General features: G+C 53.4%; 76 protein-coding genes, 4 tRNA genes and 2 pseudogenes (1 of these 82 cut by a window edge). 31 read left to right on the forward strand and 51 right to left on the reverse strand.

What is annotated here, in order from left to right:
* Positions 1-5, forward strand: the 3' end of a protein-coding gene (locus D2E25_RS08675) for a GlxA family transcriptional regulator (protein ID WP_125981879.1). It extends 1012 nt beyond the left edge of the window; only the last 5 of its 1017 coding nucleotides appear in the window; its start codon lies off the left edge, out of view; the stop codon is at positions 3-5.
* Between the two features lie 237 nt (positions 6-242).
* Positions 243-1127: a GRP family sugar transporter gene (locus D2E25_RS08680; RefSeq protein WP_125981881.1), complete on the forward strand. Its 885-nt coding sequence runs from the start codon at positions 243-245 to the stop codon at positions 1125-1127.
* A 59-nt stretch (positions 1128-1186) separates the two neighbouring features.
* Here D2E25_RS08680 and D2E25_RS08685 read toward each other — a convergent pair.
* Together D2E25_RS08685 and D2E25_RS08690 are read right to left on the reverse strand one after the other, a co-directional pair.
* Positions 1187-1260, reverse strand: a tRNA-Ile gene (locus tag D2E25_RS08685).
* A 143-nt stretch (positions 1261-1403) separates the two neighbouring features.
* Complete coding sequence (locus tag D2E25_RS08690) at positions 1404-3377, reverse strand: right-handed parallel beta-helix repeat-containing protein (RefSeq protein WP_125981884.1); 1974 nt, start codon at positions 3375-3377, stop codon at positions 1404-1406.
* A gap of 129 nt (positions 3378-3506) precedes the next feature.
* On the opposite strand from D2E25_RS08690, the gene D2E25_RS08695 reads away from it, so the two are divergent.
* Positions 3507-4379: a D-hexose-6-phosphate mutarotase gene (locus D2E25_RS08695; protein WP_125981886.1), complete on the forward strand. Its 873-nt coding sequence runs from the start codon at positions 3507-3509 to the stop codon at positions 4377-4379.
* A 218-nt stretch (positions 4380-4597) separates the two neighbouring features.
* On the opposite strand, the gene D2E25_RS08700 is transcribed toward D2E25_RS08695, so the two are convergent.
* The 5 genes from D2E25_RS08700 to D2E25_RS08720 all read right to left on the reverse strand — a co-directional run bounded on the left by D2E25_RS08700 (position 4598) and on the right by D2E25_RS08720 (position 12745).
* Positions 4598-7978, reverse strand: a complete 3381-nt coding sequence (locus tag D2E25_RS08700) for a DEAD/DEAH box helicase (RefSeq protein ID WP_125981888.1) — start codon at positions 7976-7978, stop codon at positions 4598-4600.
* Between the two features lie 93 nt (positions 7979-8071).
* Positions 8072-9259 (reverse strand): toxic anion resistance protein, encoded by a 1188-nt coding sequence (locus D2E25_RS08705; protein ID WP_241217114.1) that lies wholly within the window; start codon positions 9257-9259, stop codon positions 8072-8074.
* 2 nt (positions 9260-9261) lie between these two features.
* Positions 9262-10350, reverse strand: a complete 1089-nt coding sequence (locus tag D2E25_RS08710) for a substrate-binding domain-containing protein (protein WP_125981891.1) — start codon at positions 10348-10350, stop codon at positions 9262-9264.
* On the reverse strand, positions 10347-11069 hold the full coding sequence (locus tag D2E25_RS08715) for a 5-bromo-4-chloroindolyl phosphate hydrolysis family protein (protein WP_125981893.1): 723 nt from the start codon (positions 11067-11069) through the stop codon (positions 10347-10349). The genes D2E25_RS08710 and D2E25_RS08715 overlap by 4 nt, the downstream gene beginning before the upstream one ends.
* Positions 11069-12745, reverse strand: a complete 1677-nt coding sequence (locus D2E25_RS08720; protein ID WP_125981895.1) for a substrate-binding domain-containing protein — start codon at positions 12743-12745, stop codon at positions 11069-11071. Before D2E25_RS08720 ends, D2E25_RS08715 begins: the two co-directional genes overlap by 1 nt.
* 277 nt (positions 12746-13022) lie before the next feature.
* Here D2E25_RS08720 and D2E25_RS08725 point away from each other — a divergent pair, with 277 nt between their 5' ends.
* Entirely contained in the window at positions 13023-13949 is a 927-nt protein-coding gene (locus D2E25_RS08725; RefSeq protein ID WP_125981898.1) for a DMT family transporter, read from the forward strand.
* A gap of 27 nt (positions 13950-13976) precedes the next feature.
* Here the strand turns inward: D2E25_RS08725 and D2E25_RS08730 are convergent, their stop codons facing one another.
* From D2E25_RS08730 to D2E25_RS08750, 4 genes are all read right to left on the reverse strand, one after another.
* Positions 13977-14729: an ABC transporter ATP-binding protein gene (locus D2E25_RS08730; protein ID WP_125981901.1), complete on the reverse strand. Its 753-nt coding sequence runs from the start codon at positions 14727-14729 to the stop codon at positions 13977-13979.
* A 31-nt stretch (positions 14730-14760) separates the two neighbouring features.
* Positions 14761-16524 (reverse strand): ABC transporter permease, encoded by a 1764-nt coding sequence (locus D2E25_RS08735; protein WP_241217116.1) that lies wholly within the window; start codon positions 16522-16524, stop codon positions 14761-14763.
* A gap of 246 nt (positions 16525-16770) precedes the next feature.
* Positions 16771-17607 (reverse strand): sulfite exporter TauE/SafE family protein, encoded by an 837-nt coding sequence (locus D2E25_RS08745; protein WP_125981904.1) that lies wholly within the window; start codon positions 17605-17607, stop codon positions 16771-16773.
* A gap of 1024 nt (positions 17608-18631) precedes the next feature.
* Positions 18632-19759 carry a DUF2974 domain-containing protein gene (locus D2E25_RS08750; protein WP_125981906.1) on the reverse strand — a complete coding sequence of 376 codons (1128 nt, stop codon included), beginning with the start codon at positions 19757-19759 and terminating at the stop codon, positions 18632-18634.
* Between the two features lie 235 nt (positions 19760-19994).
* On the opposite strand from D2E25_RS08750, the gene D2E25_RS08755 reads away from it, so the two are divergent.
* Positions 19995-20945 (forward strand): ROK family glucokinase, encoded by a 951-nt coding sequence (locus D2E25_RS08755; RefSeq protein WP_125981909.1) that lies wholly within the window; start codon positions 19995-19997, stop codon positions 20943-20945.
* Positions 20946-21096: 151 nt separating this feature from the next.
* Here the strand turns inward: D2E25_RS08755 and D2E25_RS08760 are convergent, their stop codons facing one another.
* From D2E25_RS08760 to D2E25_RS08770, 3 genes are all read right to left on the reverse strand, one after another.
* Positions 21097-22575, reverse strand: a complete 1479-nt coding sequence (locus D2E25_RS08760; RefSeq protein WP_125981911.1) for a tyrosine-protein kinase domain-containing protein — start codon at positions 22573-22575, stop codon at positions 21097-21099.
* 83 nt (positions 22576-22658) lie between these two features.
* Positions 22659-24587 (reverse strand): DUF4012 domain-containing protein, encoded by a 1929-nt coding sequence (locus D2E25_RS08765; RefSeq protein ID WP_125981913.1) that lies wholly within the window; start codon positions 24585-24587, stop codon positions 22659-22661.
* A gap of 65 nt (positions 24588-24652) precedes the next feature.
* A complete protein-coding gene (locus D2E25_RS08770) occupies positions 24653-26218 on the reverse strand; it encodes a sugar transferase (RefSeq protein WP_125982011.1) in 1566 nt (521 codons plus the stop codon).
* Positions 26219-26506: 288 nt separating this feature from the next.
* On the opposite strand from D2E25_RS08770, the gene D2E25_RS08775 reads away from it, so the two are divergent.
* The 6 genes from D2E25_RS08775 to D2E25_RS08800 all read left to right on the forward strand — a co-directional run bounded on the left by D2E25_RS08775 (position 26507) and on the right by D2E25_RS08800 (position 34648).
* Positions 26507-26932, forward strand: a complete 426-nt coding sequence (locus D2E25_RS08775) for a hypothetical protein (protein WP_125981915.1) — start codon at positions 26507-26509, stop codon at positions 26930-26932.
* Entirely contained in the window at positions 26922-27125 is a 204-nt protein-coding gene (locus tag D2E25_RS08780) for a helix-turn-helix transcriptional regulator (RefSeq protein WP_125981917.1), read from the forward strand. The genes D2E25_RS08775 and D2E25_RS08780 overlap by 11 nt, the downstream gene beginning before the upstream one ends.
* Positions 27126-27528: 403 nt before the next feature.
* On the forward strand, positions 27529-28035 hold the full coding sequence (locus tag D2E25_RS08785) for a hypothetical protein (RefSeq protein WP_125981919.1): 507 nt from the start codon (positions 27529-27531) through the stop codon (positions 28033-28035).
* A gap of 156 nt (positions 28036-28191) precedes the next feature.
* Entirely contained in the window at positions 28192-28752 is a 561-nt protein-coding gene (locus tag D2E25_RS08790; RefSeq protein WP_125981921.1) for an arsenate reductase/protein-tyrosine-phosphatase family protein, read from the forward strand.
* 427 nt (positions 28753-29179) lie between these two features.
* The gene (locus D2E25_RS08795; RefSeq protein WP_125981924.1) at positions 29180-29611 is read left to right on the forward strand and encodes a hypothetical protein; all 432 of its coding nucleotides are present in this window, start codon (positions 29180-29182) and stop codon (positions 29609-29611) included.
* 468 nt (positions 29612-30079) lie between these two features.
* Entirely contained in the window at positions 30080-34648 is a 4569-nt protein-coding gene (locus D2E25_RS08800; RefSeq protein ID WP_125981926.1) for an Ig-like domain-containing protein, read from the forward strand.
* A gap of 104 nt (positions 34649-34752) precedes the next feature.
* On the opposite strand, the gene D2E25_RS08805 is transcribed toward D2E25_RS08800, so the two are convergent.
* From D2E25_RS08805 to D2E25_RS08820, 4 genes are read right to left on the reverse strand one after another with little or no spacing between them, the layout of a single operon-like run.
* Positions 34753-35892 carry a polysaccharide pyruvyl transferase family protein gene (locus tag D2E25_RS08805; protein ID WP_125981928.1) on the reverse strand — a complete coding sequence of 380 codons (1140 nt, stop codon included), beginning with the start codon at positions 35890-35892 and terminating at the stop codon, positions 34753-34755.
* 12 nt (positions 35893-35904) lie between these two features.
* Positions 35905-36930, reverse strand: a complete 1026-nt coding sequence (locus tag D2E25_RS08810; protein WP_125981930.1) for a nitroreductase family protein — start codon at positions 36928-36930, stop codon at positions 35905-35907.
* A 45-nt stretch (positions 36931-36975) separates the two neighbouring features.
* Positions 36976-38004, reverse strand: coding sequence for a glycosyltransferase (locus D2E25_RS08815; RefSeq protein WP_125981933.1), 1029 nt, complete (start codon positions 38002-38004; stop codon positions 36976-36978).
* 10 nt (positions 38005-38014) lie between these two features.
* Positions 38015-39043, reverse strand: a complete 1029-nt coding sequence (locus D2E25_RS08820; RefSeq protein WP_125981935.1) for a glycosyltransferase — start codon at positions 39041-39043, stop codon at positions 38015-38017.
* A 408-nt stretch (positions 39044-39451) separates the two neighbouring features.
* On the opposite strand from D2E25_RS08820, the gene D2E25_RS10920 reads away from it, so the two are divergent.
* On the forward strand, positions 39452-40459 hold the full coding sequence (locus D2E25_RS10920) for an acyltransferase family protein (RefSeq protein ID WP_420897346.1): 1008 nt from the start codon (positions 39452-39454) through the stop codon (positions 40457-40459).
* 99 nt (positions 40460-40558) lie between these two features.
* On the opposite strand, the gene D2E25_RS08830 is transcribed toward D2E25_RS10920, so the two are convergent.
* From D2E25_RS08830 to D2E25_RS08845, 4 genes are all read right to left on the reverse strand, one after another.
* The gene (locus D2E25_RS08830; protein WP_338142120.1) at positions 40559-42013 is read right to left on the reverse strand and encodes a flippase; all 1455 of its coding nucleotides are present in this window, start codon (positions 42011-42013) and stop codon (positions 40559-40561) included.
* A gap of 12 nt (positions 42014-42025) precedes the next feature.
* Positions 42026-43342, reverse strand: a complete 1317-nt coding sequence (locus D2E25_RS08835; protein WP_125981937.1) for an O-antigen polymerase — start codon at positions 43340-43342, stop codon at positions 42026-42028.
* A gap of 11 nt (positions 43343-43353) precedes the next feature.
* The gene (locus D2E25_RS08840; protein WP_241217118.1) at positions 43354-44388 is read right to left on the reverse strand and encodes a glycosyltransferase family 2 protein; all 1035 of its coding nucleotides are present in this window, start codon (positions 44386-44388) and stop codon (positions 43354-43356) included.
* 63 nt (positions 44389-44451) lie between these two features.
* Positions 44452-45309, reverse strand: a complete 858-nt coding sequence (locus tag D2E25_RS08845) for a DUF4422 domain-containing protein (RefSeq protein WP_125981939.1) — start codon at positions 45307-45309, stop codon at positions 44452-44454.
* A gap of 302 nt (positions 45310-45611) precedes the next feature.
* Between D2E25_RS08845 and D2E25_RS08850 the strand changes: the two genes are divergently transcribed.
* From D2E25_RS08850 to D2E25_RS10505, 4 genes are read left to right on the forward strand one after another with little or no spacing between them, the layout of a single operon-like run.
* Positions 45612-46790, forward strand: coding sequence for an AAA family ATPase (locus D2E25_RS08850; RefSeq protein ID WP_164514786.1), 1179 nt, complete (start codon positions 45612-45614; stop codon positions 46788-46790).
* Entirely contained in the window at positions 46780-47325 is a 546-nt protein-coding gene (locus tag D2E25_RS08855; RefSeq protein WP_125981944.1) for a hypothetical protein, read from the forward strand. Before D2E25_RS08850 ends, D2E25_RS08855 begins: the two co-directional genes overlap by 11 nt.
* Before the next feature lie 39 nt (positions 47326-47364).
* Positions 47365-47577, forward strand: coding sequence for a hypothetical protein (locus D2E25_RS08860; protein WP_125981946.1), 213 nt, complete (start codon positions 47365-47367; stop codon positions 47575-47577).
* Positions 47574-47741: a hypothetical protein gene (locus D2E25_RS10505; RefSeq protein WP_164514787.1), complete on the forward strand. Its 168-nt coding sequence runs from the start codon at positions 47574-47576 to the stop codon at positions 47739-47741. The genes D2E25_RS08860 and D2E25_RS10505 overlap by 4 nt, the downstream gene beginning before the upstream one ends.
* 173 nt (positions 47742-47914) lie before the next feature.
* Here the strand turns inward: D2E25_RS10505 and D2E25_RS10600 are convergent, their stop codons facing one another.
* The 3 genes from D2E25_RS10600 to D2E25_RS08875 all read right to left on the reverse strand — a co-directional run bounded on the left by D2E25_RS10600 (position 47915) and on the right by D2E25_RS08875 (position 50633).
* Positions 47915-48124: a hypothetical protein gene (locus D2E25_RS10600; RefSeq protein ID WP_206430763.1), complete on the reverse strand. Its 210-nt coding sequence runs from the start codon at positions 48122-48124 to the stop codon at positions 47915-47917.
* Positions 48125-48718: 594 nt separating this feature from the next.
* A complete protein-coding gene (locus tag D2E25_RS08870) occupies positions 48719-50032 on the reverse strand; it encodes a type II toxin-antitoxin system HipA family toxin (RefSeq protein ID WP_125981948.1) in 1314 nt (437 codons plus the stop codon).
* Positions 50010-50633, reverse strand: coding sequence for a helix-turn-helix transcriptional regulator (locus D2E25_RS08875; protein ID WP_241217122.1), 624 nt, complete (start codon positions 50631-50633; stop codon positions 50010-50012). Before D2E25_RS08875 ends, D2E25_RS08870 begins: the two co-directional genes overlap by 23 nt.
* Positions 50634-50913: 280 nt before the next feature.
* Between D2E25_RS08875 and D2E25_RS10815 the strand changes: the two genes are divergently transcribed.
* The gene (locus D2E25_RS10815) at positions 50914-51048 is read left to right on the forward strand and encodes a hypothetical protein (protein ID WP_277599954.1); all 135 of its coding nucleotides are present in this window, start codon (positions 50914-50916) and stop codon (positions 51046-51048) included.
* Between the two features lie 111 nt (positions 51049-51159).
* On the opposite strand, the gene D2E25_RS10605 is transcribed toward D2E25_RS10815, so the two are convergent.
* Together D2E25_RS10605 and D2E25_RS10610 are read right to left on the reverse strand one after the other, a co-directional pair.
* On the reverse strand, positions 51160-51975 hold the full coding sequence (locus tag D2E25_RS10605) for an MFS transporter (RefSeq protein WP_206430764.1): 816 nt from the start codon (positions 51973-51975) through the stop codon (positions 51160-51162).
* Between the two features lie 15 nt (positions 51976-51990).
* Entirely contained in the window at positions 51991-52602 is a 612-nt protein-coding gene (locus D2E25_RS10610; RefSeq protein ID WP_241217119.1) for an MFS transporter, read from the reverse strand.
* 412 nt (positions 52603-53014) lie between these two features.
* On the opposite strand from D2E25_RS10610, the gene ettA reads away from it, so the two are divergent.
* Together ettA and D2E25_RS08890 are read left to right on the forward strand one after the other, a co-directional pair.
* Positions 53015-54691, forward strand: coding sequence for an energy-dependent translational throttle protein EttA (ettA, locus tag D2E25_RS08885; RefSeq protein WP_125981952.1), 1677 nt, complete (start codon positions 53015-53017; stop codon positions 54689-54691).
* A 435-nt stretch (positions 54692-55126) separates the two neighbouring features.
* Complete coding sequence (locus D2E25_RS08890) at positions 55127-56038, forward strand: acyl-CoA thioesterase (RefSeq protein ID WP_125981954.1); 912 nt, start codon at positions 55127-55129, stop codon at positions 56036-56038.
* A gap of 415 nt (positions 56039-56453) precedes the next feature.
* Here the strand turns inward: D2E25_RS08890 and D2E25_RS08895 are convergent, their stop codons facing one another.
* The 12 genes from D2E25_RS08895 to D2E25_RS08950 form a co-directional block, all read right to left on the reverse strand.
* Entirely contained in the window at positions 56454-57005 is a 552-nt protein-coding gene (locus D2E25_RS08895) for a DUF3180 domain-containing protein (protein WP_125981956.1), read from the reverse strand.
* On the reverse strand, positions 57002-58561 hold the full coding sequence (folK, locus tag D2E25_RS08900; RefSeq protein WP_125982019.1) for a 2-amino-4-hydroxy-6-hydroxymethyldihydropteridine diphosphokinase: 1560 nt from the start codon (positions 58559-58561) through the stop codon (positions 57002-57004). Before folK ends, D2E25_RS08895 begins: the two co-directional genes overlap by 4 nt.
* 85 nt (positions 58562-58646) lie before the next feature.
* Positions 58647-59522: a dihydropteroate synthase gene (folP, locus tag D2E25_RS08905; protein ID WP_125981958.1), complete on the reverse strand. Its 876-nt coding sequence runs from the start codon at positions 59520-59522 to the stop codon at positions 58647-58649.
* A 54-nt stretch (positions 59523-59576) separates the two neighbouring features.
* A complete protein-coding gene (gene folE, locus D2E25_RS08910; RefSeq protein ID WP_125981961.1) occupies positions 59577-60143 on the reverse strand; it encodes a GTP cyclohydrolase I FolE in 567 nt (188 codons plus the stop codon).
* Between the two features lie 145 nt (positions 60144-60288).
* The gene (gene ftsH / locus D2E25_RS08915; RefSeq protein ID WP_125981963.1) at positions 60289-62367 is read right to left on the reverse strand and encodes an ATP-dependent zinc metalloprotease FtsH; all 2079 of its coding nucleotides are present in this window, start codon (positions 62365-62367) and stop codon (positions 60289-60291) included.
* A gap of 6 nt (positions 62368-62373) precedes the next feature.
* A complete protein-coding gene (hpt, locus tag D2E25_RS08920) occupies positions 62374-62931 on the reverse strand; it encodes a hypoxanthine phosphoribosyltransferase (protein WP_125982021.1) in 558 nt (185 codons plus the stop codon).
* Entirely contained in the window at positions 62894-64027 is a 1134-nt protein-coding gene (gene tilS / locus D2E25_RS08925) for a tRNA lysidine(34) synthetase TilS (protein ID WP_125981965.1), read from the reverse strand. Before tilS ends, hpt begins: the two co-directional genes overlap by 38 nt.
* Positions 64028-64099: 72 nt before the next feature.
* Positions 64100-65560 (reverse strand): D-alanyl-D-alanine carboxypeptidase/D-alanyl-D-alanine-endopeptidase, encoded by a 1461-nt coding sequence (locus tag D2E25_RS08930; RefSeq protein ID WP_420897345.1) that lies wholly within the window; start codon positions 65558-65560, stop codon positions 64100-64102.
* A 117-nt stretch (positions 65561-65677) separates the two neighbouring features.
* Complete coding sequence (locus D2E25_RS08935) at positions 65678-67351, reverse strand: ABC transporter permease (protein ID WP_125981967.1); 1674 nt, start codon at positions 67349-67351, stop codon at positions 65678-65680.
* A complete protein-coding gene (locus tag D2E25_RS08940; protein ID WP_125981969.1) occupies positions 67351-68310 on the reverse strand; it encodes an ABC transporter ATP-binding protein in 960 nt (319 codons plus the stop codon). The genes D2E25_RS08935 and D2E25_RS08940 overlap by 1 nt, the downstream gene beginning before the upstream one ends.
* 88 nt (positions 68311-68398) lie before the next feature.
* On the reverse strand, positions 68399-69625 hold the full coding sequence (locus D2E25_RS08945; protein WP_125981972.1) for a glycosyltransferase family 2 protein: 1227 nt from the start codon (positions 69623-69625) through the stop codon (positions 68399-68401).
* Position 69626: 1 nt separating this feature from the next.
* On the reverse strand, positions 69627-71276 hold the full coding sequence (locus D2E25_RS08950; protein WP_125981974.1) for an AI-2E family transporter: 1650 nt from the start codon (positions 71274-71276) through the stop codon (positions 69627-69629).
* Positions 71277-71357: 81 nt separating this feature from the next.
* On the opposite strand from D2E25_RS08950, the gene D2E25_RS08955 reads away from it, so the two are divergent.
* Positions 71358-72284, forward strand: a complete 927-nt coding sequence (locus D2E25_RS08955) for a glycosyltransferase family 2 protein (RefSeq protein ID WP_125981977.1) — start codon at positions 71358-71360, stop codon at positions 72282-72284.
* Between the two features lie 173 nt (positions 72285-72457).
* On the opposite strand, the gene fucO is transcribed toward D2E25_RS08955, so the two are convergent.
* The 5 genes from fucO to D2E25_RS08980 all read right to left on the reverse strand — a co-directional run bounded on the left by fucO (position 72458) and on the right by D2E25_RS08980 (position 76419).
* Positions 72458-73609 (reverse strand): lactaldehyde reductase, encoded by a 1152-nt coding sequence (fucO, locus tag D2E25_RS08960; RefSeq protein WP_125981979.1) that lies wholly within the window; start codon positions 73607-73609, stop codon positions 72458-72460.
* Positions 73610-74366: 757 nt separating this feature from the next.
* A complete protein-coding gene (locus D2E25_RS08965) occupies positions 74367-75191 on the reverse strand; it encodes a sulfite exporter TauE/SafE family protein (RefSeq protein WP_277599955.1) in 825 nt (274 codons plus the stop codon).
* A gap of 154 nt (positions 75192-75345) precedes the next feature.
* Positions 75346-75421: transfer RNA gene (locus tag D2E25_RS08970), tRNA-Phe, on the reverse strand.
* A 42-nt stretch (positions 75422-75463) separates the two neighbouring features.
* Positions 75464-75537 (reverse strand) — tRNA-Asp (locus D2E25_RS08975).
* Positions 75538-75660: 123 nt separating this feature from the next.
* Positions 75661-76419 (reverse strand): DUF4190 domain-containing protein, encoded by a 759-nt coding sequence (locus tag D2E25_RS08980; protein ID WP_125981983.1) that lies wholly within the window; start codon positions 76417-76419, stop codon positions 75661-75663.
* Positions 76420-76604: 185 nt separating this feature from the next.
* Between D2E25_RS08980 and trmB the strand changes: the two genes are divergently transcribed.
* The gene (gene trmB, locus D2E25_RS08985; RefSeq protein ID WP_420897347.1) at positions 76605-77435 is read left to right on the forward strand and encodes a tRNA (guanosine(46)-N7)-methyltransferase TrmB; all 831 of its coding nucleotides are present in this window, start codon (positions 76605-76607) and stop codon (positions 77433-77435) included.
* 152 nt (positions 77436-77587) lie between these two features.
* Positions 77588-77659: transfer RNA gene (locus D2E25_RS08990), tRNA-Glu, on the forward strand.
* Between the two features lie 162 nt (positions 77660-77821).
* On the opposite strand, the pseudogene D2E25_RS10925 reads toward D2E25_RS08990, so the two are convergent.
* A pseudogene (locus tag D2E25_RS10925) lies at positions 77822-78079 on the reverse strand (helix-turn-helix domain-containing protein); the annotation flags it as partial.
* Between the two features lie 470 nt (positions 78080-78549).
* On the opposite strand from D2E25_RS10925, the gene D2E25_RS10510 reads away from it, so the two are divergent.
* The 8 genes from D2E25_RS10510 to D2E25_RS09025 all read left to right on the forward strand — a co-directional run bounded on the left by D2E25_RS10510 (position 78550) and on the right by D2E25_RS09025 (position 82496).
* Positions 78550-78723 carry a hypothetical protein gene (locus D2E25_RS10510; protein WP_164514791.1) on the forward strand — a complete coding sequence of 58 codons (174 nt, stop codon included), beginning with the start codon at positions 78550-78552 and terminating at the stop codon, positions 78721-78723.
* Positions 78724-78764: 41 nt separating this feature from the next.
* Positions 78765-78920, forward strand: coding sequence for a hypothetical protein (locus tag D2E25_RS10515; RefSeq protein ID WP_164514792.1), 156 nt, complete (start codon positions 78765-78767; stop codon positions 78918-78920).
* Positions 78917-80110, forward strand: a complete 1194-nt coding sequence (locus tag D2E25_RS09005; RefSeq protein ID WP_125981988.1) for a helix-turn-helix domain-containing protein — start codon at positions 78917-78919, stop codon at positions 80108-80110. Before D2E25_RS10515 ends, D2E25_RS09005 begins: the two co-directional genes overlap by 4 nt.
* Complete coding sequence (locus D2E25_RS09010) at positions 80107-80634, forward strand: WhiB family transcriptional regulator (protein ID WP_125981990.1); 528 nt, start codon at positions 80107-80109, stop codon at positions 80632-80634. Before D2E25_RS09005 ends, D2E25_RS09010 begins: the two co-directional genes overlap by 4 nt.
* 43 nt (positions 80635-80677) lie before the next feature.
* The gene (locus D2E25_RS09015; RefSeq protein ID WP_164514793.1) at positions 80678-81274 is read left to right on the forward strand and encodes a ParA family protein; all 597 of its coding nucleotides are present in this window, start codon (positions 80678-80680) and stop codon (positions 81272-81274) included.
* A 4-nt stretch (positions 81275-81278) separates the two neighbouring features.
* Positions 81279-81518, forward strand: a complete 240-nt coding sequence (locus D2E25_RS10765) for a hypothetical protein (RefSeq protein ID WP_033892026.1) — start codon at positions 81279-81281, stop codon at positions 81516-81518.
* A gap of 106 nt (positions 81519-81624) precedes the next feature.
* Complete coding sequence (locus D2E25_RS09020; protein ID WP_125981993.1) at positions 81625-82032, forward strand: transcriptional regulator; 408 nt, start codon at positions 81625-81627, stop codon at positions 82030-82032.
* Positions 82033-82049: 17 nt separating this feature from the next.
* A complete protein-coding gene (locus D2E25_RS09025) occupies positions 82050-82496 on the forward strand; it encodes a hypothetical protein (protein WP_239511824.1) in 447 nt (148 codons plus the stop codon).
* Here the strand turns inward: D2E25_RS09025 and D2E25_RS09030 are convergent.
* The 3 genes from D2E25_RS09030 to D2E25_RS09040 form a co-directional block, all read right to left on the reverse strand.
* The gene (locus D2E25_RS09030; RefSeq protein ID WP_100495932.1) at positions 82467-83639 is read right to left on the reverse strand and encodes a hypothetical protein; all 1173 of its coding nucleotides are present in this window, start codon (positions 83637-83639) and stop codon (positions 82467-82469) included. The two genes, D2E25_RS09025 and D2E25_RS09030, sit on opposite strands and share 30 nt — an antisense overlap.
* A 263-nt stretch (positions 83640-83902) precedes the next feature.
* Positions 83903-84667, reverse strand: a complete 765-nt coding sequence (locus D2E25_RS09035; protein ID WP_125981995.1) for a hypothetical protein — start codon at positions 84665-84667, stop codon at positions 83903-83905.
* Positions 84660-86147, reverse strand: coding sequence for an AAA family ATPase (locus tag D2E25_RS09040; protein WP_125981996.1), 1488 nt, complete (start codon positions 86145-86147; stop codon positions 84660-84662). The genes D2E25_RS09035 and D2E25_RS09040 overlap by 8 nt, the downstream gene beginning before the upstream one ends.
* Positions 86148-86495: 348 nt before the next feature.
* On the opposite strand from D2E25_RS09040, the gene D2E25_RS09045 reads away from it, so the two are divergent.
* Positions 86496-90791, forward strand: coding sequence for an LPXTG cell wall anchor domain-containing protein (locus tag D2E25_RS09045; RefSeq protein WP_125981997.1), 4296 nt, complete (start codon positions 86496-86498; stop codon positions 90789-90791).
* Positions 90792-91014: 223 nt separating this feature from the next.
* Here D2E25_RS09045 and D2E25_RS09050 read toward each other — a convergent pair whose 3' ends face one another.
* The 3 genes and pseudogenes from D2E25_RS09050 to D2E25_RS09060 all read right to left on the reverse strand — a co-directional run.
* Positions 91015-92223, reverse strand: a complete 1209-nt coding sequence (locus tag D2E25_RS09050; RefSeq protein WP_163194607.1) for an MFS transporter — start codon at positions 92221-92223, stop codon at positions 91015-91017.
* Between the two features lie 18 nt (positions 92224-92241).
* Positions 92242-93354 carry a HesA/MoeB/ThiF family protein gene (locus tag D2E25_RS09055; protein ID WP_125981999.1) on the reverse strand — a complete coding sequence of 371 codons (1113 nt, stop codon included), beginning with the start codon at positions 93352-93354 and terminating at the stop codon, positions 92242-92244.
* A 277-nt stretch (positions 93355-93631) separates the two neighbouring features.
* Positions 93632-93912: pseudogene (locus tag D2E25_RS09060) on the reverse strand (glycoside-pentoside-hexuronide (GPH):cation symporter); the annotation flags it as partial.

Below are 93912 nucleotides of genomic sequence, written 5' to 3' on the forward strand. Positions count from 1 at the left end.
AGTAGGCTCCGGTCGCCCGCGGATCGTCTGTCAATCACTTGCCGATATCGTTGCGAGCGCGCACAAAGTCGTTCACGCTCGCATTGGCGTATTGTTCCCGATAGTTGGCATGAACCTACCGGTTGATGTGCGCTGATTTTCAGTTGAACGCGCATAGACTCGATGCTGAAAACAAGGTTGTTTGATGCCGTCAGCATGGTACATCGACGTATTGCATGCGGCAGCAGAAAGGACATTGGGATATGTGGCCTATTCTTTTGGCCCTTGTGCCTGCGTTTGGTTGGGGCTTCCAGGGCATTGTGATGCAGAAAGTTGGCGGCACTACTGCGAATAAGCAGATGGGTATGGTGTTGACCACTCTGGTATTCGGTATTGTGGTGCTGATTTTTCATCCGATTAGCTGGTCGTGGACGCTGATTATTGCTGCTGCGATTAACGGTATTCCGTGGAGTATCGCGCAGATTTTGCAGATTAAGTCATTCGATTATTTGGGTGTGGCGCGCGCAATGCCGCTTGCTACCGGCATGCAGCTGGTGATTACTTCGCTGCTGGGCGCACTGTTTTTCCATGAGTGGGTGCATGGCTGGCAGTTTGCGCTGGGCCTGCCGGCGTTGGCGATTATTATCATCGGCGTGGCGTGCACTGCCTTCCAAGAGAAAAGCGAGGATGCTGGCCCAACGAATTTGAAGCTCGGCATTATTATTACGTTTATTTCTGCACTGCTGTACACGAGCTATGCGGCGGCTGGCAAGTTCTTCTCGGTTTCGAGCTGGGATATGCTGTTCCCGCAGGCAGTGTTTATGTTCCTTGGCACTACGGTGATCGCGTTCTGCATGAGCGGCAAACAGTCGATGGATCCGGAGATTGGCGTGTTTGGCAAGAAGAGCTGGCTCAATATGAGCACCGGCGTGCTGTTTGCTACAGCCAACCTGACTGTGATGTTGTCGAATGAGATTAATGGTCTGGCGGTTGGCTGGACGCTCTCGCAGATGAACGTGATTGTGGCCACGCTTGGCGGCTTGTTCATTCTTAAGGAGAAGAAGACCAAGAAGGAAATGGTCTTCGTCATTATCGGCATGGTGCTCATCGCGATCGGCGGTGTGCTGATCGGTATTACGAAGAACTGACACTGTTCACGCGATATAGCAAACCCCTTGGAATTCAATGATTCCAAGGGGTTTATTCGTGGGGCCACTCGGGCTTGAACCGAGGACCGGCGGATTATGAGTCCGATGCTCTAACCGACTGAGCTATAGCCCCACGTTGGCCGCCTGCGGCAAGCCAACTTCACTAGTGTAGCAAACAGCTGGCACAGGCGTAGTGAGCCGAGTGTGCCCAATGCGCAGCACATGCCCTTAGCACATTGCGCACATTACACACACTCGGCTCACACACCACTTCCCTTAGACGTGCCAAACCAACTGTTCAGCAGCCGAATACTGCGTCAAAGGCCCGCGGGCAGATGCTTCACCACGCGGTGCGCCCGCAATATCAGTGTTCACCACGAGCGGCGAACCATCTGGACGTTCGAAGTACTCTTCGACAATGCGCGGCTGGCCAAGATCAGCGGTCGTCACCACAGCGCCAGTCGCCGCGCGCGCAGTGTCAGGCAAACTCAGCGTTATCCACACGCTGTCGTCGCTTTCGCGCAGCGATAATGATCCGTCTTCTACCGTTACCGCATCCGGCTCGTTGCTCACGCCCTTCGCGCCACCCGCGTACGTGTTCGCAGTCACGTACACCGGCTGTTTGAGATCGCGGTACATATCCTCATCGCCCAAACCAGTTTCCTCAACAATGCGCTCATAGTCTTCCAGCGAGCGCGGATGTGCGTCAAGCAGCACTGTGCCAGCACAGGCTACGCCGACTGCACCGCCGCCATCCGCCGCACTCACAGCGACAGCCGAATTGCCGGCCGCTAAGAACACGTTGTTGTAGTAACGATCGTCGCCACCGTATACGAAGGCTTCGCCGGCTACATCAGTGACGTGCGGGAAATGGTAGGGCGTGGAACGGTCAAGAATGGGCATGTGGCGAATACGCCCAGCAAACACGTTGTTGATAAACGCGGCGCCTTGTGCGCAATCGTCAAAACTGAATGCGGAAGCGAACACGTTGTTGGCGAACGTGATCGGGCCGTGCGTGACTTCAGTCATCACATCGCGCGTATTGCGGTAAAACACGTTGTTTTCCACGATCGTGCCCTGCGCCTGCCAGTCGAGCCACATGCCCAGCACTGAATCATGCACGCGGTTGGCGCACACTACGGTGTCTACTGCAGCATGCATTTTAATCGCGGCGACTTCCCAGCCGAAGAATTCGCGCTTGGTGCCGATGCGGAAAATATGATTGTGTTCAACCAAGCTGAACGCGCAGCCCATGTGGCCGACTACGCCGTTTTGCCCGCAATCGTAGATTGTATTGTTGCGCACTACATGCCCGCCGACTACGCCTTTTTCCCAACCGGCGTGCAGCGCCTTGTATACGGCTTCTTTCTGGTATTGGTAGCCGGATTTGCGGTGGGTGCGTGTCGATTCGTTGTCGCCGGTGGAGATTTCTTTGCCAAGGGAAATCGCGGAGCATTTGGCGTCGTGGATAATGTTGTCTTCGATGATCCAGCCGCGCGACCAGTGCGGCCCGAGCAGACCGACTTGGTCGGCGGTGGGCGGCGTGTATGGGCAGGCTGCCTGTGCCATTTCGAAGCCGGTTACCGTAATGTAATTGACGAATGTGCGGCTTGGGTAGAAGCAGGTTTCGCGCACATTGATCTCAGTGAGCTCCGTGTTTGGATCTGCCTCGTGGAAGTTGGCCCAAATGGTCGTGTGTTCCGCATCCGTTTCGCAATACCAGACGTTAACGGTAGCGTCTGGGTCGATGAGCGGCACGATGGTGTCGGTGGCTGCATCGCGCCCTGTTTCCCAGCGTTCTGGGTCGCGTACTTTGCTCAGTGAGGATACTTCGTAGAATGATTTGCCGTTGAGATATACGTCACCAAGATGGCGTACTTCGACGCGCGGATCAGGGTAAACAGTCCAGTCGCCGAACACGGTTTCGACGTATGGGTTATAGCCGTGGAAGAACGCATTGTCGATAACTACTTTCCATACGCCCTCGCCTTCGGGCACCCATGATGTGATGCGTTCTGCACCGGTGATGAGTGGCCTGTGCTCGCCGGGCGCGGCGCGGTAGACAATGCGATTCGTGGCACTTTCGCCACCGTAGCGTGGGTTAACGGATTCTCGATATACGCCTTCGTGCACGATGACTTCATCGCCTGCGCGCGCGATGGCTGCTGCTTGACTGATGGTACGGAATGGGTCGATTTCGGTACCGGTACCGAGACTGGTTGCTGCTGCGGATACGTGGTATTGCGTCATTGCGGTTCCTTTCTACTTCACTGGTTGCGTCGTCGCATCATGAAGAACTCCGCCTCTAAATTACCAGAAGGTAGTCAAGAACTCGCGCGCCGCGTCCGAGCTCTGACAGTGCCGTTTTATACTGAACGCATGGATACTACTTTTATTATTCGCAGCATTCGCAACGACGCAGGCTCCGCATCCATGAGTGATTTCGGCGCTCACCTGATTACTTGGGCTCCAACTGGCCAACCGAACGTAGTATGGCAGCCTAAAGCCATTTATTTGAATCCCGCGCGCGCAATTCGCGGCGGTGTACCGATTATCTTCCCTTGGTTTTCTAAGGGGTATGAGAACGGCCACACTGCAGCAAAAACGCCGAAGCATGGGCCGGCGCGCACAACGCCATGGCATCGCGATGATTCAGTGCCTTCTGACAGTGGCGTGCGCTATACGTTGAACTCTTCGGATCTTGCTGCCGAAACGCTCGCGCAGTTGAATTCTGGTGATCAGCCGAATTTCCACGCGGTGTTTGAAGTAACGGTCGGCGGACAGCTCGATATGGCGCTTACGGTTGTCAACGACGGCGAAGAAACGCTCACGTATGAGAACGCATTGCACACGTACTTCCATGTTGGCAATGTTGAGCAGGTACGTTTGCAAGGGTTGGCGGGCGCTCATTATCTTGATAACGCGCAACCTGGGTTGCCTGAATGTGTACAGGCGGATGAGCCGGTGACGTTTGCTGGCGAGACGGTGGATCGTATTTACTATGCCACCAATGCGCTGCGTCTTGAGGACCCGCAGTTGCACCGCACGATTGTGATTACGCCGTCTGGCAATGCGCAAACCGTGGTATGGAACCCGGGCGCTGTAGCAGGCGATGCACTTGGTGATGTGGAAGCTGGCGAATGGCGTGATTTTGTGTGCGTGGAGGCTGCTTCCTGCCGCGACCGTTCGGTGGTATTGCAGCCGGGCGAATCGCATACGCTACGCCAGACGATTGCGGTTGAGCAGTTGTAGGTACTTGCTGTGAGAGGGTGACGCTCCCCCAGTCAGCTGACTGTTTCATGTGCTCGCTGTTGCTCGCTACGCGTGTTAGACGGGTGACGCTCCCCCACCCGGCAGAAGCCGGGAGCCCCCTCCGCCGAGGGGGCCAAGGCTCCGCACCCGAAATAAGGTCGAGGCTCCGCGACCCACATCAAGGCTGAGATTTATGCCCTTGATGTGGGTCGGTGGGGTTATTGCAGGAGGGCGAGGAGGTCGTCCTTGGTGAGGGCGGCTACGCCAGTGCCGGAAGAAGCGGCATCGTCCACGAAACGCGAGGCGAGGTCCTTCTTCGTACGCTGCAAGTTCAGAATGCGCTCTTCGATCGTGTCTTTAGCGACGATCTGGTAGACGTTCACATCCTGCTGCTGGCCGATGCGGTGCGCACGATCATTAGCCTGCTCCTGCGCGGCAGCATTCCACCACGGGTCAGCGTGAACGACCACGCACGCACCCGTCAGGTTCAGACCCGTGTTACCAGCCTTAAGCGAGATGAGGAACACTGGCGTATCGTCCTTGTTGAACGAGTCAACGAGTTCGAGACGCTTCTTCTTTGGTGTTGAACCAGTGATCTCGTCATAGCGAATACCGTTTTCGTTCAGTCGCTGTGCGATCAAATCCAGATAACTCGTGAACTGCGAGAAGATGAGCATCTTGCGCCCGGCATCGCGGCAGGATTCCACTAGCTCATCGATCGCGTCAAGCTTGGCAGAGCCGCCGGCAGCAGCACTGACCTTCGCATCTTCGTAAACGAGGCGCGGGTCGCAGCAGATCTGGCGCAAACGCGTGAGCTGTGCGAGCACCTGAATGCGTTCGGCAGCAAAATCGGAGTCTTTCTGCTTGTTGATCGTGGCGCGCAGCTTCTGCTCAAGCGCAGAGTACAAGCGGCGCTGTTCGCCAGACAACTGCACAGTGAGCACGTTTTCAATCTTCTCCGGCAGATCTTTGAGCACGTCAGCTTTGAGTCGGCGTAGAATAAACGGCCCAACAAAAGCTTGCAGTTTGGCCTGCGCTTCCGTATCTCCGGAGAGAATTGGCGTTTCGAATCGTTCGCGGAAATGCGTGTACGAGCCGAGAATGCCGGGCATCAGGAAGTCGAAGATGCTCCACAGTTCGCTCAAACGGTTCTCGATCGGCGTGCCGGTAAGCGCGAAACGATGCTTGGCCGAGATCGAACGAACTGCCTTAGCGGATTTTGTCGCACGGTTTTTAATGTATTGGGCTTCGTCAAGCACCATGCAATAGCAGTCAAGCCCCTTGTAATCTTCGATATCACGACGCAGCAAATCATATGACGTGATCAACACATCCATGCTGGCAGCATCCGCGAGCATGGCAGCACGCGAAGCCTTATTGCCGGCTACAGCAGCAACCTTGAGCTCCGGAGCGAATCGCGCGCATTCAGCAGCCCAGTTGTACACCAACGAGGCTGGGCACACGATCAAATTCGGGCCAATCTTGCGCGCTTCAGCCTTACGCGCGAGTAGCAACGAAAGTAACTGTACGGTTTTACCCAAACCCATTTCGTCAGCGAGAATACCGCCGAAGCCCTTGTCGCAAATCGCGTTCAGCCAACGGAAGCCATCAGCCTGATAGGGGCGCAAAATGTGCGCGAGCGATTGTGGTACCGTGTACGCTTTCGGATCGACTACGCGCAGATCGTCGAGATACTCAAGGAAACCGCGGTCTTTATCAGCATCGTCGATTTCATGGTCGAGATAGTATGCGGCGAATGGCGCAACCTCTACTGCTCCTTGTTCGAAAGCGGCAGGCTTGATACCAAGGTCGCCGGCAACGCGGTCCAATCGTTCGACGTCAACGTTACGCAAATCAACGAATGCACCGTTGCTCAAACGGTGGAAACGCTTACGTTTGCGGTAACTGGCGAGCAGCGCAGGCACGTCTTTAGGGTCGATTTCGTCAGCAAGCGGCGAAATCTCCACGAGTCCCGTGCGCATGGTGGCACCGAGGCGAATTACCGTGCGCGGCATAACGTTGACACCGTCAAAAGCAGGAGTCGAGAAGATATCACCCAGTCCGCGCAATACCGGCAAACCCTCGGTAAGCAAGCGGTAGATAGCTTCTGCGTCTGATTCAGCGATGCGCGCTACGCCGTTCTGCGGGCGCGGGAAGTAGTGCAGGATTGCTTCGAGCGCGAGTCGTTCAGCGTCACGATCGCGTAAGGAGGCGCCGCGTTTGGCATCTGCACCATCGAACACATGGAAACGCCGAGTGCCATAGCGTGCTTGCACATCGCACGTAATGCCCTCGCGATCGCGGTCGAAGTAGAATTCGAGGCGGCACGGCAGGCGGCGCATGGCAGCCAGTTCTTCAGGCAGGGTCGCGGCCAGGCCTTCATCGAAGGTGTCGCGCGCATCGTTTGCCGTGCTGTTTGCGGTTGCAGAATCCTCATCAGCAGCGTCCGCATCTGCGGTAGCTGGATGCCATGTTCCCAGTGATGGCAAGATCGTGCGCGCGAACATCGCCACATCATCTGAGTCAAGGAACATACCATCAGCAGCAGTGTCGTCAACGGGCGCGTCATCGCCGCCGCACAGCATCGTAATGAGTTCACGATGGCGCAGGAAGCGATCATCACAACGGTAAATCACCGCTTCTTCAGCGGGTGCCGGTTCAAACGGAGCAGCTGCCGCATCACCTTGTGCGAGCGCATCATTATTGATATCGCTTTCTGCCATGGAATCATGCGCGTGAGCGTCTGCAGCGGGCATAGGGCGGACAATTACGAACGACGAGCGATGCCCTTGAATAAATCGTTCAACGCGCAGCGCGTGGTGAATCATATAGCCGCCGTCTGCCGGCTCGATCACAATGCCAAGGTCAGGGTCGCCGTCGATGACGCGCGTGGGCATCGCCGGTTGGAATAATGCGGCTGGCGGCGCGTATACCACCGTATCGTCAGCGTCTACATAGTATTCAAGCAGGTCACTGATCTCATCATCTGACAGTGCAATATCCGTCGCGACAGGGCGGCGCTGATGATAGTACGCAGAATTGCGGCCGACAACGCTTTCACGAATGCCAATAGCGCGGTCGAGCACGTCAAGCACGCCCTGCGAGCGCGTATCGAACGTGTCGCGTGTGTGCACAAACGCGAGTCGTTGACCGTAGGCTACATACTGGCGGTCGCGTACCGCTTGCACGAACGCTCGAATGTCTTTCACCGCATACCCAACCGATTTGGATGGTACCGCGATGCGCAGGCGTACGCTCCAACCGTCTTGTTCGGCAGTAATGGAGGGCCGCAGGGAGACACTCCCGATGGGCATGCGACGGTCGGTTTGCACGCCCATGGAGACGCCGCCAGCGTCGGCGAGTGAGCCGACTTCTTTGAGCAAGTCGAGCTGACGTTCTTTAACTTGACGCTGTTGTTCGCGTTCCTCATGCTGCATGAACGCTTTCAGCGCACGATCTGTACCGCGCTGGGGCATGAGTCGCCCATAGGTTGTGCCGAAGTCACCTTCGTAGTATTCGTAATCCCCGTCGCTACCGCCAAACCGGGAGGAGCGTGAGCCGCTGCGGGCTCCGTACACCGATACATGCCAGTCATTCATAACGTCGATCACGATAAGGGCAGACGCCGACAGTGTGCGCTCACTACTCTCCCAGTGTTACCGTTCAGCAGTTGTACTGTTCAGTGCCTCTACTCAGTGCATTTGCTGAGCGTTGGCGATCAGCGCGTTCTTCAAATCGGTTTCGATTTGGCGCATCTTCACCTCGGCAGCTTCGCGGTTAGCCTTGCCTTCCTTCTGGATTTGCACGGTTTCGCGCAGTGTGGAGATGAGTTCGTTGTTGACTTTCTCGATGGTGTCGATGTCAATAACGCCGCGCTGGTTCGCCTTCTCCGCGTCGACGGCTCCTTGGTGCAGGATGCGCGCGTTCTGCTGCAGCATGCGGTTGGTTACGTCGTCAGCTTGACGCTGCAAGTCGAGTGCCTTGCGCTGGTTTTCAAGTCCGAGCGCGATGACCATCTGCGACTTCCACACTGGAATAGTGGTGGAAATGGTCGTATCGATTTTGTCAACAATGGTTTGGTCAGCGTTCTGAATGATTTTGATTTGTGGCGCGGTTTGCAGTGCGACAACGCTCACACGGTCTAGATCGTCGAGACGCTTAGCGAAACGATCAAGCTTGGATTTGAAGTCAGTGAGCACTTGCGCTTGCATCGGGTCACTGGAGGCAGCCGCTTCAGCTTCCAACTTAGGCAGTTGATTGGCGCGGAAGTCGTGCAGTGCGCTTTTACCGGCGAGCACGTACATTTTGAGCTGCTTGTACTGTTCGGCGTTCTGCTGGTACATCGTGTCGTAGAGCGCAATATCAGAGACAAGTCGGGTTTGCTGCGCTTCGAGTTTGCCTACGATTTCGTCAATCTGCGAGGAGACTTTCTGATAGCGGCGGCGCAGTTTGTCAGCGCTATTAATCAGCCCGCCAAGAATTGGAATGTTGCGAATTGGCCCAAGTTCAGCGGAATCAACCGTAGTCAGCAGGTTTTGCAACAGTTCGCCAGCCTGGCCAGTATCTTTGGAGCGCACTTTGGCAAGAATGTCATCGGCGAATGTTGAAGTGGAGCGCTGCACGTCCTTGGCGTAGGAGGATTCAATCCCGTTCTTTGTCAGGTCGATCGAATCAGCCATTTGCTGAATGCGCGCGCGGTCTGCTTCAGGCAGGTTCGCTAACTGTTGTTCCAGCGTGTTTTCTGGGGTGAGCGCCGCGCCTGCAGGAGCAAGTACCGAGGCTGCGCCATTGGTTGCTGTAGCAACTGTGCCGGTCAGATCGGCCGGTTGGGCAGTTGACGAGCCTCGCGTTAGGTCAGCGAGAGAGATTTCCTGCACCATGATCATTGTCCTTTCGATAGGGTGCTAATAAGCTGCTGCATCGCGTCGTTGCTCGGCAGTTCGGAAACAGCATCAATTTGTTCGAGCGTGCCAGGAACCTTAAAACGACTAATGCTGGAGGTTCCGTTGAAATTCGCAGCGCGAAAACCGTGCTTCTCCCATGCGAGCTTTTGCACGTCAGCACTTTTCAGCAGCTTTAACAACTGCTCGCCAGTGTCGTCAGTGGGGATGAACACGTGCGTAGACCATACGGTTGGTGTTGGGTAGACGATAACAACGTCGTCTTTGACCTGATTCCACGCGTCTGGATCGTTGGCTGCAAGGTCAAGGATTTGGCTTTCGTAACCGACCATAATCGGCTTGGAGCCGACGCCAAGGTTCAAGAACTGGTTGAAGGAGTCTTCCGAACTGGTTTCCATCCAACCGGATTTTGCAAAAATCGAGGCGATCGTAGCACCATCACGGTTGAGTGATTCAACAGTTGCTGGCTGACCATTGTTGAGCACGGTGGCAATAAGAGCCGCGTATTCGTTGCCAGAGTTTGATTTGACCGGGTCAGTGGAATCAATGCGGAACTGCCCATAGCCGGAAGTCCAACCAAGATCAGCCCATGTGGTGTTGTTGACCATCGCGTCAACCGCTTTGGCCATATCCATGCGGTATACGCCGCCGTCATGGCTCATAATGCCGGAAGAAACCAGCGCGTCAGCCACCGCTTTATGCGTGTACAGCACAATCGGCGAGTTGAATACGATGTCACCCTTAGAGGTATCTACCCCTTTCGCTTTGCCATATTCAACAGCAGCGCGCGAGGAGGGAAACAGATAATCCATGCCTTTGCGGTCGGCGTCCATCATCGCAAGCGAACCAGCTTTGCGATAGTTGACATCAAGACCATTATCGGCAGCGATTTTTTTGAATCGTGAATCATCAAATAAACCGATTTTTTCGCCGCCAAGGTACCCGTTCACCGACGTGAGCTCAACTGGCTTGGGTTGTGCACCACGCCAGACCAGAATGCCGCCGATGAGCAGGAACACCACGAGCAGGGCAATCAGTCCGATGATTTTTGATTTGGTGATGCGCATCATGCCACCTTTCCTGCGGTCGCGTGTTCAGCCGCACCGTCACTGTCGCTACTGCTTGCGCTGTCACCGCTGTTTGCACTGTCACCGGCGTCGGCAATAGCAGCAGTGGCATTGTCGCTGTCGTAGCCGTCCATACGACTCAAGCGCACAATCGCATCGGAATCAGCCGACAATGCCAACGTTTTCGCTTTCACTGCGCGCGTCAGTTCACCAGCTGCCGTACGCTCCAATGCTTGCAACGCTTCAATAGCCTCCGTGCGCGCTTGACCCATTTGCGACGTCACTCCTGAACGCTCGACATCCAAATACCCATTGAGCAGACTCTCAGTCTGTTCGCCATACACGTTGATGAAGTGGTTAAGCGTCGGGTAGGAATGCGGGTCTTCACCTACATAGCGAATCAAATCGTTGGTAGCCGCGATAAAATCGTCCGCTTCTGCTTTGACGCGCATGTCAATAATGCGCGAGCGCAATGCGCTAATGGATTTGAGTCGCGCATTCGCTTGATCGATAGCTGCGAGCGCTTTATCGCCGTCGGGAACGAGTTCGACTGCAATACTGCCGATTCGCCGCGAGCGCTCGGTGAGCGAAGAGACGGCTACGTACCCGGCAGTAGCGGCGATCGCGCCCACGATCAAGCCTGGCACTCCCCCGCCGATCAGCACGAACGCTACCGCTCCGACCGCAAAACCAGCGAGGAATCCAGCGATGATGGAGAGCATCAGTTGTATCCCTTCACCTGGCGGAACACGCTCGCGAGGTTGCCTTTACGGCCGTCGAACACTTTCGCATTCGACAGTGAGGCGAGGTCTTTGAGCTGTGAGGGGTCAGCGTCGCCGAACATGATGGAGAAGATTGGCGGCTTGAATCCGCTGGATTTATACGACTCGAGGAACGCGTCTTTATCGTTCGTTTCGGATTGGCCGTCGGTCATGAGCACAATAGCCGTGGTGTAATGGCTTGGGTCGCTGGGCATATTATCGGCAAGGGCCGCGCGCAAACCGTCGTAAATATTAGTGCCGCCGTCAGCCGCCGTCTCGCGCGCTACGCCAAGTAACTGGCCGGTGTTGCTGCCGGTCGCTTTAGTGGCTTGCTCTGCTGTGGAGCTGAATGGGATGAGAATGTTAACGTCCTCGTCTCCTGGCTCGATTCTAGCTTGCGCGGCTTTGTTGGGTTCAAGTGCGGCGTTGAGACCGCCGAGTACGCCATCTTTGCCGTCGCCGTACATGGAACCGGAGTAGTCAACTACCCATACGGTCCAGCTGGGCTTGCGTAAGGTTCGCTGGTAGATGTCGAGCGCCTTATCGATGACGTTTGCTGCTGGCAGTGGGATGGTTTTCAGCGCGTCAGAGCTCGTGTTGATGCCCCATTCGGCGCGGAATGATGCTTTGACTTTGCTATCGGTTGCATACGAGAGCGTGCCGCCGAGCCCTGTGCGGCGGCCGGCCTGTTCAAACAAGAGTTTGGCTTGTTTGGAACTGAGCGCTTTGGCAAATTTACTGTATGCATCGTTGAGATTTTGGCCGCGGTCTACGTAGCCGAGTGGCGAGTCACTGACTGCAATACCGTCGGATGGGTAGACGGCAAGCAGTGGGTCTTTGCCAGCTTTGACGAGCTGCTTATCGGCGGCGATGACCAGCGACTCGTAGTTAACCATTGAGTCGAAGCGTTCAGAATCGGCGACGACCATGTCTTTGAGCCAATCGGACGATCCCGAGGAGCGGTCAACGCCAGAAAGCAGCGTTTTTGCGTTGGTCAGTACGGTCTGATCGTTCAAATCGTCGGCGGTGAGTGCCTGATTCTTGCCAGCGAGCGCGGTCAAGAATGCGAGGTAAGCGGAGGCGCCAGAGTTGGATTGTGTGGCGCTGGTCATTGAGAAGGTAAGGCTGCCGTCTTGTACCGCTTTGATGAGGTCTTGTGTGCTCACCGGTTTGGTCGTGCCGTTGGAGTCCGCCCAACCGAGTTCAACAGCCTTGGATTTGGCAATACCAAATACGATCGGCGTGGTAGAAGTACTGCGCTGTTCTTTCACAACGTGTTTGGTGTCTCCCATGGAAATCCACATGGAGCTAGCTGGCCACACGGCGTCGTATGAGTCGCCGCCGCGTTCCAATGCTTGCATGATATCGAGCGAGCCCATGTAATTGAGTGTGACCGCAACACCGGAGTCGTCTACTGCTTGCTGGACTGCTGCAGCGACTTCTTTGTTTTCTGAACCGGATGCAATGTTCAATGTGACGTCAGCTTTGCCGGATTGCGGCGTGAACGTTTGCGTTTTCTCGTCGCCCGTCGCCTCATTGCCGGTGGATGATGAGCATCCCGCTAACGCCATGGTCATACTCAAGATGACAGCCATGGCCACCATGACTGGCGACTTCCTCTTCGATATACAGGCCATCAGCAGCCTTCCTTTTTCATCGGTTCTGTCTTTGTATTGTCTAACGACAAAACGACAATAAACCGTTGAAAAATCAAGGTTTACAGGCAGTTTCACGAGGGTGAATCATGGGTGAACAGTAAGCAAATTCACTATGCATGAATATGCATCGAGACGTAAAATAATTAGTTTGTGTGCGCGTACAGTTGCGCGCCACGCCAGCCTCACTCACCGGTAAAAGTGGGTTACCATCGTATCCGGCCCAAACAACCAGGTAAGAGAAAGGCTGAACGGTCCCATGAAGAAGGCGCCGTCGTTGTCGCCAACTACTGGACGACTCATGCTATTGTGCTGCGCGATGCTGTGGGGTGGCAGCTACCCTACCGCTAAAGTCGCGATGGGGGTTATCACTCCGCAATGGTTGATGGGCATTCGCCTGATTGGCGCTTCGGCCGTTATGCTGATTCTGTTTCACAAACGGATTCTGTCAGCGCTCAATCGTTCGATTATTATTCCCGGCATCGCAGTTGGTTTGACGTACTGGGGTACTATGTTCAGCCAAATGAGCGGCTTGCGACTGATTGAGCCGGGGCGCAGCGCGTTTCTGACTGCTACTTACTGTGTGATTGTGCCGTTTACCTCATGGCTGATTATTCGCCAGCGGCCCACTTCGCGCAATCTTGTTGCCGCCGTGCTGTGTTTGAGTGGTGTGGGTCTTGTTTCTATGGGCTCGGGCGCGGGGCTCGGCGGCTTATCAATCAGTCTGGGTGATTTGCTGACGTTGCTGTGCGGCCTCGTGTTTTCGTTCAATTTGGTACTGCTCGGTAAATGGAGCCGCACTATCGACCCGGTGGCGCTAACGTTCTCACAGTTTGTGATTGCGGGCATACTGTTTCTTATTGGCGGCTCAGTTTTTGAGCCGGCACCGAATGCTTCATGGCTGGCACCGAACGTGCTGATTTGCTTAACCTACTTGGTGCTTGGCGCAACCATGCTGGCACAAATTATGCAGAACATCGGTTTGAAAGTTACTCCGCCCTCGCAGGCTTCGATCATTATGTGCTTGGAAACTGTGTTTTCGATGCTGTTTTCTGTGCTGTTTTATGGCGAGCGCGTGGATGCTTCGTCTGCTGCTGGTTTTGTGCTGATTTTCTTGGCGATTATTGTGTCACAGATACGGTTAAGCGGCCGGCTGCTTGCGCTGCTCGGCCGCCCTCGCGACTAGTTTAGTTTTGACTAGTTTGGGATACTCCTACCGTGTGCGGCGCAGTTTGGCGAGCTGATATACCTCATCAGACTGCGCGGCCACGTCGGGGCTGTGCGTAACGATAATCACGCATTTGCCTTCCTCGTGAGCTAACTGGCGGAAAATCGCCATAATGTCGTCCTGCGTAGACAGGTCTAGGTTGCCGGTAGGCTCGTCGGCGAGAATAATCGACGGATCGTAGCTCAACGCTCGAGCGATCGCAACGCGCTGCTGTTCGCCGCCAGACAAGTGCAGGATGCGCTCGTTCACATACTCTGGCTGCAACCTTACTTTGGCGATTAACTCTGCGGCAATCTCTTTCTTTGGCTTATCAAAGGTTTTGCCGGAAGCGTCCATTGACAGAATAATGTTTTCTGCCACAGTGAGCGCTGGCAACAGGTTGAAGCTTTGGAAGATCACGCCGATATCGCGGCTGCGGTAACGGTAGCGGTCAGCTCGCGCAAGATCATCACCACGGTACAGCACGCGACCAGAGGATGGCGTAGTCAAACCGGACAGCAGTGACAGCAGTGTGGTTTTACCAGCACCGGAGGGGCCGGTGATAGAAATAACACGGCCGGCGCGGAACGCGTAGTTTTTATCATCGAGCACGCGCTTGCCACCCTTGGTATATGAGTAGGAGACGTGTTCCAGTTCGAGCACGGTCGGCGCTTCCGTATCAGCGGTGGCGTTTGCTGCAGTGTCGGCAGCTGAATCGGCAGCCTGCTCGGCGATAGTGGTATCAATAACAGTGTTCATGATGTGTCCTTATGGTGTTCTCGTGCTGATGTCAGGAGCGATCGGCGAGGATTTGCAGCGGCTCGTAGCGCATCACGAAGATGATGCCCACGAGTGCGGAAGCCAATGTCAAGCCCAATCCGATAAGAATCAGCTGGCCGACGACCTTGAGGTTGACGGTTGCGTCGATCGTGCTCACATAGTTGACTGCTCGGCTAAAGCCACCGCGCATGCCGCCAGGAGCGGATTGCGTGTTGTTCGACGAGGAGTTATTTGAAGAGTTCGAAGAATTTGCAGACGAATCCGACGAGGAAGAATCCGAGTCAGACGAGTTGGAAGTATTCTGCGCGCCGGGGCCACCGCCCATGTCAGCGCCACGGCCGAACTGTTCCTGCTGGCTAGCAGCCTGCGTTTCCTGGCTCGACACCTGCGCTGCGAGCAGCTGATTCGACACTGGCACCGAAGCGACCGCGCCGCCAGCCACGCCAAGTGCAATACCGCACATCGTTACAATCAGCAGCTCGATAGCGAACTGTGCTGCCACTTTCGCTTTCTTCACACCGATTGCAGTAAGTACACCGACCTCGTACTTGCGTTCCCTGATGTTGAACAGGTTGAGCACAATCAGCACTACCGCGCCCACCGCGAGCACCACAATCAGCAGTGTCAGCGCGAACTTCGCAAGATTATCGAGCGGCACCAAGCTGGATTCGTAGTTTTCCACGTCAGCAGACTGCACAGTGTACGTGTCGTCAAGGCCAGCCGCTTTCACATCAGCAGTGAACGTCTCGTAGTCGTCGGCGTTATCCAGCACGTAGGTGTAGCTCAGCTGCGTGGAGGTGTTGTCGTCATCATCATTCGCGGTCGTATCAGCATCCAGGCCCAGCGACTTCAGCGTAGAAACAGACGTGTAGATCGCATTGTCAGCATCCTGCGAAGTGCCGCCCATCGGGCCCATTGCGTCAGTGTTGCTGGAAGTGGTGTTCTTGTAGATGCCGCAGATCGTCAGCGTGTACGTTGTGCTCGTGTCGCTCGGATTGGTGACGGTGATCGTATCGCCTACTTCAAGATCGTTAAAATCAGCGAGCGCCTTGGAAATAATGACTTTGCCGTCGCTATCGGAATCGTAGCCGAACACTTCGCCGTCAACCATGGTGAACGTGCCGTTTGCAGCATTAGCGACTGCCGTGTCGGAAGAGAAACCAGTGAGGGTGAAGTCGCCAGAGGTCATCATCATGCCGCCGCCTTGGCCGCCACCCATGTCGCCGCCGGGCTGACCGCCTGGCTGGCCGTTACCGTTCTGCGAGTCACCGGAAGATGAATCAGAAGATGAATCAGAAGACGAATCGGATGAGCTGGACGAGTTTGCTGAGTTCGATGATGTTGATTCAACCGGCTGGAATGAGTCAGTACCAGAAACGCCCGTGCTCTCGGAATAGTAGCTGGAAACCGGCACGCTGGAAGCTTTCTCATACTTCTGATAGTCGGCGAGCGTTAAGCTGGCGGATTCCAGCGTTGCGCGCATCGCGTCGAAATCAGGAGTTTGCGATGAGTCAGACGAGGAAGAATCAGAGGAATCCGACGAAGCAGAAGAGTCAGAAGAGTCAGAAGAGTCAGAAGAGGAGTCTGCTGATTCGCGCGCTTGTTCCATCAGCTTGCTGCGATCCGCGCTAATGGTAGCGGTCACAGTGGTGGAGGCGAGTCCGGTTTCGCGCGCTTCTTGTGCCGCGTTGCGAATGGATAGGCCGATCGTGGCAGCCGCCGCGATAATGGCGACGATGATAATAATCAGTATGTTGCGGCCTTTGTTCCGCATCACCGTTTTCCAGGCGTTTTTTAATACAAACATGGTCCCTTGCCTTGCGTTGGTTCATGGTTGGCGTTGTCTACGGCTGGCACGCACGCTTGGCACGTGCCGCCCGCTGACGTTAACTATGGGAGGCCAACTTGGTGAGGGACTTAGATGACGCTAGGAATCACGTTGCTGATTCTGGGGACTTAACTGGCCGTTTTCTGAACGCTTGCTGGACAGGGAAGCGTTCGCGGCGGTGTGACTGAAGCCTCACAGGTAGGTTTTGAAGGCGAGATCAGCAGCCAGTACTACGCCGGCAATGACTGCAGCAATGCGCATAATCCGCGCGGGAATATGACGCGTGATAGGCGGGGCGATGTAACCGCCAATCAAGCATCCGATAAACAGTAGGATTGCAGCCGGCCAGTCCACTACGCCGCGCACGATGAAGATAATCGAAGCGGTAACGTTTGCACCAGTACCGATCAGAGTTTTGAGCGCGTTGACTTGGTGGAATGGGCCGATTTTAGCGGCGTCAAGCACTGCGAGCGCACATGTGCCTGCGCCCGCACCGAAATAGCCACTGTACACGGCCACAAACCACACGCCGAGCCACACCCACCAGGAGTCTTTGGACATTGGCTGCGTAGTGGTAGGCGCTGCGGGAGTGTTGCTCACCATGCCGGATTGTGCGAGAACAGCGGATACTGCTTGACGATTCTGCATGCGCCCACGCGGGTTCGCGGCGATGATGAGCGAGCTGAACAGGATGAGAGGCGGGACAGCGAATTCGAAGATTTTTGGATCGAGACTCAGCAGTAATGCGGCGCCAGCAACACCGCCGATCGCACCGATAACTACATAGGTGATTGCGCGCGCAGCATGACCGTGGAGTTCTTTGCGCGCGCCGAATGCTCCACCGAAGCCAGTACCACACACGCCTACCGTGTTGGATGCGTTTGCTAATACTGGCGGAATGCCAAGTGCGAGCAGCGCTGGGTATGACACGAGTGACGAGGCTCCTACCGCGTACCCGACGAATCCTGCGCCAACACCAGCGAGCAAGATCAGCAGCATTGTTACCACGGAAAAGCCTGCGATCGTCATCTCGTAATTCTCCTTGCCACACACTATGAGCCCTCAGGAGCTTACGCCACTCAATCCATTTCTCGCTCTCCCCCGTCAACATATCGGAATCGCGGAATCGCGCTGCCGCGCGATGCTGTGTTGTTGGCGGCACCTGACTGCGCCGCAGACACTCCCCCAGTCAACTGCGCTGACAGCGTCCTGTAATTATGGACAGCTTTCAGCTGACTGTTTTATTTGCTCGCTGTCGCTCGCTCCTCGCCTACAAACGCTTCAGCGTTTGCTATACGGCTCGGCCTAGCTGAAGGGGGCCAAGGCTAGCCGCACCCTTGATAAGGAAGCACAGTAATTTACAGCAAAACCAATCATGAATTTACAGCAAAGCCAATCATGCTGGCGGAGCCCCGGCTCCCTCGGCTGAGGGAGCTGTCAGCCGCAGGCTGACTGAGGGAGCGTCAGGTGGCACGCCAGTGCCACCAAAAAACAGCATCGCGCGCCGCGCGATTCCGTTATAGCGAAGCACACTGCCGTGCAATAAAAAACCGGGCCTTGTGGGCTCGGCTGGTTGATATTGTGATCGCGTAAACGTACGCGTTAGGCGTCAGCGCGCATAGAGACTGCGTGGGCGACCGCGGGGCGGGGCGCAGCAGAACGCATCTGACCGTAGATCAGTGCGCGAGTGAAATGGCTGGCGCACAAGCCTTCGCTTTCTGCAGGCTTGCAGCATCCAATAACATGACAATAATGATCCGACATCGGCTTCTTCCTCGACTTCTTCGTACTTCCATAGCTCATAGACCCCAGTGACTTTGAATCCCCTACGATTCTGAGCTGCTGCCTATCGTAGCAACGTAGCTACTGTTTGCCAATAGACAAACGCCGCGAAAACGCTGGAATTATGCCGTTTTGTGAAGATCAACACGCCAAGATATTTCAGTACTGCTTACTCGTAATCATCTCTAATCACTATTGCACTACACCCATCGCCAATACGCAGTAATAATCACCGGCAGCCCACGCCAGTCACTCGCAGTTTTTCCAGCAACTATCCGCGTCCATCAGGAATCACTGACGCTGCCGCAGTAGAAACCAACCCCTTCAGCACGGCAGCCGCCACCTCACGGTCAGCCGGGTCAATATCGCGCGAAGCTGCCAACATAGCTGGCAACGACTGCGTCCAGTGAGCTGTCAGTTCACCAAAAGTCGAATATCCGCCTGCTTCAAGAATATGGAACAAGCTTTCAATAAAGAGCCGCCGATGCTCATCGTCATATCGGTCCATCCAGTCATTGAGCGTGCGCGCTGCATAGCGAGCGCTTGCGGTAAGCCCTTGCGCAAGCTGAAAATGACCGTCTTGAACCTGCCAGTTCAGCGCAAAATGCTGCATAATCCCTACGCCGGTACTATTTACTACCGCGTAGCCGTCTGCAGCATCCTCACGCCGTTCAAACAGCATGCCAATAATCGAGGCTTCCGGCACAGATTTACTGATCACATTCGCAATACGCGCATACCCTGGCGTGGCAAAGAAGGCACTATCAAAACCTGGCCCATCATGCGAATACACGCCTACAATGCGCTGCTGTACCGCTTGCGGCACGCTCGCCGCCGCATACACCGCCAGATTGCCGCCTTTAGAGTGGCCGCCAATCATAATCGGCCCCGCCCAGCGTGCAGCAATATTCGTCAAATATCGTGCAGCAGCCTCCTGTGAGGCAACCGGACGGCGGAACGCCATCGCAAAATCTTCTTTCCACCCGATGATGGAACTATCAGTACCCCGGAATGCAACATATAAGCGCCCGTCGCCAAGGTCGAACACGCAAGCGGAGAACTGTTTTGTTGTTTCCGGCTCAAGCTCGCTCACATATTCACCAACGCGCAAGCTGCGCCAACGAGGGCTTTCTGCCATGGCGCGCAGCAAATCAATATTCAATGCTGGGGACCATACGCGCCCAAACATTGCGTCATAGCATTCGGCGCGCAAGAGATCCCGCACCGAAACGGTGGCGATCGGCTGCGCGCTTGCAGCAGCAGTATCACTCCATCGCGGCACATTATCTGGCATGCGCGCGTAGGCGAGCTGTGCCAAGGCGAGACTATCAACATCGCTAAATGATCGCGATGCAAAATCGTCGAGATGCGCGCGAATGTCGTCGGTGATGTTGCCCATACCGCCTCCCCGATGGTGTTGGCGTAATACCGCGATTGTACCGCTCAATTCATTCGGAGTACTTCGCGCATTAACACTGTCAGGAGAACATGGGAGTGCAGCCGTCACAGCGACGCGCGCACGACTCGAATCTATACTTACCAAATGGTAGGTTAATAGATATCGGTCTACGAAAGACCGCCACGTCGGTATGACGACGCGGCGAGACACATTGCAATTGCGAGCAAGGAGCAGTATGTCCACTCTGGCTATCGACATCGGAGGAACGAAGATCGCCGCCGCCGTTTGCGACGCCGACGACACTATTATCCAGCGCTGGCGCGTTCCTACGCCGATGAATGCGGACGCTATCAACCAGCACATCGCTGAAATCTACCGCGAAGCCGTGGCCGCTGGTCACACCGACATTGAAGCGATTGGTGTTTCCGCTGCCGGCAATGTGGGCGCGGATCGCAAGACCATGACCTTCTCCGCCAATATTCCCGCTTGGATTAACTACGACTTGTCTGAGCATATTGGCGCGCTTATTGACCACGCAGTGCCGGTTATTGTGGAAAATGACGCAAACTGCGCTGGTTGGGGCGAATACGTGCACGGTGCCGGCCAGGGCAGCAAGAACATGGTGGCGCTGACCGTTGGCACTGGCCTTGGCGGCGCGATTGTGATCAATGGCGAACTGTACCGCGGCTCCTTTGGTATGGCTGCTGAGCTTGGCCACCTGCCGATGGTTCCGGATGGCGACCACTGCGGTTGCGGCCTGCGCGGTTGTGCAGAGCGTTACACGTCGGGTACGTCGCTGGAGAACTTTGCTAAGTCGGCTGTGCGCCGTCGCCCGCAGGATGCGAAGCGCCTGCTGGAATTGTGCCATGGCGACATCACCAAGCTTGAAGGCCCGATGGTTTCTCAGGCGGCTCAGGAAGGCGATGTGCTTGGCTTGTACGCGTTTAACAAGATTGGCGAGTGGCTAGGGCGCACGATGGCTGCGACCGCTGCCGTGCTTGACCCGGATATCTTTGTGATTGGCGGCGGCGTGGTAGCTGTTGGCGATATTCTGCTGGAGCCGGCTCGCTACAACTATTCGCGCTTCCTTGAAGGCAGCGCATACCGTGGCCACGCGAAGATCGTTGCCGCTACCGCCGGCCAGGATGCCGGTTTGATCGGCGCTGCGAACTTGGCACTGCGGTAAAGGACGTTTCCTACAAAAAATCCCGTTTACTGGTCGTTTGGATCAGTAAACGGGATTTTTTAGTATTGCCTTATCGGTGGGGGTTGACGCTCCCCCAGTCAGCCTTACGGCTGACAGCCCCCTCAGCCGAGGGGGCCAAGAAGAGAATGCCTTACTCGGCGTCGGAGCCTTCGCCGTCTTTACGGTGGCGCATTTGACGCTTGCTGTTTTTCTTGTCCTCTTCTTCGCCGTAGTAATAGTAGTAACCAGACTTGTGCATCTTGTCGACTTCAGCAAAGTTGACGGACAGGCCAGCGGTCTTAATGCCCAGCGTCTCAAGTTCCTTTTCAGTTTCCTTGAGCTGCTTCTTCTCTGCCTTGCCGAGGCCTGCCACTACGAGCAGCTGCGGGCCTTCCTTTGCGAACACGGCAGCATCGTTTGCCACCTGCATCGGCGCGGTATCGATAATCACGTAATCGTATGCTGCAGCAACCTGGTCAATGAACGCCTTCATTGTCTGCGAGTTGAGCAAAATACCAGGGTTCATGTTCTGCTTGCCAGCCGGAAGCACGTGGAAGTTAGGCTTCCAGTAGCGCTGGATCGCATCATGCGAGGAAACAGCGCTGGTGATCAAGTGCGTCAGGCCAATCGAACCTTCGATACCGAGCTTCTTGCTCACGGAAGGATTACGCACGTCGGCGTCGATCAGCAGCAGCTTGCTTCCCTGCTCGGCAAAAGCAGCGGCAAGATTCACAGAAGTAGTGGTCTTACCTTCAGACGGGCCAGCAGACGTGACGACGATAACGTTGCCCTTCGGCTTGTCTTTCGGCAGCACGAACGTCAGATTGGTGCGCAGACGGCGCACGTCTTCAGCATCGCGCGAAGCTGGGCGGGTGATGATCACGGGTGCAACATCCTCGTAGACTTCGTTACGGCTGAGCGTGCCCAGTACTGGAGCGTTGATAATCGCGGTAATGTCGCTTTCCTGGCGCACGCGCGTATCCAGCAGATCCTTGATCAAAGCCGCGAAAATACCGAGGATAATACCGCCGACGATACCGATGGCAATGTTCAAGCCGATCTTCGGCGAGCTTGGCGAAACCGGCGCGTATGCCTGCTGCACAACGGTCAGGTTGATTGGTGAGGTGAGCTTGTCGCCTGCATCGTTGTACAAGGTGGACGTAACCTGCTTCTTCAAGCTGTTAGCCACCGAGTTCGCGATGTTGGACGCTGCCTTCGGGTCCGAGTTTTCGACGGAGATATCTACCAGCATGGTGTTGGTCGGGTTCGTAGCGGTTACCGTCGCTGCAAGATCCTTCACCGTTGTGTTCAAGCCAAGATCGTTGATGACCGGCTGTAGCACAGCTTCAGTTTTCACCAGCTGCGGGTAGGTACGAATCTGGCTGCTCAGGTAGTTAGCACCAGAGCTCAAATCGCCACCAGAATTCGTGGTCATATTTGCCGATGCGCGGTAGGTGGCTACCAGTTCGGAAGTCGCCGTGTACTGCGGCGTTTGCAGGAACGTGTACGCCAGCGCTGCGGCGAGCACGATCACTAGAGTCACCACCGCTGTGATGACATGCTTCCGCACTGCGTTCAGGAGGTCGATGATGGTAACGCCATCATCACGAACCTGTTGTGTTTCTTCCACGGACCTACTCCGTTCTCTCTCGGTATCCATATTCTGTATTGTTTCCTAAAACTCACACTATAGATAAAGGTATAGAACCTTTGCTAATCCACTAAGGGGGTCTGCCGCAGCGTCATCTCATGATCTCCGGCTGAAGGACTGACTGACACGTGCACCGTAGTTTCAAAGCTCTCCCCCGGCTGTAGCGTCACGGTTTTCACGCCGACGGTGAGCTCATTGTGCATGGTGATTTGGTCGAAGTCTTGCGTCCAATCCACAATGCGCCCCTCATCGGGAGCGTACAGGTACAGAATTGTTTCAATCTCACCCTTGCGCGGGTTACCCTCATGGTCATAGCCGCGTAATAGATCAGGGGCGGCATTGACTTGTGCCGCGTCTGCCGTGTTGGTGAGTTTGATGTGGATGGTGTACTGCTTAGCTCCGCTGGGGTAGGTTTTGTCGTATGTACTGGTGACTTCGCGCTTGAGGTACCAGTCCATTTTGCCCATAGTGGCATCGTTAAAGTACACGCCGGTCACTGGTTGTGACGGGTTAGAGGTCAGCGCGCCAGAGATCGCCGTGTCTTGCAAGCGTTCCTGCTCATCCTCGTGAGCGCTCCATACGTAGAGGTGACCGTCAGTTACGGATTGCTGGAATACCTCGACAAGCTGGCGGTTTTTGCCTCCCATGTCGGTCAATATGTGACCAAACACTTCGCTGGCTGCCATGGTAAAGAATGCGTCTTGTTCGCGCCCGGTAGCTTTGTCAATGTACGTCTGGTTGAGCAGAATCTGCGCTGCATTATCGGCACTCAGCACGGTACCGTCCGAAAGGGTTACCGGGCCGGTAACGCTCAACAGTCGCTGCAGAAAGACCGGGTCAACGCTCAGTACACCGTCTACATCACCGTGGCCAGCCCGCTGCCAGACCTGCTCGGCGAGTTTGGCAGTGCGCGGAAAATCAGGTGTGAAGTTGATGTCCTGATAGCGAGTAGCCATTTTCGAGGAAAACAGTACACGCTCATCAGCTGTGAGCGTGGTCTTCGATTCCTCATCGCTAAACATCCATTGTTCAGATGGCGCTTCAAACGTGCCGACGCTCAGCTTGCCTTGGTTCACACTCAGCGTGCCCCATGAAGCAGGAATACCGCCAGTGGCACGAAGCTCAGAGTTGTTCTGCGCTAACACCAAATAGTTGCGCGCAGTGTTGTTAGAGTCTTGTGCGAGACCGAGCATTTTCGGCATGACATCCGCCATACGGCTCACGGTGTCAGTCAACGATGCGAGTGTATTAAACGCTTTGGTGCCTTTGTTAAGGGCATTGGTGAGCTGCGGAATATGCGTGCCGCTGATATTACTGAGACTTACGTTCGCGTCAGCGATCACTTCGTTCGCAGCCGTGAGATCCTGCGCGGCCTGAGCCATATTGCCGAGCTGGATGGTGCCATTCTCAACACCGATACTGTTGAGGTCCAGTGCTTCGGCAGATTGTGCCAGCTTTGGCAGTGCGTTAATCGATACGTCTTCGAGAATGCGTACTGCTTCTCGCACTGCTTTCACATCAGAACCGTAATGCGGCGTGAGGGTAGCGAGCGCCCATACGGGCTGCTTGGTTTGCGCGTACGTGGCGTCAATATGCTGAGAGAACTGTTCGATGTCGGCTTTTACTTGATTGGTGTCGCCGCTCTTTACACTGCTTTGGATCTTGCTAGCTATAGCAACCGCGGATTCCATCTCACTTTTCGCCTTCAACGCAGAGACGCCAAGCCAAGCGCATAGCGCGATCAGAATGAGCACGAGCACGCCAAGCGCAATCAGTGCCCTACGAATGCGCTTCTTGCGCTTAATCCGACGTACATGATCGCGGCTCATACGCCTGCGGTGACGGTGATGCTCGTCTTCACGTAAGTGTTCAGCAACCACTGCCGGGTCGATATCAGGCTGCAATACCGGCGCATTATCGTCGCTGCTCTGCTCGCCTGACTGAGTGCGCTGGGGCGGGGTTGGAGGCTCGGGTATGTTCTGTTCAGTCATGATTGATGGTCAATGATCTTTCTGCGATTACATCCATCGGACGGGTTCTCTGTTGCGCGAAGCAATCAGTATGCGCCCTTCGGTAGCAGTACCGTGCCTACCGTGCGGAATATATACACAATATCGCCGGTAATTGACCAATTTTGCACGTATGCCACATCCAAGGACTCGCTCTCCTCATCGGAGAGGTCAGAGCGGCCGGAAACCTGCCACGGACCAGTAATACCAGGCTTTACCAGCAGTCGAGTAGCGAACACTTGGTTGTATTCATCCACTTCAAACTGCCGTTGCGGGCGCGGCCCAACTACAGACATTGTGCCGAGCAGCACATCAAAGAACTGTGGAAGCTCATCAATGGAGGTTTTGCGGATAAAGTGACCAATTTTGGTGACGCGAGGGTCCCGTTTGATTTTCACGCGCAGTCCCAACTCCTGACCGTTAGCAGCTGCAACCTCCGCAAGATGTTTATCAGCGTTCACACTCATGGAGCGGAATTTATGAATATAGAACGGTTTACCGCGCAAACCGATTCGCTGCTGCTTGTAGAACACCGGGCCACCGTCATCGAGTTTGATGAGCAAAGCAGTGATCAGCATGATTGGCGAAGCGAGCACGATAGCGATAAGCGAAACCAGAATATCGAAAATACGCTTTGACAGCTGCGCACCAATGGAATACTGCGGCAGTCGCTGCGAGATAATCGTCATGCCCTGAATCGTTTGGACATGAATCTCGTGGCCTGCGGTATCAGCAGCAGAAGAAATAGCAGCAATTTCCAGCCCGGATGATTCCATGCGCACCGAGAAAATATTGTAATTGTCGGAATTGCGGCGCAACTCGTCAGAGACCATAACAATCTGCGCATTCATCGCAATAATGCGACCAGCAAGATTATCGTCATCGTAGTTCAGTACCGGCAAATGTCCGTTCCAATTGTCGCGGATTTGCTTGCGTACCTCATCGAGATTCGAGTCCGATTCCACCAAGCCAGTAGATGGATTAACGCGAATTGGGCATACTGCTACTGGTCGGTAGCTTAGCTGCTGCCGCTGAGCCAAAAACATCAGCGTGCGGCCAATGCCATGCGGTGAACCAACAATCACCGTTCCATATGCGTACGCGCCTTTGCGGCGGCTACGTGTAATGAACGAGCGCATCACCGTGCGCTCAATCATCGTAAAAGCCCAACCAACAATCACTGTCAGCGATAGCGAAGTGAGTGTGAAATTGAAGTTAAAGAAGTAGTTAAATGCGCACTGCACCACCCAGCACACGACCATGCCTTTAGTAACCAGCACATAGATCTGATAACGATCACCCATTACATGCCGGCGATACAAGCCGACCATGCGCAGTGACCAAATCCAGAAGCATGCTGAAATCAAGAAATATACCGTGGTGTTCAACGCAAAATCAAAGCGGAACGAGTAGAGCACCTGCCCCTCATGCCGCAAGCTAACAATCACTGCACCGGCAATAAGGTACATTGCCATGTCAATAAGCATGAACGCGAGATTGACGAAGAATCGCCAGTACAGCACATGGGAAACCTGCCGCAACCGAATGTCGTTGAGCTCAGTGTGCGCGGTCTTATTATTCTGTTTTTCCCCGTTATTTACGCGCGAAGGCATTCCATTATCAGCAGACAACACTTCAGACTCTCTTCCCTGCCGCTTCTCTCATGTCTTACGGGTCCGAGCGGCTACCCCCCCCCGAATTTTTTCTCCGTGGAGAAAGAGAACGCCATACCCTGACAGAATTGGAAGACTACGGTGTAGGGGGGACATCTAACATGGTCTGTCCACCTACTGAAAACGCTGACATACCGCGCAAAATAGCGTCTGAAGTCAATTCGTTGCACAATGGATTGAGACACAGTGAGCCGATACGTAATCTACGTAGCAAAGCGGAGGGAACTCATGACATTTAATAGGTACATGGCCATTCGCGCCGTCATTGAACTGGTGGGCGCATGCTCGTGCCTACTCATGGCTGTTATTGGGCATGATCTTGTTGGCGCAATTATTGCCGCCGCTGTAGCAGTGGTATGGTCCATTGGCGAAATCTGGACGGTCACTACGTTACGTAAAGCTAACCCGCGGCGCGATGAGCTCTCTGATCTTCACCAAGGAGCAGCCATGCAGTCTGCACTGTTGACGCTCGTAGCTGTGCTGGTAGTGATTGGATTCATCTACACCGTGCTCAACCTGATGAACCCGCTGGTTATTCGTGTTATTCCCCCAATGCTGCTGCCTGCACTCGCTATGGCTGCACTCGCATTGTCTGACGTTATGTATTTATGGCTTGAGCATGATGGTGCTGCCGGAGGCGACGATGAAGACTAGCATCAAACTGCGCCGTATTGCACGAGGTATGAAGCAATCCGATCTCGCCAATCTGGTAAACGTGCGGCGTGAAACTATCGGACGATTGGAACAGGGCCAGTACTGCCCGTCACTGCGATTGGCAATGGACTTGGCGAAGGTCTTTGACACTACCGTGGAAGACCTGTTTAGTTTTGACGATGAAGAGCAGTGATAACGAGCAAAGAGCACTGCTGCCGCACTGATTGACGCTGGCATGTTCAAGAGACGACTGCTGAGATGACACGCCGACGACGGTCCATTTTCAGTGTGTCGAGAAAGTTAATTCTTGAATTTTTTGAAAAATACGTGTCTTCACCACCTCAAAACCCAATAATTCCAACGGTTTTAGCCTCACAAATTTCAAAACTACACAAATAATCCATGTTTGAACGTTGTCACATGATGTGATCACATTGCCACACAATGTGATCACGTTGTCACTTCCCGCTCGTTGCAAGGTTTCACGCCAGTTTTCGAAAGACGACGGGGGGTGTACAGTGTGGGAGTGCAAGCGGAGGAAGACCTCTTGGGGAAGCTTCCGTGAAGAAAATAATTGCGTATCGAGGTAAATGATTATGAAGAAGAAGATCGTTGCTCTCCTGGCTGCTATCGCTGCTGTGTTCGGTTTCGGCCTGACTGCTGGCACCGCTTTCGCTGACGACTACGGCCCGTCCGTGTCCTACAGCGCTACCACCGCTACCGTGGCTTTCCCGGCTGGCACCTTCCAGCCGAACGAAGCTGTCACCGTGTACTACGATGACGCTGTCGTTTCCAGCGTGAAGGCTATCGCTGAGGTGTCCACCACTGTGAACGCTAAGGCTGACGGCTCCCTGACCCTGGTGTACACCTTCGTTGCTGGCCAGGCTGGCAAGACCATCGCCGTCAAGGCTGTGGGCGCTCAGTCCGGTGAGAAGGACGCCTCCATCAAGGTTCCTGCTACCGGCACTCCGGCTGATGACAACAGCGGCAACACCCTGTCCAAGACCGGTGCTGCTGTGACGCCGTACGCTGTGGCTGTCGTGCTGCTCGGCGCTGCTGGCGCTGCTCTGCTCGCTGTGCGCAAGAGCACCGTTCGCCGCTGAAACTAGTTTGTTCAGTCTCTGACTGACAACAAATAGCGTAACCGGGGATCCTACGGATTCCCGGTTTTTTCATACCAATTATGATTACTAGATAGCTTTGCCTGCTGCGATAGCAAGGCAAGCATTGGTCTTTACCGTTTGGAAAGAGGGATTATCATGCACATCCTATTTGTGTGCACCGGCAATCAATGTCGTTCTGTAATGGCCGAATACTACACGCGCAATAGCCTCGCCAAACGCGGACTTTCTGATCCAACCACAGGCATTATCGTCAGCAGCGCCGGCACCCTGCACTACCCTCCACACCCTGCAGATCCGATCGCAGTAGATTTACTGGCTCAAGATGGCATTGACGCTAGCAGCCATATGTCTACATCATTGACCTCTGCTATTAGCGGCTCAGCTGATCTGATTTTATGTTTCGAACGCGAGCAGATTTCCGATCTACTAGAACAAAACCCACTCGCTGGGCGTAAGGTTTTGCTGTTCAACGATTTTGTAAACGTATGCCAGCATTTGCGCGCCGATGGGCCGATCGCCGGCAATACAGTGAGTGACCGACTATTTGAAGCCAAAGACTGCGTTTCTATGATTCGCCCATTCCTACCAAAAGCCAGCGAAACCGAAGACCCCCACCGCAAGTCACGCGACGTTTTCGAACGCGTATATGGCGAAATCAAGCAAGGCGTTGACAATATCCTCAACGCCGTAGCGTAGCTGCGCTGCGCGGAATCGCGCGTTGCGCGATGCTGTGTTTTTTGGCGGCGCTTTGCGCCGCGACGCTCCCTCACCCGGCTTCGCCGGGAGCTCCCTCCACCGAGGGAGCCGAGGCTACCGCACCCTATACATGGGCAAACAATCGCATAATTGAAGTGACTCATCACGCTGGCGGAGCCGTGGCCCCCTCAGCTGAGGGGGCTGGCGCGCGTAGCGCGACTGGGGGAGCGTCAAGCGGCCAAAGGCCGCCAAAAAAACAGCATCGCGCGTAGCGCGATTCCGCAATACCCACCCAATAAATCCAACAAAATAAAACCCTTAATCCCCCACAAATAATCCTCCCCTACTCCGCCTATCACCCCCTTAAATACCACCTCAAAATATGTATAATTATTTTGGAATATTTAGCGTTATTTAAGGAGTAATTATGGCTGCTTTATTGCAGGGTTTTGAGGAAGTTCAGCTGGTCAAACCGCTAGGCAAAACAGTAATGACTGTTACTGATGCCGCTATTCGTTTTAATAAGGCAACTGCTGAGGCTCTTGATTTTCCGGCGTACGTCAAGGTGCTAATCAATGAGAAGACAAAGCAAATTGCAGTAACTCCTACTGACGATAAGGCTGATAACGCGGTTAAGTTCTGCAAGCCGAATGGTAAGCAGTCTGCAGTAAGCATTAAAGACACTGCCATTGTCACTGCTGTTAAGGAATATTTCACGCTACCCGAAGCCTCCGAAGGTGAAACTGCGTACCAATCGGTTAATGGCACTGCATACCAGGACAGCAAAACGGTAATCTTCGACGCCGCCAATGCTACTTCTGGCACTATGAAGCGCCGCGGCCGTAAAAAGACCGCCTGATTTTTTTCATTCAATTACTGCTCTTATTCAGCCGGTGATCTGCCTTTTGACTTGGCAGGTCACCGGTTTTTCATTGCTTGCATGCGCCAGTATTCATCACCGTCATTTCTCACGCATGCACTACTGCATAGCGCGGCACGTCCACTGTGCGGTCAGCAACGCACGCGACTTTGACAACGATTGCAAAAATGGGTTACCATAGTATCCAAGAGTAAGCAAAGAAGCTAAAGGGAGTTCGCCTCTCCGAAGCACCGGAATGAACCGGAGCATCAACCCACCGGAACACTAAGGCCTTGCCCTCTATATAACCCAAAAGTGCAAACGTTGTCGGAATACCAGCCGAATTAGCCAAAAGTTGAGGCGAAATCGGCAATATTTGCCGATTTTCGTTGATCGATGAACATGGGAACGTGTGCATCAACCATCGAAGGTTCGCACGTTCGAAAGAACACAAAGCAAAGGAGCAGCATGTATACCGAGTACCCCTCGGATCAGGAAGGCAGCGCGCGTTCGCATGAACCACGCCATGCTAACCGTAGATCCCCATTTGCAAAGGTTGTCAAAAAATCAGTAGCGTGGGTTGCTGCAGCTGCCACACTGTTTGGTGGATTGTCCGCTGCTGCCGTTTCATCCACGGCCTTCGCTGATTCAGGCGTTACCGACAGCTATGCCAACACGCGTGGCAATGCCACGTTCGAGGCCGCCCGCGAGAAGTACGGCCTGACCGAATCCATGGATTCCGGCGCCATCTTGCACGCTTGGATGTGGTCGTTCAACACCATCAAAGAAAACATGGCCGCTATCGCAGAAGCTGGCTACACTTCCGTGCAAACCGAACCGATGAGCCACATCAAGGTCAACACTGCGAACGGTAAGAAGTTCACGGAAAACTGGTATTACGTCTACCAGCCTACAAACACCAAGATCGGCAACTTCGTGGTCGGCACTGAAGACGATCTCAAAGCGCTTACCACTGAAGCCCACAAATACGGCGTTCGTATCATCGTCGACGTGGTCGCCAACCACTTCACCTCTGATTGGAACGCAATCGACTCTGATTGGCAAGATAAGAGCCTGTTCCACTCGCGCTCTAACTGCGGTGGCGCTAACGGCGATCAGATCGATTACTCCAACCGCTGGCAGGTAACCCAGTGCCACCTACTCGGCTTGTGGGATATCAACACGCAGAACCAGACTGCTGCAAACAAGATGCAAGCGTTCTTGAAGCAGGCTGTTGCTGACGGCGTGGACGGCTTCCGCTTCGATGCCGCTAAGCACGTCGAGCTTCCAGACGAGCTGGGCACGCATTCGGTCTACTGGGATACGATTCTGCAGAATGGCGCACAATACCAGTACGGTGAGGTGCTGCAGGGCGATTCCGGCCTGAACTACAAGGCGTACGCGGACCTGTTCACTAAGTATTCGAAGGATGGCGGCGGTAACACCGCATCCGCTTATGGTCAGACGGTCCGCTCGGCAATTCGTAACGGCAATCTGAGCGCTGGCACGCTGAGCAATATCAGCAATGGTGGCGCGAAGAACGATCAGCTGGTCACGTGGGTTGAGTCGCACGATAACTACGCGAACGGCGACAAGGAATCCACGTACCTCAACGATTACCAGCTGAAGATGGGCTGGGCGCTGGTGGCTTCTCGTCAGGCTGGCGCACCGCTGTACTTCAACCGCCCGGTCGGCTCTGGTGGCTCGAACCCGCAGTTTGCGGAGAAGAGCCAGCTGGGTGACGCTGGTGACGACATGTGGAAGGACAAGTCCGTTGTGGCGGTCAACCACTTCCGCAACGCGATGGACGGCGAGGCCGAGTACCTGCGTAACTGCAACGGCCAGAACTCCTGCCTGATGGTCGAGCGTTATGTGGCTGACGGCAACAACGCCAACGATGGTGTGGTTATCGCCAACATGGGCGGCGATCAGAGCCTTGTCGGTTCTGCTACCACGCTGGATGACGGCACGTATAAGGATCAGGTTAACGGCGGCTCCATCACGGTTTCCGGTGGCAAGATCACTGCTGGTACTGCTAAGGGCAACGCTGTGAGCGTCTACTACGATGCTTCCGGCTCCACCACCAAGGTTGCTTCCGTTTCTGCTACTGCTTCCAAGTCGTTCAGCACTGACACCACTACGGTTACGCTGTACGCCAAGAACGTGAAGAACGCTAAGTACACCACTTCTGAGGGCGAGTCCGGCTCGTTCAAGGATGGTGACACCATCGAGATTGGCTCTTCCATCAAGGTTGGTGGCAAGGTCACCGTGACTGTCACCGCTACGAACGCGGAGACCGGCGAAGCGCTGAAGAACACGTACACGTACACGAAGACTGAGGTTGAGGCGCAGAATCTCGCCAGCCAATACCAGACGAAGACGAATGCCACCAAGAAGACCATTACGGTTGACGGCAAGACGAACGACTGGGATAGCTCGATGATTATCGCGCAGGGTGCCGCAAACGACGACCCGCGCGTCTACCGCCCGAACTCGATGTACGAGGTTCCGATCGATCTGTACACGCTGTACGGCACCTATGATGACGACAACCTGTACCTGATGTGGGAAATGACCAACGTTCAGGATGTGGTTGCCCCCAACGACAACTACCCGCTGACGCAGGGCACGCTGTTCAATAACATGAACGTCCCGTTCTTCTTCGCATTCGATACTGGCGATAGCTCCACGCGCATCGGCAAGAGCGCGCAGCTCAACACTGGCGGCACGCTGTGGGATAGCGGTATCACCTGGCAGAACAAGCTCAACAAGGTGCTCGCCATCTCCACGAACGGTGCTAACGGCCCGTGGATCTACGGCGGCGACAGCAACGGCCTGAACGCGAACGCACAGTACGGCCCGGCAGCTAACGCGAAGACCGATACTGAGAAGTCCGGCATCGTGTTCAAGTACGGTCAGGGCATTCTGAGCTCTGCGGTCAACGGTATTGACGGCGCGTACGGCACCAACAACGGCCGCGTGCCCGGCGATATGAAGGCTGGCAGCAACGCGAAGTGGGTCAACTTCAACGAGAAGGGCCACAACTCCTCCACGATGGACTTCCACTACGAGATGTCTATCCCGCTGAGCGAGCTGGGTACCGACGCGGCGAAGATCGCCAAGAGTGGCCTCGGCGTGCAGCTGGTGGCTACGATGGGCAAGTCCGGTATGGATGCTCTGCCGTACGATCTCGCAGTGAACGACAACGCTGACTTGGATGATTCTGCTGGCTCTCAGGAGAACAACAGCTTCGAGAAGTCCGATCAGGATAACTTCACGGTGAACTTCGCTCGCATTGGCGGCTCGGATGATTCCGGCTCCGGTGAGGACGACACGGTGAAGGTGACTTCTGTGGCGATCTCCGGCGATGATGTGAAGTCTGGCAAGCTGACGGCTGATCTGGCTGCTGGCGACACGACCTCGCAGCTGACTGCAACGGTGAAGCCTGACAACGCAACCAATAAGAAGGTGACGTGGAAGTCTTCCAACACTGCTGTTGCCACCGTAGATAAGAATGGTCTCGTAACCTTCGTGAAGAAGGGTACTGCGACGATTACCGCAACTGCTGGCGGCAAGAGCGCGACTGTTGATGTGACCGTGACCGGTGAGAAGCCGGTGGCGAACAACACGACCGTGTTCTACCCGAGCACCGTGTACGGCGCAAACTCCACCTACCTGCACTATCGTGTGGCTGACGGCAAGTGGACCACTGCTCCGGGCGTGAAGATGACCGAAGCGTGCGACGGCTGGGTTTCCTACACGATTAAGGACGTGAAGGAACAGCAGGTTGAGTTCGTGTTCACCAATGGTTCCGGCCAGTGGGATAACAACAGCAACGCCAACTACAAGGCTTCTGGAGCGACGATCGTGGTGCAGAACGGCCAGGTCGGTTCCGTGAGCCCGTGCGTAGTAAAGGTTGACTCCATCGCAATCTCCGGCGACGGTGTGAAGAACGGTGCTCTGTCGCTCAAGGCTGGCGAGTCCGCAACCCTGAAGGCTACGGTCTCCCCCGCTGAGGCTCAGGATTCTGCTCGCATCTCGTGGTCTTCTTCTGATTCTTCCATTGCTTCTGTGATGGGTACTGGTGTGGTGAGTGCGAAGAAGGCTGGTACGGTGACGATTACTGCTGAGTCTGGTGACGTGAAAGCCTCGATCAAGCTCACGGTTGAAGCAAATATTGAGACCGTTCCAGTAATAATCCATGCGACAGCCTCTCTGGCGAATGGTGAGACCCTGTACGCGGTTGGTGACTGGGGACAGAAGAACGCTTGGTCTCGCTCCAGCGGCGTCAAACTGACCGGCTCCTCTACCACGTTTACTGGTGTTGCGAACGCAGCCGTTGGCAAACCAATGACCTTCCGTTTGATCAAGGTTAACGCGAATGGCAAGGTTACTTGGGACCCGACAACCGATCGCAAGGTCGCTAAGGTATCGTCCGCAACCACACTCAACGTGGCCTGGGATACCAAGACTGTCACCTCTACCGTAACCGTGAAGATCAAGGCTCACGCCTCTCTGGCGAATGGTGAGACCCTGTACGCGGTTGGTGACTGGGGACAGAAGAACGCTTGGTCTCGCTCCAGCGGCGTCAAACTGACCAATACTACGGGCTCGGTATATGCTGGCTCGTTCGACGTGACCGCCGGCCAGGCCGTGGCTTTCCGTTTGATCAAGATCGACGCCAACGGTAAGTCCACTTGGGATCCTGTCTCTGATCGTAAGGTCACTGTCAACGAACCAATGACCCTAGGCGTATCTTGGACGTCCTCGAATGTGACAACCGACGGTACCACTCCTGAAGATGTGTTCACGATCTCTGGTGCTGGCGTGTCTAACGGTAAGCTCACGCTCGCCAAGGGCAAGCTCGTTCAGCTCAACCTCGAGAACGCACCTACCGGTAAGGTGACCTGGTCGTCTGATGGTGCAGCCGTGGCCGTAACCGGCACCGGCAACGTGTACGGCGTACAAGCCGGCACCAACACCATCACCGCCACCGTGGGAGGCAAGACCGCTACCATCACCATCACCGTCAAATAACCACTAACCCACAACCAACCAAATTGGGCTGTTCCCAGAACACACGTTCCAGGAACAGCCCAATTTGTCAAACAACACATTCCAGTAAAAAGAGATGCATTGAACTAATCACTAATACTCGAACGCAAATAGTTCAATGATTCTGTAACGTATTGATCAAGAGCAACATTAACCTCGTCATATTGAATCTTTTTGCTCAGATCAATATCTTGAATGTTTTTCTCATTAAGAATTCGATCTGTAAGATTAAGTTTTGAAAGAATCTGCCCTTTTCTGGTTCCGATCTCATACTCGTAAGAGTTTTCGGTAAACATCCAAAAATCTTTATTGAAATTAATAGAGAACAGAGTTCCATGGTAGGAGTCTGTAATCACCATCTCAGCATTATCAACCAAAGACAAAAACTCCGCAGGACCAGAAGCTAACACATTAACCAAATGTTTATTAGGAGGAACAAAACCCGCAAGTGGAGTCAAAATATAAACAGGCAACCCAGTTCTAACCGAAAGTTGGCTCAACCTCGAAAAAATTGGGAACGACCTTTTTGGACGAATCAAAGAATAAAATAAAATATATTTTTTCTTATTAGTAAGAGTATGTGAGAACTTTCTCCACTCTTTGGGTCTAATTAGCAGTGTTGGATCACAAACTGTTGTAATCTTTTTATCTGTTACATTGGATAAACGCTTATTAGCGTTCTCTTCCCTCACAGAAATATGCTTGAAATTCTTCAACTTGGGGGCTATAAGCTCTAGCTCAGCATCAGTCATAGTCGCTGGAGAAGACGCATATGTGATTTTGGGAGAATTAGTCCATGTCAGCAGATAGGGATCCATTGCACTCCATTCGGCTTTTTCAAGCTCGTTAGAGTGCTTATTGATGATTTGATCACTTCCGCTAATAACTAAATCAAAGGAATCACGCAGAAGAGATAAATCCGAAGGATTCTCAAACCTATCGGATGTCAAATTGAGGTTTTTTTGAATAAAAGATTCAAATAAAGTATTTCGCTTAAGCCTTTTATTAGCGACAGGCAGCATTGTCAAATCAGCGAGCAAAGTGCTTAACCCATCGTGTGTTCTATATAAGGTTTTGTAGAAGACATCACCTAAATGCGGTCGATAATCTATGACCTTTACGTCATACCCGAAATTTGAAACAGCAAGCTGAGTAGCTAGAGCCTGTAAAACAGAGCCATAATTGTACGCTGAGTGATAAGTAATAAGTCCGATGTTATTGACCATTGTTTTCCTTCTCTAGTGTATGATTCGCGTAATGCTTTTGCCAGCAAATCTAAAGGACTTGGGAGCAGGCACAGAATCGGCAAAGTTTCCGATAGCAACAAAAGCGATAAGAACTTCACTATCTGGAATATTCAGGAGAGAACGCATTTGCTTTTCCTGTTTAATCTGGAACATAGCATTTAAAGGGCAAGTGGCCAAAGACTCGTATTCCAATGAAAGCAGGAATGACATGGTGAACAATCCGCCATCAATATAAGGCTCATTGCGTTCCTCTGCACCAACAAAAGTTGAAATATCTGATGTAATCAAAGCAAGAACTGGAGGCTTTTTATAGCCTCTCCATCCCCCTTGGAGATCAAGCGCCTGGGCAATAATCTTTGTATTATTAATTAGCGTGACTCTAAAAGACTGCCTATTACAAACCGATGGAGTTTTCATAGAAAGATTTATCGCTCGATGTATTTTGTCAAAATCAACTGGCGAGTCATCAAATTCTCTTACACTTGTGCGCCCATTAAAAATCTCTGAAAAGTTTTTTTGACAGTTTTCTTTCTTTTCCGATGCTAAAACATTATTAACACCAGATATTGGTTCCTTCTTACTATTACTAAGGTGAACAGAATCAACAATTCGATAATAGAAATCTGGTAGAGGCTCATTGATAGCTTCATGCTTCATTCGATAAGCTAGAAAAACATCACTTGCTGCAATATATGCTTCATTGTCAAGCGAGTACCCACGTTGATGCCACTCAACCATTACCTTAGCAAGATCTGAAAAAGCCCTTTTCCCGAATCTGGGTCTGAAATCTGTATGCGATAAACCCTTCTCAATTCGATGAGTAAAATAGACCAGCTTACCCACTAATTGAGGTTCTCCTGTGTTCCAAGGACTTGAACAGTACTTGAAAAATCTCTTTCGTTGATCTTTATAAAATAAAGATAACTTGTAATCAAACTTGTTTTTTTGAAGATAAACCCAAGCACACTTAGGCATAATGTTTTTCAGTACAAGTTTAATCTTTGTTACAATCGGCATGGTTAATCTTCCCTTTTCTCGCGACAATTCAACATTATCTTCATATTAAATCAGCGCTAAAGCATGTTCCAAAGATTTATTTGTGTAATATCCAACGGCCAAACGTTCCTGAATTGTTTTTACATTATTTTGCATTGAACGATACTCATTTTCATCAACAGAGCGAATCTTACTGATTGCATCATCAATGCTATTCACTGCAAATCCAATTCCATTTTTAACTACAAAATCCGCCTCAGCAGCTTCTTTCCAAATAAGAATAGGCAGACCTGAGATAATATATAGAGACAACTTGTGAGGATTATTTACCCTCAGATACTCTCCATATGTCCCTTCACACTTTTCAATACTTGGGCCGTCCCAGACTAATCCATACTTCCCCTTAATCGTATGTGGAAGGAGATCGGGAGGAACAGATCCCTCGTACCATTTAGCCTCATTAGATGAGGGAACAAAATTAGGACCGTAAATTTTAAAATCCGCATTAGGAAAATGACTGAAGAGCTGATATACATAACCAGCTTTTTCGGGATCCATGTTTCCCGCAATAACAATACCTTGTTCTTTATTGATTGATTTGGATGGAATATCTTCTATTAAATAATCAAAAATCTCAAGATCAACGATAGGACAATCTACTCCGGATTCCTTCAGATATGATGACATCACGGAATTATGAGAAATAATAGCATCAGCCATCATTAACCAATTCTGATCTACACCTTTGAAGTCATATCCTCTTAAACTCTGAAGATCATGAATGAGATAAATTAGTTTTGCACCTTTACCCTTAATAGCTTTAATTAGAGGCAAAGCAACCAAAGATACTTTGGGATACATCAACATAGGATATTGTAACAATATAACATCGCCTTTTTTTATCCGACGATATATATTGAACCATCCAAAAAATGTCTTCGGTATACATATAATTTTATCAAATAGGCCTTTATCTTCACCCTTGGGAAGGGCAAGATGATTCCATGTCTTTAAAATTTTTGTAATATCAGACCTGGCTTTTAAACCCGCGTGGTTCTTATGAACTGATTCTTCTGAAACTTCGTAATAAACCATTTCATATTCCTTAATGAATTTGATTACTTCTAATATATGAGATCAAAGCACTGACCCTATAGACTCTATATTTCAAAGCATATAGAGCAATTCTTTTGGGTAAAGAAAAGTTATTTATATATTTATTTTTTAAAGCCTCGCAAAAAATTGGTAAAGAAACAATCCTCTTATAACTATCTTTTCGTTTAGCTTTATCCCATCCTGATTTCTGGTTAAAGATATAGTGCTGTTGAACTAGCAACAGATGAAAAAGAACATATTCCTGATAAGCAGAGCGATATGCATTATCAGTTCTTTCCCCCATCGTTATCATTGATTTCTCAATCTCTGAAACATACGTTTGTCTAAAGGTCGAAACAGCCGATCGAGTGTTTCTCACATACGTATATACTGATTGATCTATATAGCCGATTCTCTCCGCTTTCAAAGCAACATCAAAAACAAAAAGGGTATCTTCTCCTAGTGAAATACCTTCCTCAAAGCTTATATTATTTTCAATAATCGTTTTCTTATAAAAAATTTTGCCCCAGACTGGGCTGACACCCTTATCTGGCATAAGAATGTCTCTTCTGTACTCTGCTAAAGAATTACCGTAATAAATATTAGACCGAGAAGAGTAACAAACAAACTCGCTACCTTGCTGCATTCGCTTCTCATACTTGCCTTGAACAATTTCGCAATGATTTTCAACCGCATATTCGAACAAATATTTTACCGATTGATCGGGAAGTATATCATCAGCATCAACAAATAAAATCCAATCGCCTCTAGACTCTTGAATACCCTTATTTCTTGCAGAGGAAACACCAGAATGCACAATTACATACTGTTTGTAACTAACAGAGGAATGACTGTCAATGATTTTCTGAAGATTGCTATCGATTTCCCCGTCGCACACGATGATGCATTCAACACCGTTCATATCTTTCATTTGCTGATCGATGCTAGAAAGACACGCATCAAAAAGATCAGGGACAGGATGATAGACCGGTACAACTACTGAAACGTTGATTCTTCCATCTGTCTTCATTAAATCCATTCTAGTATTTTACGTTTAGGGGTGGCTAATTCTTCTTAACCTGTGACCAATGCAGTTTGCACATTAGGAATTGCTGCACCAAATGATCTTTACTCCGCTTTCATCACTTTTGCGTAAGAATTATTCTCCTCATACCCTTAAGATGACAATGAAATATGAATATACGTTTAGTCGTATGCCTACGTTATAGAATTTCTATTGTTAAATAACAGTTTTTTAGTTTGATACGTAGATAACGATGAAAACGATAGTATCGTTCCTGGTATCCTAGGTTATCGAGAGGCAATCTCTATTGATATGGAAGAAGTAAATCTATAATGAAAAACTTTGTTTATTCGGCAATAAACAAATCATCATGCCATGCCCGGCTTAAAGTAAGCACCCCCCCCGAGGCATAGAATTGAATGGATTGATTTAGGAAAAGCACTAGGAATAATACTGGTCAGTTTTGGCCATTTAAGGAATGGTGACGGATCAAGTGTATGGCTTCCTGCTCTTGATTCCACGATCAATGCCATTTATCTGTTTCACATGCCCTTATTCTTCCTACTCGGGGGTTTAACCTTTAGTACTAGAGGCGGATTTAAGGCATTTCTTATTCGCAAAATCCGCACATTGCTTATTCCCTACTATATTTTCTCTCTATACTTCTTAGCAAAACCTTTCGCGATATTATTTATTCCCAATCTACGAGAATCATTCCAAACCGAACACAACTATAACATTGGGCATCAATTCTATGATGTCCTCATCATGGGAAACGGCCTATGGTTCCTTATGGCCTTTTTTGTTGCCGAACTCATCATGTACGGTCTAACGAAAATCATACGAACTCCCCTAACACGAATTCTTAGCGGCCTACTTCTGATTATCGGAACATATACATTAAAAATATTTCTGCCGATAGCCCAAATGCCTTTCCAAATTTTAAAGGGAATACAAATCGCCGGATTCATGCTCATAGGACTTTCAATACGAAATAGACTGCTTCATATAAAAAGACGAACGGCTACATTATTAGCAATACCTAATATTTTAATGATTATAATAATAGAAAATCTATTTTCATTTCGAAAAAATGATATTATATCAAATAATGTTGTCTATATGTTTCTTTTAATCATCGCAGCATTATGCGGAGCACTAGGATTTACATGTCTATCGATTGTCATACAACATTGCTCTTATCTAGAGTACATAGGACAAAATAGTCTAGTTTATTATTCGCTTAATGCTATCACACTTAATATTGTAAAAATTATGCTATTCCATATACTAGGTATAAACGTGACTGCATCTCTCTACATTATTCAATTATTAATAGGAATAATGGCAACCTTATTGGCATTAGCAATGCTTACAATAGAGAATTATTTTATAAATAGATACTTCAGATGGAGTATTGGGAAAAAATAATCCTACAATACAAGACAAAATAATGCGGTGTTGTTTTTCTTAAAACAACACCGCCAGCAAATGATGAAATCTACACCATGCAATAATGCATTACGCTATTTATTTGAATCGGTGAAAAAACTGTTTTGAAAGTTCTAAGACGAGTCTCTCTCTAAATAGAAGTAAAAGAATTGCATACGCGATAGAGAAAACAAAAAAGGGTACAAATAAAGATAAAAGTATATTCGAAATCCTCATAAAACTCACAAATAGAATTGAAAGCACGAGGGACGCGACAAAAGAAAACAGAACTTTAAAAGGATCAACAAGGGTTTTAATCTTTGCAAGGAAATGGCGACAAACAAATGATCGCATTAAAAACATATTTGCTTCGCAAAGGCTAATACTAATTGCTGCACCAATAACTCCAAAGAAAGGTATTAGTAGGCCATTAAATATAACCGCAGAGGCCAAGCCGAGGACATTTACAGTAGCCCAACTCTTTTCCATAGAATTTGAAATCATATGATTTGCTAAGACAATATTCATTGCAGAGAAAAGAATAGAAGGACCAACAAATCTTAAAGGTACTGCGGAAAATGCAAAATCATTCCCACCCAATATTGCAACAATAGGATCCGCACACAATATCAAGATAGCGATTATGTATAATCCACATACGATAACGAAGTTAAAGTTTTTCGCAATCAGCTGATCTGCATCATTGCCTCGATTGTTTGCTTGATAATAGGACAAACGAGGAAGCATAACATTCCCAACCGAATTCATTGCAGTGACTAACACTGATTTAATTTTTGATACAAGCTGGTAGATTCCGACCATATAGTTAGAACCGATGAATCCAAGCATAACCAAATCGACTTGTATATACATGCCCGACGATACAGCTGCAACCATAAACCAAAACATAGGTTTTAAATGTCTTACAACATCTAGCTTCTGCTTTTGTTTAAAGTCAACTAATTTAAAAAGCCTGAGTAAATTTAGGATGTTTGAGCCGTAACCAGCAAAAACTATTATGCATCCATAAATGACATAATCACCTTTTGAATGGATAAGCAGAAACATAAGTATAAGAGAAAGAATTTTAAAGCAAACACTTCGAACAGTAATATAGTCATATTGTTCCAAGGCCTGATAAAACCACTCTGCACCAAACGAACCAAGCCAAATAGTAAAACCAAAAATTACAAATAATTCGCTTTGATTCCTAAGCTGCGGCACAAATATTAAAAATATAATATAAAAAACTGTAACTATTGAAGAAGATATAAAGAGTAAAATTAGTAGTTCTTTAACAGTTTTCGATAAAGCGGCAGGATCATCTCGTACTGCAGAGCAAGCTCTAACACCGTAATATGTCATACCCAGCATAGCAATAAGACAAAAATACGATGAAAAAGACTGTGCGAAAGCCACATACCCCATACCGGATGTTGATAGAACACGAGAAACATACGGTACAGAGATCAATGGAAATAGTAAAGATGAACTAGTCAAAATCATGTTCATCAATACATTGAACTTAATAGAATGTGTTACACGAGATTTCATAATGGAATTAACTCAAATTCTCTTAAAACTCGAACGATACAAATACGAGATAAGAATGACTGGAATTAAGAACTTAACAAAACTCATCGAGGTTAAATTCTGATAGAAATTGCACGAGAAGAAAGACATAAATAAATGAAAAGAAAGATAACCATAAACAACGGATATCAGTAAACTATCATTAATTGTCCTGACAGTAATCTCATATAATATCTGTGAAATTATTGCCATTAAAACAACGGCCAAAATACAACCAGCAGTACCGAAATCTGCAATCAAAGAATAAAATATCGTATAAACATTTCCAAGCCAATATCCATGAAAACTATTAAACGGATAAGCACCCACCAAAGCATCTTGAGGAGCAAGGCCAAAACGTACAATGGTTAAATACAGATACTTAAATGAAAATTGTCCAAAATATTGACTTCTTGGAATTCCATCATAAAAAGTCAAATCAAAATTTCTTAACGGTGCACCTAGATAAACCGAAATGTAATAAAGAAAATCAGATTCTTTATCTCTTCCCAGCCAAGCAAGAGATAGGTAAAACAATACAACAACGAGTAAAATACCAGCTAAAGGATAAATAATGTATTTAATATTTAGATTCAAAAGACCAGAAAAACTATTATCTTTCTTTTTTCGAATTAAATACATAACAAATGCAGCTAGGCATAGACCAAACGCACCCGTTCTACTGCCGTTAACAACAAGACATAAAATTGATACAACAAAGAAAGCTACTGCAAGATTCTTATTTCGATCTTTCCGATACAAAAAATCTCTGGCAAAAAAATATGCGGATATATATGACACACCGATCATTAGGCCCTGCAATAATGCAGGAATGCCAGTCAAAGCGACATCTGAGTCAGAGAACTTCAACAAATCGTTATAGCCGCCAATAACATCACTAATTGATCCACCATAACCATACGAAGAAACGATATTACGTTCCGCAACAAAACAGATAATAAGCGAAACAAACTGAAACACAATCATCGATATATATAATTTGCGTTCAGCCGCTTCATTCTTTATAAAATTTGACTCAATATTTATTACTTTTCGTCGAGTAAAGAAATTAGAGAACCCATGCACTACACAAGACGATAATACAAATACTACCATGCAAATTAGTACAATACTCATTGTTTCAATATGAATATTGAATAGCCACTCTTTATAATAAAAGAGACCATCTATAATTGCAAAAACAAATGGCACAATAAACAGGACAGAGGGTGAAGCAATAGATCTACCCGTAAGAAAATAACCCAAAAATGCGATTGCACAGGTGGAGAGAAGAAGAAAAGCTGTATTCATTTTCTGTAACCTTAATGTCTCATGATTTCCGGATGACTCTTCTTATATTCTCGATAAAGCAAACCGTAAATCGACGGACATAATTCTAATAACTTCCATTGAAGAAATTGTTTACGGTCTAGAAAATCTTCTTTCTTAATTTTGGGAAGAAGTTTATGCAATTCCTTTCTTATCTTTTTTTCATACGCTTTCCACTCTGTCCTTTTGTTCTGTAGGACAATTTTGTTATACATTCCAATGCATTCACTTAAATGTCCATATACAGCATATTTTTCCGCGTTCGGATATTTCTCGCGAACGATGGACAACATTCGTTCTGTAGTTAACGACAAATCTCCAGTGATACCACTTGACAAACCTTTTTCCGTAGCACAATAACAATACTCTGGAGTTGAGTCATATACTATTGAAGTTGCTCTCTGCAGCAATTCATACGTAACAGGAGCATCTTCTCCGTTTTTACTGTTAACGGGAAACCTTAGGCCATCATAAAGCTTCGCTTTAGCAAGCTTATCCCACACTACAATATAAAAATAACCAGGAAGATTTATGTATTTAAAAGCTTCCTCAGTATTTATTTTTATTTTTACATTCTTTTTTGAATTACAATATCTTTTACCGTTTTCATCTTCTCTATAATAGGAAACTATAGATAAATCACAATCGTTCTCAATCAGATTGTGGTACATCCTACTAATCATATCGGGGAGAACATAATCATCAGAATCAACGAAACTAATATATTCTCCTACAGCCGTATCAAGCCCTTTATTTCTAGCTGCAGATGGTCCCTGATTATTCTGATGTATAACTTTTACCCTTGAATCGACAGACGCAATATCGTCGCATATGCCTGGTGTTTTATCATTAGATCCATCATCAACTATAATAATTTCCAAATTATCATAGTTTTGCTTACGTATGCTCGATATGCAACGTGTAATTTTCTTTTCAGAATTATAAACTGGAACTATTACACTAATTAGTGGATCCATATCAATCCTCTTGTATCTAAAAACTTTCAGTATCGCCTCTGAAGCAGCCATTTAATAATGTGCTTCAATTCACTTTTTGTCTGCATTCGCTCAAACTCGGATACTGTTCGTATATTAGAAACTCTTGTTATATTTCTTCCCGACAAATTTTGCCTTTAAAAAGCCCGTTCCCTTTTTCCACCAATTTACTGGTTCCGGACTAGTAACTGGTAGTTCAGCATAACGGTATTTAGTCGTTTCAAGCCATACATCAAGTAACCGTTCACTTACACGACCTGGATAGCGTGCGCCAAATGCATCGTATGATTCTGGAGGAATCCGCCTCGTCAGTTCTTCAATGATCGGGAACATCCATGCGCAATACTCATCGAATCGTTCTCGACTCATAATAAACATGTTAAAAATATGCGCGCTGCGTGACTGCATAAGTCTGTCAAAAGCAGGAACTGCTTCTGGATGCATCTCCTGCAGAATGTTACGTGTCTCATCAAAATGATGGGCATCAAACGTGTGACTGTAATGCGAGTAAATCGTCTCAATATAATAATGGCGCTTTTTCGGAACGATAATGTCAACAGCCTTATGACTATCATCCCCGGCAAGAATCGGAAGCACATCCTGGCTTCTAGCAATTCGAGCAAACCTATCCCTAGCGGTCAGACGTTTCCATACATTCCGCGTAGCAAAATGACGCCGATAGTGCACTAGCCCCTTATAATCAGCATCGCAGTTTTTCCACAGCCAGTAGATTGCAGTTAGCTCTGAATAATATGCATTAAGGTCCGAGATATTATTACCAGTGTTATCCGGCGTAAAATCATCTCCCAGATCAACATCCGGATGCAATGCCTTTCCCACATGCATCGGCATATACATTGGATCTGCAGGCATCTTATATGGCTTATGAGCAGCCACGGCAACGCAAACGGTTTTTGCAGAGTTCTGCCCCGCGCTCTTGATCTTCTCTCTCATAGCTGTATCTAGCTCATCTTCGAATGGCCGCAACCAACCCGCTCGCGAGTAAGCCTCAGCCAGTTTTGTGTGGACTTACGTCAGTATAGCTATACCCTAGGTATAGGGGGTGTTATGCGTCCGCTCGCTAAACAGCGATACACAAGGTCTTCACGAGAGCTATAACAGGCTGCTGCTAGTTCAACGCTTTAGCAATGCGACTAACGCTTACGCCAATATCGAACCATTTGCTCAACAGTTTGCTTACGCAATCCGATTAAGATAGCATGTTTATGCAAGAAAAACGTGTAAAGGAGTACACGATGAGAGTGCTGAGATTCCAAATGCACGGCTTGAAACTACATGAGTCAGAAACGTTAAGCATGGATTTATACGCTTCTGACAACGTGCGTAGCACATCATTCACATATGAAGCTCTGGGAAATGGCTCGCCCGTACGCATCCTGACTACCATCGGGATCGCTGGCATCAACGCTTCGGGCAAAACAACAGCTCTTCGCGCTCTCGACCTAGTGCTATGCATCGCTAACGGGAAACAAATAGGCTCAATTGCCAACGATCTGATGCCGCTCATCGGCATGGTGAAAGACTCACTAAACACAGATATCATCTTTGAACACGAGCACCACATCTATCGACTAACGTCCGAGCTGAAGCATGACCCTCATTCAACAGGAGGTTTTTCTTTTGTTCGTGAAACACTAGCTATTTTTCCACGACGAATGAGCAAGGCAATGCTTTCCAAGGCGTTTACCGATCTAAAATGGAAAACATTGACCACGCGTGGAATTGGAGTACCAGGGCAAAATGGTGAACTAACGCGCGAAGTACTGGATTATCTACCGAACGATCGTTCAATTAGTGGGGCTTTGGTTAAAGGATCTGCCTCAAACGTCATGGCAAATCTAACGCCATTACTTCCCTCTTTTGTACTCAATCCTGTTCCTCAAGTATTTAGCCTGTTTGACCCAAGCATTGAAAGCATCTTTGCCGAAGGAGAACGTCTACATCTAAAGTTTAAAGGCGAGGATTCCGATTATGAGATGAATCCAATGTCACTGATTAACACGGTATCCGCCGGTACGCTTCGAGGAAGTTTCATCCTCTCTCAGGCTCTGACCGTTCTCAGTACAGGAGGGTACCTGCTTGTTGACGAAATTGAGAACAGTATCAACAAACAGCTCGTGTTCACAATAATGGATCTGTTCGCTTCATCAGCAACCAACCCACGCGGAGCCGTGCTAGTGTTCACCACCCACTACCCAGAGTTATTAGATCACTTCACCAGAAAGGACAACATATGGTTTGCTGTACGCCGCAGTAGTGGTTTTTCTCTAGTTCATTTAGCAGACAATCTCTCGCGCGCGGACGTAAAGAAAAGTGTTGCCTTCTTTGCTAATGAAATCCAAGGAACAGCGCCATCTGCAAAAATGGTTCGTCAACTACGAGATTTCACGAAGGAGATCGTGAATGCACGATGACGGTAGCCATGTCCTCTTTGTATGCGAAGGCAGTGCAGAGAAAGCAATTATTGAAACACTCATCGAGTCAGGCAAGATAGGTGTGCCTCTGGATCGCATCGAAGAGGATCCAGAGGCAGGAACCTTATACACAACCAAGCGCAGTGGTGCTGCCATTACTGACACTTTTCTGAACTTTGATTACGGTGGAAGACCATTACTCATCATTCGTATTATCGATTCCCAGAATGAGCGGTTCAATCTCCGAAAAGGATACGAACGACGAGCTATCGTAAAGACTTTGCTAACACGACCAGAAATTGAAATTCTCGTAATTCTACGAGAACAAGCTTATAAGCATTGGCAAAAGTCAAACATGACACCGAGCCGGTTCTGCAAGGAAAAACTTGGCATGTCGGACATAAAACGCTACGAATTCATCAAAGACTACTGGTCTTCCAACCCAGATGAATTATGCAATGCAATTCTCGAATATCAACGCATTCATAATTTCAAAGACAAAGAGCTTTGCCTCGCTGAGCTACTCAATCAATAGATAGACGTTCGCGATTTAACAACATCCAAGGAGGTTGACATGGCTACAGTAATGGTTGCTCCAAAGGCTCATAAAATAGGCAAACCAGTCATGCTCAACAGCCAAGATATTCAAAACCGCAGGAATGACATCGTACGTCAGTACGGAACGCGTGAAGATCTTATGCGAAAGCGCGACCTCATCGGGTTATCTCTCGAAGAACGTATCGCACTTTACGACCTTGAGGATCTTGACTTTCTAGAAGGCCAGTGAATAAAGAAACCATTCCCACTGAAGAGCAGGCTATTGCTTTTGCCCAAAGGCTTGAGAATATGCTGCTGCTACTTGCCATACTTCGCCACGACAAGTTTGGATCGCAGTCCAAGAAAAACGGCGCCACCCTTAAATCGAAACGTCGACTTGAACACACTCGTTGAACGTGTTTTATAACAGAAGGACAGAGCAAGTGTGATGCACTTTAATTTACGCATTGGCAAGTAGCGCATCGTCGACGGCTTGACGCAGAAATTGACTTCGAGTTTCTCCATTGCGCTTGGCCTTGGCGTCGCCATTCGTTAGAGGTGACGTAGTGCACACACGTAGATGAGCATCAGCAACTCCTACCGCCCCCAGGGACGATGGGGCCTACAACTCCCTCCCAGTCGCCAGATTCGTACTCAGCAGCCATACGATCGAGCTGCTCGTCAGTCACCCCGAACATCTTATTAATTTCCTCGCGGTTCATGATTTCCTCCTTGTTGCTCCAAGTTCTTTCATGGTCTTTTTCGTCGAAGGCGTCATCGCATGGTAAATCAGCCATTGCTCGGCACTGTTATGCACAGAAACCATTTCCAGTAGACGACCGACCATTGTTGTTGATAAATAGCCCACACAAGCAGCAGATTTTAGGCCTACGACCCAATAGGAGAGCCGCCCTAGTGTGCACTATAAATAGGAGGCAGTGGCGGCTTGAACTTGATTAGAATAGCAGTTTTTCTACCACCGAGCAACGATTACAACACACACCTAATCACATAATCATTGAAATCTATATATCATCACATATCAATGCATATCAGCCTTGTAAAAACCGTCTATGCATCTTTTGCAAACACTGCAGTACTTAAGCAAGATCGTCGCGAATCACAAAAACTTCAAAAGTTTAACCAAACTCCCAATCAAGCGAGCAGCAGACATCAATCTTATGGGAATTTTTATTATATTCGAGACAATAAAATTACATTCGATGAGGAAAATTTATTACATCAAGTGCAATAAGTTTGTCAGGACTAATATATATTTGCTTTTTTACAGCACACCAAGAAGGCTGCTAACTACCCATAACAGAACATATCAGAAATAGTTAGGCGGCTTAAAATCTAGATAGTATCGTTCAACACACAGCCAGCAGGTTTCAACCCGCCCAACTCAGCACTCGGTCGCTCTGTTGAGCAAGACCGTTGCTAATCGAACTGACTACTCGACGCTTGTTCTCAAAATCCTCGTCAGTAATTCCAGGCAGCCTATGAACCCATGCAAGAGTTTCTTCTGCAACTCGCGCAAAAACAAATATCGAGCGCAACGCAAACTCGACGAGTAGCTCTTCCAATATCACTTGGTCAGATTGGCCACCAAGCTGCGCGGCCAGTTTTTTCCAATGTCTCAGCTCAATGCGTTCCCATGAGTATTCTCCGCCGATGCTCATAGCAAGCTTGCGATCTTTGCGATTCGTTGTATAAGGAAAAAGAGAGGCAATATCGTACAACGGAGCAAGATGTGCACTTTGCCCAACAGGCTCGAGAATTGCATAGTTCTTTGCATGAGCATCCGACCCCGCGATGAAGAAATTAAAAACCAGCGCCGTAAAAAACAGTCGCACGTCATCCTCAGGAAAATCATTATCACGCAAAAACTGCACGATATTCACTGCGCTTGGCCCTCCATCGGATTGGTATTTCTTAGCAGTCATTACCCCCATCGCCTGGCAGAGATCCTCCTGATGCACACGTCGTACAGCAGCCGGTATGACATCGTCATTAACAATACGATCCCATCGCTCGCTCACTATCGCAGGCACAGTACCAAATATTCGGTACTCAGTCATCGCCACAGGTATACCAAGCTGTTCCGCTGTTTTTAGGCAAAGATACTCATTAAACGCTTGCTCATGCAGTCCGCGTATTCCCGGCTTGATGATATGCGTAGTTGCCGCCGCACCTTCAGCCTCGTACCACTGACCATTGGTAAAACGCAGCGCTATTTTATCTTGCGCGCCATTAAGCGACCAGTGTTCACCTTCGTTCTGCCACGAAGCTTGCTGACTACCAGTGATGCTCATGAGCCGCTCACCGATTTGTTCTTCAGTGATTGGCGTAATCTGCTCTCCCAACGCAGTATTTATATCCTTCTGCGCATCGACAAACTGCACACCACCTCCGCAATCCAGTCCCACAGCAGTAAGCAGCGCGAATGGATTGCGAGCATTGACACTATATTTCCTCGCAATGCGCTGCCGTATCGATGGATCATCTGGCAAAATGCCGTCAATATAAGCTTCGACCGGTTCGCCCGTCCAAGCTTCGACGCGACGAGGCATTGACAGTGAAAGCCTCGCGTCACTTGGACTTTCCTGGTAATAAGTGAACGTGTGCTTACCGGAGGGATCCTCCTGAAGGACGCCAATTGGAATTCCCTCAAGCAAGACTTTAAGCGTTTTGGTCTTCGCCATTAGCTGTCTCCTCATCTTGACTGTCATCATTGCTTCGTAGAGCATCGAAAATGCTTCCAGGCTCATTCTTCGAGTCATCCGAAGAATGGCTCATCCGCTGGAGTAACGACTCCACAGACTTGAGATACGACTGCATCGCCTCACTGGAAGGGTTCAGCACAGATTGCCCAAGACTATCTTGCAGATTCCATAATTGAGTCGCACGTTCTATTGCTTGCTGAAAGGAGCGCTGATTCGACTTAGAAAATAAGGAAACATAGCCACTCCCAAACGCATTGGATTTAGATTGCGCGGATTGATCTTCGTCACGCTCACTTCCACGTGCATCGGCATCCGTTTCACCAACAGTTGCCATATCATCCCGGCTTTCTGCACTGCTAGGAACGTTATAGGAAATCGTGCAGGACACGTTCAGCACGCGGCACAGCTTAAGTATCCTGCCTACGCTGGCATTAGTGTTTTTACCTTGTTCGAATTGATTGATCCATGGGCGGCTCAATCCAGTTTGATCGGCAAGTTCAGCCTGAGTGAGCCCTGCCGCAATGCGAGCATCACGCAATCCGACGGCTAGCTGCCGAACAGACTGAATATCACTGGACATGCGTGCCACAAACTACCCCTATCCCCCGTGTTAGTTTTTTCTAACATTGTACACGATGTTAGGTAATCGCAACATATTGTATGAGAAATTGTTAGGTATTGCTAACATTACATCCGATGTTAGCAATACCTAACAATGCATCATCAGCGCACCTACAGGCACGTCATAGGTTTTTCATATAGGGCGGCTCTTGTGTCGCGAGGCGCGCTGTGTTTCCATGATCTGAACGGTATTTTGGCGCGCAGGGATTGGCGCCGCACATCACACATGGGGGCTTGCGATGACGACTACACCTTACACAGCACTTGATTTTGCAGAAGCGTACTTACTACGCGGCGGAACGCCATCATCATCCAACGCATACGATGTTTCCGCAGACGAAAACACCGATTCCATCCGTGAAACATTCGCGTGAAACATCACGCTTATACGAAATCAACGGCATAGAAATCCGCAGAACATGCGAAAACCGTAGTTTTACATGCTGCACTGTGCCCTCACCTACTCCTTGCCTTGCTATGCCGCCTCATACTTGCTCAAGTTCGGGCGGGCGGCGGGTGGAGAAGTGGAACATCAGGGCGGCGAGCACAATGCCAGCAATAGCCACGCCCGTCAGCACCCACATGCTGTGCGCAAATCCCAGCAAATACGATTCCGCATCACTCGCACCCCCATCAGCCGCTGCAGCAGCAAACTCAGACAAAAGCGCACTCGCCACAGCCGTACCAATCGCACCGGCCAACTGTTGCACCGTGTTCATCACCGCTGAACCATCGGCGTTTAATCGCGCCGGCAACTGGTTCAACGAATGCGTTTGATCTGGCACCAGCACAAAACCAGAGAACGCCATAAACGCCGCATATGCGAGCGCAACCGCCCACACGTTGCCAGACGTGGCAATAAACACCACGTCCATCACCGTTACAATCACAAAACCAGTCACAATAAACTTCGGCGGGAAATGATTCTTCAACGCACCGCCAATCATCGGCGCAGAAATCGCGCCAACCACTGCGCCCGGCAGCAAAATCAGCGCCGCTACCAGCGAGCCAAACCCATAGCCGCGCTGCAACAGAATCGGCAGCATGAAATTCAATCCCAGTACGCCACCGGAAGCCATGAGCAAAATCATCATGCCCAGCGAAAATCCAGGGTATGCGAACACGCGCACTTCAATCAGCGGATGAGTCATGCGCAGTTGAGCGACTACAAACACAGCCAACACTGCAATGCTCGCCGCCAGCAGCGCCCAGAATCGCCAGTCACCATTCCACGCAACGAAGAAGCTCACAGCAACAATCAGTCCTGAAAGACCTGCGGCAACGAGCAGCAGCGACGGCACGCTAATCGTGGCATTCTACGCACCCGCGCCTTTCGAGCCGCCAGCATGCCGAATCTCCGGCACAGTCGCCATACCCAACACCAACGAGATCACCAGGAACGGCAGCATCGTGTAGAAAATCCAATGCCAGTTAAGCCACTCCATCACCAGTCCACCAAACACCGGGCCAATAGCCGGCGCTGCACACGTAACGAGGCTCACAATGCCGAGCATCGTACCGCGGCGCTCAAGAGGCGCTTTTTCCAGAATAATATTGGTGATCAGCGGCAGCGAAATGCCAGTACCGAGCGCCATCACAAGCCTCGCGGCAAGCAGCATCGGGAAGTTGACGGCAAACGCGCCAATCAGCGTGCCGAGAGTAAAAATTGCCACCGCCACCACAAACAGCGCTTTCGTAGCAAAACGGCGCACCATAAACGGCGAAACAGGAATCGCTACTGACAGCAACAGCAAATAGCCCGTAGTAAGCCATTGCACTACTGACGCGGAGACTGCAAATTCGCGCATAAGCGTGGAATACGCAATATTGAGCGATGTTTCCGACAAGATGCCAAGGAACGTGAGAATTGCGAGCGCCACCACCGCGATGACGAGCTTCGCACCAGCCGGGCGTTTCGCAGATTCCACCGACTCCCCTGCTCGCGCAGCCCGCGCGTTCTGTGTGTTCTGTGTGCTCTGTGCATTCTGTGTGCTCCGTGTGCTCCGTGCATCGCTCACGTTCATGCATTCGCCTTTCTGATCAGCACCATGATTGTTGTATATCAAACAATCTCATGGTAATGGCGAATGTTACGCGAAACTCACTGAGATACGTACCTCAACTACTCACCTCAACACAGACACAGTCGGCGCACATCTCAACACAACCCACACAATCGCCGGCATTCCAGCCCTTCCGATACCATGGTGGGCGGTGGTTTGACCCGAATCCGACCAGTATGCGGACAAGTGCGGCGCAATCGGCGCACCACGCCGGGCCAAACATACAGACAGACTAGAAACGGCGGAATTCCAACCTTATCTTAAGGAGACACTGCAAGTGGCAGAATTCATTTACCAGATGATCAAGGCGCGCAAGGCGTTCGGCGACCGCGTGATCCTCGACGACGTGACGCTGAGCTTCCTGCCTGGCGCAAAAATCGGCGTGGTCGGCCCGAACGGCATGGGTAAGTCGACGCTGCTCAAGATCATGGCCGGTCTTGAAACCGTCTCGAACGGCGAAGCGTACCTGACGCCAGGCTTCACGGTCGGCATCCTGCAGCAGGAGCCACCGCTGGATGATACGAAGACCGTCGGCGAGAACATCAAGATGGCGTTCGGTGAGATTGCCGAAAAGGTGGCGCGTTTCAACCAGATCGGCGAAGAGATGGCGAACCCGGACGCTGACTTCGACGCACTGATGGAAGAAATGGGCAAGCTGCAGACCGAAATCGACGCGGCCAACGGCTGGGATCTCGACTCGCAGCTCGAGCAGGCGATGGACGCACTGCAGTGCCCCGACCCAGATACACCGGTCAAGGTGTGCTCCGGTGGTGAACGCCGTCGTGTGGCATTGTGCAAGCTGCTGCTCGAAGCTCCGGATCTGCTGCTGCTCGACGAGCCTACCAACCACTTGGATGCTGAGTCGATCCTGTGGCTGGAGAAGTTCCTGCACCAGTACAAGGGCGCGGTTATCGCCGTCACCCACGATCGTTACTTCATGGACAATGTGGCCGAGTGGATCTGCGAGGTCGACCGCGGTCACCTGTACCCGTACAAGGGCAACTACTCCACGTACTTGGAGACGAAGGCCAAGCGTATGGAGATCCAGGGCGCTAAGGATGCCAAGCTCGCCAAGCGCTTGAAGGACGAGCTCGACTGGGTGCGTTCTTCGCCGAAGGCCCGCCAGGCTAAGAACAAGGCTCGTCTGGAACGTTACGACCAGATGGAGCAGGAGGCACGTAACAACAAGAAGCTTGACTTCTCCGAGATTCAGATTCCGGCCGGCCCGCGCTTGGGTTCGCTGGTGCTTGAAGCAAACCACTTGCACAAGGCGTTCGGTGATCGCGTGCTCATCGACGATCTGAGCTTCACGCTGCCGCGCAACGGTATTGTCGGCGTGATCGGCCCGAACGGTGTGGGTAAGTCCACGCTGTTTAAGACGATCGTTGGCCTCGAACCGCTCACCAGCGGCGAACTGAAGATTGGCGACACTGTGAAGATCAGCTACGTTGATCAGAACCGTGAGGGTCTTGACCCGAACAAGAACCTGTGGGAAGCAGTCTCCGGCGGTCTTGATTTCATTGACGTTGCTGGCGTGGAAGTGCCGACTCGCGCCTATGTGGCCAGCTTCGGTTTCAAGGGTTCCGACCAGCAGAAGCTCACCGGTGTGCTCTCCGGTGGTGAACGTAACCGTTTGAACCTGGCACTGACCTTGAAGCAGGGCGGCAACCTGCTGCTGCTCGACGAGCCTACGAACGATTTGGATGTTGAGACGCTGGAAAGCCTTGAAAACGCGCTGCTGGGCTTCCCGGGTTGCGCTGTGGTGATCTCCCACGATCGTTGGTTCCTCGACCGTGTTGCCACGCACATCCTCGCGTGGGAAGGTGACGACGAAAACCCGGCCAAGTGGTACTGGTTCGAAGGTAACTTCCAGGCATACCAGGAGAACCGCGTCGCCCGCCTCGGCGAAGACGCCGCTCGCCCGCACCGCCTGCATCGTAAGCTGACGCGCTGAATCGCAGCGCGCGCTGTCCGCGCGGTTTACTCATTACGTGGTGAATCATTACGTAATAAGCAAACCGCGTGCGCACCTAATAAACGCACATCGCATATCATGCATCGGGCGGATCTTGGTACATTCAAGGTCCGCCCGATCTGCGTTTACCCCATTTGTGCCGCGGAGCGTGACCGGGAGCGGGTGCAGTACATCGTCAATCGCACAAAACCCTTATTTTTCAACGTTTTGCGAGCTTAGTCGCAATGTTCGATTCGCTCCCGGTCACGCTCCGCGTCACGAAATGCAATTCATCTGCGCCTAACCCGCGCCTAACCCATACCTAACGCGCGCCTAACGCGCGCCTTACGCTCGTTACAAAACACCCTGTCGCTCTTTACCTGCAACCGATAGACTGCACGGCAGAACAATCGTCAAATGCAAGGAGTGGCAACAATGACGCAGGAGAAGCTCACACCGTTGGAGCGTCTAGTGAAGGTACTGAATCTGGGAGAACCCTCACAGTACCGAGGGCACACCTACGTCAACGGCGAGAGCCTGTACTTTCCTACCGGCCGCGTATACGGCGGCCAGGTTATCGCACAGTCGCTGATCGCCGCTTCTAAAACCGTGGCTCCAAGCCGTTTGCCGCATTCGATACACGGTTATTTCATTGCCGCAGGTGACATTCGCCAGGATTTGCTGTTTGATGTGGAATCGTTGCGCGATGGTCGTTCGTTCTCTGCGCGTCGCGTAAACGTTACGCAGTCAGAAGGCCCGATTTTGACTGCGATTACTAGCTTCCAGGAGCAGGGGCAGTCAGGCGTGGAGTTTGCTGATCCGATGCCGGAAAATGTGCCGGATCCGGAAGGCTTGACGAGCGCGAAGGAACTGATGGAACCGTATGCGGATAAGTCGCCGTTTGCGAAGTTTTATGCGAAGAAGTCGCCGTTTGATATTCGCCATGTGACGCCGACGATCATGTTGGGTGCGGATCGTGAGAGCGCGAAGCATGATTCCGGTAAGCAAATGGTGTGGATGCGCGCCGACGGTCATGCAGATGTGCCGCAGGTGATGCATCGCGCAATGTTGGCGTTGGGGTGCGATCAGGTGATGATGGAGCCGGTGTTGCGCCGCGCTGGGTTGAGTATTTCAACGCCGGGTATTTCGTATGCGTCGATTGATCATTCGATGTGGTGGTACCGCGATATTGATATCAATCAGTGGCATTTGTATGTGCAGGATACACCGACTGCAGCGCACGGGCGCGGTTTGGGTATTGCGAAGGTGTATTCGCAGGATGGTGATCTGGTGGCGGCGATGACGCAAGAGGCGATGATTCGCGTGCCGCAGACTGCGGCAGAGTAGGGGTTTGCAGGATTTATTAGGTGGCGGATTTATTAGGTGGTAGACGCTCCCCCAGTCAGCTGCGCTGACAGCCCCCTCAGCCGAGGGGGCCAAGCTAGCCGCCCACTTCGCCTACGGACAACCCACTAGGTTGTCCGCTTAACGGCTCAGCCTCAGCCAAGGGGGCCCATACCGCACCCACCTAATGCGTATCTGCATTATCTAGCCACCTCAACTAAGAGGGTTGGGCTACCGCACCCGTAGCAGCGCGAGAATTCTATAAGTGTGCATATCCGGCTTGCTGCGAACCCTAAGGGGGTATCCAAATAGACCGGATATGCACACAACGGTTGTAATGACCCGGATAGGCACACAATGGGGTTTGCAGATGAGGCGATCGACTCGACTTACCCTGCTATTACCCCCACTAGGGGCATCAACTTTGGGGCTGGTGGGTGGTTTTGATGGCGGCGGGGGCAACGCCGCGGCGGGCGCGGGCTTCTTTCATTTTGGGATTTTCTGGCCCTTCGGTCGGCGGTAGCTGGCACAGCCATTCGCCTACGATGCCGATCACCATATCAATCAGGCAGATAATCGCAGCAAGCGCACACTGGGTAACCGCTTGCGCATAATATTCCGCTTCGATGTGCTCAATCACCATGAGAATCTGGCCAACATACCAGCCAGTAAGCATCGCACCGGCCAAGCCTAGCGCTTTCGCGAGCATCAGCGTCGTCACCGCGCGCGTAGGGTCGAGTGGCTTCAGCTGTGCACGCTTCGCTGGGTCTGTTGTCGCGTACTGATGCACTTGCATGGCCAAAATCAGCACGGTAATGCCGAGCATGAGCAGAATTACGGAAACAAACCAGGGCGCGCCGATCAGCGATGTGCCGGATGATTCGCCGATTTGCGCAACCAGTGCGCCAACAATCACGCCCAACACAATGAGTACTGGAAACTGCCACCAGGGTGTGCGATGGACTTTCATAGGGTTCCTCCCACAATCCAAGTGTCAGACAGCATGCCAACGCGCTCAGCATCAGGAGCCAACGCTAACAAGTACGACACAGGGTCTTTGCCAAGTCGAGCTTCAGGGTCCATATCCAACCACGGAGCCAATACGGAAGCATGATTGCGCGCGGACGGCCACGGTACGCGGCAATCCGGCTCGTTACAGGTCACGCCAGGCATATCAACCAAATCAAGATCGAGATCCTCGCCGATGGCACGCTCAATCGAACCGAGCGTGGCAATGAACGTGCGAGCATCCATGCGCGTAGTGAGCTGAACCACGGCAGACATCGCGTCCGGCCCCTCAAAATGAGCAACATGGTACAGCGGCGAAATACCTTCGACCTGATTGCCCGGAACGCCTTCTAGCGCAACGATCGCCGAGCGGAACAGCGTTTCCGCGTTGGTAGAACGGCTATCCATCGAGACAATCGCCGTATGGAACTGCGCCTCTTCCTGCTGCGACTGTGCATTAGCGCTGGTGTTTGCGCTGGCATTTGCACTGGTGGCGTTTGCACTGTCAGCCGTTGCCGCCGTAGCCGCCCCTGCGGTCATCCACGCATCGTCAATACGCTCCACATCATCGCGATCGCCAGCTTCAGCTAACAGCTGCGCAACCGCTCCCCCATGCTCACCGTGCAGCACAGCATCAGGGTTGAGATCAGCCCACGGAGCTAGCACAAACGCGCGCTGCCATGCGCGCGGATGCGGCAAGGTCAGATCTGGATTCTCGCTGACTGTCCCGTCAAAATCAATAATGTCAAGGTCGAGTGTGCGCGAACTCCAATGCGTTTCACGCACACGCCCATGCGCAGCTTCGATCGCGAGCAACTCAGCAAGCAAGCGGTCAGCGTCAAGCGTGGTAGCGACTTCGATGACCGCGTTCAAAAAGTCTGGCGTGCCTTCAGGCATACCCCATGCGGCAGTGCGATAGAGCGGGGAAATACCGCGCACTTGTGTGCCTGGCAGCGCGTCGATACGTGCTACTGCGTCGCGCATCGTGGCGGCAACGTCGCCTTGATTGCCGCCGAGCGCAATGATTGCGTGGTGAACCTCAGCGCTAGTGCCCGTTACTGCCGCACCAGCTGCGCCAACTGCGTCAACTGTCTCAGCCGCGTCAGCATCAGCAGCACCAGCAGCAACAGCGCTCGCTGCAACCGCACCGCTACTCCCCTTGCGCCAACGTTCGATCGACACGCACACATCCGCAAATGGTACGGTAATCGGCGCTTTGGGCTTATGCACGGCGATATTGACCCCGTGCACGGTCGGATTGTCAGCAAGTATCGCGTCTGCGATGAGGGCTGCGAGCCGTTCGATAAGATCAACGTGCTCGCCTTCGATAATCGAAACGATTCGCTTGGCTACCCGACCATAGTCGACAGTATCGTGCAGGTCATCGCTACGACCGGCAGCAGCTAAATCAAGGTGCAGGGTCGCATCCACGACGAATGGCTGCGCACGCTCATGCTCATAGTCGAGCACACCATGCGTGCCCATTGCTTGCACGCCGGTTAAGCGTATCGTGTCCAACATCGACAATCCTCCTGTTAGCTCCTGTTCGTACCGCATTGCGCACCCGCTGCCCACGACGCGTGCGCTCAAGCGCCAACACTTATCAGTGTTGTGCTGCGCGCCTCCACAATGTGCCCATCGTTACGGCTGCGCGACTACGTGCCACATCGTGTACGCGCACTGCCCATGCGCCATGCTCCGCGCACAATGCAGACAGTGCGGCGGTGGCGTTATCGCGATCATCCATTGTCGGTTCAGCAAAACCAGCGTCAGAGAGCGCAGCGGCGACAAAACGCTTGCGGGAAGCGCCAATCAGCACTGGATAGCCGGTGTTTTCAAACTCAGCTAAACCAGCCAGTAATGGCAAATTGTGGTCAATGTTTGGCTTAGAGAAGCCTAAACCGGGGTCGATAATAATCTGCTCGGGTTTCACGCCGGCGGCGATCACACCGTCTACTTGGCGCATGAGCTCGTCTTTTACGTCACGCAAGACGCCATGCTCATAGTGCGAGGTGTCAGCGTCCGGCGTGCCACCTTGAGCGCCGGCAAGCCAGCCGCGCCAATGCTGCACGATGTACAAGCAGTCATGCTCAGCAACGACGTGCGGCAGTTGAGCATCGAGTGTGCCACCGGATACATCATTGATAATCTGTGCGCCGCGTTCGAGAGCCGCCTCAGCTACGGATGCGCGCGTCGTATCGATCGACAGTACCGTGTTGCCGCCGTTGATGAGCGCTTCGACAGCGCCGGTAATGCGCGCAAGTTCGTCCTCTTCAGAAACACGTTTAGCACCTGGGCGAGTGGATTCAGCACCGATATCAATAATGTCAGCGCCAGCATTAAGCATTGCCAGTCCGTGCTCGCGAGCTTTCGCGGGGTCGAGCCACAAGCCACCATCAGAGAACGAGTCTTCAGTAATGTTCAGCACGCCCATAACCAGCGTGTGATCAGTGTTACGCAAGCTTTGCAGATCAGTCATTGTTCCCCTTCGCTATATGTACAACGCATTCATACAACTCAACTCATGCACAGCTCAGTGCTTTGCCATAATCAAGCTCATTGCTTCAGCGCGCGTAGCGGGATTGCGCATCACACCACGCACTGCGGAAGTAACGGTGCGCGAGGCGGGCTTGTTCACACCGCGCATAGCCATGCACATGTGTTCGCATTCCGTCACCACGATTACGCCTTTAGCATCCGCGTATTCCATCAGCGCGTCAGCTACCTGCTGTGTAATACGCTCCTGTACTTGCGGGCGGCGAGCATACAATTCCACCAAGCGCGCCAACTTGCTCAAACCCACAACCTGCCCATGGGAAGGAATGTAGCCCACGTGCGCAAAACCGTGGAAGGGCAGCAGATGATGCTCGCATACGGAAAACAGTTCAATATCGCGCACCAGCACCATTTCGTCAGTATCTACTGGGAAGCGCTTTTCCAGCACTTCTTGCGGTCCGCGGCCCAGACCTGCGAAAATCTCGCGGCCGGCTCGCGCAATACGGTCCGGAGTTTCCAGCAGTCCCTCACGGTCAGGATCTTCACCAATCGACTTCAAAAACAGTCGGACCGCCTGCTTCACGCCTTCTTCGTCATACGCCACGTCATTATCCTTCCTGCTTCAACGCTCAACTCCTTGTGCCCGGCACCCCGCCCAGCAGCAAAGGAAGAACTGCACATACTGCACATACAAGTTGCGGCGTGCCGTCGATGCAGCACGCCGCAACCTTTCATCATCTACCGCCGTTTCACTCGCCGGGCTTCATGCCCACGGAACGCTTGAGCGATTCGGGAATCTCCACCGGAGGAATGTCGGAATCCGGGCGGCGATCGTCGGAAAGCCACACTGGGCGTTCGGGAGCCTTGCGAATGTTCGCGAAGATCGCAGCCAGTTCCTTCTCGTTCAGCGTTTCCTTGACGAGCAGCTGGCGAACGAGCTCATCGAGCACATCGCGGTTTTCGTTGATGATGTTCCACGCCTCAGTGTGCGCAGTTTCAACGAGCTGACGCACTTCGTCGTCGATAATCTCAGCGGTCTGGTTGGAGTACTTGTGCGGTGCGAGCGCATCATAGTCAGCGCCGTTCGTATCGTCAGTACCCCACTTGATCGCACCGAGCTTCTTCGAGAAGCCGTATTCGAGCACCATCGTGCGAGCGATATTCGTAGCCTTTTCGATATCGTTCGAAGCGCCAGTGGTCGGATCGTGGAAGACGATCTCTTCCGCAGTACGGCCGCCCATCGCGTATGCCATCTGGTCAAGCAGCTGGTTACGGCTCATCGAATAACGATCGGACGTCGGCATAACCGCCGTGTAGCCGAGCGCGCGGCCACGCGGCAGAATCGTCACCTTCGTCACCGGATCCGTGTTGTGCAGTGCGGCTGCAACAAGCGCGTGGCCACCCTCATGGTAGGCGGTGTTACGCAGCTCATCGAGCGCCATACCCTTCGAGCGGCGCTTCGGACCAGCTTGCACACGGTCGATAGCCTCGTCGATCGCACGATTGTCGATCAGCTGAGCGCCAGCGCGAGCGCACAACAGTGCAGCTTCGTTGAGCACGTTCGCCAAGTCAGCACCAGTGAAGCCTGGAGTGCGCACAGCAATCATGTGTAGGTCAACGTCCGGCACGAACGGCTTGCCCTTAGCGTGCACCTTCAGGATTTCCTCACGGCCTTCAAGGTCTGGAGCTTCAACAGCAACCTGACGGTCGAAACGGCCCGGACGCAGCAGTGCCGGGTCGAGCACGTCGGGGCGGTTGGTTGCAGCGATAATAATCAGGTTCGTATCGTTGTCGAAGCCGTCCATTTCCACGAGCAGCTGGTTGAGCGTCTGTTCACGCTCGTCGTGGCCGCCGGACATGCCGGAACCACGCTTGCGGCCGACAGCATCGATCTCATCAATGAAGATGATTGCCGGAGCGTTCTTCTTCGCCTCGTCGAACAGGTCACGCACGCGGGAAGCACCCAAGCCGACGAACATTTCCACGAAGTCAGAGCCGGCCATCGCGTAGAACGGCACGCCAGCTTCACCTGCGATAGCGCGTGCAAGCAGCGTCTTACCAGTACCTGGAGGGCCGTAGAGCAGCACGCCACGCGGAATGCGCGCGCCAAGCGCCTTGTACTTAGACGGATCCTTGAGGAAGTCCTTGATCTCCTCAACTTCCTGCACGGCCGCGTCTTCACCAGCAACGTCTGCGAACTTGGTGGTCGGCGTCTGGCCTTCCAGCAGCTTGCCGTTGTTCTTGCGCCCAGGCATGCCGAACATGCCACCGGCACCGCCCATGCGGCTCATCAGCAGCCAGAAGATGAGGATCATGATCACGAACGGCAGAATCGTGCTCAGCAGGTAGCTGATCATGCTGGTCTGCTGCATGTCGGAAGTCCAACCCTTGGTCGGGTTAGCCTTCTGTACTGCCTGCACTACCTGCGCACCCTGGGCGAACGTGTAGTAGAACTGCACGTTCTTGCCATAGTTGTGCGTCTTGCCAGTGTCAGGATCAGCCTTGGTGAAGTCGCTCTTCAGCTCAAGCTGCACTTGCTGCTTGTTGTCAATGATCTTCGCGTAGGCAACGTTTTCATTGTTCAGCAGCGCGAAGCCATCTTTCGTATCGATGGTCTGGCTGCCCGTGCCGCTAAACAGCTGGAAACCGATGACTGCCATGACGACCAGCAGCACGCCCCACAGCCACGGGGATTGCCAGAATGGGCGCGGGCCGTCAGAGTTGCGGTTACCGTTCGGATTATCAGGCTGGTTACGTCGGAACGGGTTGCCGTTCGGACGGTTACCGTCGCCCGATGGCGGCCGTTGCGGACCTTGAGGATAAGTCATACTGCGTTATTCTCCTTGATACACTTCGGGCTTGAGCACGGCGATGGAATCGAGGTTGCGGAATCGCTCGTCATAGTCGAGTCCGAATCCGACGACGAATTCGTCGGGGATCTCATAGCCCTGATACTTCACGTCAACGTCAACCTCGCGGCGTGACGGCTTTTGCAGCAGCGCAAAAATTTCCACCGACGCTGCTCCACGCCTCTTCAGCTCCTCGACGAGCCATGCAAGGGTTCGCCCCGAATCTACGATATCTTCCACGATGAGAATGTGCCGACCGCGAACATCGGTAGACAGATCTTGACGGATTGTCACGGTACCGCTCGATGTGGTGCCCGAACCATAGCTGGATAGGCTCATGAAGTCCATTTGCACGGGGATGCTCAACGCCTGCGAGAACGCGGCCAGCGTGTTGACGGCACCTTTGAGCACGGCAACGAGCAGCGGGTCCTTTCCCCGGTAGTCCTCGCTTACTTGGGCAGCGACTTCGTTGATCTTCTGTTCAATTTGAGCTTTACTGACCAGCTCATGATCGATCTGGTCCTGAACGTCGGCGATTTGCATGCTCTCCATCTTGGCACAGGCGAATGACGTGTTTCCTACGGTTTACTGAATATCCACTAGGAAGATTCACGGCTCCTTGACCATGCCAGTGTGTGATGAGCTGGTCAATTGCCTCAATGTGCCGCGCGGAAGCATTAATGCCAGCGCCTGCGAGCGCATGTGCGAGCACTCGCAAGCGGATTGCGGGGTGCTCATGGGCAAGCACGCTAGCTGATAAGCGCAGAATATCGTCAGCTGGGTCGAGCCACGCGCGCTGAAGGGCCGCGTCGGCTTGTGCGTCGAGATAGTCTTTGTCGCGGCGCAGCAGCTTCGAGCCGTGCGCGAGATGCGCAGCGATGTTTCCGCCGGCGAAATCAGTAAGGAATGGGAGCAGCATATGGCGGATACGCGAGCGCAACGGATATACCGCCGTTAGCTCCTGCGGCGCGTTGAGTAATGCTGGAGATAGTTTGTCATCGCCGTTGGTTGGGTCATCCCACCATTCGAGATGTAAGTCTTCGCAGATGCCGGTGGTATCAGCGCGTGTCAGATCGATGAGCGGGCGAAGAAAACGCACCCCATCGCGTTCGAATGTTTCCGGCATGCCAGCGAGCGCGTCTACACCTTCGGAGCGTAGCAACCCAATGAGTACGGTTTCCGCTTGATCATCCAGCGTGTGTGCCAACAGTACGGCGGCTGCATTGATCTCGCGCGCTGTCTCGCAGATCGCCGCGTATCGAGCGTCGCGAGCCGCAGCTTCCGCTCCCCTGCCATCATCGGTGACGGTAATACGGCGCACGATGACTGGATCCAAGTCGAGCTGCTGACATCGCTGTGCAGCCTGCTGCGCGACCGTCTGCGAGCCGGCTTGTAAAGTGTGATCAATAATGATCGCACCGCAGCGTACTCTAAGCGCAGCACACACAATGTGCGCCACGGCAGCGAGCGCCATCGAATCGCGCCCTCCTGAGCAGGCAACGAGTACGAGCGGCGCATCCGCGTCAGGTTCATGCTCACCATGTTCGCGTAAGCACTCCGGTGGCGCGCTGATGCCAGCGTTTTCAAGAGTTGCGCGTACCGCTCCTACAGCGCGGCGCATTCGAGCGGTGTACGGCATACGTTGTCTTTCTCCTGTGCCTGATGCAATACTGCTTGTTGACTGCTTGTTGCCCGCCTGCGTTGTATCGCTTTACAGCGCGGGCAGTTTGGCGGCCATGACGTTGATTGCCTGCGCGGCTTCCCAATAGTTCGCCGCATCGTTGACGATGACTGCAAACGAGAGCACGCCACCGTTGGTGCGCGACACATTACCCGTAAGCGAGGTGACCGTATCGAGGCTGCCGGTTTTAACACGGTACAAACCGTTGTCATCACCACTGACGATACGCCGACGCGCAGTGCCGACAAGGCCTGGGATTGACAGTCCTTCAGCGGCGGCCGTAGCCGAGCCAGCAGTGAGATTGTGCGCTTGCACGCCAACCAGTGTTTTCACGCTGACTTGCGAGCCGGGGGCGAGGCCTGAACAGTCGGCGATAGTCAAGCCTTGCGTATCAATACCTGCCTCGCGCAGTACATCAGCTACCGCTTGCGTATCGGTCGCAATACTGTTGCCCGTACCACGCTTCAACGCAGTGAGACGACCAAACTCGTCGGCCAGCGTGTTATCAGAATGCCGCAACATAAACGCCATGACCTCGTTGAGCGGCGCAGAACTGACCGATGCGAGCGCGGACGTGCCCGCAGCCACCGTGCCGGCGGTCGGCTCGCCGTTCACCGTGATGCCGTTATCGGCAAGTCGCTGTGCGAATACTGCGGCCGTATCTTGCGCAGTATGTTCTGACAGCACCGGGTATTGGCTGGAATCGTCAGGATTCGTAGGCTTGGATACGCCTTCCTCATTCCATTGGCGGCCGCCGTCGATCGCCATCGTGGAAATTGGCGTGCAATAGCGATGTTCCGCATTATTTTCGCTGATATTGTTCGGCGTGCGATCAGTGCCAAACAGCGAATCGTCGTATACGAGATCGACCTGCGTAATACCGCGCTGGAGCAGCGCATCCGCTGTGCGCTTAGCAAGCGTACCAAGGCCTGCATGACCGTTGATATGATCAGGGTCGCTCTGCCCCTCGCCGAGCAGCATGTCACCATTGCCTTTCAGCACTAGTGTTTTTACATTGCCGTCGCTTTGGATAAGGTACGTTTGCGTGTCCAGCGTGGACCCCATGTCAAGCGTGCTTGCCGCAGCAAACGCGGTGAGTGTTTTCATGGTGGAGGCTGGCTGGCGCGGAGTGCCAGCGTCGCGTTCAGCGACAATATTGCCTTGTCCATCGGCGATAGCGATCGAGAACGACGTTCCAATGTTTGCTGTGGCAGCGAACTCGTCGATAATCTGCTGTGCGGCGTGACTATCGACAGGAATCGTCAAATCTACATCGTCGGCGATAGTTCCAGCCGCGCGCGCCGTGAGCGGATCGGGCACAGTACGCGTGTGCACTGGGCGCAAAGTGAGTACGCCAGGCACCACGTCGACCATGTCAGCAACACCGTACCCGATCATCACAGCGACCGTAACGCATGCGGATACCAGAATCGTCCATATGCGCCGCGATGCCGCTTTCCGTGCGCGCCGTGCCGCAGCCCTCCGTGCCACGCGTGAGCTCCTTACCGTGTAAAACTAGGTTGCCGCCGCAAAGGAACATATTTCGACGTATCTCAATATGTTGCATATATAGTGCACGCGCAGCCGGATGCAATGAGCCGGTTCACGCTAGCGTTGCAGCGCCGCGAACGAATCCAGCGTATGTACGACTCTGATCGCTCGCGCATCCAACAGCTTACCGCCAAGCCATGAACCGATAATTACTGCGGCCAATCCATTAACTAATCCGACCGGCATCAGCACCCAATACCATGCGTACCACGTTAGGCCGCCGCTCAATGCGAGCACTGCCGCAACAATCCCAGTGGGAAGCATGAGTGCCGCTGAGCCAAACAAATGAATAAATGGGAAAAACCCTTGTGCCATTGCACGCCCTTGTGGCGTGGAGAATGGCTTGTCCATTGAGGGCACGGGGTACATGAACGAGCAGTTGACTACTTCGGCGAGGCCGAGCGCGCTCAGTGAAACGCTAATGCCGATCACTAAGAACGTCAGTCCGGTGAGCAGACCGCCGGATGTACGCCAATCGCCAGTGATTACCAAGCACACGAGCGCCATGACTGTGAGATACACGGCGCATATGACGCCGAATACACGCACGCGAGCCACGCGATCGTCATGTCCGCGCACGCCGGCAAGCACTTCCATCGTGAAGCCGCGGCCATCATATGCTAGGCCATTGCCTTCAAGCATCGGCATGAGCCAGCCGCCCCAAATCAGGCTCTGCCAAACCATTGCAGCGCCTCCGTCTTGCATGCCGAGGCCGTTTGCTTGGAAGGAGAAAACAACTACGAACAATACCGGCATGATGAACAGCATCATCTGCCGCGGGTCGCGTTTGAGATAGGTGAACAAGCGTGCCGACAATGCTCCGGAGACGCTGTCTGGCATCCAGCCGAATGCGCCGATGCCTTTGGCTGTGACCGTACGCTCAGCAGCGCCTGCGGTGAGGCGATCACGGCGTAGACACCACACGCATCCAGCAAAGCACAATGCCCAAGTGAGTGCGAGGATAAGAATGCGGGCGGCGAGCAGGCCGTATGAGCCACTGAATGCGTCGAATGGCAGCTGGAATGCGGCGCCGAGCGGCGTCCATGACAGTACTGCTGTTACGCGCGATAGTGCGGTGACATCGGGACCGCCTGCTCCGTTCGAACTGGTGATTAAGTTCGGCAGCTGGCAAGCGAAGACGAATACGGTCATCGTGATGACATAGAGCAGCGCTTTGCCACGCTTGGAAGTCACGAGTGTGGTAGCTGTAGAAATGATCAGCTTAGCGATGCTCATCATCGTGATGATAGTGAGCGGAGCGGCAACGATTGCAGCAATGACAACGTCTGCACCCATCCAGCGGTAGGACAGTGACCACAGCATTAATGCCAACGTTCCGCAGATTGCGGGAATGCCGCTTAAACCAGCCAGCACGACGCCCAATTGCAAGCGAACATCGGGAATGCCATACAGTGTGAACCGTTTCGGGCTCATCGTGGATCCATCGCCGATGAGCATAAGTTGAACGAATGCGACCATGATCATCGCGAATGAGCCAAGCAGAATCACGATAACGTGCATCGTTGCCAAGAATGCATACAAACCGAATTCACTGATAGCAATCCGCATCAGCGGACCACCGAGGAAGAATGCGAGCGCGCCGGTGCCAACTACGGCACTCACGCCGAAAACGATGGCGATCACATAGCCGACGGTTTGCCAGGCTGATTTGCGCAAAGTAGCGAATGTGAGTGCCCAGCGCAGGCGAACTATGGTGAGTGCGGTTTCCATCACGACTCCGTTTCTGCTGGAGCCGCAGGGGCTGCTGGAGTTGCCGGTGCGGTCGGCGTAATCGGCGCAGTCGCAGCCGGAGCAGCCGGAGCAGCCGGTGCCGAAGGAGGCACAGCAGGCGTCTGCCCAGCACCGCCATCAAGCCAATCCAATCGTGCTGCAGCGTGACGGCCGCCAACCAGTTGCAAGAATCGCTCTTCCAAGTCCTCACCGGCAGCAACTTGTTCCACAGTTCCCGCTGCGCACACCTGACCGTTATTGACCACAGCGACGTGCGTACACATCTTCTCAACAAGCGACATCACATGTGAAGAGATGATTACTGTGCCGCCAGTGTTCGCATATTCGATCAGAATGTCTTTCAGATTCGCGCTCGACACTGGGTCTACTGATTCGAACGGCTCATCGAGCACAAGAATGCGCGGACTGTGAATCATTGCAGAAGCGAGGCAGATTTTCTTCGTCATACCAGCGGAATAGTCCGCCACCATCGTGTTTGCAGCACCCATTAAATCAAATGCGGCAAGCAGATCATTGGCACGCTGAGAAGCAACCGCGCGTTTCATGCCGCGCAGCATGCCGGAGTAGACCAGCAGCTGCATGCCGGTAAGACGGTCAAAAATCTGGTCAGGCTGCGGCATGACACCGATGTCACGCTTGACAGCGTTTACATCACTCCACACGTCACGGCCAAGAATCATGGCCATGCCACCATCGGGCACCAGCAGACCGGTCACCATGTTGAGCGTCGTAGTTTTACCAGCACCATTCGGGCCAACAAGCCCATAAAAAGAGCCGACTGGAATATCCAACGATAAACCGTTGACTGCGATTTTGTCGTCAAAATGTTTGAACAGTCCACGAATGGAAACAGCCGCCTGTGGATTTGGCGGAACCGGCTGCGGCCAAGGAGCAGGAGAGGAAAATCCAACAGGCGTCTGTGTATTGTCTAAGCTCATACCATCTACTCTAACCGTGCACATTACGCGTACGATCATTCTGTAGACGTATGTGCACGATACGAGTAGTACGACATGCGCACTGCGGTTAGGCACCTTTGTGAACGATGGGCTTCCACTGGGCTTTGGAGAAGATTGCCTGGAAGGAAATCGGCACATAGCTGAGCATGTAAATCGGGAAGCTCAACACGTATGCGAACAGCTCCTTGTTACTCGCGCCAATATGATCGCGTTCAGCAACAATCGTCAGCGCAGCCAGTGCCATCATGGTCACCACCGTGAGCACAATACCGGAAATCCAGCTCGACATGGAATTGAGCTGGCTCTGCCACGTCACAAATCCAAACGCAGCAAACAACCAACCGAGCACGATACGCACCAAACCAAGCAACGTAAACGGGCACAACAGCAACGTGAAATCAACCGCGGAAAAATCGCGTTCACGCACCGCGCGTTTAACAAGCGCCGGGCCATAATACCTAAACACTTGCAAGAAGCCCTTGCTCCAGCGCAAACGCTGACGCCAGCTTTGTTGGAAGGTAACCGGCTGCTCGTCGTAGAGCATTGCGCTGCCGCAATAGCCAATGCGATCGCCGTGCAGGATGGAATCCATTGTGAATTCCAGATCCTCAGTCAGCAGGTGGAACTTCCAACCCTTGTTGCGCTTCATCACTTCGCGCGAAAACATGAAGCCCGTACCGCCCACATGGCAGCTGGAGCCGAGAATCATACGCGAATTGTTGAGGAATCGCGATTCACGAATAAACCACAGTGCCGAACCGGAAGACACCCAGTTATCCGCCAGATTCACCGAATTACGGTAGCTCGTGAGAATACGGAAGCCGGACTGGAAGGCTTTGTTCATTTCCTCAACGTAATGCTTGTCCAGACGATTATCGGCATCGAATACGAAATACGCGTCATAGTTATCAGCAACGCCATCGTCCATCATGCGGCCGAGCAGGTAGGTGAGCGCGTAACCTTTGCCGATAAGTTTGAGATTATTGCGTTCCACAACATAGCAGCCGCGATCGCGCGCGAGCTGCGCAGTGCCGTCCGTGCAGTTATCAGCAACAAGCCAAATGTCGATGAGCTCGCTCGGATAGGTTTGTTCACGCAACGAATCAATAAGATTGCCGATAACGCCTTCCTCATTGCGCGCAGAAATAAGCACGGCATAGCGCTTGTTCATTGGCGCGTCGGGGAATTTGACCGGCTTGGAAAACAGCGACATCACAATGCATGCCGCCTGGTAGATGACGCCCACACCGCCGAGCACCACCATGACTACATCAAGTACAGTGAGTAAAACCATATCAGCGCCACCTGCTTCGTGGATTATCAACTGCAGGATCGCTCACTGCAGCCGGCGAATCCTGAGAGTCGTGAGAGTCATGAGAGTCATGAGAGTCGTGAGCTGCGCGAGCATCTCCCTGAGCATCCTGAGCATTATCAGCGTCTGCCGCATCATCAGCATTCGCCGCATCGTCGGTAACATTCGCAGTCGTGGAATCGTTCGCATCACTGACACCGTTCGCATCACTGACACCGTTCGCATCAGCATCGGTTGCACTATCGTCTTCGTCAACGCCCGCAAGCCCAACGCGCGCGTTACGCGACAGTACATCCTTCGGAATCGCCACTGTCTCAGACTCCTGATCATCAAGATCATCAGATTCAGCAATCTCATAAATCTGATCGCGTAAGTGTCGCACTTCGTCACTAATCGGCACATGAGCGCTTGAACCGCGCGCAGCACGCGGCATGTGATCACTCACCGGCTTAATCACATGCTCACTAAACGCTTCAGCACCCTCCACAACCTTCGACTTCTTCACCGGTTCCGGGTCGCTCATCAGCGGCGAATCCACCAGCTCATACCGCTTGGTGTACACCTTGAAAATCGCCTGCAAACTAGCCGTAATCGGCAGCGCGAGGAACGCGCCCAGCGCGCCAAACACTGAGCCAAATACCAGCACCGCTAGGAAGGCGATAGCCGGGTTCAAATCCATCGTGCGCTCGGAAATCTTCGGCGAAAGAATCAGATTCTCAAACTGCTGGTAAATAGTAATGAATACCAGCACGCCTACCGCATAGCCGATACCGTTCGACCCCCATGCGAACACGACCGGCAGCGCGCCGCCAATATACGTACCGACGGTGGGGATGAACTGGGAGACGATGCCGCAGAACAGCGCCAACGGCAGCCAGTAGGGCACGTGAATGATTTCCAAGAAGATAGCCGTGCACGTTGCGTTGATAAGCGCGAGAATCGAGCGCGAAAACAGGAAGCCAGAAATTTGATCCTGCACCACGGTCCACGCGAGCAGGAAGCGTCGCTGTTGGCTATCGCCGAGCCACTGGCACATGCTGCGGCGCATCTTGGGGCCCGCTGCGGACACGTAGTACGTGACCATGAATACGGTCAGCACATTGAGCAGTGCGCTAAACAAGCCCATCGTAGTGGTAAGCGCTTGGCCAGCGAAATTCGTGACCCACGAGGTTTGCAGGTTCTTGAAAATTTCGGTGCCCAGACTGTTGATTTCAGGCATGTGGAAGCTGGTGTACTGTTCGACCGCGTCTTTGATCTGATCGTACAAGGCAGGAAGTCCACGAACCATGGAAATCACCTGCTGCACAAACATGGAACCGAACAGTGAGAACAGCGCGATAACAATCACTGTTAAACCGATCAGGCTTACTGCAGCAGCAACCCCGCGCTTCCAGCCGTGGCGAATCATAATCAGCACCATCGGCTCCATAGCGAGCGAGAGGAAGATGGAAATCACCACGTCGAGCACAACGTAGTCGATTTTGCCCCACGATTGCCACACGAAAATCGCCAAGAATACGGCAATCACCGCATATAGCAGGCCTCTCCCCCACCAATCCGGGGGTCTGCGGGAATCCCCCTTCGCTGGGAATACCGATGCAAAATCGATTCTCTGATTATCCTGCTGCGTCATGATTCCCCATTCTAACCATGGTCGTTCCTTTCGTTCGAGCGAACGATGTGGCTGTTCGCGGCGCGCTTGTATGCTGGAGATATGCTGAACGTTTCGATCGTCATCCCTGCATGGAACGAAGCCGAGCGCATCGCCGACTGCCTGCTGAACGCAACCCGGCAGACCGTGATGCCCCATGAGGTGATTGTTGTTGACAATAAGTCAACTGACAACACTGTCCAAGTCGTGGAAGAGTTTATGCGCAAGCACCCCGAGGCGCCGATTCGCCTCTTACACCAAAACGAGGAGCAAGGCCTGATCCCGACGCGCAACTTTGGGTTGAACGCGGCGACTGGCGACGTGCTGGGCCGTTTTGACGCCGATTGCATGATTAAGCCAGATTGGGTAGAAGTCGTTTCCGGTATTTTTACCGAAGACCCTGAGGCGATGGGCGCGACTGGCCCGGTTATGTACTACGACATGCCGTCACGCCATTTTGGTTTGAAAGGCGATAATTCCCTACGCAAGCGCATTTACAAGGCAGATGATGGCCAGCCGCTGCTGTTCGGCTCAAACATGGCGTTGCGTGCGAGCGCGTGGCATGCGATTGCTGATGAAGTGTGCCGCGATAAGTCTGACGTAATGCATGAGGATATTGATATTTCCCTGCATTTGATTGGTAAAGGGCTTAAGACCGTGTATTCGCCGCGCATGATTGCTGCAATGAGTGCTCGACGTATGGATACCTCGCTCAGCTCGTTCTTGAATTACATGCGCCGCTTTAAGAATACGTTTAACGCGCATCCGCAGCATTGGCGTAAACATAAGCCGGAGATTTTGTTTACGGCTATGTACCCGGCGATGCATCTGTTTTACCCGGTGTGGCAGAAGGTGCTGAATACTGCGGATATTAATCCGGCTGAGGCTGCGTGGATTAACGAGCAGATGGAGTTGGCTGAGAAGGAAGGCCGCGAGCTGTTCGATGAGACTTCGACTGATGAAGTGTATGACAAGAAGCACGAAGAGTGATGATCTGATTACTCTGATTACGCAGCGGCGATAGTCGATAGTCGTAGCTGTGGCGCTGCAACACAGCTGCACGGCCGCACACGAGAAAGGCCTCGATTCCCACACGCGTGAGAATCGAGGCCTTTTCGCTCTCAATGACGAGAACAGTCAGTCCTGGTCAGATCACAGTCAGATCACATCAGCGACTTGTAGATCGCGAGAATGTCCTCTTCGGTGGCCTTGCGCGGGTTGCCCGGAGTGCACACGTCGTTGAACGCGTCGTGAGCCAGCGGGGCGAGATCAGCCTCAGTGGCACCGACTTCGGAGATCGTAGTCGGGTTCTTGAGGTCCACGGTCAGCTTGTGGACGGCCTGCACAGCCTCCTCGCGCACCTTCTCAAGGTCGCCGGTGTAGGCATCCTCAACACCGAACGCGTCGGCAATGTCACGGTACTTCTCGCCGGTGTAATCCTTGTTGTACTCCATAACCGGAGCCAGCAGAATGCCGTTGGCAACGCCGTGAGCCACGCCCAGGCGGCCACCCAGCGGGTGAGCCATGCCGTGTACCAGGCCGAGGCCGACGTTGGAGTAGGCCATGCCGGTGATGTAGGAGGCGTATGCCATCTGCTCGCCGGCCGGGATGTCGCCGTCGGCAGACTTGGCGAGGTTCTTGGCGATCATGCGGATGGTCTGCATCGACAGGCAGTCGGACAGGCTCCATGCACCCGGCGTGATGTAGCCTTCGATCGCGTGGGTCAGGGCGTCAAGGCCGGTAGCGACCTTGAGGCCGCGCGGCATGGAATCCGTGAGGTCCGGGTCAACGAAGGCGACGATCGGGATGTCGTGCGGATCAACGGCGACGAACTTGCGCTTGTTGGCAGTATCGGTGATCACGTAGTTGATGGTCGTCTCAGAAGCGGTACCAGCGGTGGTCGGCACGCCGAAGATCGGCACGGACGGGTTCTTCGTGTCCGCAACACCTTCGAGGGAGAGCACGTCAGCGAACTCCGGGTTGGCGGTGATAATACCGATGCCTTTGCAGGTATCCTGCGGGGAGCCGCCGCCCAGACCAATCAGGAAGTCAGCGCCGGAAGCAGCAAACTTCTCAACGCCATCCTTAATGCATTCGACCGGCGGGTTCGGCTTCACGTTGGAGAACACCTCGTATGGCAGGCCAGCCTCGTCGAGAACCTTGGTGACCTTCTCAGCGGTGCCAGTTTCCAGCAGCACCGGGTCGGTGACGATGAATGCCTTGGTGAAGCCGTGCTGCTTAGCAACAGCCGGAATTTCCTTGATAGCGCCACGGCCGAAATACGCGGTCTGGTTGAAAATCATGCGATAGACCATACTGGTTCTCCTTCGAAACAGTGCTAGGGTTCATTCCCCAGCCGTCTTGTGTAACGGGTCCCATACTACCGCAGATTCTGGGAATATGCTGGAAGAGTTAGCGCAAACACGCCAGCGTTTCGTTATGGAATACCGCTGTATCAGCTCGGACTACCGAATTTGACCACCACGCGTAGTCTCAACAAGGCACTCCCCTAGCGTGCCAGCCCTCATTCGGCGGGTTCTAGCGATCGTTGCACTGCCGGATTATTCCCCTCCCCTCATCGTGTGCATATCCGGTTCATTTCTTCCGTTGTGTGCATATCCGGATCACGTACAGCACTAAGGGGGTATTCCAATAAACCGAATATGCACACAACCGAATCATTCAGTTGATTTGTGTGCATATGCGGATCATTCATCCATACGCACACACGGAGAGCGTGCACATCCGGTTCATTTCTCCCATTGTGTGCATATCCGGATCACGTACAACCCTAAGGGGGTATCGCGATAGACCGGATATGCACACAACCGAATCATTCAGTTGATTTGTGTGCATATGCGGATCATTCCCCTCCAACCTCCAGCCTATCTACCGCCGGTTTGTGTACATATACGGACCATTCACCCCAGTCGTGTGCATATCCGGACCATAAACACAGACAGATCGTGTGCATATCTGGTTCATTTATACGAAAGTGTGCATATCCGGTCTACATACAGCCCTAAGGGGGTATCCAAATAGGCCGGATATGCACACAACAGGTTAGGCAGGCTAGGCTGCGGCTTGGCGCATGCCTTTGATCGCGGTCCAAATACCGCGGATTGCCAGGAATGTCAGCCATGCGGCAAACAGCAGCGAGCCTGCACGCGGCGATATCCAGCCGGCGATATGCGTGCCCAGCGGCGCCGTGATCATTGCGCACACGCCGATGATCAGGCCGCTTTTCAGATGCACGATGCCGCGCTTCCAATTAGCGAACGTTCCCGAAATCGCGCCAGGGAACATCACCAGCAGCGAAGTACCGCGAGCCATCAGATCGCTGGCACCAAACAGGAACGACAGAGCCGGCATCATGATCGCACCTCCTCCAATGCCCAACACGCCGGCGATCGAGCCAACCACAACGCCAAGCAGCACTAGGAACACACCGGACCAGAAATGCAGTACGAGATGCCCGTCGCGCGCTGGTGTGAATACGATCTGCTGAATGATCACGAAGATGAGAAACACTACCCATATCCACCGCAGTGCGATTTCAGGAAGACGACTGAGCAGCAGACTACCCAGCTGACTGCCGGCGATCACGCCCGCGGCGAGCAGTAATGCCGCAATCCAGTTCACGTTGCCTTCGGTCGCGTAGGAGATCACGCCGGAAATCGATGTTGGCACAATAGCAGCCAGAGATGTGGCAGCCGCGTGGCGCTGGCTCAATCCGATCAGCACCAATGCCGGTACGATGACGGTGCCGCCGCCGATGCCGAACAGGCCGGATAGCAAGCCGCACACCAAACCTGCAACAACCAGTACTAGAACGTCGCGCTTTGAAAGACGCTCTTTAGCTCCACCACGCTTGGTATTTCCCTCAGTCTCATTCACGGGAGCACACTGTAGCATCGCTGCCAGCTGGCCATCCAAGCACATCCGAGTTGTGACCCTTAGCCCTTGCCCCTAGCGCCCTAGCCCGCAACCATGCGCGGCCGAATAGCGAAAACCCGCAAGCCTTGGAATTCTTGGCTTGCGGGGTTTCCCGTGGTGGCTCCGAGCGGCATCGATCCGCTGACCTAACGATTTTCAGTCGTTCGCTCTACCAACTGAGCTACAGAGCCATTGAACATAAAAACCCGGCGAACCGGGTTCCCACATTCGAGCGACCCCGGCCGGACTTGAACCGGTGACCTCCGCCGTGACAGGGCGGCGCTCTAACCAACTGAGCTACGGGGCCGTGTTAACTTGTTTCAAGCAACGAGTAGATATATTACAGATATTTCTACCGTATGCAACTCTCGGCGTGTCTCGTTGGAATCATGCGGTTTTCGCAGTTTCCATAAAGCTCGCCTCACGCTTATCAGCGCAGCCAAGCAAAAGGACTCATAGCGCGAATCGCCGCGATCTGCCGTAGAGCCACATCTTCGAAATCACCGTAATCCCCACCAGAGCAGTCACTGCCCACGCAATACGAACCCGACCATCCGCTTGGATCGTTATTGATCGCCCATATCACCGCCACAACGCCGATGATGATAGCCACCACGATAATGGCAATGCATATAGCGCTGATCACGATGCTGGCAATAGCGAATCCCTTGCCGCGCTCATGCGTGCGGTTAATCTGCCGCAACGCGATGATTGAAATAATAAGAGCTGCCGGAACGAAAAAGAAGCACAGTACAAATCCTATGATAGCCAACGTGTTCCACCGTTCTGCTGGTGGCTCGTAAAAAGGCGACGGATAATACGCGCCGGACGGCGGATACTGAGCATATGGTTGGCCACCATACGGCTGACTGCTGTATGGCTGACCGTACTGGCCGTACTGAGGGTTCTGACCGTATGGCTGACCATACTGTGGAGCTTGCTGGGCACCATACGCGGCGCCCTGTGCATCGGACGCAGTCTGACTATACGGGGTTTGCCCGTACGGCGTCTGTTCATACGGAGCCTGCGCGTACGGATTCTGCCCGTACGGCGAAGAAGTCTCATACGGATTGTTCTGCTGCGGATTGTCCTGCGAATTATTCGGCGACGACGGCGAACCCCAAGATTGCCCAGCACCATCGCGCGGATCGTTTGAATTCCCCATTGGATTATTGAAATCAGCATCCATGCCACTAGTGTACCCATCATCCCTGCACGAATGCCGGAATCCGAACCACAATCACACCCCGCATTGAGCCCCGAGCTCTGCACTGTGTTCGCTTTTGCAAGCCATGCGAGAACACGCGAAACGCCCGACGTCGGGCAGCGACGCGATCATTAGAGGAACATCACATAGGCAACCGCCCGAGGAACATCGTAAGGAGACAGCAACCCGTGTCAGACGAAATTGACCAGCCACACTACACCCCGCGTCCAGTGCTCTCGTTCGTACGGCGCTCCGGCCGCCTGGACGCCCGCCTGCAGCGCGCATGGGACAACTTCGCCGGCACCTATCTGCTTGATATTAACGCCGGCGAAGGGTCACTCAATGTGCGCCCCGACTTCACGCTCGACAAGGACTATGTTCGCAACACGTGGGGCAACGATAATCCGCTGATCGTAGAGGTGGGAACCGGCCAGGGTGAGAACATCGTCGCGGCGGCCGCCGCCCACCCCGACATGAATTTCCTAGCGTTGGAAGTGTACGATCCTGGCGTTGCGCATACGCTGCTGCTTGCCGGCAAACAGAATCTTGCCAACATTCGCATCGCACAAGTAAACGCGCCCGAATTGTTCGCTGCGGCCGCCGACGGTGTCATCAAGGAAGCATGGACGTTCTTCCCTGACCCGTGGCCGAAAATGAAGCATCATAAGCGTCGCATCGTGCAACCGGAGCTGGCTGCGCAGATTCATCGCGCGCTGCAAACCGGTGGCGCATGGCGAATCGCCACCGACATTGAAGATTACGCGCTGCACGTGCATGAGGTGATGGACGCGCGCGAAGATTTCACCAACGCTGGCACAATCACCGTCAGCTTGCCGACCGAGCACGTTGGTAAGGGCAACGCTGAGCTAGCGAATGACATGCCACACGCTGACTTCACCGAGTCGGAGCGCTTTGACGGCCGCGTGCTGACCAATTTTGAGAAGAAGGGACTTGCAGCAGGGCGCGTTATTCACGACTTTACCTACGTGACGCGCTGACAAGGCGTGGCGAGGTAAGACACAGCAACGCGCAGCAATGCAAAACGCGGCATAGCAAGGCAAAATGCGGCGCAAGCAACACGACCGACAGCCGGCGCGACACGCCGATTTGCTCTACCGCGACAACTCGTGTATTGTCAATCGAGTTGTCCGCCCCCATCGTCTAACGGTTAGGACACCAGACTTTCAATCTGACAACGAGAGTTCGACTCTCTCTGGGGGTACTCACCGGCTCCGGGTTCCACGAGGTATCGTGGCCCGGAGCCTTTTGTTTCCAACGGTTTCAGGCCGCCAGCTTGGCCTTCAGTTGCTCGCACAGGAAACCCGGCGGTGGCTACTGCCACCAAAGATGCACCTCCGTCACTGCTCATTCCGCGCATCATCTGCTCGTACATCGACGCATCCAGCAGGGAGAGCGGGGGGACGTTGAAGAATTCCGCCACTGCGGCGATGTCCTGGATGGTCCAGGAAGTCTTGCCGGTCATCTTCGCGGACACGGCGCCCCTCTTCAGCCCCAGTGCCGCGCAAAGTGACTGCTGGGTCATCCCGCGGCCGGTCAGCTGCATGTTGACGTTCCAGATGAATACCCTCTGCAGGTAGTCGCCGAGTCCATTGGATTCGGGCGACGGTTCGATTTTTGCCATATCAAGTCCTTTCAGATTGGAGTTGTCCAATATCGATGGACATAATCCTACAACAATGATTTGCTGCTGTGCAAGTTTCTTGATATATTGTCTATTGTGAATGGACTGACGGCAAAAATAATGGATTCTCCGATGCGTCGCTATATGACGGCGGCGGGTCTGAGCTGCCGAGACCTCGCGAGGGAGATGGGTACGTCCAAATCCTCGGTCGCGGGAAAGGTCAACGGCTCGATACCGTGGCAGCAGTCCGACCTGATCTGGCTGGCCATTCACCGAAACCTGTCCCCTGGGTATGTGCTCGGCATCGACGCCTATCTCACGGATGGCGGGTGGAAACCCGAAACGAGAATCCCCGGACCGGCTGGAACCCGGCGCGGGGATTGAACGGCAACAACCATGGAGCCGCGGGCGCGCATATCCGCCAAGATCAGACGCCCGTCGTTCCGATTCCCCGAAGGAGGGTCATCGCCATGACCGATTCTACCAATACCGCCGGCATTCGCCCGGCATCTGTCTTCGAGCCTAATCGCCAGCGCGACGCCGTGCGGCGGACGACGCGGGCCGGCGGCAAAGTCGATCTGCGCATCGCGAAGGCGCATGTGCTGTCCATGCTCGCCCACCCGTCCCGGGGCTCGCGCCGCTGAGGCGCGCGTCCGCGGACCGTTTCCCCGATACCGGCCGAACCATGTGGTGGCTGGTCGTTGCCGCCGTGTGCGTGTCCGGCGGCGTTCTCTCGTATGCGTTGTGCCGCGCCGCCCGTCTGGGCGACGACATCGGCGCGAGGCTGCGCGAACGCCGCGAAGCGGACCCGGAGCATGACGGTGGGAAGGTCGAACGATGAGCAGCAGAGCCGAGAACTGGGCATGGGAGCGCGACGACGTCAAGGGCATCACCAAGTTCGTGCTGGTGTATCTGGCCCGCCGCGCCTACTACGACGATGGCGCCGCCGCGTGGCCGAGCGTGGAGACCATCGCGTTCAACTGCGGGTGCTGTGAGCGCACCGTGATCCGTTCGTTGCAGGAGTTGGAGCGCAAGGGCTACATCAGGCCCGGCGACCAGGAGATGTCGGCGCGCAACCCGCGCACGCGCAAGCCGATCGCCAAGGGACACCGCTCGCGCGTATGGGACGTCGTCATGGACGGCGACCACGCCGCCGAGAACATCGAGGAGAAGCCCAGGAATCTGGACGCGCTGGCGGAAGGCGACGGCAAACCGGATCCAGACAAGGACAATTTGTCACCCGACGGATTGTCACCCGAACCGAAGGGCGTGGAGCCGAGGACAAATTGTCCCGGAATCTTGGACAGAAAGTCACCCAATAGACAAGTGATAAACAATTCTCCCCTCATCCCCTTCGGGGATGCTCCCCTCAACGCCGAACAAGCCTCCACGAAGACCGAACCCGTTCCGGCGACCGATTGGGGCAAGGCCCTGCCTCCAAGGGGCTGCAGGAACCCGCTATGGGTGCCTGAACCCGGCAAGCTGCCCGAGCCGGTCACGGAACGCGCAGGCCAGGAGGTGCGCGTGCTCGACGGCATCCGCCGGCGCATGCTCGCCGTGGACCAGAGGTTCGATGTTCCGGCGACCATGGCCGACCGCAAGGCCGTCCACTCGCTGCTGATCGATCGCCCGTACGGCGAGATCGTCGCGACGATGGACTGGGCGTACCGCAACCGCTACTGGCTGCCCCGGCTCACCAGCGGCGCCAGGTTCGCCGCGAACTACGTGCAGCTGCGACTGGAAATGCTCACCCATCCCGATCCGACGGGCAAGCGGGCGCCAGACGCCCCGCTGCCGGTCGTCAAGGACCCCAACCGGGCGATACCGGTCAGCTCGTCGTCCGCGAGCCGCGTGCCGATCTACGGGGCGGCGCTGCTGCGCACCTCGCTGTGCCAGGAACACATCGAAGGCGCCATCTCGCAGGAGGCGTGCCCGGTATGCGCGTACGACAAACGCAACCACGCCACCCACGACGTCGCCGGGCGCCGCAAGGCGAAAGCCGTTGCGCCGGCGGAGGCGGTGCGGCCATGAGCGGGGACGGGCAGCGTCTTGAGGCGTGGAAGAAGGCCGGCGAATGCCGCGATTTCCCGCAACCATGGTCCGACTACCTGTGGTCGCTGGAGTTCGAGCATCGTCCCGGCGACGCGAAGGCGTTCCACTCGGTCGCCAAGGCCGTGTGCGAACGATGCCCGGTACGCGCCGAATGCCTGGCCTATGCGGCCAGCGGCGGGCTCGAATGGGGCGTGTACGGCGGCAAGGTGTGCACCGACCGGCGCAGGATCGCGCGCATGGCCGAAGCCGACGGCGTCCCCTGCCGGGACCGCGGCCTGCCGTGGCCGCAACGCTGGCGGCTGCTCACGGACTGGATACGCGCCCATCGGAACGTGTTCGACGAAGCCACCGACGAGGCCAGCACCGAACGCCAGCAACGACGCCTGCGCGCACGGGGCAGGACGGCCAATCGCCCCGCCCCGCATGAGCCGTCAGGCAATCAAACATTCAAACAAGCAGGAATCCAAGCAATCAGACAAGCAGACAATCAGGCGACCGACTGATCAGGTTCGCGTGATCGCCGGCAATCGCAAAGGAGAAGAACGAATGCGCATCGCCATAGCCAACGCCAAGGGCGGGGTCGCGAAGACCACGTCCAGCATTTACATCGCCTCGGTCATCGTTTCCAGGGGCGGCAGCGCCGTCGTGTACGACGCGGACCCGCAGTCCAGCGCGAGCCTGTGGGCCGCCGCCGCTGAACAGACCGCGGACCCGCTGACGTTCGACGTGCTTCCGGCCAACCAGGCCACGCTCCGTCAGCTCGCCGCGGGAGCGGACCCGGACGAATGGGCGATCATCGACGCGCCGCCGCAGGGGCCGACCCTGGACATGGCCATCAAGGCCGCCGACTTCGTGATCGTGCCGGCGTCGGACTCGCCCATGGACCTCCAGCAGGCATGGAGCACCCTCGACATGGCCAGGATGAGCACGCCAGCCGCGCTGCTGCTGGTCAAGGCCGAACGCAACACGAAGGCGTTCCGCGACACCATGGACGCGCTCAACGCCATGGACACGCCCCGGTTCGACACGATCGTGCCGAAGGCCCAGTCCTACAAGCGTTCGCTCGGCACCAACCCGCACCAGCTGGGCGAATACCGGGACCTCGTCACCGAACTCCAGCAGATCGCCGGAAAGCAGGAGTGAGACCATGCAGGGCAACTACCAGCCACTGGCACGGCCGGTGCCGTTCGACGACGTGCTGCGTCAGCAGAACAAGACCTCCAAAACCACGGGCGAACCGCTGGTCATGCTCTCATTGCGCATACCCGTGTCGCTCAAGACCCGGCTCAAGACCACGGCCGCCGCGCACGGACTGCCCATGCAGCAGCTCCTGCGCGACGCCATCGAACGCGAGCTCGACCGGCTCGACGGCGACGATGAGCCGTAACCCGTCAGACAATCAAGCAATCCAACAAGTCAGCACCCAAACATTCAGGCAGTCAAACATGCAGACGCAATCCGGCAAGCCGGCGCGTCTGCGGAAAGGAGACACTATGGACTATTCGATGGAGGTCTCCGTGCTCGGCGACCGGATCAGCATCGGCGAGGAGGCGCACGTCATCATCCTCGGCGTGAACACGGGATTCCCCGCGGGCTCCACGGCGGGACTGGCGTACACGCTCTCGCCATTGCAGGCCCGCGTGTTCGGCGCGCAGATGCGCGCGGCCGCGGACGCCGCCGAGGGGCATCCGGGCATGCCGTCCGACGAGGAGGTGAACGCGGCGGCGAAGGTGTTCTGCGGCGGCGTGTGGAACGGGTTCGACCCCGTCAGCATGATGCCGACCGAACAGTTCGACCGGTTCTGGGGCGACGGCGAGGGCCACCAGCTCTACCTGGAGATCGCGCGCCACGCGCTCATCGCCGCCCGCATGTCCATCCTCGCCGGGCAAAACGAAAGCTGACAAGCAAACAAGCCCGCATGCAGACAATCAAACAATCAAACTTGACTGCATGCAGGCAAGCTGACATGCAAGCAATCAAGCAAGCCAACAATCAGGAAAGCAAACAATCCAACAATCAGGAACGGAGCAGAACCATGAACGACAACCACAACGAAAACGAGGAGCCCTTCGACGGCACGAGCGAGGATTCCATGCTCGAAGACCAGATGAGCGCGCACATCGCGGCCATCGCCGCCAGCGGCGTCGCCGCCGAAGCCGAAGCCTTGGCCAACCGGCAGGCCGACATGGCGGCCAGGGAACGTCGTGAAACGCGACTGGCAATCCTCGCCGCCATCGCTATCATTTGCGCTTTCGCTATCTGCGTCATTAAAACGTTAAAAAATATACATGACCCGGACGATAATCACTTTGATAAATATAGAAAATTAACCCAATTAAACCAATTGTTCCTCAGATTGCATTAGGTCAATAAGTCGCCGAGTTAAACTGACGTTTTTCTTTAGTTTTGCGGTTCTTGTTTCAATAAACAGGAACCGCCTATTTTTTGACGATAAAGAAAAATAGCAGATACAAAGCAATAGGATAAACAATAAAACACAGCTTACATAAAACAGGCATTGATGAGACGTAAGAATAAAAATCATACTTAAATACATTGATGCAATAAATGAGAAAACCGACAATGCAATACAATAAAGTATTTTTAGTGGACGAATTTCTTTCGTCAATCCTTCAAACACCTTTATTGAATCATAAAGGATACTTCCTAGAACGTAAACTGACAACCAGTAAAATACAACCAATGTAAAAGAAATCACCAAATTGGCCAACAATAACTTATGCTGATGCACGGATGAGCAAACATAGACCAGAATCACAAACGACAATCCGACACCATTAAGAGTCCTATTCCATCTTCCTACACTGCGAAACACATAGCGCTTTCTTTTCCTATTGGCGACATTGCATAGCTCTTTTTCCGCTTCGTGCAATCTATTGGATAATTCCTTCAATCGAGTACGATAATTCACAGATATATCGCCTATGCCGTAAAGCATAGTGAAACAAAACAATAAACCGAAAATAAGAAGAACACCAAGTCCTTTCCCATACCGGAGAATCAGACTAGCGGATGACAGGCCGAGAAAGCAGACGGAAAGATTACTGAATCGTATGAGCGTTCTACCCATAGACCTGAATCTAAACATATGGTTTTTTGAAAGATCCTCAACTGCGATACCCACGGAAAGACCCGCAACTATCGCCAATAGAGCGAGGATAATAGACAGGCCTGCATCTTCTGCAAAACAGGGGAAAGCTTTTAGTATAGATTCCGTCTTGTTCCAAGAAGATTTTTCTGCCAACTCATTTAAAGATAATTCCTTACAATGACGGGCTATGGCTGAAATAGAGGATAATATTATTCCAATAATAAGCCAGAAAGACTCGTATCCAAGCCATCGTAAAAATTCAGCGTTTTCAACCTTGTTGTCAGTATATATACTATCTAGGTCGATTCCCGGATTACCAACCGAAATATGATATTCATTACTGCGATATAGCGGACTTTTATAAGGTGTGGAGATATGCTTTTCATGTATTGTCATATTGTATACTTCCTTGTACGTAATCATCTGCAATTCATCGACAATGTCTTATCGACTGCGAATCCGCGTTCCATGTAGTCCTCATTATCTACATCATGCTCGCATTTGTCGAAGCAGAAATAGATGCGAAATACAATGTTATAGACGACCTCTGCGTTATGTTACAAATACTCTAAGTCTATATTCTTAACCATAATTCGCGTCCGCAGCCGGATGGTCCTAGGATTGCTAATGCGACTCCAGGCTATCCAGCTACGGATGACCTATTGTAGTTCGCCTGCTAGGTATGGTTCCACGAATGCGAGGTTGCTGCCACGTTCGAGCGAGTGGAAGTCCTGCATGGCGTATTGCCAGGATTCCTCCCAGGTGGCCGGGTTGCCGTGTATGCGTCGCAGGGATTGAAGGGTCGTCGAGAACAGGTTCGGGTTCTGCGTGAAGCGGTCGGCCAGTTTGATGGCGCCGCTCTGCTTGTGCTGTGCGTCCAGGTTGTCGGTCCTGCCGCGGAAGGCGTGTTCGAGGTTGCGGCTGACATAGAACAGACGGTATGGAATCAAGACGGTGCGGCCGCCCTGCTTCTTCCTGAATCCGTCGAGTTTGAGCAGGGCGTCCACGCCGTTTCGCTTGGTCGTTCGGTCGGCGATCAGGGCGGAGCGGTTCGTGGTGATGATGTCGGTCGTCGAGTACAGGGTTTCTTTCGCTGACGGGTCCTCCCGCACTTGGTCGTCGGGTGTGAACGCGCCGTCGAGGTCGCAGATCTGGATGACATGGCCGAGCTGGCCCCATGTGCGATCATGGTCCTTGAGATAATACTCGACGAGTTCGCGCACCGTTTGTGAGGGTTTGTCCGCGGGGTAGAACCCGTTGCGCCGGTGGAATTCCTCGCGGTGGTTCGGCGCGGTCAGCACGTCGCAATGGAATTCCTGGCCTTGGAACAGGCGGTTCTCGATCAACGCCGAGAACGCCGGCACGAGCAGGCTGGCGTCGCTCGCGCCCTCCACGACCAGCAGGACGATCTTGCGTTTAGCCACGGTTCGCCTCCGTTCCGGCGGCGTTGAGTGCTGCCAGATCGTCGTCGATGTCGTCGTCCTCGTCGGGGTGGCCGGCGGCGTAGAGGCTGTTGCCGAACATGCGCGGGATGGGCGAATCGTAGATGTCGGGGCCGCTCCATCCGAGTTCGCTGGCCGTCAGGTACCGTTTGCGCTGGTTGTTTGTGGAGGACTTGCGCGGGATGGTCGCGAACCGGTTATTGGGGTCGGTCACCGTCGTGCGGATGCAGCTGTTCGGCAGCACCTCCAATGCCCGCAGGTTATGGGCGGTGAACACCAGTTGTCCCGCGCACCCGTCCGCCAGCTGGTCCAGCATGTCGCCGAGCAGTAGCTCGAACACGCCGGAGTCGAACTCGTCCACGGCGACCAGTGCGTTCTCGTCGTTGTATGCGTGCTTGAGATAGCCGAGCAGCGCGGTGATGCGTATGATGCCCTCGCTCTCGCAGCGGAAGGGAACCGTGACGTCGCCGCGGCGGGAGAACAGCTCCGCGGTGACCCGGTCCTCGCCGTCCTTGCCGGAAGGCGCGGTGCCGGTCTTCAGCAGGACGTGCAGGCCGGGCACGATGGTGGGCAGGATGCGGTCGAAGGACTCCACGGTCTGCCCGAGTCGCTTCGCCTGGCCGGGGGTCAATGGATTGGGCTGCAGCAGGTCGAACGCGAACTCCGTGTTGCGACCTTCCGGGTTCTCCTCCATGATCGGGATGATCGCGAACGCGGCGTAGGAGCCGCGACGGGTGGTGGACACGAAGATGTCGTTGGTCGCGTAGCCGCACAGGGCCTCGCGCAGGCGAACGAACTCGCCGAAGCGTTCGTTGATGTACGTCAACGATCTGGAGGACACGCCGTTCGCCTCCCGCACGCGGGCCACCGCCCAGTCGATCAGGAACTCGGCGTCCGGCCGGTCGTCGAGCGTGGCGCACCGGGAGAACAGGAACGAGCGCCCCTCCATGTATGCGCGGTCCGCGGTGCGCGAGATCACGGTCTTCACCGAAGCGACCGCCTCGATGGAACGCCACACGTAGACCGGGGTCGACACGAATCCGTCCGCCTCGGAATCCTCCATACGATGTCCCAACACCTCACGGCCCAAGCGCGAGGGATCGTCGCCGATGCGCACCGATTCGGCGACGACGCGCGCCCGCGTCGAATCCGGGTTCGCCTTGCGCATGGACACCCTGTACTCAAGATAGTTCGGCTTCTGCTTGTCGCCGACGAGGAACGTCGCCGTCACGGTCGCCGAACCGGCGCTGGCGCTGACGACGTCGCCGGCGGTGTCCGGCAGCATATTCCCGGACAACAGCGCGCGCAGTATCCCGATGGCGTCGATGACGGTGGTCTTGCCGGACCCGTTCTGTCCGTAGATGCCCGTGACGCTGCCGCCGGTGGGCAGATCATCGAAATCCAGGACGCCATGCGATATGTTCCTCATGTCGTCCAGAACAAGTCTTTTCAAACGAATCATCGCATTGCCATTCTCTAAAACTCACAATAATCAATTTTTAATTGAAATACATGACTATTATACAGCGTAACCTGTGTGCATACCGCCGCGTTTCGCAATCAGATCATAACCTGAGCGACACAACAGCCCAGATCCACGATGAGGTGGTTCGACCGGGACAACGTCTGTCCGCCGCAAGACCACCTGGAGCAGGGTGATGCTGATGGTGCGTTCGGGGTCCGACGGCCGGCCGTCGGGCTTGCGGGCGTGCTTTTCTTCCAGGGACCCGGGAGGAGGCGGGTTCTGGAGTCCCCGTCTCCTCCCTTTCCCGGAGAGGGGCTTGTGATCGCATGTGGGAAAGGATTTCGTATGAGGTTCGGGAAGAAGGGCACCGGCGCGGTGGCGTCGATCACTGCCGCCGCGGCGTTGCTGGCCTGTCTGGTTCCGGTCGCGTTGGCCGATAACGGTGGCGGTGGTTCCGGCGAGGATGGCGGCGGTTCGGGCGGTGGTCCGACGCAGACGGCCGATGTGCATTGGATCTACAAGGATTCGTGGCCGGCCACGCTGGATGGCATGAAGACGGCGTTGAGTGATGCGAAGGTGCGTCTGTCGTCTGATCTGGCGAACGGGCAGAACCAGTTCGTGAACATGAACAAGACTTTGAGCGACGCGATCGATGAGTGCCAACGCTCCTATACGGGTGAGGGGAACGCGGACTGCCGTCTGGTGGCGGTGGGCTACGTGCGCTTGGCGGATGGTTCGTTCAACGGCAGCTACGTGAGCTCGAACGCGAAGAACCGTTGGGAGGCGCAGTGGAAGGCCGAGGCGAAGGGCGACTACACATATCAGGGGCAGAAGTACTCGACCTCGACCACGTGGAAGGACAAGCTCGGCACGCGCAGCGTTGACTCGCTGGCACAGGAGTCGATCAACTCCAACCCGAACGCCTCGTTCCGCGTGATCGTGCTGGCGCAGAACCAGCCGCCGGTCGATTACAAGCTGAACGTGACCACCAGCCACAAGCAAAAGACCGACATGCAGGTCGGCTCCATCGACCCGATCGGCGACGTCATCCACGCAGACAACGGCGGTTCCGCGATCAAGGAGACGTTGAACGGCACCGCGATCATCCATTACGAGAACGGCCCCTACCTGTCCGCGAAGAGCGTGAGCAAGTCGATCAGCTTCTCCAGCAATGGAGACACCCAGCTCGACAATCTCGCCTCGCCGAAGGATTTCGGCATGAAATACTGGGCCGAGGGCTCGTACTGGATCGACATTCAGGTGCCCAAGCAGGGCCGCATGCAGGCGGCCGTGGACACCGCGGACCGCGATCCGGCCGAATCCTGGAAGGTGAGCTCGGTGCCGCCCGAGCCCCCGGTCAAGAAGATCGAGGACGGCGTGAGCGCCGACCGGATGACGAACCGCACCACCATCACGTACGGCACCGGCCGTGGCGGCTACGAGATGCGTTTCCGCGACGTAATCGAACCTAACGGCGTCGAATACTCCGTGGACAACTACAGGCTCATCGACAGGACCGACGGCAACCGCGACGTTTCCGGCGAGTTCGAGATCAATTGGGACAAGGCGTCGAACACGGTGTCGGCCGCTCGGTCGGCGGACAAGGGCGAGATGCCCATGGACCATGTCTACGAATTCAGCTTCGACGTGACCGTGTCGAAGCCCTCTGACTTCCAGCAGGTCAGGGACCATGCGTGGGGCCAGTGGAACCACGAGCCCGAGGCCGACGCCGGAACGAAACAGTTCGATACGTGGCGGCCGAATCCCGACAAGAGCTGGATCCGCCTGAACGCGAAGGGCCAGTGGGAGGCGGTCATCGACCCGAAGGAGACCAACCGGACCGGTGCCGACGATATGACGCTTCTGGACGGGGACCGGGTCGCCTCGGTGGTCAACGGCACCATCGCCAAAAACCTCATCCAAGCCCCGGAGGCTCTGACGCTCACGGACGACTGGTCGGCCGCCGACTACCTGTTCGACGCCGACGACAAGTCGAAGATCAAGGTGTACGAGGCCGATGCCGGCACCGATCGCGAGTCCAGCGTCACCGACATCGCCAACCACGGCAGGGACGTCACCAACCAGTGGACGATCACGATGGAAGGCACCACGGTGACCGCCACCGCAGGCCAGGCCTACCGCGAGGGATTGAAGGGTCTGAAGACCGCGAAGCAGGTCACGCTGCTCATTCCCGGCAAGGCGTCCTATGCCAACGGCAAGGGTGCGGGCCAGGTGCGCGACGACTTCGGCAAGCAGTCGAGCGACGAACTGTCGTTCTGCACCACGCCGGACGGCAAGGCGCTGACGAACAAAGGATCCCAGACCGTCAACACGCACACCATCCCCACGAACGAACCGAAGATCTGCGGCTACATACCGCCCGTCGTCAAGGACGTGGTCGGCGAATCCTCGCAGGGAGGCGACCAGGCGTCCGTGGACGGCAGGGTCGTCTACCCGGGCCAGCGCGTGGAATACCGTCTGGAGACGCAGCCCCACCTGCCCGGCAATCTCGCGTACTCCGTCAGCGAGGTGGCGGTCACCGACACCTACGACGAGCATCTTGAAGTGGACAAGCAGACCCTGGAGGTCACCGACCTGTCCACCGGCAAGTTCATCCCGAAAACCGAGTACGAGACCCAGTGGAACGACTCGCAGCACGCGGTGCGCCTCGTGTTCTCCGACGGGTACGTGAAGACCAATTGGCGCAACGGCGCGAACCCGCGCATCATCGTCCGCTTCGAGGGCACGGTCGCCAAGGACGCGCCCACGGACACCAAAATCGGCAACCAGTGGGCATTGACACTGAACAACATGGTCACCCCGAGCAACAGGGTGTGGAACGAACCGCCCGACTTCACGCCGGTGAAGAAGGACACCCAGGCCGATCCGTCCATCAGTATCGACGGCAAGACCGCGCTGCTGGGCGACCGGATCTACTACCGCGTGACCATCGATGCAAAGCAGACCAACCAGGCCTACAAGGTCTGGAGGCTCGGCATGATCGACGACTGGGACGACGAATACCTCTCCCTCGACGCCAAGCGCATCGAGGTCACCGACACCGCGACCGGCAAGGACGTGACCGCGAAGTTCAACATCGCGGCGATCGACGGCGTCGCCTACGTGTACGCCAAGACCGCGGACACGAAGGTGCCGGCCACCGGCGAGACCATCAAGGGCGACCCCCAGCCCAAGGACCTCAAGGAATACGCCGAAAAGAAGGACCACGACCCGTTGAAGGAGCCGGCCATCGACCAGTCGATGCTGGGCACGAGCTACGAGGTGAGCCTGCCGATGACCGTCATCAAGGTCACCGACGGACATATCGTGAAGAACAAGGCCACGCAGGTCGTCAACGACACCCGCAAGGACACCAACGAGGTCGTCAACCCCCTCAAACCCGTCAACCCGTCCAAGGACGTGGTCGTGAAGGTGGACGGCGAATCCATCGACAAGCAGAGCGTGTACCTCAACAGCCTGTTCCTCTACCGTCTCGACAGCTCCGTGCTGCCCGCGCACCGCGCCTACCAGAAGGTCACCGACTGGAGCATCACCGACCCGCTCGACACCGAGCACGACCAGTACACCGGCCAATGGGCCGTGTACGCCATGCGCGACCTGACCGAACAGGGCAAGGTGATCGCCCATAAAGGCGTGAAGATCGCCGGCAGCGGCTTCGACGCCGGCGCATACGGCGGCGAACTGTTCACCCTCGCGCAGGACGACAAGGGCGTGGTCACCGTCGCCGCGACCCAGCGCATGCTCGACCTCGTCAGCGGCGACGACGAAAGCGAGCAGGCATGGACCGCGTTCATCCAGTGCAAGCGCGTCAAGACCGGAGAACACATCGCCAACCGGTTCGACGAAACCCTCAACGGCACCAAACGGCCTTCCAACCAGGTCGAGACGCACACGCCCGACATGACACCGAGCCTGAAGATCGAGAAATGGGACGAGGCCTCCGGCTGGCCGGCCGGCGACCGCGACCAGGTCAAGGACGCGCTGGCCATGCAGGGCGACACGCGCATCGTGTTCACCATCACCAACACCAGCACCACCGACCCCGACACCAAGCAGGGCGCATGGTACCGCACCAAGGACCTGAACCTCAAGGACCAACTGGTCGCCGGCGACGGCCGGGTGACCGATCTCGAATACCCCGCCGATTGGGACAGCCGCATCCTCAAGCCCGGCGAGAGCGTCGAGGTCAAGGGCGTCCTCAAGGGCGTGACCAACCATCACACCGACCGTGCCACGGTCACCGGCACGCCTCTGATCGAATGCGTCGTCTCCGACCCGGATCCGTTCGACGGCAAGGACGAGACGTCCGCACCCGATGACGCGGTCACGATCGACGGCAGGCTCGTCTGCCCCGACACCGAAGTGGTCAGCAACACCGACGACTGGAACGGCTACCGGACCGGGCTCGCCCACACCGGCGCCGCTATCCAGGGCGTGATCGCCGCGGCGATCACGCTGCTCGCCGTCGGCGTGGGACTGGTCGCCGCCCGCAGGTTCAGGCGCGGGAACAACGCCGGCGGCCGCCACTCCGGCACGATGCAAACCGTCGATGCCGAGAACGCCGACGCGGATGCCGTCGAAACCGCCGATCCGGTTCCCGGCGGGCAATCCGTGGTCTGACCGAAGCGGCAGGGACCGCTCTCTGCCGCGATGATTCTTCCGGCCGGACGACAATCCGGCCGGAACCCCGCCGGTTCTCTTCCTTCTTCTCTCCCCGGCGGAAATTTGTGGGGCTGCACTCGTCAGAGTGCAGCCCCACTTTTATACCCGTTGAAGGATTGATGGTTTCTTTATGCGAACGAACCGTTCGAATTAACATTTATTCACTATGCACGCAAACACTCTACAAAGTGGTCGTATCCCAGAATTTCGTTTGCGGAATGGATCTAAGTGGTTTTCCTAGAGTGATCAGCATAGATACCGCAGAACATGTGACACAAAGAATTACCACTCCGGTAAAACCGGACGGCGATTCCAATATCCAACCAACGAGCGCCGGTGTAAATGAACTGAAAACGGACAATACGGTCTCCATTACTGAATCCGCCCGCCCTTGCATATTATTCGGAGTATGCCCGTACAGGAAGCCGAGGAGTGAAGAATTACAAGCTGGAAACAGGAAGCCTCCCAATGAAACGCATGCAAGAATAACATAATAGTTATCCGTGAAAATCATCGGGACAAGGGAAATTCCAAATAAAACTACCGTTAAGGTTGCAATCAATCCAGGAGATAGCGTTTCGGTGATTTTCATCGCACACAATGATCCTAGGAGCATCACTATTCCCATAACGCCGTCAATTAGACCTATCAGAATCGGATCCGTTCCTCTTGCCGCCAGCATAAGCTGTGTGCCAATAATAATTCCGGTACAAGCTATGTTGCAAACTGCACCAAAGGCCAGATAACTACGAAAACGGGAGCTGGACATCACCCATACGAACCCATTTTTCAAACTTTCAATAAATGACTCATCCTCATTATCTTCCACAGAAACTGTTGGGTTTGAAAGCTTCTTCGCTGAGATAGCACTGATAATATGCATGACTCCACATGCAGCAAAAGGGCCCCAAGGAGAAAGTCTGTAGAAGAAACCGCCAACAGCTCCTGACAGGATTCCAACGCAGGATTCGCGAGTTTCGCGTATTGCCTGGGATTTTGCGAAAAGTTTAACAGGAACAATGGATTTCAGTATCGCATTATTTGATGGACACAACAATCCGGAGTTCAATGCAAAGAAAATGACAATTCCAATAAACATCCATGTGGATATCTGATTTCCGACACAGATCAAAATGACGGCAATGACAGAGAGAGACGCACCTATGACTCCGAGAAGCATCATCATTCGCCGTCGATTATGACGATCGGCAATAGCGCCGCCAATTGGTGTGGCAATCATAGTCGTGACCGACACCAATGTGACTACGATGCCAGATATGAACTCTGACTTCGTCATGGAGATTATCACCAAAGGTATGGCAAAGAGCCGTAGACTCGTTGCAACCACATCGGTGGTATCTGAAATGAACCAATGACGATAATCCGGCATTTTCCATAATGAGTTCATTTATCCACGCGCTTTCGCTATGTGTGCATGATGGCAATCTTGTGGAACATCGATTACATAGGAGTCGAAATAGTTATACATGTTGACATGTATTATCCGTCCGACACTCTGCGGGGAAAGGTCAAGAAGATATCGGATTCCCTCATATGCAGATAATGCCGCGGATATTTGTGCAATGGGCCCAAAAACAGGGTTCACGTCCCTTTGGAAATGCATATACGCAGATGAACGATGCTTCAATTCCAGTTTTTTCGTCACTGATTCAATCAGACACCTGAAACAACCGGTCTTACCGGGGACATATATGCCACATTGAACGATCGGACCATTATAACTGCAAGATATCCATGGAATATTCGTATACAGTGCAGCGTCATTAGCCCATTCCGTAATTTCTTCCGGAGAATCAGCGCAGCAGAAAAAGAAATCCATTCCGTCTATCAGTTTCATAATATCATTGTTGCCTCGGATATGTTGCTGAACGCTATCAACTTCAACATTATGGTTAAGATGAAGCAGTTTATTCTTTACAACATCCACCTTGAGCGCGCCAATATCCTCTTCATCAAACAGCATTTGACGGCTTAAATTGGATAGTTCGACGGTATCATAATCAACAATTCGAATATGTCCAACCCCTGATGCCGCTAAGTGGTAAGCTACGCCGCTTCCGATTCCGCCTAGCCCAAGAACAGCTACCCTCTTCTGTTTGAGCAGTTCTTGCAAATGCCAGTTTCCGCAGATTTTGCCTTGGTTGATCCAGGAGAGGTAGCGGTTACTCCTCGAATATCTTTGTTTCTCTTCATCGCTTAAGGTTGTCGGTTCCTCTACGGTTTCGAGGTGTCCCATTCTTTCAATTTCACGGATTATATTCAGGGATTGCGTTCTGGTATAATGAGTCAGATTGGCGAGACGTTCGACGGCATCGTCCAGGTCATATTCACCATTAAGGACTTGGTTAATGACTGCTGCGATTTCATTATCTGGATCAGGGAATTGATGAGCTAATCCTGATGTCATCGACCCGATAATGGATGTTTTCGAATCGAGCGGTAGAACTTCATGACCGCTTCTTATTTTTATCTTCATTTTCTCGCCTTCTATTTTCTTCAAATAAGAACGGCGGGCTCCTTTGACAAGGAGCCCGCCATAATCCTTTTATCAGCCGCCACCAACGCGGTATGCGGTGCAGATATCGGGATCGTTTACTTCGGAAATCATGAACGCTTCATCCTGCATGATTCACCTCCTTGTGAAAGCCGAAATGCGCGGTGCATTTCTTGGTACAGAAGATACCGCAGGATAACCGGTGCGGATGTTCGGGAGGAGGGGATTGTCATCTAAAGATGACAATCCCCTCCTCCCGAACATCCGCACCCCCAGCTCGGCCCTACTGCTTGTTGGTTTCCTCGGAGGCGAGTCGTTCTTCGAGCTGTTCGACGATGTGGTCGTGCATGTTCTCGTCGATCTTGACGGTCAGGAGGAAGACGACGAGGCTGGCGACGATGCCTGCGAGCGGCAGGTAGTAGGCGCAGGTCTTGAACGTGCGGATGTTCGCGGCGGTCATGTCGGCGGCGGTGGCGTTGCCGACCATGCCGGCGGCGACGGCCACGAAGCCCACGATGCCGTTGGACAGCGCGCCGGCGATCTTGTCGAGCATCGGGCGCACGG

This window comes from Bifidobacterium goeldii, assembly GCF_003951095.1.
In the GTDB taxonomy this organism is placed as follows: Bacteria; Actinomycetota; Actinomycetes; order Actinomycetales; family Bifidobacteriaceae; genus Bifidobacterium; species Bifidobacterium goeldii.

What these genes read in the sequence shown, in the direction of transcription:
- D2E25_RS08680 (WP_125981881.1), top strand. Translation starts at nt 243, where the DNA reads ATGTGGCCTATTCTTTTGGCCCTTGTGCCTGCGTTTGGTTGGGGCTTC.
- D2E25_RS08690 (WP_125981884.1), bottom strand. Translation starts at nt 3,377, where the DNA reads ATGACGCAATACCACGTATCCGCAGCAGCAACCAGTCTCGGTACCGGT.
- D2E25_RS08695 (WP_125981886.1), top strand. Translation starts at nt 3,507, where the DNA reads ATGGATACTACTTTTATTATTCGCAGCATTCGCAACGACGCAGGCTCC.
- D2E25_RS08700 (WP_125981888.1), bottom strand. Translation starts at nt 7,978, where the DNA reads ATGAATGACTGGCATGTATCGGTGTACGGAGCCCGCAGCGGCTCACGC.
- D2E25_RS08705 (WP_241217114.1), bottom strand. Translation starts at nt 9,259, where the DNA reads ATGGTGCAGGAAATCTCTCTCGCTGACCTAACGCGAGGCTCGTCAACT.
- D2E25_RS08710 (WP_125981891.1), bottom strand. Translation starts at nt 10,350, where the DNA reads ATGATGCGCATCACCAAATCAAAAATCATCGGACTGATTGCCCTGCTC.
- D2E25_RS08715 (WP_125981893.1), bottom strand. Translation starts at nt 11,069, where the DNA reads ATGCTCTCCATCATCGCTGGATTCCTCGCTGGTTTTGCGGTCGGAGCG.
- D2E25_RS08720 (WP_125981895.1), bottom strand. Translation starts at nt 12,745, where the DNA reads ATGGCCTGTATATCGAAGAGGAAGTCGCCAGTCATGGTGGCCATGGCT.
- D2E25_RS08725 (WP_125981898.1), top strand. Translation starts at nt 13,023, where the DNA reads ATGAAGAAGGCGCCGTCGTTGTCGCCAACTACTGGACGACTCATGCTA.
- D2E25_RS08730 (WP_125981901.1), bottom strand. Translation starts at nt 14,729, where the DNA reads ATGAACACTGTTATTGATACCACTATCGCCGAGCAGGCTGCCGATTCA.
- D2E25_RS08735 (WP_241217116.1), bottom strand. Translation starts at nt 16,524, where the DNA reads ATGCGGAACAAAGGCCGCAACATACTGATTATTATCATCGTCGCCATT.
- D2E25_RS08745 (WP_125981904.1), bottom strand. Translation starts at nt 17,607, where the DNA reads ATGACGATCGCAGGCTTTTCCGTGGTAACAATGCTGCTGATCTTGCTC.
- D2E25_RS08750 (WP_125981906.1), bottom strand. Translation starts at nt 19,759, where the DNA reads ATGGGCAACATCACCGACGACATTCGCGCGCATCTCGACGATTTTGCA.
- D2E25_RS08755 (WP_125981909.1), top strand. Translation starts at nt 19,995, where the DNA reads ATGTCCACTCTGGCTATCGACATCGGAGGAACGAAGATCGCCGCCGCC.
- D2E25_RS08765 (WP_125981913.1), bottom strand. Translation starts at nt 24,587, where the DNA reads ATGACTGAACAGAACATACCCGAGCCTCCAACCCCGCCCCAGCGCACT.
- D2E25_RS08770 (WP_125982011.1), bottom strand. Translation starts at nt 26,218, where the DNA reads ATGCCTTCGCGCGTAAATAACGGGGAAAAACAGAATAATAAGACCGCG.
- D2E25_RS08775 (WP_125981915.1), top strand. Translation starts at nt 26,507, where the DNA reads ATGACATTTAATAGGTACATGGCCATTCGCGCCGTCATTGAACTGGTG.
- D2E25_RS08780 (WP_125981917.1), top strand. Translation starts at nt 26,922, where the DNA reads ATGAAGACTAGCATCAAACTGCGCCGTATTGCACGAGGTATGAAGCAA.
- D2E25_RS08785 (WP_125981919.1), top strand. Translation starts at nt 27,529, where the DNA reads ATGAAGAAGAAGATCGTTGCTCTCCTGGCTGCTATCGCTGCTGTGTTC.
- D2E25_RS08790 (WP_125981921.1), top strand. Translation starts at nt 28,192, where the DNA reads ATGCACATCCTATTTGTGTGCACCGGCAATCAATGTCGTTCTGTAATG.
- D2E25_RS08795 (WP_125981924.1), top strand. Translation starts at nt 29,180, where the DNA reads ATGGCTGCTTTATTGCAGGGTTTTGAGGAAGTTCAGCTGGTCAAACCG.
- D2E25_RS08800 (WP_125981926.1), top strand. Translation starts at nt 30,080, where the DNA reads ATGTATACCGAGTACCCCTCGGATCAGGAAGGCAGCGCGCGTTCGCAT.
- D2E25_RS08805 (WP_125981928.1), bottom strand. Translation starts at nt 35,892, where the DNA reads ATGGTCAATAACATCGGACTTATTACTTATCACTCAGCGTACAATTAT.
- D2E25_RS08810 (WP_125981930.1), bottom strand. Translation starts at nt 36,930, where the DNA reads ATGCCGATTGTAACAAAGATTAAACTTGTACTGAAAAACATTATGCCT.
- D2E25_RS08815 (WP_125981933.1), bottom strand. Translation starts at nt 38,004, where the DNA reads ATGGTTTATTACGAAGTTTCAGAAGAATCAGTTCATAAGAACCACGCG.
- D2E25_RS08820 (WP_125981935.1), bottom strand. Translation starts at nt 39,043, where the DNA reads ATGGATTTAATGAAGACAGATGGAAGAATCAACGTTTCAGTAGTTGTA.
- D2E25_RS08830 (WP_338142120.1), bottom strand. Translation starts at nt 42,013, where the DNA reads ATGAAATCTCGTGTAACACATTCTATTAAGTTCAATGTATTGATGAAC.
- D2E25_RS08835 (WP_125981937.1), bottom strand. Translation starts at nt 43,342, where the DNA reads ATGAATACAGCTTTTCTTCTTCTCTCCACCTGTGCAATCGCATTTTTG.
- D2E25_RS08840 (WP_241217118.1), bottom strand. Translation starts at nt 44,388, where the DNA reads ATGGCTGCTTCAGAGGCGATACTGAAAGTTTTTAGATACAAGAGGATT.
- D2E25_RS08845 (WP_125981939.1), bottom strand. Translation starts at nt 45,309, where the DNA reads ATGAGAGAGAAGATCAAGAGCGCGGGGCAGAACTCTGCAAAAACCGTT.
- D2E25_RS08850 (WP_164514786.1), top strand. Translation starts at nt 45,612, where the DNA reads ATGAGAGTGCTGAGATTCCAAATGCACGGCTTGAAACTACATGAGTCA.
- D2E25_RS08855 (WP_125981944.1), top strand. Translation starts at nt 46,780, where the DNA reads ATGCACGATGACGGTAGCCATGTCCTCTTTGTATGCGAAGGCAGTGCA.
- D2E25_RS08860 (WP_125981946.1), top strand. Translation starts at nt 47,365, where the DNA reads ATGGCTACAGTAATGGTTGCTCCAAAGGCTCATAAAATAGGCAAACCA.
- D2E25_RS10600 (WP_206430763.1), bottom strand. Translation starts at nt 48,124, where the DNA reads ATGGCTGATTTACCATGCGATGACGCCTTCGACGAAAAAGACCATGAA.
- D2E25_RS08870 (WP_125981948.1), bottom strand. Translation starts at nt 50,032, where the DNA reads ATGGCGAAGACCAAAACGCTTAAAGTCTTGCTTGAGGGAATTCCAATT.
- D2E25_RS08875 (WP_241217122.1), bottom strand. Translation starts at nt 50,633, where the DNA reads ATGTCCAGTGATATTCAGTCTGTTCGGCAGCTAGCCGTCGGATTGCGT.
- D2E25_RS10815 (WP_277599954.1), top strand. Translation starts at nt 50,914, where the DNA reads ATGACGACTACACCTTACACAGCACTTGATTTTGCAGAAGCGTACTTA.
- D2E25_RS08890 (WP_125981954.1), top strand. Translation starts at nt 55,127, where the DNA reads ATGACGCAGGAGAAGCTCACACCGTTGGAGCGTCTAGTGAAGGTACTG.
- D2E25_RS08895 (WP_125981956.1), bottom strand. Translation starts at nt 57,005, where the DNA reads ATGAAAGTCCATCGCACACCCTGGTGGCAGTTTCCAGTACTCATTGTG.
- folP (WP_125981958.1), bottom strand. Translation starts at nt 59,522, where the DNA reads ATGACTGATCTGCAAAGCTTGCGTAACACTGATCACACGCTGGTTATG.
- ftsH (WP_125981963.1), bottom strand. Translation starts at nt 62,367, where the DNA reads ATGACTTATCCTCAAGGTCCGCAACGGCCGCCATCGGGCGACGGTAAC.
- hpt (WP_125982021.1), bottom strand. Translation starts at nt 62,931, where the DNA reads ATGCAAATCGCCGACGTTCAGGACCAGATCGATCATGAGCTGGTCAGT.
- tilS (WP_125981965.1), bottom strand. Translation starts at nt 64,027, where the DNA reads ATGCCGTACACCGCTCGAATGCGCCGCGCTGTAGGAGCGGTACGCGCA.
- D2E25_RS08935 (WP_125981967.1), bottom strand. Translation starts at nt 67,351, where the DNA reads ATGGAAACCGCACTCACCATAGTTCGCCTGCGCTGGGCACTCACATTC.
- D2E25_RS08940 (WP_125981969.1), bottom strand. Translation starts at nt 68,310, where the DNA reads ATGAGCTTAGACAATACACAGACGCCTGTTGGATTTTCCTCTCCTGCT.
- D2E25_RS08945 (WP_125981972.1), bottom strand. Translation starts at nt 69,625, where the DNA reads ATGGTTTTACTCACTGTACTTGATGTAGTCATGGTGGTGCTCGGCGGT.
- D2E25_RS08950 (WP_125981974.1), bottom strand. Translation starts at nt 71,276, where the DNA reads ATGACGCAGCAGGATAATCAGAGAATCGATTTTGCATCGGTATTCCCA.
- D2E25_RS08955 (WP_125981977.1), top strand. Translation starts at nt 71,358, where the DNA reads ATGCTGAACGTTTCGATCGTCATCCCTGCATGGAACGAAGCCGAGCGC.
- fucO (WP_125981979.1), bottom strand. Translation starts at nt 73,609, where the DNA reads ATGGTCTATCGCATGATTTTCAACCAGACCGCGTATTTCGGCCGTGGC.
- D2E25_RS08980 (WP_125981983.1), bottom strand. Translation starts at nt 76,419, where the DNA reads ATGGATGCTGATTTCAATAATCCAATGGGGAATTCAAACGATCCGCGC.
- D2E25_RS10510 (WP_164514791.1), top strand. Translation starts at nt 78,550, where the DNA reads ATGACCGATTCTACCAATACCGCCGGCATTCGCCCGGCATCTGTCTTC.
- D2E25_RS10515 (WP_164514792.1), top strand. Translation starts at nt 78,765, where the DNA reads ATGTGGTGGCTGGTCGTTGCCGCCGTGTGCGTGTCCGGCGGCGTTCTC.
- D2E25_RS09005 (WP_125981988.1), top strand. Translation starts at nt 78,917, where the DNA reads ATGAGCAGCAGAGCCGAGAACTGGGCATGGGAGCGCGACGACGTCAAG.
- D2E25_RS09010 (WP_125981990.1), top strand. Translation starts at nt 80,107, where the DNA reads ATGAGCGGGGACGGGCAGCGTCTTGAGGCGTGGAAGAAGGCCGGCGAA.
- D2E25_RS09015 (WP_164514793.1), top strand. Translation starts at nt 80,678, where the DNA reads ATGCGCATCGCCATAGCCAACGCCAAGGGCGGGGTCGCGAAGACCACG.
- D2E25_RS10765 (WP_033892026.1), top strand. Translation starts at nt 81,279, where the DNA reads ATGCAGGGCAACTACCAGCCACTGGCACGGCCGGTGCCGTTCGACGAC.
- D2E25_RS09020 (WP_125981993.1), top strand. Translation starts at nt 81,625, where the DNA reads ATGGACTATTCGATGGAGGTCTCCGTGCTCGGCGACCGGATCAGCATC.
- D2E25_RS09025 (WP_239511824.1), top strand. Translation starts at nt 82,050, where the DNA reads ATGCAGACAATCAAACAATCAAACTTGACTGCATGCAGGCAAGCTGAC.
- D2E25_RS09030 (WP_100495932.1), bottom strand. Translation starts at nt 83,639, where the DNA reads ATGACAATACATGAAAAGCATATCTCCACACCTTATAAAAGTCCGCTA.
- D2E25_RS09040 (WP_125981996.1), bottom strand. Translation starts at nt 86,147, where the DNA reads ATGATTCGTTTGAAAAGACTTGTTCTGGACGACATGAGGAACATATCG.
- D2E25_RS09045 (WP_125981997.1), top strand. Translation starts at nt 86,496, where the DNA reads ATGAGGTTCGGGAAGAAGGGCACCGGCGCGGTGGCGTCGATCACTGCC.
- D2E25_RS09050 (WP_163194607.1), bottom strand. Translation starts at nt 92,223, where the DNA reads ATGCCGGATTATCGTCATTGGTTCATTTCAGATACCACCGATGTGGTT.